Origin of the sequence: Amycolatopsis sp. NPDC004169 (assembly GCF_040610315.1) — a bacterium.
Lineage (GTDB): Bacteria > Actinomycetota > Actinomycetes > Mycobacteriales > Pseudonocardiaceae > Amycolatopsis.
Map to the genome: position 1 here is coordinate 198,326 of NZ_JBEXMD010000004.1, position 113,811 is coordinate 312,136.

At 70.7% G+C, this 113,811-nt stretch carries 107 protein-coding genes, 1 tRNA gene and 1 pseudogene (1 of these 109 running past the window's edge); 40 read left to right on the plus strand and 69 right to left on the minus strand.

Annotation, left to right across the window (positions count from 1 at the left end):
- Nucleotides 1–854 (minus strand): annotated as a pseudogene (locus ABZX11_RS07270) (diguanylate phosphodiesterase); the annotation flags it as partial.
- A 310-nt stretch (nt 855–1,164) separates the two neighbouring features.
- On the opposite strand from ABZX11_RS07270, the gene ABZX11_RS07275 reads away from it, so the two are divergent.
- The 3 genes from ABZX11_RS07275 (at nt 1,165) to lon (ending at nt 5,532) form a co-directional block, all read left to right on the plus strand.
- Complete coding sequence (locus ABZX11_RS07275; RefSeq protein WP_176173340.1) at nt 1,165–2,103, plus strand: GNAT family N-acetyltransferase; 939 nt, start codon at nt 1,165–1,167, stop codon at nt 2,101–2,103.
- A gap of 71 nt (nt 2,104–2,174) precedes the next feature.
- Nucleotides 2,175–3,029, plus strand: coding sequence for an SAM-dependent methyltransferase (locus ABZX11_RS07280; RefSeq protein WP_176173341.1), 855 nt, complete (start codon nt 2,175–2,177; stop codon nt 3,027–3,029).
- Nucleotides 3,030–3,129: 100 nt separating this feature from the next.
- The gene (lon, locus tag ABZX11_RS07285) at nt 3,130–5,532 is read left to right on the plus strand and encodes an endopeptidase La (protein ID WP_354910672.1); all 2,403 of its coding nucleotides are present in this window, start codon (nt 3,130–3,132) and stop codon (nt 5,530–5,532) included.
- A 59-nt stretch (nt 5,533–5,591) separates the two neighbouring features.
- Here the strand turns inward: lon and ABZX11_RS07290 are convergent, their stop codons facing one another.
- Both ABZX11_RS07290 and ABZX11_RS07295 read right to left on the minus strand, forming a co-directional pair.
- Complete coding sequence (locus ABZX11_RS07290) at nt 5,592–6,422, minus strand: class I SAM-dependent methyltransferase (RefSeq protein WP_354910674.1); 831 nt, start codon at nt 6,420–6,422, stop codon at nt 5,592–5,594.
- Nucleotides 6,423–6,833: 411 nt separating this feature from the next.
- Nucleotides 6,834–6,915: transfer RNA gene (locus ABZX11_RS07295), tRNA-Tyr, on the minus strand.
- Nucleotides 6,916–7,045: 130 nt separating this feature from the next.
- On the opposite strand from ABZX11_RS07295, the gene ABZX11_RS07300 reads away from it, so the two are divergent.
- The 3 genes from ABZX11_RS07300 to rfbA all read left to right on the plus strand — a co-directional run bounded on the left by ABZX11_RS07300 (nt 7,046) and on the right by rfbA (nt 9,729).
- Nucleotides 7,046–7,537, plus strand: a complete 492-nt coding sequence (locus tag ABZX11_RS07300; RefSeq protein ID WP_176173343.1) for a YajQ family cyclic di-GMP-binding protein — start codon at nt 7,046–7,048, stop codon at nt 7,535–7,537.
- A 122-nt stretch (nt 7,538–7,659) separates the two neighbouring features.
- Nucleotides 7,660–8,796, plus strand: coding sequence for a sialidase family protein (locus ABZX11_RS07305; RefSeq protein ID WP_354910677.1), 1,137 nt, complete (start codon nt 7,660–7,662; stop codon nt 8,794–8,796).
- Between the two features lie 51 nt (nt 8,797–8,847).
- Nucleotides 8,848–9,729, plus strand: coding sequence for a glucose-1-phosphate thymidylyltransferase RfbA (rfbA, locus tag ABZX11_RS07310; RefSeq protein WP_176173344.1), 882 nt, complete (start codon nt 8,848–8,850; stop codon nt 9,727–9,729).
- On the opposite strand, the gene htpX is transcribed toward rfbA, so the two are convergent.
- Nucleotides 9,726–10,577, minus strand: a complete 852-nt coding sequence (gene htpX, locus ABZX11_RS07315) for a zinc metalloprotease HtpX (protein ID WP_176173345.1) — start codon at nt 10,575–10,577, stop codon at nt 9,726–9,728. The two genes, rfbA and htpX, sit on opposite strands and share 4 nt — an antisense overlap.
- Before the next feature lie 134 nt (nt 10,578–10,711).
- Here htpX and ABZX11_RS07320 point away from each other — a divergent pair, with 134 nt between their 5' ends.
- Together ABZX11_RS07320 and ABZX11_RS07325 are read left to right on the plus strand one after the other, a co-directional pair.
- A complete protein-coding gene (locus tag ABZX11_RS07320; protein ID WP_354910682.1) occupies nt 10,712–11,680 on the plus strand; it encodes a YncE family protein in 969 nt (322 codons plus the stop codon).
- 39 nt (nt 11,681–11,719) lie between these two features.
- Complete coding sequence (locus ABZX11_RS07325; RefSeq protein ID WP_354910685.1) at nt 11,720–12,595, plus strand: LLM class F420-dependent oxidoreductase; 876 nt, start codon at nt 11,720–11,722, stop codon at nt 12,593–12,595.
- Between the two features lie 36 nt (nt 12,596–12,631).
- Here ABZX11_RS07325 and ABZX11_RS07330 read toward each other — a convergent pair whose 3' ends face one another.
- Nucleotides 12,632–13,000 carry a YrdB family protein gene (locus tag ABZX11_RS07330; protein ID WP_354910688.1) on the minus strand — a complete coding sequence of 123 codons (369 nt, stop codon included), beginning with the start codon at nt 12,998–13,000 and terminating at the stop codon, nt 12,632–12,634.
- 198 nt (nt 13,001–13,198) lie between these two features.
- Between ABZX11_RS07330 and ABZX11_RS07335 the strand changes: the two genes are divergently transcribed.
- From ABZX11_RS07335 to ABZX11_RS07385, 11 genes are all read left to right on the plus strand, one after another.
- Nucleotides 13,199–14,431: a class I SAM-dependent methyltransferase gene (locus ABZX11_RS07335; RefSeq protein ID WP_354910690.1), complete on the plus strand. Its 1,233-nt coding sequence runs from the start codon at nt 13,199–13,201 to the stop codon at nt 14,429–14,431.
- A gap of 1 nt (nt 14,432) precedes the next feature.
- Nucleotides 14,433–15,224: a sugar phosphate nucleotidyltransferase gene (locus ABZX11_RS07340; protein ID WP_176173350.1), complete on the plus strand. Its 792-nt coding sequence runs from the start codon at nt 14,433–14,435 to the stop codon at nt 15,222–15,224.
- Nucleotides 15,221–15,868: a PIG-L deacetylase family protein gene (locus ABZX11_RS07345; RefSeq protein ID WP_176173351.1), complete on the plus strand. Its 648-nt coding sequence runs from the start codon at nt 15,221–15,223 to the stop codon at nt 15,866–15,868. Before ABZX11_RS07340 ends, ABZX11_RS07345 begins: the two co-directional genes overlap by 4 nt.
- Before the next feature lie 5 nt (nt 15,869–15,873).
- Nucleotides 15,874–16,893, plus strand: coding sequence for an SDR family oxidoreductase (locus ABZX11_RS07350; protein WP_176173352.1), 1,020 nt, complete (start codon nt 15,874–15,876; stop codon nt 16,891–16,893).
- Nucleotides 16,893–18,173: a DUF4910 domain-containing protein gene (locus tag ABZX11_RS07355; protein ID WP_354910695.1), complete on the plus strand. Its 1,281-nt coding sequence runs from the start codon at nt 16,893–16,895 to the stop codon at nt 18,171–18,173. The genes ABZX11_RS07350 and ABZX11_RS07355 overlap by 1 nt, the downstream gene beginning before the upstream one ends.
- A gap of 5 nt (nt 18,174–18,178) precedes the next feature.
- Entirely contained in the window at nt 18,179–19,504 is a 1,326-nt protein-coding gene (locus tag ABZX11_RS07360; protein ID WP_354910698.1) for a hypothetical protein, read from the plus strand.
- Nucleotides 19,505–19,511: 7 nt separating this feature from the next.
- Nucleotides 19,512–20,456 carry a glycosyltransferase family 2 protein gene (locus tag ABZX11_RS07365; protein WP_176173355.1) on the plus strand — a complete coding sequence of 315 codons (945 nt, stop codon included), beginning with the start codon at nt 19,512–19,514 and terminating at the stop codon, nt 20,454–20,456.
- Nucleotides 20,453–21,637: a polysaccharide pyruvyl transferase family protein gene (locus ABZX11_RS07370; RefSeq protein WP_354910701.1), complete on the plus strand. Its 1,185-nt coding sequence runs from the start codon at nt 20,453–20,455 to the stop codon at nt 21,635–21,637. The genes ABZX11_RS07365 and ABZX11_RS07370 overlap by 4 nt, the downstream gene beginning before the upstream one ends.
- Nucleotides 21,634–22,182 (plus strand): dTDP-4-dehydrorhamnose 3,5-epimerase family protein, encoded by a 549-nt coding sequence (locus ABZX11_RS07375; RefSeq protein ID WP_354910703.1) that lies wholly within the window; start codon nt 21,634–21,636, stop codon nt 22,180–22,182. The genes ABZX11_RS07370 and ABZX11_RS07375 overlap by 4 nt, the downstream gene beginning before the upstream one ends.
- An 8-nt stretch (nt 22,183–22,190) precedes the next feature.
- Nucleotides 22,191–23,507 (plus strand): glutamate-1-semialdehyde 2,1-aminomutase, encoded by a 1,317-nt coding sequence (locus ABZX11_RS07380; RefSeq protein ID WP_354910706.1) that lies wholly within the window; start codon nt 22,191–22,193, stop codon nt 23,505–23,507.
- Between the two features lie 93 nt (nt 23,508–23,600).
- Nucleotides 23,601–25,082, plus strand: coding sequence for a right-handed parallel beta-helix repeat-containing protein (locus tag ABZX11_RS07385; protein WP_354910709.1), 1,482 nt, complete (start codon nt 23,601–23,603; stop codon nt 25,080–25,082).
- Between the two features lie 199 nt (nt 25,083–25,281).
- On the opposite strand, the gene ABZX11_RS07390 is transcribed toward ABZX11_RS07385, so the two are convergent.
- From ABZX11_RS07390 to ddaH, 15 genes are all read right to left on the minus strand, one after another.
- On the minus strand, nt 25,282–25,896 hold the full coding sequence (locus ABZX11_RS07390; protein WP_354910711.1) for a maleylpyruvate isomerase family mycothiol-dependent enzyme: 615 nt from the start codon (nt 25,894–25,896) through the stop codon (nt 25,282–25,284).
- Nucleotides 25,897–26,103: 207 nt separating this feature from the next.
- Complete coding sequence (locus ABZX11_RS07395; RefSeq protein ID WP_354910713.1) at nt 26,104–26,751, minus strand: phosphatase PAP2 family protein; 648 nt, start codon at nt 26,749–26,751, stop codon at nt 26,104–26,106.
- Nucleotides 26,748–27,917 (minus strand): glycosyltransferase, encoded by a 1,170-nt coding sequence (locus ABZX11_RS07400; protein WP_354910716.1) that lies wholly within the window; start codon nt 27,915–27,917, stop codon nt 26,748–26,750. The genes ABZX11_RS07395 and ABZX11_RS07400 overlap by 4 nt, the downstream gene beginning before the upstream one ends.
- Complete coding sequence (locus ABZX11_RS07405) at nt 27,914–29,182, minus strand: O-antigen ligase domain-containing protein (protein ID WP_254897013.1); 1,269 nt, start codon at nt 29,180–29,182, stop codon at nt 27,914–27,916. The genes ABZX11_RS07400 and ABZX11_RS07405 overlap by 4 nt, the downstream gene beginning before the upstream one ends.
- A gap of 1 nt (nt 29,183) precedes the next feature.
- Complete coding sequence (locus ABZX11_RS07410; RefSeq protein WP_354910720.1) at nt 29,184–30,710, minus strand: right-handed parallel beta-helix repeat-containing protein; 1,527 nt, start codon at nt 30,708–30,710, stop codon at nt 29,184–29,186.
- Nucleotides 30,711–30,719: 9 nt separating this feature from the next.
- Nucleotides 30,720–32,855 carry an alginate lyase family protein gene (locus tag ABZX11_RS07415; RefSeq protein ID WP_354910723.1) on the minus strand — a complete coding sequence of 712 codons (2,136 nt, stop codon included), beginning with the start codon at nt 32,853–32,855 and terminating at the stop codon, nt 30,720–30,722.
- 265 nt (nt 32,856–33,120) lie between these two features.
- Nucleotides 33,121–35,298 (minus strand): bi-domain-containing oxidoreductase, encoded by a 2,178-nt coding sequence (locus ABZX11_RS07420; protein ID WP_354910726.1) that lies wholly within the window; start codon nt 35,296–35,298, stop codon nt 33,121–33,123.
- Nucleotides 35,295–37,205 carry an asparagine synthase (glutamine-hydrolyzing) gene (gene asnB / locus ABZX11_RS07425; RefSeq protein WP_354910729.1) on the minus strand — a complete coding sequence of 637 codons (1,911 nt, stop codon included), beginning with the start codon at nt 37,203–37,205 and terminating at the stop codon, nt 35,295–35,297. The genes ABZX11_RS07420 and asnB overlap by 4 nt, the downstream gene beginning before the upstream one ends.
- Before the next feature lie 31 nt (nt 37,206–37,236).
- Complete coding sequence (locus ABZX11_RS07430; protein WP_354910732.1) at nt 37,237–39,003, minus strand: Wzz/FepE/Etk N-terminal domain-containing protein; 1,767 nt, start codon at nt 39,001–39,003, stop codon at nt 37,237–37,239.
- Nucleotides 39,000–40,358, minus strand: coding sequence for an exopolysaccharide biosynthesis protein (locus ABZX11_RS07435; RefSeq protein WP_176173366.1), 1,359 nt, complete (start codon nt 40,356–40,358; stop codon nt 39,000–39,002). Before ABZX11_RS07435 ends, ABZX11_RS07430 begins: the two co-directional genes overlap by 4 nt.
- Nucleotides 40,359–40,467: 109 nt before the next feature.
- Nucleotides 40,468–41,649, minus strand: coding sequence for a glycosyltransferase family 4 protein (locus tag ABZX11_RS07440; RefSeq protein WP_354910735.1), 1,182 nt, complete (start codon nt 41,647–41,649; stop codon nt 40,468–40,470).
- Nucleotides 41,639–42,949 carry a nucleotide sugar dehydrogenase gene (locus tag ABZX11_RS07445; RefSeq protein WP_176173368.1) on the minus strand — a complete coding sequence of 437 codons (1,311 nt, stop codon included), beginning with the start codon at nt 42,947–42,949 and terminating at the stop codon, nt 41,639–41,641. The genes ABZX11_RS07440 and ABZX11_RS07445 overlap by 11 nt, the downstream gene beginning before the upstream one ends.
- Nucleotides 42,950–43,143: 194 nt before the next feature.
- Nucleotides 43,144–43,839: a glycoside hydrolase family 75 protein gene (locus tag ABZX11_RS07450; protein WP_176173369.1), complete on the minus strand. Its 696-nt coding sequence runs from the start codon at nt 43,837–43,839 to the stop codon at nt 43,144–43,146.
- 196 nt (nt 43,840–44,035) lie between these two features.
- Entirely contained in the window at nt 44,036–44,695 is a 660-nt protein-coding gene (locus ABZX11_RS07455) for a polysaccharide deacetylase family protein (RefSeq protein WP_354910739.1), read from the minus strand.
- An 82-nt stretch (nt 44,696–44,777) separates the two neighbouring features.
- A complete protein-coding gene (gene ddaH, locus ABZX11_RS07460) occupies nt 44,778–45,614 on the minus strand; it encodes a dimethylargininase (protein ID WP_254897014.1) in 837 nt (278 codons plus the stop codon).
- Nucleotides 45,615–45,688: 74 nt separating this feature from the next.
- On the opposite strand from ddaH, the gene ABZX11_RS07465 reads away from it, so the two are divergent.
- Both ABZX11_RS07465 and ABZX11_RS07470 read left to right on the plus strand, forming a co-directional pair.
- The gene (locus ABZX11_RS07465) at nt 45,689–46,135 is read left to right on the plus strand and encodes an Lrp/AsnC family transcriptional regulator (RefSeq protein ID WP_033261465.1); all 447 of its coding nucleotides are present in this window, start codon (nt 45,689–45,691) and stop codon (nt 46,133–46,135) included.
- Between the two features lie 68 nt (nt 46,136–46,203).
- Complete coding sequence (locus ABZX11_RS07470) at nt 46,204–46,764, plus strand: dihydrofolate reductase family protein (protein WP_354910742.1); 561 nt, start codon at nt 46,204–46,206, stop codon at nt 46,762–46,764.
- A gap of 776 nt (nt 46,765–47,540) precedes the next feature.
- Here the strand turns inward: ABZX11_RS07470 and ABZX11_RS07475 are convergent.
- Nucleotides 47,541–47,909, minus strand: a complete 369-nt coding sequence (locus ABZX11_RS07475; protein ID WP_354910745.1) for a hypothetical protein — start codon at nt 47,907–47,909, stop codon at nt 47,541–47,543.
- Between the two features lie 25 nt (nt 47,910–47,934).
- On the opposite strand from ABZX11_RS07475, the gene ABZX11_RS07480 reads away from it, so the two are divergent.
- From ABZX11_RS07480 to ABZX11_RS07495, 4 genes are all read left to right on the plus strand, one after another.
- Entirely contained in the window at nt 47,935–48,699 is a 765-nt protein-coding gene (locus tag ABZX11_RS07480) for an enoyl-CoA hydratase (RefSeq protein ID WP_354910748.1), read from the plus strand.
- A gap of 258 nt (nt 48,700–48,957) precedes the next feature.
- Entirely contained in the window at nt 48,958–50,883 is a 1,926-nt protein-coding gene (locus tag ABZX11_RS07485; protein WP_354910750.1) for a 2-oxoacid:acceptor oxidoreductase subunit alpha, read from the plus strand.
- Nucleotides 50,880–51,944 (plus strand): 2-oxoacid:ferredoxin oxidoreductase subunit beta, encoded by a 1,065-nt coding sequence (locus ABZX11_RS07490; RefSeq protein ID WP_176173375.1) that lies wholly within the window; start codon nt 50,880–50,882, stop codon nt 51,942–51,944. Before ABZX11_RS07485 ends, ABZX11_RS07490 begins: the two co-directional genes overlap by 4 nt.
- A gap of 98 nt (nt 51,945–52,042) precedes the next feature.
- On the plus strand, nt 52,043–52,384 hold the full coding sequence (locus ABZX11_RS07495) for a VOC family protein (protein WP_254897015.1): 342 nt from the start codon (nt 52,043–52,045) through the stop codon (nt 52,382–52,384).
- Here ABZX11_RS07495 and ABZX11_RS07500 read toward each other — a convergent pair.
- On the minus strand, nt 52,377–53,636 hold the full coding sequence (locus ABZX11_RS07500) for a hypothetical protein (protein WP_354910753.1): 1,260 nt from the start codon (nt 53,634–53,636) through the stop codon (nt 52,377–52,379). The two genes, ABZX11_RS07495 and ABZX11_RS07500, sit on opposite strands and share 8 nt — an antisense overlap.
- A 23-nt stretch (nt 53,637–53,659) precedes the next feature.
- Nucleotides 53,660–54,712, minus strand: a complete 1,053-nt coding sequence (locus ABZX11_RS07505) for a polyprenyl synthetase family protein (RefSeq protein ID WP_303247030.1) — start codon at nt 54,710–54,712, stop codon at nt 53,660–53,662.
- A 230-nt stretch (nt 54,713–54,942) separates the two neighbouring features.
- On the opposite strand from ABZX11_RS07505, the gene ABZX11_RS07510 reads away from it, so the two are divergent.
- The 5 genes from ABZX11_RS07510 (at nt 54,943) to ABZX11_RS07530 (ending at nt 58,710) form a co-directional block, all read left to right on the plus strand.
- Nucleotides 54,943–55,545, plus strand: coding sequence for a hypothetical protein (locus ABZX11_RS07510; RefSeq protein ID WP_354910755.1), 603 nt, complete (start codon nt 54,943–54,945; stop codon nt 55,543–55,545).
- Between the two features lie 312 nt (nt 55,546–55,857).
- Entirely contained in the window at nt 55,858–56,130 is a 273-nt protein-coding gene (locus tag ABZX11_RS07515; RefSeq protein WP_354910758.1) for a hypothetical protein, read from the plus strand.
- Between the two features lie 17 nt (nt 56,131–56,147).
- Complete coding sequence (locus ABZX11_RS07520) at nt 56,148–56,756, plus strand: DUF3558 domain-containing protein (protein ID WP_354910760.1); 609 nt, start codon at nt 56,148–56,150, stop codon at nt 56,754–56,756.
- Nucleotides 56,756–58,045: a PPE domain-containing protein gene (locus tag ABZX11_RS07525; RefSeq protein ID WP_354910763.1), complete on the plus strand. Its 1,290-nt coding sequence runs from the start codon at nt 56,756–56,758 to the stop codon at nt 58,043–58,045. Before ABZX11_RS07520 ends, ABZX11_RS07525 begins: the two co-directional genes overlap by 1 nt.
- The gene (locus ABZX11_RS07530) at nt 58,045–58,710 is read left to right on the plus strand and encodes an ESX secretion-associated protein EspG (protein ID WP_354910765.1); all 666 of its coding nucleotides are present in this window, start codon (nt 58,045–58,047) and stop codon (nt 58,708–58,710) included. Before ABZX11_RS07525 ends, ABZX11_RS07530 begins: the two co-directional genes overlap by 1 nt.
- 43 nt (nt 58,711–58,753) lie before the next feature.
- Here the strand turns inward: ABZX11_RS07530 and nuoN are convergent, their stop codons facing one another.
- The 18 genes from nuoN to ABZX11_RS07620 all read right to left on the minus strand — a co-directional run bounded on the left by nuoN (nt 58,754) and on the right by ABZX11_RS07620 (nt 79,173).
- Nucleotides 58,754–60,322, minus strand: a complete 1,569-nt coding sequence (gene nuoN / locus ABZX11_RS07535; protein ID WP_176173380.1) for an NADH-quinone oxidoreductase subunit NuoN — start codon at nt 60,320–60,322, stop codon at nt 58,754–58,756.
- Nucleotides 60,323–60,324: 2 nt separating this feature from the next.
- Nucleotides 60,325–61,875, minus strand: a complete 1,551-nt coding sequence (locus ABZX11_RS07540; protein WP_354910768.1) for an NADH-quinone oxidoreductase subunit M — start codon at nt 61,873–61,875, stop codon at nt 60,325–60,327.
- Nucleotides 61,875–63,776: an NADH-quinone oxidoreductase subunit L gene (gene nuoL / locus ABZX11_RS07545; protein WP_176173382.1), complete on the minus strand. Its 1,902-nt coding sequence runs from the start codon at nt 63,774–63,776 to the stop codon at nt 61,875–61,877. The genes ABZX11_RS07540 and nuoL overlap by 1 nt, the downstream gene beginning before the upstream one ends.
- Before the next feature lie 11 nt (nt 63,777–63,787).
- Nucleotides 63,788–64,087 (minus strand): NADH-quinone oxidoreductase subunit NuoK, encoded by a 300-nt coding sequence (gene nuoK, locus ABZX11_RS07550; protein WP_003081840.1) that lies wholly within the window; start codon nt 64,085–64,087, stop codon nt 63,788–63,790.
- Nucleotides 64,084–64,947, minus strand: a complete 864-nt coding sequence (locus tag ABZX11_RS07555; RefSeq protein WP_176173383.1) for an NADH-quinone oxidoreductase subunit J — start codon at nt 64,945–64,947, stop codon at nt 64,084–64,086. The genes nuoK and ABZX11_RS07555 overlap by 4 nt, the downstream gene beginning before the upstream one ends.
- Nucleotides 64,944–65,468 (minus strand): NADH-quinone oxidoreductase subunit NuoI, encoded by a 525-nt coding sequence (gene nuoI / locus ABZX11_RS07560; RefSeq protein WP_003081846.1) that lies wholly within the window; start codon nt 65,466–65,468, stop codon nt 64,944–64,946. Before nuoI ends, ABZX11_RS07555 begins: the two co-directional genes overlap by 4 nt.
- Nucleotides 65,455–66,804 carry an NADH-quinone oxidoreductase subunit NuoH gene (gene nuoH, locus ABZX11_RS07565; protein WP_176173384.1) on the minus strand — a complete coding sequence of 450 codons (1,350 nt, stop codon included), beginning with the start codon at nt 66,802–66,804 and terminating at the stop codon, nt 65,455–65,457. The genes nuoI and nuoH overlap by 14 nt, the downstream gene beginning before the upstream one ends.
- Complete coding sequence (locus ABZX11_RS07570) at nt 66,801–69,272, minus strand: NADH-quinone oxidoreductase subunit G (RefSeq protein WP_354910773.1); 2,472 nt, start codon at nt 69,270–69,272, stop codon at nt 66,801–66,803. The genes nuoH and ABZX11_RS07570 overlap by 4 nt, the downstream gene beginning before the upstream one ends.
- Nucleotides 69,269–70,564, minus strand: a complete 1,296-nt coding sequence (nuoF, locus tag ABZX11_RS07575) for an NADH-quinone oxidoreductase subunit NuoF (RefSeq protein ID WP_176173386.1) — start codon at nt 70,562–70,564, stop codon at nt 69,269–69,271. The genes ABZX11_RS07570 and nuoF overlap by 4 nt, the downstream gene beginning before the upstream one ends.
- Nucleotides 70,564–71,421: an NADH-quinone oxidoreductase subunit NuoE gene (nuoE, locus tag ABZX11_RS07580; RefSeq protein WP_176173387.1), complete on the minus strand. Its 858-nt coding sequence runs from the start codon at nt 71,419–71,421 to the stop codon at nt 70,564–70,566. Before nuoE ends, nuoF begins: the two co-directional genes overlap by 1 nt.
- Complete coding sequence (locus ABZX11_RS07585) at nt 71,418–72,797, minus strand: NADH-quinone oxidoreductase subunit D (protein ID WP_354910776.1); 1,380 nt, start codon at nt 72,795–72,797, stop codon at nt 71,418–71,420. The genes nuoE and ABZX11_RS07585 overlap by 4 nt, the downstream gene beginning before the upstream one ends.
- Nucleotides 72,794–73,543 carry an NADH-quinone oxidoreductase subunit C gene (locus ABZX11_RS07590; RefSeq protein ID WP_354910778.1) on the minus strand — a complete coding sequence of 250 codons (750 nt, stop codon included), beginning with the start codon at nt 73,541–73,543 and terminating at the stop codon, nt 72,794–72,796. Before ABZX11_RS07590 ends, ABZX11_RS07585 begins: the two co-directional genes overlap by 4 nt.
- Before the next feature lie 4 nt (nt 73,544–73,547).
- On the minus strand, nt 73,548–74,096 hold the full coding sequence (locus ABZX11_RS07595) for an NADH-quinone oxidoreductase subunit B (RefSeq protein WP_176173390.1): 549 nt from the start codon (nt 74,094–74,096) through the stop codon (nt 73,548–73,550).
- A gap of 4 nt (nt 74,097–74,100) precedes the next feature.
- Nucleotides 74,101–74,520, minus strand: coding sequence for an NADH-quinone oxidoreductase subunit A (locus ABZX11_RS07600; RefSeq protein WP_176173391.1), 420 nt, complete (start codon nt 74,518–74,520; stop codon nt 74,101–74,103).
- 467 nt (nt 74,521–74,987) lie between these two features.
- Nucleotides 74,988–76,274: a geranylgeranyl reductase family protein gene (locus ABZX11_RS07605; RefSeq protein WP_354910782.1), complete on the minus strand. Its 1,287-nt coding sequence runs from the start codon at nt 76,272–76,274 to the stop codon at nt 74,988–74,990.
- A 10-nt stretch (nt 76,275–76,284) separates the two neighbouring features.
- Nucleotides 76,285–76,974 (minus strand): class I SAM-dependent methyltransferase, encoded by a 690-nt coding sequence (locus ABZX11_RS07610; protein ID WP_176173393.1) that lies wholly within the window; start codon nt 76,972–76,974, stop codon nt 76,285–76,287.
- A gap of 23 nt (nt 76,975–76,997) precedes the next feature.
- Entirely contained in the window at nt 76,998–78,101 is a 1,104-nt protein-coding gene (locus ABZX11_RS07615) for a glycosyltransferase (protein ID WP_354910786.1), read from the minus strand.
- 1 nt (nt 78,102) lies between these two features.
- Entirely contained in the window at nt 78,103–79,173 is a 1,071-nt protein-coding gene (locus ABZX11_RS07620) for a glycosyltransferase family 1 protein (RefSeq protein WP_354910789.1), read from the minus strand.
- Between the two features lie 177 nt (nt 79,174–79,350).
- Here ABZX11_RS07620 and ABZX11_RS07625 point away from each other — a divergent pair, with 177 nt between their 5' ends.
- Nucleotides 79,351–80,181 (plus strand): inositol monophosphatase, encoded by an 831-nt coding sequence (locus ABZX11_RS07625; RefSeq protein WP_354910791.1) that lies wholly within the window; start codon nt 79,351–79,353, stop codon nt 80,179–80,181.
- Nucleotides 80,182–80,407: 226 nt separating this feature from the next.
- On the opposite strand, the gene ABZX11_RS07630 is transcribed toward ABZX11_RS07625, so the two are convergent.
- The 3 genes from ABZX11_RS07630 to menD form a co-directional block, all read right to left on the minus strand.
- Nucleotides 80,408–80,845, minus strand: a complete 438-nt coding sequence (locus tag ABZX11_RS07630; protein ID WP_176173397.1) for a DUF3592 domain-containing protein — start codon at nt 80,843–80,845, stop codon at nt 80,408–80,410.
- A gap of 22 nt (nt 80,846–80,867) precedes the next feature.
- Nucleotides 80,868–82,397, minus strand: coding sequence for a M1 family metallopeptidase (locus ABZX11_RS07635; protein WP_354910794.1), 1,530 nt, complete (start codon nt 82,395–82,397; stop codon nt 80,868–80,870).
- Between the two features lie 120 nt (nt 82,398–82,517).
- Nucleotides 82,518–84,194, minus strand: coding sequence for a 2-succinyl-5-enolpyruvyl-6-hydroxy-3-cyclohexene-1-carboxylic-acid synthase (gene menD, locus ABZX11_RS07640; protein ID WP_354910796.1), 1,677 nt, complete (start codon nt 84,192–84,194; stop codon nt 82,518–82,520).
- A 57-nt stretch (nt 84,195–84,251) separates the two neighbouring features.
- Here menD and ABZX11_RS07645 point away from each other — a divergent pair, with 57 nt between their 5' ends.
- The 4 genes from ABZX11_RS07645 (at nt 84,252) to ABZX11_RS07660 (ending at nt 87,412) form a co-directional block, all read left to right on the plus strand.
- Nucleotides 84,252–85,175 (plus strand): 1,4-dihydroxy-2-naphthoyl-CoA synthase, encoded by a 924-nt coding sequence (locus ABZX11_RS07645; protein ID WP_354910798.1) that lies wholly within the window; start codon nt 84,252–84,254, stop codon nt 85,173–85,175.
- Nucleotide 85,176: 1 nt separating this feature from the next.
- Nucleotides 85,177–86,286 carry an o-succinylbenzoate--CoA ligase gene (menE, locus tag ABZX11_RS07650; RefSeq protein ID WP_354910927.1) on the plus strand — a complete coding sequence of 370 codons (1,110 nt, stop codon included), beginning with the start codon at nt 85,177–85,179 and terminating at the stop codon, nt 86,284–86,286.
- Between the two features lie 66 nt (nt 86,287–86,352).
- Nucleotides 86,353–86,490, plus strand: a complete 138-nt coding sequence (locus ABZX11_RS07655) for a hypothetical protein (protein WP_176173401.1) — start codon at nt 86,353–86,355, stop codon at nt 86,488–86,490.
- A gap of 49 nt (nt 86,491–86,539) precedes the next feature.
- Nucleotides 86,540–87,412: a 1,4-dihydroxy-2-naphthoate polyprenyltransferase gene (locus tag ABZX11_RS07660; RefSeq protein WP_354910800.1), complete on the plus strand. Its 873-nt coding sequence runs from the start codon at nt 86,540–86,542 to the stop codon at nt 87,410–87,412.
- Here ABZX11_RS07660 and ABZX11_RS07665 read toward each other — a convergent pair.
- Genes ABZX11_RS07665 through ABZX11_RS07675 form a run of 3 tightly spaced genes read right to left on the minus strand, consistent with a single transcriptional unit; the run spans nt 87,409 to nt 89,257 of the window.
- The gene (locus ABZX11_RS07665) at nt 87,409–88,488 is read right to left on the minus strand and encodes a PLP-dependent cysteine synthase family protein (RefSeq protein WP_176173403.1); all 1,080 of its coding nucleotides are present in this window, start codon (nt 88,486–88,488) and stop codon (nt 87,409–87,411) included. The two genes, ABZX11_RS07660 and ABZX11_RS07665, sit on opposite strands and share 4 nt — an antisense overlap.
- Nucleotides 88,485–88,772, minus strand: a complete 288-nt coding sequence (locus ABZX11_RS07670) for a DUF4229 domain-containing protein (protein WP_176173404.1) — start codon at nt 88,770–88,772, stop codon at nt 88,485–88,487. Before ABZX11_RS07670 ends, ABZX11_RS07665 begins: the two co-directional genes overlap by 4 nt.
- 11 nt (nt 88,773–88,783) lie before the next feature.
- Nucleotides 88,784–89,257, minus strand: a complete 474-nt coding sequence (locus ABZX11_RS07675) for an Lrp/AsnC family transcriptional regulator (protein WP_176173405.1) — start codon at nt 89,255–89,257, stop codon at nt 88,784–88,786.
- Between the two features lie 277 nt (nt 89,258–89,534).
- Here ABZX11_RS07675 and ABZX11_RS07680 point away from each other — a divergent pair, with 277 nt between their 5' ends.
- Nucleotides 89,535–89,747, plus strand: coding sequence for a BldC family transcriptional regulator (locus ABZX11_RS07680; protein ID WP_003081896.1), 213 nt, complete (start codon nt 89,535–89,537; stop codon nt 89,745–89,747).
- Between the two features lie 145 nt (nt 89,748–89,892).
- Nucleotides 89,893–90,078, plus strand: coding sequence for a hypothetical protein (locus ABZX11_RS07685; RefSeq protein ID WP_091303901.1), 186 nt, complete (start codon nt 89,893–89,895; stop codon nt 90,076–90,078).
- A gap of 167 nt (nt 90,079–90,245) precedes the next feature.
- On the opposite strand, the gene ABZX11_RS07690 is transcribed toward ABZX11_RS07685, so the two are convergent.
- The 9 genes from ABZX11_RS07690 to hemL all read right to left on the minus strand — a co-directional run bounded on the left by ABZX11_RS07690 (nt 90,246) and on the right by hemL (nt 98,874).
- The gene (locus ABZX11_RS07690; RefSeq protein ID WP_354910804.1) at nt 90,246–91,568 is read right to left on the minus strand and encodes an AAA family ATPase; all 1,323 of its coding nucleotides are present in this window, start codon (nt 91,566–91,568) and stop codon (nt 90,246–90,248) included.
- 77 nt (nt 91,569–91,645) lie between these two features.
- Nucleotides 91,646–92,614 (minus strand): c-type cytochrome biogenesis protein CcsB, encoded by a 969-nt coding sequence (gene ccsB / locus ABZX11_RS07695; protein WP_176173407.1) that lies wholly within the window; start codon nt 92,612–92,614, stop codon nt 91,646–91,648.
- Nucleotides 92,615–92,617: 3 nt separating this feature from the next.
- The gene (locus ABZX11_RS07700) at nt 92,618–94,213 is read right to left on the minus strand and encodes a cytochrome c biogenesis protein ResB (protein ID WP_176173408.1); all 1,596 of its coding nucleotides are present in this window, start codon (nt 94,211–94,213) and stop codon (nt 92,618–92,620) included.
- Nucleotides 94,210–94,983: a cytochrome c biogenesis CcdA family protein gene (locus tag ABZX11_RS07705; RefSeq protein ID WP_176173409.1), complete on the minus strand. Its 774-nt coding sequence runs from the start codon at nt 94,981–94,983 to the stop codon at nt 94,210–94,212. The genes ABZX11_RS07700 and ABZX11_RS07705 overlap by 4 nt, the downstream gene beginning before the upstream one ends.
- Nucleotides 94,984–95,144: 161 nt before the next feature.
- The gene (locus ABZX11_RS07710) at nt 95,145–95,906 is read right to left on the minus strand and encodes an aminoglycoside phosphotransferase family protein (protein WP_354910808.1); all 762 of its coding nucleotides are present in this window, start codon (nt 95,904–95,906) and stop codon (nt 95,145–95,147) included.
- 19 nt (nt 95,907–95,925) lie between these two features.
- The gene (locus tag ABZX11_RS07715) at nt 95,926–96,300 is read right to left on the minus strand and encodes a hypothetical protein (protein ID WP_354910811.1); all 375 of its coding nucleotides are present in this window, start codon (nt 96,298–96,300) and stop codon (nt 95,926–95,928) included.
- Between the two features lie 89 nt (nt 96,301–96,389).
- On the minus strand, nt 96,390–96,953 hold the full coding sequence (locus ABZX11_RS07720) for a redoxin domain-containing protein (RefSeq protein ID WP_176173412.1): 564 nt from the start codon (nt 96,951–96,953) through the stop codon (nt 96,390–96,392).
- Entirely contained in the window at nt 96,950–97,576 is a 627-nt protein-coding gene (locus ABZX11_RS07725; protein WP_354910814.1) for a histidine phosphatase family protein, read from the minus strand. The genes ABZX11_RS07720 and ABZX11_RS07725 overlap by 4 nt, the downstream gene beginning before the upstream one ends.
- Nucleotides 97,573–98,874: a glutamate-1-semialdehyde 2,1-aminomutase gene (gene hemL, locus ABZX11_RS07730; protein WP_354910816.1), complete on the minus strand. Its 1,302-nt coding sequence runs from the start codon at nt 98,872–98,874 to the stop codon at nt 97,573–97,575. The genes ABZX11_RS07725 and hemL overlap by 4 nt, the downstream gene beginning before the upstream one ends.
- Nucleotides 98,875–98,934: 60 nt before the next feature.
- Between hemL and ABZX11_RS07735 the strand changes: the two genes are divergently transcribed.
- Nucleotides 98,935–99,411, plus strand: a complete 477-nt coding sequence (locus ABZX11_RS07735) for a TspO/MBR family protein (RefSeq protein ID WP_176173415.1) — start codon at nt 98,935–98,937, stop codon at nt 99,409–99,411.
- Here the strand turns inward: ABZX11_RS07735 and ABZX11_RS07740 are convergent.
- The 8 genes from ABZX11_RS07740 to hemB form a co-directional block, all read right to left on the minus strand.
- Entirely contained in the window at nt 99,408–99,977 is a 570-nt protein-coding gene (locus tag ABZX11_RS07740) for a hypothetical protein (protein WP_176173416.1), read from the minus strand. The genes ABZX11_RS07735 and ABZX11_RS07740 overlap by 4 nt on opposite strands.
- Before the next feature lie 61 nt (nt 99,978–100,038).
- Nucleotides 100,039–101,241, minus strand: coding sequence for an ABC transporter permease (locus ABZX11_RS07745; RefSeq protein ID WP_354910820.1), 1,203 nt, complete (start codon nt 101,239–101,241; stop codon nt 100,039–100,041).
- Nucleotides 101,238–101,951: an ABC transporter ATP-binding protein gene (locus tag ABZX11_RS07750; RefSeq protein ID WP_176173418.1), complete on the minus strand. Its 714-nt coding sequence runs from the start codon at nt 101,949–101,951 to the stop codon at nt 101,238–101,240. The genes ABZX11_RS07745 and ABZX11_RS07750 overlap by 4 nt, the downstream gene beginning before the upstream one ends.
- Complete coding sequence (locus ABZX11_RS07755) at nt 101,948–103,225, minus strand: HlyD family efflux transporter periplasmic adaptor subunit (RefSeq protein ID WP_354910823.1); 1,278 nt, start codon at nt 103,223–103,225, stop codon at nt 101,948–101,950. Before ABZX11_RS07755 ends, ABZX11_RS07750 begins: the two co-directional genes overlap by 4 nt.
- A 62-nt stretch (nt 103,226–103,287) precedes the next feature.
- The gene (locus ABZX11_RS07760; RefSeq protein ID WP_354910826.1) at nt 103,288–103,626 is read right to left on the minus strand and encodes a hypothetical protein; all 339 of its coding nucleotides are present in this window, start codon (nt 103,624–103,626) and stop codon (nt 103,288–103,290) included.
- Between the two features lie 13 nt (nt 103,627–103,639).
- Complete coding sequence (locus tag ABZX11_RS07765; RefSeq protein WP_354910828.1) at nt 103,640–104,080, minus strand: hypothetical protein; 441 nt, start codon at nt 104,078–104,080, stop codon at nt 103,640–103,642.
- Nucleotides 104,077–104,613 carry a hypothetical protein gene (locus ABZX11_RS07770; RefSeq protein WP_176173422.1) on the minus strand — a complete coding sequence of 179 codons (537 nt, stop codon included), beginning with the start codon at nt 104,611–104,613 and terminating at the stop codon, nt 104,077–104,079. Before ABZX11_RS07770 ends, ABZX11_RS07765 begins: the two co-directional genes overlap by 4 nt.
- Nucleotides 104,614–104,630: 17 nt before the next feature.
- Complete coding sequence (hemB, locus tag ABZX11_RS07775; protein ID WP_176173423.1) at nt 104,631–105,602, minus strand: porphobilinogen synthase; 972 nt, start codon at nt 105,600–105,602, stop codon at nt 104,631–104,633.
- 84 nt (nt 105,603–105,686) lie between these two features.
- On the opposite strand from hemB, the gene ABZX11_RS07780 reads away from it, so the two are divergent.
- Both ABZX11_RS07780 and ABZX11_RS07785 read left to right on the plus strand, forming a co-directional pair.
- Nucleotides 105,687–106,475, plus strand: a complete 789-nt coding sequence (locus ABZX11_RS07780; RefSeq protein WP_354910831.1) for a helix-turn-helix transcriptional regulator — start codon at nt 105,687–105,689, stop codon at nt 106,473–106,475.
- Nucleotides 106,472–107,347 (plus strand): NAD(P)-dependent oxidoreductase, encoded by an 876-nt coding sequence (locus tag ABZX11_RS07785; protein ID WP_354910833.1) that lies wholly within the window; start codon nt 106,472–106,474, stop codon nt 107,345–107,347. Before ABZX11_RS07780 ends, ABZX11_RS07785 begins: the two co-directional genes overlap by 4 nt.
- Before the next feature lie 51 nt (nt 107,348–107,398).
- Here ABZX11_RS07785 and ABZX11_RS07790 read toward each other — a convergent pair whose 3' ends face one another.
- The 5 genes from ABZX11_RS07790 to ABZX11_RS07810 all read right to left on the minus strand — a co-directional run.
- Entirely contained in the window at nt 107,399–108,931 is a 1,533-nt protein-coding gene (locus ABZX11_RS07790; RefSeq protein WP_354910836.1) for a bifunctional uroporphyrinogen-III C-methyltransferase/uroporphyrinogen-III synthase, read from the minus strand.
- A gap of 84 nt (nt 108,932–109,015) precedes the next feature.
- On the minus strand, nt 109,016–109,945 hold the full coding sequence (gene hemC / locus ABZX11_RS07795; RefSeq protein WP_176173427.1) for a hydroxymethylbilane synthase: 930 nt from the start codon (nt 109,943–109,945) through the stop codon (nt 109,016–109,018).
- Nucleotides 109,946–109,965: 20 nt separating this feature from the next.
- On the minus strand, nt 109,966–111,273 hold the full coding sequence (locus ABZX11_RS07800) for a glutamyl-tRNA reductase (RefSeq protein ID WP_176173428.1): 1,308 nt from the start codon (nt 111,271–111,273) through the stop codon (nt 109,966–109,968).
- Nucleotides 111,270–112,184: a redox-sensing transcriptional repressor Rex gene (locus ABZX11_RS07805; RefSeq protein ID WP_176173429.1), complete on the minus strand. Its 915-nt coding sequence runs from the start codon at nt 112,182–112,184 to the stop codon at nt 111,270–111,272. Before ABZX11_RS07805 ends, ABZX11_RS07800 begins: the two co-directional genes overlap by 4 nt.
- Before the next feature lie 362 nt (nt 112,185–112,546).
- Nucleotides 112,547–113,811: the 3' portion of a molybdopterin-dependent oxidoreductase gene (locus ABZX11_RS07810; protein WP_176173430.1), read on the minus strand. 292 nt of this gene lie beyond the right edge of the window; the window shows 1,265 of its 1,557 coding nt (coding positions 293–1,557); its start codon lies beyond the right edge, outside the window; the stop codon is at nt 112,547–112,549.

Here is a 113,811-nt window from a genome sequence, read left to right on the forward strand (position 1 = left end):
CGCGCCGCGGCCTGCTGGCCCGAGCGGGCCACCATCAGGCTGACGTCGGAGAGCGCCTCCATGTCCCGCTGCTCGCGCAGCAGGTCCGAGTACGCCCAGTAGAGCGCGGTGAGGCCGAGGAAGACGGCGAGCACCAGCGGCCACGCCTGGGGCGTGCTGGAGATGACGAGGTAGCCGGAGAGGCCGACGGAGGCGTTGACGAAGCCGACGACCAGGATCCGCCCGGTGAGCCGGACGGCGGTGCTGACCCGCATCCGGCGGCGCAGCACGCGGACCGCGGCCAGCGCGAGCAGGGTGCTCACCAGCGGCGCGGTCAGGGTGCCGGCCAGCGCCGCGACCCACGGGATCCGGTCGCCGGTCCCGGCCAGGTGCTTCACCAGCCCGGCGACCGCGAAGGCGCCGGTGATCTCGAGCAGGAACGCGCCCGCGTTGTAGAGCACGCGGCCGGCGACCTTGCGCGCGAGCAGCGTGCCGATGCCGGCGACCAGGTGCGCGGCCAGCACGACCTCGAACGGCGCGATGAAGAAGCCGATGACGAGCGGGATCTCGGTGAAGGAGATCGTCCACGAGATGCCGCTGCGGACGTCGACGTTGATGCCGAGCTGTTCGGCGAGCAGGAAGGCGACCGCGAGCACCGGCCCGATCCACAGCAGCCGGTCGTTCCACTCGAACGGCAGCCACGAGCCGACCGCGAACGCGGCGACGAGCCCGAGGCTGAGCACGGCGAAGGTGTAGACGCGGAAGCGGCGTTCGTCGGTGCGGGCTTCGGCGGAGACCGGAGGTGTCCCGGAAGCGGCTCCCGGCCCGGGCTGCGCCTGCGCGACGGCGTCACCGTGGGCGTTGGTGTCCGGCATCCGACCTTCCCTCCCGGCTTGTCCACCGGTGCTGATCCGTGACTTCGGGTGTGGACAAGGGCCATACCGTACCCCGTCAGGCGTACCCGTGTCCCTTTCGAGACAGTAGGAGATCACCCCAGGGTTAACAATGCCTCGAACGCGCTGACCTGCGTGGACCAAAGTGTGAAACGGCTGTGACAACCGGGGCTTCGCCCCGGGCCGGGGGCTTCGCCACCCGGAGCCCCCTCAAGCGGGGGTTGTCCGAACTCTGCCGGTTCTCCGCCTGCATCTCTACGCGTGCAGCGCCGGGTAGCGCTTCAATAGCTCCATGCACAGCGATGTGATTGCCACTGAGCACGCGGCCCGGCTCGCGGCGGTGGATCCCCTCCTCCCCGGCTCGACTCCCTTCGAAGCGGCGGAAAACGCGGTGGTACTGGAGGTCGCCACGGGCGACTCCGCCGCGTCCGGGCTGGCGTCCCGCGTCCAGGTCGACCGCGACGCCCCCAACGCCCCGTGGCGCGCGCTCACCGAGCACCGCCTCGACCTCCAGCTGGCCGGCCCGCAGCCGGCGGCCGTCCTCGACGCCCTCCTCACCCGATGGGATGAACATCTGCGCGCGGTCGCCGAGCGCGGCGACACCGAGACGGCGGCGATCGTCCCCCGCGCGAGCCGCGACGCCGCCGGCGCGCGGGAAATGCTGCACCACGGCTTCGCCCCGCTGCGGGTGGTCGCGGTCCGCCCGTCACAGCGGCTGGTCCCGGCCACGCCGCTGGGGACGCCGGGGGTCAAGATCCGCCGCGCCGAGCCCGGCGACCTCGAGACCGCGGTGGCGCTCGGCATGGAACTGCATTCCTACGACGCCCAGTACGGCACGGTGAACTGGCGCTCCGGCGTCGAGGACATCCTGGCGAAGGACCTCGCCGAGCAGCTGAAGCGGCCGGAGCCGCCGTTGTGGATCGCAGAGCTGTACGGCCGTCCGCTCGGCATGGTGAGCGTCCAGCACCCGGGCGAGACCGGCTGGATCAGCGGCCGCGTCGCCGCCTCCCGGGTGGGCTACCTGTCCTCGCTGGCCGTGGCCGAGGCGGCGCGGTCGTCCGGCGTCGGCACCGCGCTGGCGACGCACGCCCACCACGTCCTGGACGAGGAAGGAGCCGACGTCGTCCTGCTGCACCACGCGGCGGCGAACCCGCTGTCGACGCCGTTCTGGTACGCGCAGGGCTACCGCCCGCTGTGGACGTACTGGCAGCGTCGACCGGCTGTTCGGTGAACGACCGGAGGATTACCGGGATTGCGCTGGGCTTATAGGCTTGCCCTCGCCGCCAGCGAGGGGAGCCTGAAGTGACCGACCAGCGGGATTCCGCGCCGAGAGCGCCCGAGGGTGTCGACACCGAGAAGCCGTCCGCGGCCCGGATCTACGACTGGTACCTGGGCGGTACCCAGAACTGGGCCGTGGACCGCGAGTTCGGCAGGCGCATGGAGCAGCAGTGGCCGCTGGTGCGCCCGGGGTCGAAGCAGAACCGCGAGTTCATGAACCGCGCGGTGCGGGCGGCCCTGCGCGCCGGGATCCGGCAGTTCATCGACCTGGGCTCGGGCGTCCCGACGGCGGGCAACGTGCACGAGGTGGTCGAGGCGGAGCTCCCCGAGGACCACGACGCGAAGGTGGTCTACGTCGACTACGAGCCGGTCGCCGTCGCCCACGCAACGCTCATCCTCGAAGAGGGCATGGCCACGGACTGGGCGGGCATCGTCCAGGCCGACATGAGGAACGCGAAGTCCGTCCTCCGCGCCGAGGAGACGCGGCGGCTGATCGACTTCTCCCAGCCGGTCTGCTTGATCATGGCGGCGGTGCTGCACTTCGTCGGCCCGGACGACGACCCGGACGGCCTCCTGGCGGCCTACCGCGACGCACTGGCCCCGGGCAGCTGGCTGGCGATCTCCCAGATGAGCGAGGGCGACGGATCGGGCCCGTACCTGGAGGGGCTGCGCTGGTTCGTCGAGCAGTACCGCAAGACGAGCAACCCGGTCTGGCTGCGCGACCGCGAGGAGATCGAGCCGCTGTTCGGCGACTGGCGGATCCTGGAGCCGGGGATCGTGCACCTGCCGGACTGGCGGCCGGACCGGAAGGTCAACGCTCTCGAAGCGGAGGCCCGCCCGTTCGCCTGGTGCGCCGTCGCAGAGAAACCAGCGCCCTGACCTGCACTTTCCCCGATCGCTGTGGGCGAACGCACCATCGGAAACAAACGCACCCATCGGAGAGTTGAGCTAGGCAGACTCAACTACACGAGGAGTGCACATGTCCGACACCCGCCTCCTGCCCGTGCTCCCGCTCGATGACGACGTCGTGCTGCCGGGCATGGTCGTCCCGCTCGACCTGACCGACACCGAGACGCGGGCCGCGGTGGAGTCCGCACAGGCCAAGACGCCGAGCCAGGCGTCCTTCCCCGGCATCCGGTCCTCCGCGGCCACCAAGGCCGAGGTTCTCATCGTCCCGCGCGTCCACGGCGAGTACGCCGAGTTCGGCACCGTCGCCACGGTCGAGCGGATCGGCCGCGTCCCCGGCGGCAAGGCCGCCGTCCTGCTGCGCGGCACCGGCCGCGCCGTCGTCGGCCGGATCGCCGACGGGCCCGGCGCGGCCCGGTGGGTGCACGCCGAGGACGCCCCCGAGATCACCGGCGACCAGGCCGCCAAGCTCGCGGCCGAGTACAAGGCCGTCGTCATCTCGATCCTCCAGCAGCGCGGCGGCTGGCAGCTGATCGACGCCGTCCAGCAGGTCGAGGAGCCCTCCGCGGTCGCCGACCTCTCCGGCAACGCGCCGTACCTGAGCACCGAGCAGAAGCTCGAGCTGCTGTCCACTTTGGACGTCGCCGCCCGGCTGGAGAAGGCCCTCGAGTGGAGCAAGGAGTACCTGGCCGAGCTCGAGGTGACCGACACCATCCGCAAGGACGTCGCCGAGGGCATGGAGAAGCAGCAGAAGGAGTTCCTGCTGCGCCGCCAGCTCGAAGCCATCCGCAAGGAGCTCGGCGAGCTCGACGGCACCGCCGACGAGACGGACTACCGCGCCCGCGTCGAGGGAGCCGAGCTGCCCGACGCCGTCAAGAAGGCCGCGCTGGCCGAAGTGGACAAGCTGGATCGCACGTCCGACCAGTCCCCCGAGGGCGGCTGGATCCGCACCTGGCTGGACACCGTCCTGGAGCTGCCCTGGAACGAGCGCACCGAGGACGTCTACGACATCGCGGCCGCCCGCGCGATCCTCGACGCCGACCACGCCGGGCTCGACGACGTCAAGGAACGCATCATCGAGTACCTGGCCGTGCGCAAGCGCCGTGCCGAGTCGGGCCTGGGCCCGGTCGGCGGCCGTCGCTCCGGTGCCGTGCTGGCTCTCGCGGGCCCTCCCGGGGTCGGCAAGACGTCGCTGGGTGAATCCGTCGCGAAGGCCATGGGCCGCAAGTTCGTCCGGGTCGCCCTCGGCGGCATCCGCGACGAGGCGGAGATCCGCGGTCACCGCCGCACGTACGTCGGCGCGCTGCCCGGCCGGATCGTCCGCGCCATCAAGGAAGCCGGCTCGATGAACCCGGTCGTGCTGCTCGACGAGATCGACAAGGTCGGCGCCGACTACCGCGGCGACCCGACCGCGGCGCTGCTCGAAGTGCTGGACCCGGAGCAGAACCACACGTTCCGCGACCACTACCTCGAGGTCGAGCTGGACCTGTCCGACGTCGTGTTCCTGGCCACGGCCAACGCGCTGGAGACCATCCCCGGCCCGCTGCTGGACCGCATGGAGCTCGTCACCCTGGACGGCTACACCGAGCACGAGAAGGTCACCATCGCCCGCGACCACCTGCTCCCCCGCGAGCTGGAGCGAGCCGGCCTCGGCACGTCCGACGTCGTCCTGACCGACGCCGCGTTCAGCCGGATCGCCGCCGAATACACCCGCGAGGCGGGCGTGCGCGACGCGAACCGGACGATCGCCAAGGTGCTGCGCAAGGTCGCGACCAAGGTGGCGCTGGACGAGGTGGCGCTGCCGGTTTCGATCGACGCGTCCGACCTGGAGACCTACCTGGGCCGGCCGCGGCACATCCCGGAGTCGTCGCTGCCGGCGTCGACGCAGCGCACGGCGACCCCGGGCGTGGCGACCGGCCTGGCGGTGACCGGCGCGGGCGGTGACGTCCTCTACATCGAGGCGTCGCTGGCCGACGAGGAGTCCGGCGCGTCCGGGCTGCAGCTGACCGGCCAGCTCGGCGACGTGATGAAGGAGTCGGTGCAGATCGCGCTGTCCTACCTGCGGTCGCACGGCGCGGAGCTGGAGCTGCCGGTGGGCGACCTGCGCAAGCGCGGCATCCACGTCCACGTGCCGGCGGGCGCGGTCCCGAAGGACGGGCCGTCGGCGGGCGTCACGATGACGACGGCGCTGGCGTCGCTGCTCTCCGGCCGCGTGGTCCGCGCGGACGTGGCGATGACCGGCGAGGTGTCGCTGACCGGCCGCGTCCTGCCGATCGGCGGCGTGAAGCAGAAGCTGCTGGCCGCCCACCGGGCGGGGATGAAGACGGTGATCATCCCGCAGCGCAACGAGCCCGACCTGGACGACGTCCCGGCCGAGGTGCTGAGCCAGCTCGACGTGCACGCGGTGGCGAACGTGCGCGAGGTCCTCGACCTCGCCCTGACCCCGGCTTCGACGCCGGTTTCCCAGGCGGCGTAACCCCGAGCGCCGCCGCCGACGGCCGGTTTCCCTCTCCCCAAGGGAAACCGGCCGTTCCGCTACCCGGCGAGCTTCCGGGCGGCGACCAGGTAACCGGTGCCCAGCCAGCGGTTCGCCCCGCGCGCGATCGTCGTTTCCGGACGCTCCCGCCACGAGCGGTCCCGCCGCCGCACGAGCCGGTCGAACGGCGGCACGGACGCGGTGACGTCATAGGCGATGACCTCCCCCGGCTGCAGGCCGGCCCGCCACAGCAGTTCCCGCAGCCGCCGCGGGGTGAGCGCGACGATCCCGGTGCGGCGGGCACCGTGCCGTCTCGACGGCGGGACGCCGACGACGCGTTCCAGGGCGCCGAGGGTGCGGCGAGCGGGCCAGAAGACGCCCCATTCGAAGAGCCGGTACGGGCTCCTCGGGTTGAGCATCGTCGTGACGACGAGCCCGCCGGGCCGGGTGACCCGCGCGACTTCGTGCAGCGCCTGCGCGGCATCGGTGTACTCGAGCACGCCCATCGCGAGCACGACGTCGAACTGCCGGTCCTCGAACGGCATGTCCTGGATGTCCCCGACCGCCAGCCGCACCTGGTCACCCGCGCGGGCCGCAACGGCGTCGACCATGGCGGGAGACTGGTCGCAGGCGGTGATCCGGAAGTCGCCGGGCCGCGTGTCGAGCAGGTGCCGCACCATCATCCCCGGCCCGCACCCGACATCGAGCAGGTCACCACCCCCGCAGCCGGCGAGGACCTGGTCGATGGCGTAGCGCCGCGAATGGTGGTACCGCGCGGTGGGCCCCCACCCGGCGTGGTCGTTCGCGTACCCGGCCACGAGCGCGGGTTCGGCGTACTGCACCCGGACCAGCTCCTCACGGACGGGTCGCAACGTTGCGGAAATGGCCATGTGCTCCTCCAGCGACTCGGTGGAACCCCCGGCGCCCCTGCACCCGAAGCTGGCGTCGAGTCGCTCAAGAAATGCGTTACCGGTATTTCGGAAAACCGGTCCAAAGGCGGAACTGGCCTTCGCCCGAATCGGCGATCAGAGTCCCCCGACCTGCGGATTCACCGGGATAACAAACCCGAAATCGCCCATCTCGCACATAGCCGACCACCAGGCACGATACCATCACTCAGCATAAGATAATCAATTCTCAATCACCGCGAAAACCGGCGGCTGATAGCCCAGGTGACCACACTCGGGGGTCCAGGGGGCGGAGCCCCCTGGCGGGGGTTTGGGGGTTCGACCCCCAAAAGACACAACGAAAGAGAGCCTTGTCTGCGCTTTCCGCAGACAAGGCTCTCTCACGAACGAACGTGGCGGGTGAGGGATTCGAACCCCCGTAGGCAATGCCAACTGGTTTACAGCCAGTCCCCTTTGGCCACTCGGGTAACCCGCCAAGGCCGGTCGCACCGGCCGGGGGAAAGCTTACCCAACCCCTCCGAGCAGGGGTCAACCGGGATACCCGTCGGGTGAGGAGGGGCTAGGCTGGGTGGCCCCTGACAAGCGAGTACGAGGTGTGAGGACACGTGGCGGATCCCTCTTTCGACGTCGTGAGCAAGGTCGACCGCCAGGAGGTGGACAACGCGCTCAACCAGGCGAGCAAGGAGCTGGGCACCCGGTTCGACTTCCGCGGCACCGGCACGACGATCAACTGGGCCGGCGAGGAGGCGCTCACGATCGAGTCCGAGACCGAGGAGCGCGCGCTGGCCGCGGTCGAGGTGTTCAAGGAGAAGCTGATCAAGCGCAGCATCTCCCTGAAGGCCTTCGAGGCGGGCGAGCCGGCGCTGTCGGGCAAGATCTACAAGATCTCCGGCAAGATCCTGCAGGGCATCGCCTCGGACAAGGCGAAGCAGATCGCCAAGTTCATCCGCGACGAAGGCCCCAAGGGCGTCCAGGCCCAGATCCAGGGCGACCAGCTGCGGGTGTCGGGCAAGAAGAAGGACCAGCTGCAGGAGGTCATCGCCCTGCTGAAGGGCAAGGACTTCGAGATCGCGCTGCAGTTCACCAACTACCGGTGACTTACCCGCGTTGACCTGCGGGTACCTGGTTCCAGGTGCCCGTGGGTCCACCGGCGTTACCCGAACGCGTGAACGCGCCCGGTGACCGTCGCCCCCTCGTGTTGTAATCGCGCGGTCACCGCGTGGAGGGGGTCGAGTTGCGCCGTTCGCTGGTCTTCCTGGTGACGCTCGCCGCCATCGCCTCGCTGCTCACCCCCGCCCACGCAGGCGAGCGCACGCAGCTCATCCCCGGCTTCGGCGCCTACCCGCGGCTGATCCGGCTGGCGGACGGCCGCATCATCGCCACGCTGACCAGCGAGGACGCCGGCGGCAAGTTCACCCCCGTGCTGGAGAGCACCGACGAGGGCGAGTCGTTCCACCGGATCGGCACCATCCGGGACCCCGACGGCCGGGCCGGCATGTGCTGCGGCACCGTCTACGAGCTGCCGGAACGCGTCGGCAGGCTCCGCGCGGGCACGCTGCTGTGGGCCGCGTCCTACCGGCAGGACGCCGGGCCGGAGCGCCGGATCGGGATCCGCGTCTGGGCCAGCAGGGACGGCGGCCGCTCGTGGAGCTTCCTGTCCGAGGCCGCCCGGTCGCACAACATCGACGGCATCTGGGAGCCCGAGTTCACCGTCGACGCCGGCGGCACGCTCTGGCTCCACTTCGCCGACGAGACGCAGGCACCGAAGTACGCGCAGGTGCTCAACCGGGTCGCCTCGACCGACGGGGTGAACTGGGGCACCAAGCAGCTCACCATGGCCATCCCGCCCGACCGCGTCCGGCCGGGCATGCCGGTCATCCGGCGGCTGCCCGACGGCCGCTACTACTTCGCCTACGAGATCTGCAACTTCCGCGACCGCTACTGCGACCCGTACTTCAAGATCTCCGCCGACGGCGCCAACTGGGGCGATCCGGCCGATCCGGGCACCCGTGTGGACACCGCCACCGGCAATTACTTCCAGCATGCGCAAACCATCACCCTCTTCCCGGGCGGCCCGAACGGGGTGCGGATCCTGATGGTCGGCCAGATCTACACCGACGCGAAGGGCGTCCCGCAGCCGCAGAACGGCCAGGTCCTGCTCGCGAACGACGACTTCGGCAGCGGCCACTGGTACGAACTGCCTGCTCCCGTGCACATCACCGGCATCCGGAACAACTTCTGCCCCAACTACTCCTCGACGCTGCTGCCGGTCGACGACGGCCGGAACGTGCTCGAGATCGCCACCGAGGACAACGACGGCTGCAAGGCCTACTTCGGTAAAGGATCCGCGCTCTAGCGACGGCCCGTAGGGTGGTCGGGTCGCGGCCGCGGAAGAGGGAGGCAGTCCATGAAGGGGATCGTGCTGGCCGGAGGCAGCGGGACACGCCTGCACCCGATCACCCAGGCGGTGTCCAAGCAGCTGCTGCCGGTCTACGACAAGCCGATGGTCTACTACCCGGTCTCGGTGCTGATGCTGGCCGGGATCCGGGAGATCCTCGTCATCTCCACCCCCACCGACCTGCCGATGTTCCGCAGGCTGCTGGGCAACGGCGACCAGTTCGGCGTCTCGTTCTCCTACGCCGAGCAGCCGAGCCCGAACGGGCTGGCCGAGGCCTTCGTGATCGGCGCGGACTTCATCGGCGACGACGACGTGGCGCTCGTCCTCGGCGACAACATCTTCTACGGCCAGGGCTTCTCCAGCCGCCTGCAGCAGGCCGTGCGCGAGCTCGACGGCTGTGTCCTGTTCGGCTACCCGGTGAAGGACCCGGAGCGCTACGGCGTCGGCGAGGTCGACGACACAGGCAAGCTCATCACCATCGAGGAGAAGCCGCTGAAGCCGCGCTCCAACAAGGCGATCACCGGCCTGTACTTCTACGACAACGGGGTGGTCGACATCGCCGCGTCGCTGAAGCCGTCGGCGCGCGGTGAGCTCGAGATCACCGACGTCAACCTGACGTACCTGCGCCAGGACCGGGCGACGCTGGTCGAGCTCAGCCGCGGGTTCGCCTGGCTCGACACCGGCACGCACGACTCGCTGCTCGAAGCCGGCCAGTTCGTGCAGGTGCTGGAGCACCGGACGGGCGTCCGCATCGCCTGCCTCGAGGAGATCGCCCTGCGGATGGGCTTCATCGACGCCGACGAGTGCTACGCGCTGGGCGAGAAGCTGGCGAAGTCCGGCTACGGCGACTACGTCAAGGCGGTCGCCGTCGCCGCGGGGGCGTCGGCCTAGAACGGGCGGCGCGCCATCTCCTCGAGCCGCCGGATGCGGTCGGCGATCGGCGGGTGCGTCGAGAACAGCTTGCTCAGCCCCTCGCCGGGCCGGAACGGGTTCGCGATCATCAGGTGCGACTGCGAAACCAGCTGCGGCTCGGCGACCAGCGGCCGCGCCCGCGTGCCGGCGTCCAGCTTCCGCAGCGCCGAGGCCAGGCCCAGCGGGTCGCCGGTCAGCTCGGCACCGGACGCGTCGGCCTGGTACTCCCGCGACCGGCTCACGCCCATCCGGATGACGGCCGCCGCGATCGGGCCGACGAAGATCAGCAGCAGGCTGACCAGCGGGCTGCCGTCGCGGTTGTTGCCGCCGAAGAACAGCGCGATGTTCGCCAGCACGCTGATCACGCTGGCCAGCGCCCCGGCCACGCACGAGATGAGGATGTCGCGGTTGTAGACGTGCGACAGCTCGTGGCCGAGCACGGCCCGCAGCTCCCGCTCGTCGAGCAGGTCGAGGATGCCGGTGGTGCAGCACACCGCCGCGTGCCGCGGGCTGCGGCCGGTCGCGAACGCGTTCGGCGCGACCGTCGGGCTGATGTAGAGCTGCGGCATCGGCTGCCGGGCGACCTGGGCGAGCTCGCGCACGATCCGGTACATCGCGGGCTGCTCGACCTCGGACACCGGCCGCGCGCGCATCGCGCGCAGCGCCAGTTTGTCCGAATTGAAGTAGGCGTACGCGTTCATCCCGAGGGCCACGACCAGCCCGATGACCAGTGCACCCCGGCCGAAGAGCCCGCTGATCGCGATGATGATCGCCGACAGCAGGCCGAGCAGCATCGCCGTCTTGAGTCCGTTCTGGTGCCCGTGCACGCGCGCTCGCCTCCGTCCGCTCTGGAAGTGGGATACCCAGTGGAAACAACGCGATCGGGGGACGCGAAGTTCCTTCACGTGAAGATGGCGCGGGTTACGCTCGGTCGGCGGGATGATCAGGAGCGGAGGCGCCGATGCGTGGTCGCCAGCTGAGCCGTCGGACGCTGTTCGCCCTGGTCACGGCGGGCGCCGGCGCCCTCGTCCAGCCGGCGGCGGCCCGCGCGGAGGACGTCCGGACGGTCGAGCTCGGCGGGGCGCCGGCCGGGATCGCGGTGAACCCCGTCACCGGGCTCGGCTACGTCACCGACGCCCAGGCCGGGACGCTTTCGGTGGTCGACCCGCGCAGCCTGTCGGTCGTCGACGTGGTCCGCGTCGGCGGCGAGCCCGGCGACGTCGCGAGCGACCCGAAGACCGGCCGGATCTACGTCGCGAACCCGCCAGGGGGCACCGTCGTGGTGCTCGACGGCCGCACCCTCGACCTGGTGAGCGTGATCGGCGCCGGGGCCGGGGCCTCGGCCCTGGCGGTCGACGAGACCGCCAACCGCGTCTACGCGGCCAGTGGCACCACCGGCACGCTCGCCGTGCTCGACGGCGTCAGCTGCACGCTGGCGGCGCTCGTGCCGGGCCCGCAGCCCGGGTTCGCCGGGATCGGCGTCGACCCCGGCCGCAAGCTGGCCTACTGCGCGAGCGCGGCCACCGATTCGGTCGAGGTGTTCTCGATCGACAGCGGCAAGTTCGTCGCCTCGGTGAAGGTCGGGCGCAACCCGACCGGCGTCGCGGTGCACCACGCGAGCGGCACGGTCTACGTGGCGAACTCCGGCATCCACCACATGTCCATTGTGGATGCAGCGACCCGCACCGAACGCAAGACCGTGTTGCTGCGCAGTGAATCCTCCGCGCTCGCCGTGCACCAGGGCACGAACACGGTGTACACCAACGGCGGCCAGAACGGCCTCGCCCGCGTCGACGGCACGGCGGGCACGCTGAGCGGCGAGCTGTCGCTGGGCGTGAACCCCGGCGACGTCGCCGTCGACCAGCGGACGCGCACGGTCTGGGTCACCGACCCCCTCCACGGCCGCGTCTCCCTGGTCCGCGATTTCTGACGGGCAGCCGGTCCAACTCCAGGTATACGGTCGGCGGACATGAAACTCGGACTGCAGATCCCCGACTTCACCTGGCCGAACGGCGCGGCCGCGCTGGGCGCCGACCTGGCCGCCGTCGTCCGCGCGGGTGACCAGGCCGGCTTCGACTCGATCGCCGTGATGGACCACTTCTTCCAGATCGGCAGCGTCGGCCCGGCCGAAAACGACATGCTCGAGGCGTACACGACCCTCGGCTTCATCGCGGCGCACACCGAGCGCGCCAAGCTGCTCACCGTCGTCACCGGCGTGCTCTACCGGCACCCCGGCCTGCTGGCCAAGGCCATCACGACGCTCGACGTGCTCTCCGGCGGCCGCGCGGTCCTGGGTATCGGCGCGGGCTGGAACGAGGAGGAGTCCCGCGGGCTCGGCTTCCCGTTCCCGTCCGTGGCCGAGCGGTTCGAGCTGCTGGAGGAGAACCTCCAGTACGTGCTGCAGATGTGGGCCGAGGGCGACGCGCCGTTCAAGAGCAAGCACTTCGACGCCGAACGGCTGCTGAACGTGCCCCAGGCGCTGCAGAAGCCGCGGCCACTGATCATGATCGGGGGCGGCGGCGAGAAGAAGACCCTGCGGCTGGTCGCGAAGTACGCCGACGCCTGCAACCTGTTCAACGGGCCGGAGCTGGAGCGCAAGCTCGACGTGCTGCGGCAGCACTGCGAGAACGAGGGCCGCGACTACGACTCGATCGTCAAGACCGTCTACCACATCCTCGACGTCGGCGAGAACGGTGAGAAGTCCAGCGAGCTGCTGGCCGAGCTGGAGCGGCTGAACGGCCTCGGCATCCAGGTGGCGCTGGGCATGGTCCCGCACGTCCACCGGACGGCGGTGCTGGAGAAGTTCGCCACCGACGTCATCCCGGCCGCCGAGAAGCTCGCCTGAGCCTGCCGCCCTCTCCGCCCGGGTGGCGGGGAGGGCTCAGCCGTCCTTGGCGACCACCCTGGTCAGCGCCGCGACGCCGATCCCGGCGACGGCCACCACGAGGCCCACGACCAGCCAGCCCACCAGCGCGAGCACCACGCCGGTGACCGCGAAGAGGGCGAATTCGAGCAGGAAGCGGGCCGGTTCCGGGAGCCGGCGGCGCGCCCGCGGCGCGATGAACAGGCCCCAGAGCGCGCCGGCCGCCACCGGCAGCAGGACCGCGTCGACGACGGCCAGCGCCACCCCGCTGCCGAGCTGGGTGCCCGCCAGTGCGAGACCGCCCAGCAGCGCCAGCTCGGTCAGGAAGCGGATCGTCAGCACCACGCCCGCGAACCCGCGCAGGCGGGGAGTCGGCTCCGAAGTCATCGGACCAGCCTAGGAGCACGTCCACTGTGGACGTTACGGGTCCGGTTGGGCACTGTTGGTGATTCCCGCCACAGTTGGGCCATTCAGGTTGCGGTTCCGAATCGGTCCACCAGCCGCTCCCGCGTCGCTGTAACGACCTCCCGGCGCCGGTCGACGTGTTGGGTGCACATCGCGACCGCGAGCCAAGGAGCCTGGTAGATGACCACATGTCGACTCTGCGGTTCGACAAACACAGCCAGTGTCGTGGACCTCGGCGCGACTCCCCCGTGTGAGCGATTTTTGGCGGCGGAGCAGCTCGACGAACCGGAAGCCACCTTCCCGCTCCACCTGAAGGTGTGCACCGACTGCTGGCTCGCCCAGATCCCGCCGTTGATCGATCCCGGCGAAACCTTCACCGAGTACGCGTACTTCTCGTCCTTCTCGACGTCGTGGGTCGAGCACGCGAAGCGGTTCGTCGACGGTGCGGTGGAGCGGCTCGGGCTCGGCGAGAAGTCGTTCGTCGTCGAGGTGGCGAGCAACGACGGGTACCTGCTGAAGCACGTCGTCGGGCACGGGATCCGGTGTCTGGGCGTGGAACCTTCGGTGAACGTCGGGCAGGCGGCGCGTGACGCCGGCGTGCCCACCCTGACGGCCTTCCTCTCCGAGGAAACCGGCCGGCAGGTGCGCGAGGAGCACGGCCCGGCCGACCTGGTCGCCGCCAACAACGTCTACGCGCACATCCCCGACGTCCTCGGCTTCACCAAGGGCCTGCGCGCCCTGGTCGCGGACGACGGCTGGGTCTCCATCGAGGTCCAGCACCTGCTCACGCTGATCGAAAAGAACCAGTACGACACGATCTACCACGAGCACTTCCAGTACTACACGGTCGAATCCGCCCGCCGCGCCCTCGCGACCGGCGGCCTGACCGTGGTCGACGTCGAACTCGTGCCGACGCACGGCGGCTCGATCCGGCTGTGGGCGCGGCCCGACGCCGTCGCGGGCGAGCCCAGCGAGCGGATGACCGACGTGCTGGAGCGCGAAAAGGCCGCCGGGCTGCACGAGCTGTCCGGGTACACCGAGTTCGCCGAGCGCGTCACCCGCGTGCGGCTGGACCTGCTGAAGTTCCTCATCGAGGCGCGCGGCGAAGGGAAGACCGTCGTCGGCTACGGCGCCCCGGGCAAGGGCAACACCCTGCTGAACCACTGCGGCATCCGGACGGACCTGCTGCAGTACACGGTCGACCGCAACCCGTACAAGCACGGCCGGTTCACCCCGGGCACCCGCATCCCGGTGCTGCCCCCGGAACGGATCGAAGCCGACCGGCCCGACTACGTGCTCGTCCTCCCGTGGAACCTCCGGGAGGAACTGACCGAACAGCTCTCCCACATCGGGTCCTGGGGCGGAAAGCTCGTGTTCCCGATCCCCCACTTGGAAATCGTCGAGGTGCAGTGACGTGAAGGTCGTTCTCTTCTGCGGTGGCTACGGGATGCGGATGCGCAACGGCGCGGCCGACGACGTCCCGAAGCCGATGGCGATGGTCGGTCCGAGACCGCTCATCTGGCACGTGATGCGCTACTACGCCCATTTCGGCCACACCGAATTCATCCTGTGCCTCGGCTACGGCGCGGCGCACATCAAGAACTTCTTCCTGTCGTACGAAGAAACGATTTCGAACGACTTCGTGCTCCGGGGCGGCAAGGCCGAGCTGCTCTCGACCGACATCGCGGACTGGACGATCACCTTCGTGCAGACCGGGATCGAGTCGCCGATCGGCGAGCGCCTCCGCCGCGTCCGCGAGCACCTCGACGGCGACGACATGTTCCTCGCGAACTACGCCGACGTCCTGTCCGACGTCCCGCTGCCCGAGATGATCGAACGGTTCGAGAAGTCGGACGCGGGCGCGTCGATGATGGTCGTGCCGCCGCAGTCGTCGTTCCACTGCGTCGAAATGGACGAAGGCGGCATGGTCGGCTCGATCACCGCGGTGAGCGAAATGCCGCTGTGGGAAAACGGCGGCTACTTCGTGCTGCGGCAGGAAGTGTTCGACCACATCCCGGAGAACGGCGACCTGGTCGCCGACGGCTGCGCCGAGCTGGCCAAGCAGGGCCGGCTGCTCGCCTACCCGTACCGCGGGTTCTGGAAGCCGACCGACACGGTCAAGGAGCGGGCGGCGCTGGACTACGCCTACAGCCACGGCGACCGGCCGTGGGCGCTGTGGGAGCGCGCGGCCGTGAGCACCGCGTGATCGGGCTCCGGCCGGGACGGCTCGGCAGCGTCGTCGCCCTCGGCGCCCACTGCGACGACATCGCGATCGGCGCCGGTGGCACGCTGCTGACCCTCTGCGCATCCCGGCCCGGCCTGCGGGTCGACGCCCTCGTCCTCTCCGGCGGCGGCACGCCCCGCGAGGACGAGGAGCGGGCGGCGCTGGCGGCGTTCTGCCCGGGCGCGGTCGTCGACGTCACGGTGCTCAAGCTGCCGGACGGGCGCTTCCCGGCCCACTGGGAAGAGGCCAAGAACGCGCTGGAGGAGCTCCGGCGGCGGACCGACCCGGACCTCATCCTGGCCCCGCGCACCGACGACGCGCACCAGGACCACCGCGGGCTGGCCAAGCTGGTGCCCACGGCGTTCCGCGACCACCTGGCGCTCGGCTACGAGATCGTCAAGTGGGACGGCGACCTCGGCAGCCCGTCGGTGTACCAGCCGCTGTCCGACGAGCTCGCCGAGGAGAAGGTCCGGCTGCTGCAGGAGCACTACGCGTCGCAGCGGCACCGGCCGTGGTACGACCGCGAGGCGTTCCTCGGGCTGGCCCGGATCCGCGGCATCGAGGCGGCCGCGAAGTACGCCGAAGCGTTTTTCGTCAAGAAACTCACTCTCGATCTGAAGGGCTGAATCCGATGCGGGTGTTGCTGACGGGGCACAAGGGCTACCTGGGGACGGTGATGGCCCCGGTGCTCGCCGCCGCCGGCCACGAAGTCTTCGGCCTGGACTCCGGGCTGTTCGAGGACTGCCTGCTCGGGCCCGCCCCCGCCGACCCGGCCGGGCACGTCGTCGACCTGCGGGACGTCTCCTTGGAGCACGTCACCGGCTTCGACGCGGTGATCCACCTCGCCGCGCTGTCGAACGACCCGCTCGGCTCGCTCGCGCCGGAGCTGACCTACGACATCAACCACCACGCGTCGGTGAAGCTCGCGAAGCTGGCGAAGGAAGCCGGCGTGCAGCGGTACCTCTACGCGTCGACCTGCTCGGTGTACGGCGCGGGCGGCGACAACCTCGTCGACGAGGACGCGCCGCTGCGCCCGGTGACGCCGTACGCGGAGTCGAAGGTGCGCGTCGAGGCCGACGTCCACGAGCTCGCCGACGACGACTTCACGCCGGTGTACATGCGCAACGCGACGGCGTTCGGCTACTCGCCGCGGCTGCGCGGCGACATCGTGCTGAACAACCTGACCGCGCACGCCCACCTGTCCGGCGAGGTGCTGGTGCTCTCCGACGGCACGCCGTGGCGGCCGCTGGTGCACGCCCAGGACATCGCGCGCGCGTTCACCGCGGCCCTGACCGCGCCCAAGGAGGCCGTGCACAACAAGGCGTTCAACATCGGCACCGAGGAGAACAACGTCACGGTCGCCGAGATCGCCCAGGAGGTCGTCGAGGCGGTGCCGGGTTCGACGCTGAACATCACCGGCGAGGCCGGCTCGGACCCGCGCTCCTACCGGGTCGACTTCTCGCGCTTCCGCGCGGCGATCCCCGGCTTCACCTGTGACTGGTCGGTCAAGGACGGCGCCGTCGAGCTCATCGAGGCCTACCGCAAGTTCGGGCTCACCCGCGAGTCGTTCGAGCAGCTGTTCACCCGGCTGGCCTGGCTGAAGAGCGAGGGCGAAGCCGGCCGCGTCGACACCACCCTGCGGCGGAAGTAGTGGCGGCCCCGCAGCTGCGGACCGGGGCGGAACTGCACGCCCTGGTCGAGCGGCTGTACCCGATCTGCCGCAGCATCACCGGCGACGGCGTGCGGCAGACCCTGGACATCATCGGCGAGCACATCGCCCTGGAGCGGCACGAGGTCCCAACCGGCACCGCGGTGCTGGACTGGACGATCCCGCAGGAGTGGAACATCCGGGACGCCTACGTCGCTGCTCCTTCCGGGGAACGCGTGATCGACTTCCAGGAGCTGAACCTGCACGTCGTCGGGTACAGCGTCCCGGTGCGGCGGCGGATGCCGCTGAGCGAGCTGCGGGAGCACCTGCACACGCTGCCGGACCAGCCGTCGTGGGTGCCCTACCGGACCAGCTACTACGCCCCGGCCTGGGGGTTCTGCCTCGCGCAGGAGAAGCTCGACGCGCTGCCCGACGGCGAGTACGACGTCGTCATCGACTCGACACTGGCCGACGGCTCGCTGACCTACGCCGAGCACGTCGTCCCGGGCCGCGTCACCGACGAGGTCATCGTGTCCTGCCACGTGTGCCACCCGTCGCTGGCGAACGACAACCTCGCGGGCATCGCGGTGGCCATTTCGCTGGCCCAGCAGCTGGCTTCGGCTCAGCCGCACTACACGTACCGGTTCCTGTTCATGCCGGGCACGATCGGCTCGATCACCTGGCTGGCCCGCAACTCTTCCCGCATCGAGAAGGTCAAGCACGGCCTGGTGCTGGCGTGCGCGGGCGACCCGGGAGCGTTGACGTACAAGAAGTCCCGCCGCGACGACGCCGAGATCGACCGCGTCATGCAGCACGTCCTGCGGTCGCGGGAGCACCGCGTCGTCGACTTCTCGCCGTACGGCTACGACGAGCGCCAGTTCTGCTCGCCGGGCTTCAACCTCGGCGTCGGCTCGCTGACGCGCACGCCGTACGCGGGCTACCCGGAGTACCACACCTCGGCCGACAACCCGGGCTTCGTCTCCCCCGCCGCCATGGAGGACACGCTCGGGGCGTTGAAGGACGCGTTCGGCGTCCTGGACCGCAACCGCCGGTACGTCAACCTCAGCCCGTACGGCGAGCCGCAGCTCGGCAAACGCGGGCTGTACGACTCCCTCGGCGGCCGCAGCGACGCCAAGCAGGCCCAGATGGCGATGCTGTGGGTGCTCAACCTCTCCGACGGCGAGCACAGCCTGCTCGACATCGCCGAACGGGCGGGGCTGCCCTTCGACATCGTCGACGTCGCCGCCCGCGCCCTCCACGACGCCGGCTTGGTCAAGGAGTGAGCGACGTGGCCAACCATCGCCGTGCACCGCGCTCGATCCTCCGGTCGGGCGCGGTTCGCGCGATGGCCGGACGGCTGAGCTGGGGCCTCGGCGACCAGGCGGTGTCCAGCCTGACCAACTTCGCCGTCGGGCTGTACGTGGCCCGCTCGCTCGGCACGTTCGCGTTCGGCATCTTCAGCCTCGCCTGGGTCACCTACGGTGTGGTGCTCAACATCTCCCGCGGCCTCGCCACCGACCCGCTGATGGTGCGGTTCAGCGCCGTGCCGGAAGACCGCTGGCGGCTGGGCGTGGCGAGCGCGTCCGGCACCGCGATCGGCGTCGGCTGCGTGACAGGGCTGGTCAGCCTGGTGGCCGGCCTGGCCGCGGGCGGCCCGCTCGGCAACGCGTTCGTCGCCCTCGCGGTCGTCCTGCCGGGCCTGCTCCTGCAGGACGCCTGGCGCTTCGCCTTCTTCGCGCGCGGTGCGGGCAAGAAGGCGTTCGTCAACGACTGCGTGTGGGGCATCGCCCTGCTCCCGGCGCTCTACGTCGCCGCGCAGATCCACACGGTGGTCGCGTTCGTGCTGGCCTGGGGCCTGTCCGGCGCGGTCGCGGCGCTGTACGGCGGGTTCCAGACGCGGATCCTCCCGCACCCGCGCGAGATGCTCGGCTGGCTCCGGACGCAGCGCGACCTCAGCGTCCGGTACCTGGTCGAGAACGTCAGCAACAGCGGCGCGTCGCAGCTGCGCGCGTACGGCCTCGGCGCCATCGCCGGCATCACCGCGGTCGGCGCGGTCCGCGGGGCCGAGCAGCTCCTCGGCCCGTTCCTGGCCCTGCTGATGGGGCTGTCTCTGGTCACCGTCGCCGAGGGCGCCCGGGTGCTCCAGCGCGCACCGCACCGCCTGAAGCACTTCTGCATGATCCTCGGCGGCGGCCAGGCGGGCGCGGCCCTGTGCTGGGGCCTCGGCCTGCTCCTGCTCGTGCCCGACCGGGCCGGCCGCTGGGTGATGGGCTCGGTCTGGGACTCGGCGTCACCGCTGATCCTGCCGGTCACCCTCGCCGTGGTCGGCGCGAGCTTCGCCACCGGCGCGGCGGCCGGCCTGCGTGCCCTCGGCGCGGCCAAGCGGAGCCTGCGCTCGCAGCTGGTCGCGTCCCTGTTCTACGTCACCTTCGGCATCGCCGGCGCGTTCCTCGGCGACGCGGCCGGGTCCGCGTGGGGCGTCGCCACGGCCACCCTCAGCGGCTCCGTCGTCTGGTGGTTCCAGCTGCGGGCCGGGCTGCGCGAGCACGTGCCGCCGGGGGCCGACGAGCCCACCGTGGTGTTCGAGCCGATCAAAGAGCCGATCAAGGAATGAGGACTCCATGACCACCGTCCCGCGGCTGAGCCTCGGCCTCCCGGTGTACAACGGCGAGGAGTACCTCGCCGAGTCGCTGGACGCCCTGCTCGGCCAGACCTACGAAGACTTCGAGCTGATCATCTCGGACAACGCCTCCACGGACGGCACCGACGAGATCTGCCGCCGCTACGCCGAGAAGGACTCGCGGATCCGCTACGTCCGCCAGCCGAAGAACATCGGGGCGACACCGAACCACAACTTCGTGTTCGACGTCTCCCGCACCGAGCTGTTCAAGTGGGTGTCCCACGACGACCTGTACGCCCGCGACCTGCTCAAGCGGTGCATCGAGGCCCTCGACGAGCAACCGGACATCATCCTGGCCCACTGCGACCAGGCGATCATCGACGGCGACGGCCGCATCGTCCAGCCCCTGCAGTACACGCTGAACACCGCGTCCCGCCACGCGCCGGACCGCTTCCGCAGCATCCTGTTCGAGCCGGGCGGCGACGACTTCTACGGCGTCATCCGCGCCGACGTCCTCCGCCGCGTCAAGCCGCTCGACAGCTACCACCACGCCGACCGCACGTACTCGGCCGAGATGGCCCTGCACGGCCCGTTCCACCAGGTGCCCGAGCTGCTCTACTTCCGCCGCGACCACCCGGGCCGCGCGGAACGGGCCAACCCGACCATCCGGAGCCGGTGCGCGAATCTGGACCCGCGGCGAGCGAACCGGCTCCGGAATCCCACCGTCCGCCTGCTCGGCGAGTACGTCTACGGGTTCGCGGACCTGATCCGCCGCGCGCCGATCTCGGCCGCGGACAAGCGCGAGTGCTTCGGCCACCTCGGTGCCTGGCTGACCAACCGCGCCCGCTCCGGCCACGGCGAGCGCGTCGAGGACCGCGCGCCGACCGCCTCGGACGTCGCCACGGTCAACGAGATCGTGGCCGGCCGGGAAGGCAGGCTCGCGTGAAGCGTGCCCCGCGCGTCGGCGTGTTCGGCCTGCTCGGTTCGGGGAACCTCGGCAACGACGGTTCCCTCGAAGCCGTGCTCGGCTACCTGCGCGCCGAGTACCCGGACGCGGTCCTGACCGGCCTCGTCGGCGGCCCGGACATCGTCCGCGCGCGGTACGGCGTCGACACGACCCCGCTGCACTGGAACCAGGCCGAGTACGAGACGGCGTCCGGCCTCCGGTCGATCGTCCTCAAGGGACTCGGCAAGCTGGTCGACATCGGCCGCACGGCCGCCTGGGTCCGCAAGCAGGACGTCGTCATCGTGCCCGGCATGGGCGTCCTCGAGGCGACGCTTCCGCTGCGTCCGTGGGGTTTCCCGTATTCGCTCTTCCTCCTTTCGGCCACCGGGCGCCTGTTCGGCACCAAGGTGGCCCTCGTCTGCGTGGGCGCGAACCACATCAGCGCCCGGGCGACCAGGACCCTGGTCCGCTGGTCCGGCCGGCTCGCCGCCTACCGCTCCTACCGCGACGACATCTCCCGCGACGCCATGCGCGCCATGGGCGTCGACACGAGTGCCGACCAGGTCTACCCCGACCTGGCGTTCTCCCTCCCCACCCCGGCGGACGGCGGACGCCCGGGCACCGTCGGTGTCGGCGTGATGGCCTACTACGGCGGCAACGACGACCGCGCCGACGCGGACCGCATCTACCGCCACTACGTGGACACGATGAACCGTTTCGTCGCCTGGCTCGTTGACCAGGGCAGACCCGTCCGGCTGTTCATCGGTGACCAGATCGACCGGCAGGTCGTCGACGAGATCATCGAGAAGACCGCTTCTCCGCTGGTGACGGCGGCCACGGCGGAGACACTGGACGAGCTGATGCACGAGATGGCCGCGGTGGACAGCGTGGTGGCCACGCGCTACCACAACGTGCTCTGCGCCCTGAAGGTCGCGAAACCGACCGTCGCGGTCGGCTACGCACCGAAGAACGACGTCCTCATGGCGGAGATGGGCCTCGAGGGTTTCACCCAGCGGGCGAAGACCGTCGCCTTCGACCGGCTCGTCGAGCAGTTCACCGAACTCGAGAACCGCTCGGCCGAACTGCACCAGACGCTCCAGGAACGGAACGAGATGAACGCCCAGCGCCTCAAGGACCAGTTCGCCGCCCTTTCGGCGGCCCTCTTCGGGGGTGGGCGATGAAGGCCATTCCGGTGCCCGAGATCAACGGTGCGTACCTGTTCGAACCCACCCCGCACACGGACGGGCGCGGTTTCTTCAGCCGGACCTTCGACCGCGACGTCGTCGCTTCGGTGGGAATCGACCCGGACGGCTTCGTCCAGGACAGTCTTTCCCGTTCTCGCAAGGGTGTCGTCCGCGGCATGCACCTGCGCGGCGGAGCCGGCGAGGCGAAGCTGGTGCGGTGTTCGCACGGCGCGATCTTCGACGTCGTGGTGGATCTCCGACCGGATTCGCCGACATTCCGGAATGTGAAAACCTTTGAACTCTCCGGTGATACCCAGGTTTCCGTGTACATCCCGGCGGGGTGCGCGCACGGATTCCAGTCACTCACCGATCCTTCCGATGTTTCGTACCGTATCGATCGGGCGCACGATCCTGAAGAAGACATTACGATTTCGTACAAAGACCCTGAATTGGACATTTCGTGGCCACTGTCGGTCACAATGGTGAGCGACCGGGACGAACGGGCGCCATCTCTCGGAGAGGCGTTGAAACCAACGAGGTGAGCCACGACATGGGAACGAACCTGCCCCGCTCCACCAAGGCTGACGAGCGGCTGCACCGGGTCATCCCCGGCGGTGCGCACACTTATGCCAAGGGCTCGGACCAGTATCCCGAAGGGATGGCCCCGGTCATCTCGCACGGCCGCGGCGGCCACGTCTGGGACGTCGACGGGAACGAGTACATCGAGTACGGCGCCGGCCTGAGAGCGGTCAGCCTCGGCCACGCCCACCCGCGGGTGATCGAGGCGGTGCGCGGCGAGCTGGAGAAGGGCAGCAACTTCATCCGGCCGTCGATCATCGAGGCCGAGGCCGCCGAGCGGTTCCTGGAGAACATCCCGACGGCCGACATGGTGAAGTTCACCAAGAACGGCTCGGACGCGACGACCGCGGCGGTCCGGCTGGCCCGCGCGGCCACCGGCCGCAAGCTCGTCGCCAAGTGCGCCGACCACGCCTTCTTCTCCACCGACGACTGGTTCATCGGCACCACGCCGATGAACGCGGGCATCCCGGACGAGACGACGGAAGCGACGGTGTCCTTCCCGTACGGCGACCTGCAGGCCGCGGAGGAGCTGCTGCAGCGCCACGACGGCGAGATCGCGTGCATGATCCTGGAGGCGGCCGCGGCGGTCGAGCCACCGCCGGGGTACCTGCAGGGCCTGCGCGAGCTCACCACCCGCCACGGCATCGTCCTGATCTTCGACGAGATGATCACTGGCTTCCGCTGGTCCGCCCAGGGCGCACAGGGCCTCTACGGCGTCACGCCCGACCTCTCGACGTTCGGCAAGGCGCTCGGCAACGGCTTCGCCGTCTCGGCGCTGGCCGGCAAGCGGGAGCTGATGGAGATCGGCGGCCTGCGCACCGACCACGAGCGGGTGTTCCTGCTCTCGACCACGCACGGCGCGGAGACCCACTCGCTGGCCGCGGCGATGGCGGTCATGGACGTCTACCGCGACGAAGACGTCATCGGCCGCATGCACGCCCTCGGCGACCGGCTCGCCACCGGCGTCCGCCAGGTGGCCGCCGACATCGGCGTCGAGGACCACGTGGTCGTCCGCGGCCGGGCCAGCAACCTGGTCTTCGGCACGCTCGACGAGCAGGGCAAGCCCTCCCAGCCGTACCGGACGCTGTTCCTCCGCGAGCTGATCGGCGGCGGGGTGCTCGGACCGTCCTTCGTGGTCAGTGCCGCGCTCACCGAGGCCGACATCGACCGGACGATCGACGTCGTCGCCCAGGCGTGCACGGTGTACCGGAAGGCGCTCGACGCCAACGACCCGGCGCCGTGGATGGGCGGGCGCCCGGTGCAGCCCGTGTTCCGCAAGTACGCCTGATCCACCCGCGATCGGGCCGGATTCACCCGTTGGGTCCGATGAGGACACTTGAGGGTGACTGTTTTCCGGCCCGATCGTGCGTAACTTCCTGCCATGGGCAGATCTTGTGCGGTTCTCGTCGCTGCTTGCTCGCTCCTGATCGCCGTGGCGTGCCCGGGGGTCGCGGGCGCCGCCGACGGGCCCGCTCCGGTGTGCGGCCACCAACCCGCCGAGAACGCGCAACCACCCTCGGGAGCGGTCGCCGTCGACCCGGCCGTCGACGGCGACCTTGCGGCCAAGACGGCGGCGCACCCGGCGGGCACGACGTTCTGGCTCCGGCCGGGCACCCACACCCTCGGAAAGGACGAGTACGGCCAGGTCGTCCCCAAGGACGGCGACGTCTACCTCGGCGCCCCGGGCTCGGTGCTCGACGGCCGCGGCGTCAACCGGGCCGCCTTCACCCAGCGGGCCCGCGACGTGCAGCTCCGCGGCCTCACCATCCGCGGCTTCGCCGCGTTGCAGGACCAGGGCGTGGTCAACCACGACTCCGGCGACGGCTGGCTGATCGAGAACACCACCATCGAGGACAACGCGGGCGCGGCGCTGATGGCCGGCGCCGGCCAGGTCGTGCGGCACAGCTGCCTGCGCAACAACGGCCAGTACGGGCTCAACGCCTACCAGGCGGGCGACGGCATCACCGGGCTCGTGCTGGAGGGCAACGAGATCACCGGCAACAACACCGGTGACTGGGAGGCCAAGGTGCCGGGCTGCGGGTGCAGCGGCGGCGCCAAGTTCTGGGCCGTGAACGGGGCCGACATCCGCGGCAACTGGGTCCACGGCAACCACGGCGCCGGGCTGTGGGCCGACACGAACAACAACGACTTCCTCGTCGAGGACAACCTGTTCGAGGCCAACGACGCCGAGGCGCTGTTCTACGAGACCAGCTACAACCTGGTGCTGCGCAACAACACCTTCCGCGGCAACACCCTGGTCCAGGGCCGCGCGTTCGCGGCCCGCGGCGACAACTTCCCGGCGGCGACGGTGTACCTGTCGGAGTCGGGCGGCGACCCGCGTGTGCAGGCTCGCACGTCGGCCGTCGACATCAGGGGCAACGCGTTCGAGGACAACTGGGCCGGGATCACGTTGTGGGAGAACGCCGACCGCTTCTGCAACAGCCCGGCCAACACCTCGACGGGCTACTGCACCAAGACGGCGGCAAAGTCTTCGTGCACCGCGGGCACGATTGAGAAGGCCCCGGCGTACGACGACTGCCGCTGGAAGACGCAGCGGGTCGAGATCCACGGCAACACCTTCCGGTTCGACCCCGGCCGGGTGGGCTGCCAGAGCCTGTGCGGCCGGATGGCCCTGCTGTCGAACTTCGGGACGTTCCCGGACTGGTCGCCCTACAAGGGAACGGTCGTCGAAGAGGCCATCACCTTCCGCCAGGCCAACCGGTGGCACGACAACGTGTACTCGGGGCCGTGGACGTTCGTGGCGCATGACACCTCCAGGACGGTGGACGCTGCGGGCTGGCGGGCGAAGCCCTACTCGCAGGACGAGTGCTCTTCGTTCGGCGGTGGGCCCGCCGGCTGCTGATCACGAGCATGCCGACCCGGTCCGACAATTTCCACTGCCCCTTCGGATTTCTTCGCGGATTTCCGTTGCAGCCAAAGGGAAAAGTCGCGAACGGAGAATTTCGGCAGGCACGTTCACCCTTTCCAGCGATGGCGTTCGCACGCATGTTCGGTACCGTCGGAGACATGACCGCATCGCTCGTCCACAGTGGACGAATTGTTCAGACCACGGTGAACCGGCTGCTCGGCTCACCCCGAAGACGCCCGGCGGGCAACCGCCGATTGCAGAGAACAAGGAGAAGATCCTGGGCCGCCCCGGCGAGCGGCGTACCGGTCCCGTACGACCAGCCGAGATCGTCGGCCCGCAGGGCGATGCCGGCGAGGTCGGCACCGAAGTACTTGACTTGCTTCGGCTTCATCGCGGCGAAAATGGCTTCGAGGCGCTCCAGCGGCACCCGCCGGTCGAGCTGGAGAGCGGTCGTGATGTCGAGGCCGTGGATGATGTCGTGGCTCAGAGCACCCTCGGCACCGCCACCCGGCGGCCGCCACGGGTGGTCGGCGTTGTCGCGCAGCGAGGCGATCAACGCGTCGCGGGAGAGTTCGGCGGCATCGCGCCGGGCGACACGGTCGGCCATCGCGTTGAAGCGGCCGCCGGAGCGCGCGAGTTCCCGCACGAACCGCCCGGTGGAGAACCGGAAGGGCATGGTCATGTGGGCCACCACTTCGGCCACACCCCAACCGGCGCACAGGGTCGGCGCGCTCCAAGCCGGCGGCGGCAGCTCATCGAGCAGCGCGGCCAGCTCCCGCCGCTCGGCAGCGATCAGACGTTGGATCATGGGGATCTCCTTCACCGGTAGGTCACCCACCGACGAACGACATCCGCTGAAACCGACACCACCCGGGAACGATCTTCCGGGAGCTTCCGGCCCGGTGCGGCCATCCCAGAGGCCCCGCCCAGCTACCCAGTGGGAGCTCAGCGGTCACCTACGCGCACAGGAGCCACCGAACACGACCGGCCGGGCCCACGCAGCCGGAGCTCCGCTTCAGAGCCGATCGGCCACCCGATCCAACGCCCATGCAGTCGCCGGCACCGCCGCCAGCGCGGCACAGAACCCGCCGAGCGCATCCGTCGGGTAGTGCGCGCCCAAGGCGACCTCAGCCCACCCCATCACCAGGCCGGCCACCAACGCCAACCCCAACGCGAGCACCACCCCGGCCGCGCGTCCCAGGCCCAACCGTTCGGCCAGCACCAGGGCGATGACCAGCGCGAGCGCCGTCGCCAAGGCCGTGTGGCCGCTCGGGTACGACAGGAACTCGCCGTGGATCGTGCGGCCGACCACCGGCTTCAGCACGGTCGTCACCGCCACCGTCACCACGACACCGACCACCGTCAGCACCGCCGCCCGGACCCGGCGGAGCAGCCAGCACACCCCGGAAAGGAGCGCGATCAGGATCACCGACCCCACCGGTTCGCCGCCGAAGTCGACGACCAGGGCCACGTACCGCCACGGCGGCTGGACCGGGTAGACCGCAGGAAGGAGGGCCGCGTCGATGCCGGTCAGGCTCGAATCGCGGAAGTGCAGGATGCCGAGCGCGACGAGCACCGCCGTCGCGAGGGCAGCCGTCATCGCCAGCGGGGCGCGCAACCCGGCCGGCAGGGCCGGGGGCGCCGTCCGGACCAGCTGCCTCACGCCTCGATCGCCGCCTCGTACCCGGCGATCAGCCGGTCCAGGCCGACAGCGGGCGTGAAGTCCTTCTCGTACCGGACACGGGCCGCGTCGCCCATGTCGCCGTTGCGGTCGCCGACGACCTCGCGCAAGCGGTCCGCGAGGGAGGCGGCGTCGTTCGGGACGTGCAGGAGGCCCGTCACGCCGTCTTCGACCAGCTCGGGGAAGGCGCCGTGCGCGGCCGCCACCGTCGGTACGCCGGCGGCCATGGCCTCGACCACCACCAGGCCGAAAGCTTCCAGCCACGTCGACGGCGCGACCACCGCCACCGCGTCGGCGGTCAGCGCGCGGCACTCAGCCTTGTTCTGGAGGCCGACGTACGAGACGTCGGGACGGCCGACCGCCCAGGTGGCGACCTCGTCCTGCATCGGGCCGGTGCCCGCGATGACCAGCGGCACCCCCAGTGCGCCGCCGAGGTGCTCCCAGGCCCGCATCAGCAGGCCGACCCCCTTCTCCTCGGTGACGCGGCCGAGGAACAGCACGTGCTTGCCGGCACCGGTGCGGCGAACGCCGGGGTCGGTGACGAAGTTGTGCTTCACCACCATTCGCTCGCCGGGCATCCCGGCCGACACGAGGAGGTCACGTTGGGCCGCCGAAATGCAGAAGAACCGGGACACGCCCGTCCACCACCGGCGCCGGTTCGCGACCATGCTCGCCGCCATCGGAAGGGTGGCCGCGCTCGAACCGCGGTAGCAGCCGTGCTTCACCGCCGGCAGCGGTGAGCCGCCGACGCACTCGGTGCAAATGTGGCCGTCGCGGTGGAGCGTGCCCGGTGGGCAGACCATCGTGTAGTTGTGCAGCGTCGCGACCGCGGGCACCCCCGCGTCCGCGCACGCGGCGACCACCGAGGGCGACAGCAGCGGGAACGTGTTGTGGATGTGCACGACGTCCGGGCGGGACGCCCGCAACCGGGCGGCGAGTTCCTTCCGCACCGCCGGGTTCCACGGCACCATCAGCGGCACCGCCGCCTTGCGGGGCAACGGCATCGCCGCGATGTCGTCGCTGCGGCGTTCGAACAACGACACCTGGTGGCCGCCGTCGGCGAGCAACGTCACCTCGGCGTCGACCACGTTGTTCTCACCGCTCGGCTGCTCGGAGCGGTACCGGTTGTGGACCACGAGCACCTTCACGCGCCTGCACCTCGCACGTCTGCCCCCTTCGCCGGGATGAATGCTTGTTCGTCGGACTGCGGCACCCCGCGGACCAGCAGTGACGCGGCGACCGCCAGGTGCAGCAGGTACGGCGACGCGTCGCCGAGACCCGCTTCGGTGTAGGAGGCCGAAATGCAGTAGGTGATCAGGAAGATCGCGCACGCGCGAGCCAGTGACGGCGGCCGCAGCACGGCCACCACGACCAAGGTAAGGAGGAAACCCGCGACCAGCGCGATCCCGACGAAGCCCTGCTCGTGGTAGATCGCGAGCCAGCTGTTGTCGATCGGGAGACCGTCGTAGGACTTGTCCGTCAGCCCGACCCCGAAGATGTACTCCAACGTCGTCCGCGGGGCCTCCAGCAGCGCGTCCCACACCTTCGCGCGGCCGGTCAGGCTGGAGAAGTTGTCGGCGCTCTGCCCGCGGAGGAACCACGTCTGCAGCGCACCCGCCAGCACCACGCCGGCCACGCCGCCGACGCCGACCGTCCAGGCGAACACCTTCCTCGCGCGGGCGCTGGTCAGCACCATCGACAGGAAGGCCACCGCGAGGCCGGCGACCAGGCCGAGCGTCGCCGTGCGGGTGTGCGTGAGCAGCAGCAGCGCCAGCACCGGCAGCACGATCAGCACCGCGCTGCGCCAGGTCGTGCGGCGCCCGAACCAGAGGAGGAGCGTGAGCCCGGCGACGACCGCCGCGTACTGGCCGATCTGCGGCGGGGTGAGCGGCCAGATCGCACCCGAGAGGCGTCCGCCGTAGATGTCCGGCATCGCGTTGCCGGGCGAGATCACCAGGCCGATCGCCACCGACGCGAGCACGATCGTGTACGTGCGGATGTGGTACCGGACGAAGCTGAACCCGCCGTCCCACCAGCGGGTCAGCAACCAGAGCGTGGAGACGAACACGGTGAGCCGGAAGCACCGGAACAGCGCGCCGAAGCCCTCCTGCAGGTCGGCGCTGGAGAGGATGCTGGCGCCCAGCAGGGCCGTCAGCAGCATCAGGTACGCGCTCGGGCGGACCCGCAGGTGCTTGTTCAGGGCCAGCGCGATCACGAACGCCGTCATCAGCGAGCCCATGGTGACCAGCTGGCTGACCGAGCGCGGCAGCGGGATGACCGTCTTCGCGCCGGTCGAACCGAGCGTGTTGAGGATCAGCAGCGCCCACGCCAGGCCGGCCCACTTCGGCGTCGACGAGGCGGGTTCGGGCGTGGCGTCGCCGCGGAGGCCGGCCGCTCCGGTGCTCGCGGTCATGTCAGCCTCCGCCCTGCGCGGTGAAGGTGCTCCCGCTGTCCTGCGAGTAGGGCGCGCCTTCCCACTCGCCGATCTCGAGGATGCGGTCGGCCGAGAAGGCGATGAACGTCCACGGGCCGGCGTAGCTGTTGTCGTGCCAGCGGTTGTCCTGCTTGAACGTAATCGCGTCCTGGACGTCGTCGCCGCGGTAGGGCGACCACTCCGGGTAGGTGCCGAAGTTCGACAGCAGGCCCATCCGGCCGCAGGAGGCCTGGCAGCCCACGACCGCCGGGTCGAGGACGAACTTGTTGTCGTGGATGTCGACGTGCTGGGTCTTCCAGCGGCAGTCGGCCAGCAGCGCGCCGCTGGTGATCGCCGGGGCCGCGCACTGCTTGACGCCGGGCACCAGCCGGGTGCAGTCACCGGAGGAGGTGTTGGCCGGGCTGTTGCAGAACCGGTCGGCGTTCTCCCACAACGTGATCCCGGACCAGTTGTTCTCCAGGTAGTTGCGGGAGATCTCGATCTTCGCGGTGCGCGCCTTGATCCGCGGCTCGCCGCCGGACTCGGAGATGTAGACGGCCGACGTCGGGAAGTTGTCGCTCTTGTCGGCGTAGCGGCGGCCGTCGACCCAGTTGTTCTTGCGGATCGTGTTGTCGCGGATGATCGCGTTGTAGCTGATCTCGTAGATGAGCGCGGCGCTGTCGTTGTTCTCGATGAGGTTGCCCTCGATGAGGAAGTCGTTGTTGTTCGTGTCGGCCCAGAGCCCGGTGCCGTGGTTGTCGTGCACCCAGTTGCCGCGGATGTCGGCGCCGTTGACGTCCCAGAACTTGATGCCGCCGCTGCAGCCGCAGCCCTCGATCTTGGCTTCCCAGTTGCCGGTGTTGTTGCCGGCGATCTCGTTGCCCTCGACGACGAGCGTGGTGATCGGGGTGCCGCCGGAGTAGGCGTTCATGCCGTACTGGCCGTTGCGGCGCAGGCAGTTGCCGCGCACCTGCTGGCGCGCGCCCGCCATCAGGCCGGCCCCGTCGTTGTCCTGGATGGTCGAGTGCTCGATCAGCCAGCCGTCGCCGGAGTCGTGGTTGACCACGCCTTCGTCGTGCGGGGCGGCGAAGCCCTGCACCGTCAGGTAGGTGATCTTGACGTTGGCCGCGTGCCCGGTGAAGGCGTACTGGTTGATCTTGCGGCCGTCGAGGACGGCGCCGGGGGCGCCGATGTAGACATCGCCGTCCTTGGGGGACACCTGGTCGTACCGGTCGTCGCCGAGGACGTGCTTACCGGGCTTGAGCCAGAACGTCGTGCCGGAGCCGGCCGAGCGCGTCTTCGCCGCCAGATCCCCCGGAACGGCAGGATCGACGACGACGGCCCCGGCCGGCGCGGCGGACGGACCGGCCGGCTGCTTGTCACACACGGCGGCGACCGACCCGCTGGGAGCCGCGGTGGCCTGGCCGGCGCCATCGGTGTCCGGCCCGCCCGAGCACGCCGCGACCGCGAGGAGGACACCGAGCAGCGGCGGAGCTGCACGGCGGAAACGGAAGCGGCGGGCTGTCACAGTCGGGTCCTAACTGAAGCGGAGCAGGGTGGTGAGGTGTCCGGGCGCCCCGGAGCCGACGAGCGTGGTGGCGGGTTCCTTGCGCCCGAACCCCGCGGAGTACCACCCCAGCGGCGGTTCGGTCTCCCCCCGGTGCACGGTCCAGCTGAGCCCGGGCGGCAATTCCATCACGGCGGTCCGCACAACACCGGCGAGCGAGCCGGAAACCCGCCCGGCAACCGGATCACCGCCGACGGCACCGGACCGCCGATCACCGGCCACGGAACCCAGCCGGGCGGCCCCCTCGGCGGAGCCGGACCGGCCACCGGCAGCCGGGGAATCGAGCCGGCTGTCTCCGGCCGTGGAGCCGAGCCGGTCCCCCTCTTCCGTCGTGCCGGGCGTGCTTTCGGGGCCGGCCGTCCAGCGGAGGCGGGCTGTGGTGCCGTCCAGCATCACCGTCACCGTCGGGCCGAAGTGGAATGCCAAGCGCGCCTCGCCCGGGATTTCCTCGCCCAGGACCTCGTCGACGATCCTCAGCACCTCGCCGTCCAGCTCGACCGTGCGGCGGTGGAGGGCCGGGGCGTAGCCGTCGTGGGCGGCCGACCAGCGGGAGGGGCCCTCGTCCGGCGTGTGGACCTCCAGGACCCTCGTTTCCGCGTGGCGGGTCCACAGGAACGGGCCGCCCGAGGTCGACTGGTCGCGGCCGGCCAGCTCGAGCGTGTTGTGGCCCAGCGTCGAGCGGAAGTACGACCGCCACTGCGGCTCGCCGTGGTAGCAGAACGTTCCCGGGTCGGCGAGCACGTCCACGCCGTCGTGGCGGACCTCCAGGGACAGCGCGTCCGCGTGGGCGTGCGCCGCGATCGACAGGAAGCCGTGGGGGCCTCCGTCGCAGCGGACCCACACCGGGCCCGAGCGGAGGATCGTCATGCCCGCGTCGCGCAAGTGCGCCGGACGGCGGCCCGCGCGGGCGCCCGTCGCCCGCGGGGTGCGCGACACCAACGCCGCCAGCAGTGGGGTCCGGACGTCGTCGCCGGGAACCGGTGGCCACCACTCGAGGCGGCCGAACAGCGCCTCGCCCGACGCCAGCAGCGAGGCCCACCGGTCGGTGGCCGTGCCGTCGACGATCAGGCCGAAGCCGTCGTCGGCGTCGCCCTGGCGGGGCGGGCGCAGCTTGTCGTCCACAATGGACGCCAAGGCGTCGGTCATCCGGAGCAGGACGTCCCACGTCGAATCGGGCGCCGGCGTGCCCGCGGCGTCGGCCTCGACCGCCGCCGCCAGGCCCAGCTCCAGCACCAGGCCGTGGTACTCGGACGCCAGTTCCGCGTTGAGCCCGCTCGGGAACGTGTTGCGCGCCAGCTGCACGTCCAGCGAGCGCATCGCCGCGGCTCGCCAGCCCGCCGACTCCGGGAACCAGCCGAACGCGCACGCCGCGGCCAGCAGCCCGGCGTCCTCGGCGATGACGTGGTTGTTCGCCGACGAACCGTGGCTGCGCAGCGTCGCGAGCCAGTTCTGGTGGTGCCACAGCTGCAGCTGGAAGTCCGGGTTCTGCTCGAACAGCTCCGCCGCGCCGGGCCAGCCGTCGAGCAGCCGGCGCGTCCAGACCCACGACAGCAACCGGATGCCCAGCTCGATGCCGCTCACCCAGTGCGGCCCCTGCAATGGCGGATTCGCCGCCCACCAGGACCGCAGGTGCTCGGCGACGCGCTCGGCGTACGCCGCAGAGCCGGTCACCGCATGAGCAGCGGCCAGCACGGTGAGGTGCTGGTGGCGCGACGGCTCCCAGATCTGCTTGATGTCCCCGACCGTGTCTTCCGACCGGTAGGGCACATCGAAGGCGTACACGTCCGACGGCGCGCGGCGGCCGGTCTTCGGGTCGAGGAACCAGTCGGGCGCCGCGAAATCCGTGCGCTCGACGCCGAAGAACTCCGCCCGGCCGGCCATCAGCTCGTCGGCGGTGGTCAGCAGCTGCGAAACGGCCTCGCCGGACACCTTGCCCAGCACCCCGGCCGGCAGCGTCGCGGTGAAGCGCGGGTGCGCGGGCCAGTCCGGCGGCGTCGGCAGCGCGGACCGCCACTGCCGCTGTACAACGGCATGCCGCGCGCGCCCCACGACCTCCGCCGGCCCCATCCGGGACAGCCGCCGCAGGTACCAGCCGGGACCCATCATGGCCGCGCACCTGCCTCCACCAGCAGCACCGGCCGCCCCGACACGTCCGACGCCCACCCGACCGACACAGCACCCCGCATCGCCGAGCGCCGCCCAGCCGAACCATCCGACGCCCACCCGACCGACGCAGCACCCCGCATCGCCGAGCGCCACCGAGCCGAATCGTCTGGCGTCGGCCTGACCGGCGCGGCGCCCAGCGTCGCCGAGTTCAGCCGGGCCGACCCGGCCGGCTTCACCCAAGCCGACCGGTGCTGCACCACTCCCGTCATGCCGGGGCACCGGCCTTCCGCGGCAGCTCGATCCGCACCGGGGCCGAGTTCGCCGCGCTCGTCTGGGCGGCCAGTGTTGCCAGCGTTGTCGCCGCCAGGGATTCCACCGGGATCGGCATCGGGCCTCCCGTCCGGACCGCCTCCAGGAACGCGTTGACCTCCGCCGCCTGGCCCTTGTCGCGGCCCTTCGGGATTCGGGAGCTGGCCCACTTCTTGCGGGCGTACACCGATGCGCGGACGAAGTCGTCGAACTTGAGGACCTTTCCGTCCGCGACGACGTCCAGCGTCTCCTTCGGGAAGCCCGACGAGCCCGTCTCCGCGTACGTGATCACCGCCGTCGAACCGTCCGGGTAGCCGAGGGTCACCTGGAGGTCCCCCGTCGCGTACACCGAGACCGGGTCGGCGTCCAAGAGCCAGCTCACCGTGTCGATGAAGTGCCCGCCTTCGCCCGCGAAGCGCGAGCCCTCCGAGTCCGTCTGGTTGTACCAGCTGCCGTGGTCCAGACGGCCCGCGTTGACCAGGTAGCGCACGCTCGCCGGGCCGACCCGCGGGCCGAACTGCTCACGGGCCTCGTGCAGCAGCGGGGCGAACCGGCGGTTGAAGCCGACCTGCAGGCGGTCGTTGCCGGACTCCTCGATCGCGTCCAGGACCTTCTGCAGCTCCGCTTCCGACAGCGCCAGCGGCTTCTCGACGAACACCGTCTTGCCCGCCAGCAACGCCTGCCGGGTCAGCTCGGCGTGCGAGCTGTGCCTCGTCACGACGAACACCGCGTCGATCGACGAGTCGCCCAGGACGTTGTCGATGTCCGTCGACGCCGCCGCGAAGCCGAACTTGCGCCGGGCGTTGGCGCCGGACAGCGCCGATGTCGTCGCCACGTGCTTGAGCTCCACGTCCGCGCGCTCCACCAAGTGCGGCAGCAGCATCGACGACGCGTAGTTGCCCGCCCCGATGAAGCCCAGCCGCACGGGCTGGCCCGCCGGGAGCGCAGCCGCGGACGACGACGTCAGCCCGACGCGCGCGGACGTGACCACCGGTTCCGTCCGGGCGACCGCGTCCGGGTAGCGGAACAGCACCGCCACCGCCTTCAGCGCGCCCTCGTTCAGGGACTTGTAGGTGTCGACAGCAGAAGAGAAGTCCGAGACGTGCGTGATCAGCGGCTCGACGTCCAGCCGGTCGCGCGCGATCAGGTCCAGCACGCACTCGAGGTTGCGGCGCTCGGTCCAGCGCACCTGGCCGATCGGGTAGTCCCGCCCCTCCAGCTCGTACGACGGGTCGTAGCGGCCCGGTCCGTAGGAGCGCGAGAACCGGACGTCCAGTTCCTTCTCGTAGTAGGCGTTCCACGGCAGGTCGAGCTTGCACTTGCCGATGTCGATCACGCGGCCGCGGTCGCGCGACAGCTTCGCCGCCAGCTCCACCGGGTCGTTCGTGTTGCCGCCGGCCGCCAGGTACGTCTGGTCGACGCCCGCGCCGTGCGTCAGCTCGTCCACGGCCGTGTCCACGATGCCGGACGCCGGGTGCGCGCAGGTCAGCGCGCCGAGGCTCTCGGCGAGCTTGCAGCGCTCCGGGTCGGGGTCGACGCCGACGACGCGGACGCCGGACGACGTCAGCAGCTGCACCACCAGCTGGCCGATCAGGCCGAGGCCGATCACCAGCGCGACGTCGCCGATCTGCGGCTCGCCGCGGCGGACGCCCTGCATGGCGATCGACCCGACCGTGCCGAACGCCGCGTGCCGCGGGTCGACGCCGGCCGGCACCGGCGAATACAGGTTCTTCGGCACCCAGTTCAGCTCGGCGTGCAGCGCGTGCTCGTTGCCCGCGCAGGCCACGAGGTCGCCCACCGCAACGTCGGTGATGCCGTCGCCGACCTGCTCGACGACGCCGCACAGCGAGTAGCCGAGCGGGGTGTAGGAGTCCAGTTTGGACGTCACCTTGCGGTAGGTCGCCGAAAGGCCGTTGGTGGCGACGCTCTGCATGACCTTCGCGACCTGGTCGGGCCGGGCCTTCGCCTTGCCCACCAGCGACATGCTGGCCTCGGACACCTTCATCATCTCGGTGCCGGTCGAAATCAGGGAGTACACCGTCCGCACCAGCACGCCACCCGGCTTGCAGGCCGGTTCGGGCACGTCGAGGAGCGCCAGTTCCCCGCTCTTGTAGTTCTGGACTACCTGCTTCACTTCGCTCCCGCTCCAGACATCGCGTTCCGGTACCAATACTCAAGAGTCAAGACGTGCCAGAGGTGCTTGCCGCGGTCTTCCTGGCCGGCGGCGTCCTCGGCGACCATGCGCTGCAACGCTTCCCGCTGCAGGAAGCCGGACGAAACGAGGACACCCTCGTTGACGACCTCGCGCACCAGCGGCGCCAGGTCGCGGCTCATCCAGGCCCGCAGCGGCGCGCTGAACAGGCCCTTCGGCCGGTGCACGATCTCGCTGGGCAGGATGTTCAGCGCCGCGTTCTTCAGTGCAACCTTGCCCGCGCGGCCGACGATCTTCTTGTTCCCCGGGATCTTGAACGCCGCTCGCACGACCTCGACGTCGACGAACGGCGTCCGCACCTCGGTCGACGCGGCCATCGTCGAGCGGTCGGTGTAGGTCAGGTTCAGCCCCGGCAGGAACATCCGCGAGTCCGCCAGGCACATCCGGTTGACGAAGTCGTCCAGTGCCTGGTCGTGGTAGGTGTCCGCGTGCTCGGTCAAAACCGAATCGACGTCAGCGGCCAGGTCCGGGTTGACCAGGCCGAGCAGCTCCGCGCGGTCGTACATCGTGTAGCTGCGCCGGAACGCCGTCTCCTCGGGCAGGCCCGCGAAGGACAGGAACCGCTTGGCGAACCGGACCGACCGGTACCCGCGCGTGGCCGACGCCACCGGCAGCCGGTCCACAATGGACTCCACGGGACGGCGGACGGCGCCCGGCACCTTGTGGTAGCGCAACGCGATCAGGTTCGCGAGGTGCTTGCGGTACCCGGCGAACAGCTCGTCGGCGCCCATCCCGGACAGCATCACCTTGACGCCGGCCTCGCGCGCGGCCGAGCAGATCAGGAACGAGTTGATCGCCGCCGGGTCGCCGATCGGCTCGTCGAGGTGGTAGGTCATCTTCGGCAGCAGGTCGAGCACCTGCGGCGCGATCTCGATCTCGTGCAGGTCGACGCCGAACTTCTCCGCCACGATCCGCGCATAGCGAAGGTCGTCCGGCATCGCCTCGAACTTGGCGTCCTCGGCCCGGAACCCGATGGTGTAGGCGGAGATCCCCGGCTGCGACCGCGCGGCGAGCGCCGTCAGGTAGCTGGAGTCCAGGCCGCCCGAAAGGAACGTCGCCACCGGGACGTCCGAGAGCAGGTGCTTGGCCGTCGACTCGGCGATCACGGCGTGCAGGTCGACCTCGCCGTCGAAGGCCGCGCCCTCCTCGGCGACCTCCCGCAGCGACCAGAACCGGCCACGGTCGACCTGGCCGTCCGGCCGGCACCGCAGCCAGGTGCCCGGCTGCAGCTTCTCCGCGCCCTGGTAGGCGCACCGGCTGTCCGGCACCCAGTAGTAGAGCAGCGACGCGATCAGGGCCGCGTTGTCGACCTGCAGCGACCCGCCGAGTTCACCGGCGAGCGCCTTGAGCTCGGAGGCGAAGGCGACCCCGCCGTTCCGCTGGACGAAGAACAGCGGCTTGATGCCCAGTTGGTCGCGGACCAGGAACAGCTCGCCGGTGCCCTCCTCGAACAGCGCGAAGGCGAACATGCCGCGCAGCTTGGGCAGGCAGTCCGTGCCCCAGCGCCGCCACGCCTGCAGCAGCACTTCGGTGTCGGACGTGCCGCGGAAGCGCACCCCGGCCGCGGACAGCTCGGCCCGCAGCTCGGGCGCGTTGTACAGCTCGCCGTTGTAGCTCAGCGCGAGCCCGTCGAGGACCATCGGCTGGGCGCCGGTCTCGGACAGGTCGATGATCGACAGCCGCCGGTGACCCAGGTGCACGGAGCCGGGGCCGGCCGCGTGGTCGTAGCGGCCGGAGCCGTCCGGACCGCGGTGGGCCAGCGTCTTGGTCAGCCGGTCGGTGAGCGGCCCGCCGTCCGGCCAGAGGTAGGTGCCTGCGATGCCGCACATGGAGTGCGTTCCCCTTCGGTCGCGGCGCGGGTCAGGAGACCTCCGCGCTCTTTTCGGGTTCGAGGTCGGCGTCGAGATCGCCCTTGTGGCTCGGTTCACCGTGATCGCGCTTGAACGGCGTCGGCCGCTTCGGGGGCTTGACCGGGGCGAATTTCTTCGTCGGCGCGTTCAGGTGGTCGGGAACGCTGACGCTGCCCGGTGGCGGCAGCGGCGAGGCAGGCGGCCTCGGCGTGGTGAGCGCGGGCGGGAGCACCGGCCGGACCGGCGAGAACCGCCGGGTCGGCGCTTCGGTGCGGGCGACGCGCTCGGCGACGCGGGCGACCAGCTCGTCCATGCGGTCTTCGCGCTCGGCCGGGGCGGGCGCCGCCGCCTTGCGGCCGCGGCCGCGCAGGGCCGTGTGCAGGCCGTCCCAGAGCGTGCCGTCGGACTTGTCGCGCGGATCCGGGTCGACCAGCACGATGCCGAGGACCGGGATCTCCTGGTCGGCCAGCTGCCGCGCAACGGTGTGCAGCCACAGCGTGTTCGCGTGCCCGGCCTTCACGACCAGCACGGTCTCCTTGCCGAGGTGCTCCAGGTCGGTCCACGCCGTGCCCGGCGACACCGTGCCGACACCGACGCGGCGTTCCTCCGGCTTTGCGGCGGGATCGACGGCACCGACCACGGAGACGTCGCTCTTGGTCTCCGTGACCAGTTTGCGGACGTCCTCGCCCGGCAGGTCGTCGACGACGCTCGCGTCGCCCTCGGTGGCCAGCTCCGCGACGATGTCCAGGCTGAGCGCGGCGGCGACCTTCGGCGCGCCGAGCTCCAGCAGCGACACGCTGCGCGGGTCCTGCTTGATCAGGCGGACCAGCGTCGTCGCGACGCGCCGGCGTTCGGAGACCGCGCGCGAGCGCCGCCACAGCCGCGCGGGCCCGCGCGGCTTCGACGGCAGCTGGGCGATGACGGACGCACCGAGGTGCGCCGAGATCTCCCGGCGCAGCACCGGCTTGTCGCGCGAAACCGCGCCGATGGCGACCAGCGCGAGCCCGAGGGCCAGGCCGAGCGCGAACCCGATGCCGGCGTTGGTCGCGGTGGTCTTGAGGAACGCCTTGGGCAGCACGCGGGCGGCGTCGACGATCTGGGTGCCCGCGGCGACCTGCGGGCTGCCGATGCCGGCCTGCTGGGCCCGCGAGGTGAAGTCCGAGATCTGCGCGGTGAGCGCGGCGCGGCGGCTGTACAGGCTTTCCAGGGTGGGCTGGCTGGCCTGGCGGCCCTTGCCCTCCTCGTCGACGATCTGCTGCTCGACCTTGCCCAGTTCGTCCTGGGCGTTCTTGCGCTGGTCGAGGATGGCCTGCGACTGGGCGGCCGCGGCCGCCTGGCTGCGCTTGACGTGGTCGGCGATGAACGTCTCGGCCAGCGCTTGCGCCCGCGCGACGGCGTCTTCGTTGGTCTTGGCCTTGACGGTGATCTGCAGGACGTTGTTCGTCAGCCCGAGCCCCGCGTAGTTCTTCATGAAGTCGTCGGGCGAGTCGGTGCTGCCCAGCTTCTTCAGCGCCGCCGCGGCGATCTGGGTCGTCTGCAGCACCGCGACGTCGGTGCGCATCAGCGTGCCGCTGTCGGTCGGCGAGTCGTCCTGGTGGACCACGATGACCTTGGCGACCGCGGTCGGCGGAGCGGGCAGCACGACCGCGAGCACCGCCCCGACGATCAGCCCGAGCAGCGCGGTGGCCAGCCAGAACCGCTTGCGGCGGCGGATCGCGACGAACAGGCGCTGGAGATCGACCAGCGGCGCCGCGGGGGTTTCGGGGGTTGTCGTCACGCCGAACCTGCCAGGGCTTTCTCGGGGGCTTCCGCCGCGGGTCCGGGTTTCTCCGGCTCGTTCGGCCGGACGGGGTGGGTGAGGACGGCGCCGACGACCTCCTGGCCGGCGTCGGCGCACGCTTCGGCGAGCCGGACGAGCTGCCAGGCGGTGCGCGTGCCGGCGCCGAGCACGACCAGGACGCCGGAGCTCGCGGTGGCGTCCGGCACCGTCGGCCGGTCGGGCGAGAACTCGAAGATCCGCAGCGGCAGCGACAGCCGGTCGGCCAGCTCGGCGAGCTGGCCGGCGGCCAGGCGGCCGGTCCGGTCGTCGTCGGCCACCAGCAGCAGGACGTCGGCGGGGCCGGTGGCCAGCCGGGCCAGCACCCGGCGGTAGCGGATGTCGCGGTTGACCTCGTCGGCCGAGGTCGCGACCGGCGGCAGCAGCCACGGCCGGTCCCCGCCGAGCAGGTGCCGCACCTTGCCGAAGAAGCCGGTGGCCGGGAGGCGGTCGCCCTGCGGGGTGGTGACGTCGACGCCGGCCAGGATCGGCGCGCCGAGCGCGGAGGCGATCTGCGGTTCCCCGCGCAGCCGCCGGTCGGTGCGGGCGGTGAACAGGTGGCCGAACACGCCGACCAGGAAGAACAGCACCGCGCCACCGACGACGAAGTGCGTCATCGTCGGCGCGGCAGGCGACGTCGGGCGCTGGGCGGGCCCGAGCACCACGGTGTTGCCGATGCCGCTGGCCAGGTCGGCCTGGTTCAGGTCGTTGATCGCCTGCTCCAGCGACGTCCTCAGGCCTTCGAGCTGGGTGCGGACCTGCACGCTTTCCACGGTCAGGCCGCCGCCGACGTTCTTGGCGAGGTCGCTGATCTTGTCCGTGGTGAGCTTGACCTGCTCGCGCAGCGACTCGCGCTGCTCCTGGGCCAGCTGCACCGAGGCGTCGGCGGAGTTGGTGGCCAGCTGCGTCGAGTACTTGACGTACTGCTGGGCGACCTGGTCGGCGAGCTGCTGTGCGTGCTCGGCGGTGTCGGCGGCGACGGTGATCGTCACGACGTTGCTCTGCGCCACGGCCGCGCTGACCTGCTTCTTCAGGTCGGCGCCGCTGGGGTGCCACGGCAGCATCGCGGCGGTGCGGTCGAGGACGACCGACGAGGTCGCGATCTCGGCCTGGGTGAGCAGCTCGTCGGCCTGGCGCGGGCCCTGGAGCAGCACACCCGAGGTCGTCTTGTAGCCGGGTGAGAACAGGATCGACGCTCCGGCGCCGACCAGCGCGCCCAGGACGGCGAGGGCGGCCAGCAGCCGCCACCGCCGTCGCAGGACCTGCCCGACCAGGGCCAGGCGCACCGTGTCGTCAGTCAACGGTGGGGTCTCCATTCCTGAGCCGGGTACGCCGAACGGGTTCAGTTGATCGGCCGGTTACCCCAACCGTCGTCGGACCGGGAGCATTGGTTACAAGTCCGGTGAGTTCTTGACCGAACGGCGATCAGGACTTCACAGCGTGCTCATACGCGGCAAGAAGGGACTTCGCGGAGTTCTCCCAGGAGAGCGGACCCGCCACCCTGGCCTGGCCGAGTTTACCCATCCTGACCCGCTCTTCCGGGTCGTCGAGCAGCTGGGCGACGAGCTTCGCGAACGCCGACTCGTCGTTCGCCGGGGCGTAGACGGCCGCTTCCCCCGCGGACACCCGCGCTTCCCGCAGCTCGAACGAGACGATCGGCTTGCTCATCGCCATGTACTCCATGACCTTGTTCATCGTGGAGACGTCGTTGAGCGGGTTCAGCGGGTCCGGCGACAGGCAGACGTCGGCGGTGGACAGGTAGCGGACCAGGTCCTCGTCGGAGATCCGGCCGGTGAACTCGACCTGGTTGGCCAGCCCGAGCTTCGCCGAGAGGGCGACCATGTCGTCGAAGGCGTCGCCGGAGCCGACGAACACCGCGTGCCAGTCGGTGCGGCCGACCTCGTCACGCAGCTTCGCCAGCGCGCGCAGGGCGTAGTCGACGCCGTCCTGCGGGCCCATCACGCCGAGGTAGGCGAGCAGATACGGCTTGCCCTTCTTCAGCTCGGGTTCGGCAGGCACCTCGTGGAACCGCTCGACGACCGGGGCGCTGCGCACCACGAAGACGTCCTCGGGCTTCTTGCCGCCGCGGATCCGGGCGACCTGCTTGTAGCTCTCGTTCGTCGAGATGACGACGTCGGCGGAGCGGTAGGTGGCGCGTTCGAGCGCGCACACGCCGCGGTAGAGCAGGTCCTGCCCGCGGTCGAACCGCGACAGGTACAGCTCGGGGCACAGGTCGTGCTGGTCGAAGATGAACTTCGCGCCGGAGCGCTTCAGGTACTTCGCGACCAGGTACAGCAGGTCCGGCGGGTTGCAGGCGTGCACGACGTCGACCGGCCCGACCTCGCGGGCCAGCCGGAGCGTGTGCCACAGCGCGCTGCCGTACTCCTGCAGGTAGCCGGCCGGGCCGCCGGTCGCCGCCTTGAGCGGGTAGCGGTGGATGTGGACGCCGTCGACGACGGCTTCGGCCTCGGTGTCGCGTTTCGTGCCCTGCGGGCAGATCACGTGGACTTCCCACCCGGCGTCGCGCAGGGTCGTGGACTCCTGCCACACGCGCCGGTCGAAGGGGACGGAAAGATTTTCGACGAGGATGAGCGCTTTACCAGGCAAGGCCGGCGTATCCCTCTTCAAGGCGACGCTCGGCGGCGTCGGGCAGGCGGACGAGGTCGACGATCTCCCGGCCGTGCGGCAGGGCCGCCAGCACGTCGGGGTCCTTGGTTCCCACGAGCAGGACCTCGGCGTGGTTCACGACCTCGTCGACGGACCCGGCGAGCAGCTGGCCGAGGTGCGGCAGCCGGCTCTCGATGTACTCGCGGTTGGCGCCCATCAGCCGCGAGAGGCTGACGTTGGCGTCGTAGATCTTCAGGTCGTAGCCCTTGCCGAGCAGCCGCTCGGCCAGCTCGACCAGCGGCGACTCGCGCAGGTCGTCGGTGCCGGGCTTGAACGACAGGCCGAACAGCCCGACCTTCCGCTTGCCGGTGCGGGCGACCAGGTCGAACGCGCGCTGCAGGTGCTCGTCGTTCGACGCGAGCACGTGCGACAGGATCGGCACGCTGACGTCCGCCCGGTGGGCGGCGTAGACCAGCCCGCGCAGGTCCTTCGGCAGGCACGAGCCGCCGAAGGCGAAGCCGGGTTTCAGGTAGGCGGGGCTGATGTTGAGCTTGGTGTCGGCGAGGAAGACGTCGATCACCTGGTGCGAGTCGAGGCCCAGCGCGCGGCAGACGGCGCCGAGCTCGTTCGCGAAGCCGATTTTCAGGCCGTGGAAGGAGTTGTCGGCGTACTTCGTCATCTCCGCGACCGGGATCGGCACGCGGAACACCGGGCCGGGCAGCCCCTCGTACAGCCCGGCGACGGCGTCCCCGCTCGCGGTGTCGATCTCGCCGATGACCGTCTTCGGCGGGTCGAAGAAGTCGCGGACGCTGGTGCCCTCGCGCAGGAACTCGGGGTTCACCGCGACCCCGAAGTCGACGCCGGCGGTGCGGCCCGAGGCCTTCTCCAGGATCGGGACCAGCAGGTCGAGGCAGGTGCCGGGCAGCATGGTGCTGCGGAAGACGACGGTGTGCCGCTCGCTCTTCTTCCCGAGCGCCTCGCCGATCTCCTCGGCCACGCGCTCGAGGTAGACCGTGGACAGGCTGCCGTTCGGTGCCGACGGCGTCCCGACGCAGACCAGCGAGATCTCGCTGTCCGCGACGGCTTCCGCGACGTCGGTGGTGGCTCTCAGCGCGCCGCTCGCGACCACCTCGGCGGTCAGCTCGCCGATCCGCTCCTCGACCACCGGGGCGTTGCCCTGGGTGATCAGGTCGATCTTCACCGGGTTGACGTCCACGCCGACCACCCGGTGTCCCTGCCCCGCCAGGCACGCGGCGGAGACACAGCCGACGTAACCGAGCCCGAAGACACTGATCTTCACGCCAAAACCTCCGCTATTCCGCGCGACCCTCAAGTTGGTCGGCGGGCACCCCTGGATCGTTACCGCGGGGACGGCGAACGGGGGACGGCGTGAGACTGCGGTGAGACGCAAGGGTTTCGGGTGAGAACTGCGTCTCGATCCGGCGGCGAACCGTGGGTGTCGGCCACGGTTCGCCGCCGGATCGTGAATTGGTGTCAGTTGTTGTTCACGAAGGTGGTGGCGAGGCTTTGGCCCTTGCTGATCGCATTGGCGTGGTTCTCGATCGGCGAGACGGTCGAGTTCTTGAAGCAGATGTACGTCACGCCGGAGTCGGTGCCGCCGTTGGACGGGTCCGGGTTGATGCCGAGGTCCTTCGCCGTGGCGTAGGAGGCTTCGCCGATGATCTGCGACGGCCCGGTGTCACCGATGACCGTGTACTCGACCTTGCCGTTGTAGATCACCGCGCACGAGCCGCCGCCCTTGAGGCCGGAGGAAGAGTACTTCCAGATGCTGCTGGAACTCGGCACGACGATGTAGGGCAGCTTCGCGGCGTTGAGCGGTTTGCCGTCGGACTGGTGGAACGCGGTGTCGTCCTGGAAGCAGCAGTCGGTGTTCTCGTTGCACTGCGAGGTGCGCTGGCCGTCGCAGTCGATGTCCATGTCGGCTTTCCAGAAGACCGCGCCGTTGGCGTCGCAGATGGCGACCGTTTTGCTCGAAACGTCTTCGTCGGTCTTGTATTTGCCGTTGGAGATCTGCTTGCAGCCGGTGGTCTTGGCGAGCAGCTCGGCCGCGGTCGGGGCGGCCGCGGCGGTGGCAGGCTGGGCGGCCGGGGCGGGCGAGGCGGACGCGAGAGCGGACGGCATCACGGCCGCAGCCAGCGCGAGCGTCGCGAGCAGGATCAGTTTCCGCATTCGTGGTGCTCCCTTTAGTTAGGAAACTTTCCTTACGGCGGCGGGGCACCAGGATGCACTGCGGAGGCGGGCGCGTTCAAGACCTTCGGGTACGGGAATTTCCCATCAGGTGGCCGAAGTTGACGAAAAGGCTGCTCACCGGTCCGAGGCGCGCGGAACCGGTGAGCGGGATGTCCCGCTAACCGGGACCCGGCACTCAACGGGCGGCGCGGCGGAACAGCCGGTTCGTCCAGTGCGCGGCCCGGCGCCGCGAACCGGCGAGCACGCCGTCGAGCCAGTCGCCGTCGAGGTCGTGCGGGAGTTCGGTGCGCGCCTGCAGCCAGCCGTCGCGGCGGGCCGCCCCGCCGTCGCTGGAGTAGACGCGGGTGGCGCCGGCCTGCCGCAGCCGAGCGAGCACGCGCCGGTCGTAGGCGCCGAACGGCAGCGAATACCGCCTGACCGGCCGGCCGCACAGCTCGCCGAGCAGCTTCGGCGCGTCCTTCAGCTCGCGGTCGGCGTGCCGGTCGTCGAGCCGCCGCCAGTCGCGCGGCTCCCAGCCGTGCGAGCCGATCTCCATCCCGGCCCGGACGAGCTCGCGCAGCCCGTCGCGGTCGAGGTAGCCGCGCTGCCCGAGCCGGCCGGCGAGCGGGAAGAACTCCGCCGTCACGCCGCGCTCGGCCAGCCGCGGCAGCACGATCTCGACGTCGGACTCGTTGCCGTCGTCGAAGGTGAGGCGGACGTCGTCACGCTCCGCGGCCACGTCGAGGACCCGCTCGAACTGCTCGACGCTCAGCCAGCGCTCGTCTTCACCGGGGTCGAGCTGGCGCGCCGGCCTGCCCACCCCGTGCACGGCGAGGATCACCGTCACCTCTCCCACCGCCCTGCCACCGTGAGTAGTCGATTTGTTACTTCGATTAATCGCGGTGGCAAACGGGTGAGTTACAGGTTTTTGTCGTTATTCACCCTTTGCGGATTTCCAGCGTGCAGCACTTCGGGCCGCCACCGGCTTTCCGCAGCTCGGAGATGTCGACGTAGACCGGCTCGTAGCCACGAGCGGCGAGAAGTTCACCCAGGCGGGTGGCCTCGACGGGGAGGACGACGTTGCGGCCGTCGGACACGCCGTTGAGCCCGAAGCACTCGGCGTCTTCCCGGGTGGCGAGCACCGCGTCGGGGAAGAGCCGTTCCAGCACGCGGCGGGAGCCGGCCGAGAAGGCGTCCGGGTAGTAGACGATCTGCGCGCGGGTCGTGTCGGTCGCCTCGGCGAGCACGAAGAGCGCGGTGTCGAGGTGGTAGTAGCGCGGGTCGACCAGCTGCAGCGAGACGACCGGGACGCCGAGCACCTCCTGGGCCTCGGCGTGCGCGGCCGGGTCGGTGCGGAAGCCGGTGCCGGCGAGCAGCAGGGAGCCGGTCCAGGCGAAGTCGCCCTCGGCCTCGTTGACCTTCTCGGGCATGGTGATGTCGCGGTAGCCGTGTTCGACGAACCAGCGGCGGAAGTGCTCGGCCTCGGCGGCGCGCTGCGGGGCGCGGAACCGCGAGCCGAGCACGCGGCCGTCGACGACGGTGCCGGAGTTGGCGGCGAAGACCATGTCGGGCAGGCCGGGCTGGGGCTCGATCTCCTCGACGGTGTGGCCGAGGCGGCGGTAGGTGTCGCGCAGCTCGGTCCACTGAGCGACGGCTTTGTCGGCGCTGACCGGCTGGGTGGGGTCCATCCAGGGGTTGATCACGTAGTCCACCGCGAAGAAGCGCGGCGGGCACATGAGGTATCGACGGGTGGTCGGTACGCGCATCGCCTGCATGATTGCAGGGTAAGGGGCGCCTAATCTCGCAATCAATCGCTGTTCGCTGCGCACATCTGTGCTAAATGTTGCGTGTGAACACCATCGACCAGCGAATCGTTTCGTGTCTCGTGGCGAACGCGCGCTCCAGCTACGCGGAGATCGGCAAGGTGGTCGGCCTGTCGGCCCCGGCGGTGAAGAGGAGGGTCGACCGGCTGCTGGAAACGGGCATCCTGCGTGGCTTCACGGCGGTGGTCGACCCGGAGGCGCTGGGCTGGGGAACGGAGGCGTTCGTCGAGGTCACGTGCCAGGGCAACATCACACCGGCCCGGATCCGCGCCCGGCTGGAGCCGCTGCCGGAGGTGGTGGCGGCGTACACGGTCTCGGGCGCGGCCGACGCGATCGTCCACCTCCGGGCGGCGGACATCCACCACCTGGAGACGGCGCTCGAGCGGCTGCGCGGGCTGGAGATCGTGGACCGGACGGTGTCGACGGTGGTGCTGTCCCGGCTGCTGGAGCGCCCGCCGACGCCGGAGCAGTGAGGGTGTCGGATCGGGGCGGCGGCGTTCGTAGCGGAGGTGAGACCCGCTTACCGCTTCGAGGAGCTCCGATGACTTACACGTTCGACATCTTTTCGACGCTCGACGGCTTCGCCAACCACAACGGCGACTGGGGCGGCTACTGGGGCAAGCAGGGGCCGGAGTTCCTGTCCCACCGCGCGGCGGCTTACCGCGGCCCGCTGCGCATGGTGCTCGGGGCGCGGACGTATTCGTCCAACGCGCCGTTCTTGGGCTCGGGCTTCGAGGGCGACGAGTGGATCAGAAGCATGTTCGGCGCACCGGTGACGGTGTTGTCCCGGCGGTTGACCGAGCCGCTCGACTGGCCGGGGACGACGATCGAGGCCGGCGATCCGGTCGAGGTGGTCAGGCGGCTGAAGGCGTCGTCGGAGGTGCCGCTGCGGTCGCACGGGAGTCTGATGCTCAACCGGGCGCTGTTGAACGCCGGTCTGGTGGACTTCATCGAGCTGACGGTGTTTCCGGTGCTTTCCGGGGAGACGGGGGTGGACCGGGTGTTCGACGGGGTGGCTGACTTCGATCTCGAGCTGGTCGAGGCGCGGACGTTCGACGGGCACACGCAGGTGCTGACCTACCGCCCGACCCGGCACGGCTGACTTGTTCGGCCGCTGGTGGGTGGTGACACGGACGACTGTGGAACCGCTCGGGCGCGGATGCGCTGGACTGGGCCGGCGTTCGGACGCGGGCGAAGTGCGGCGGACCGGCCGGCGCACTTCGACTGCGCGGCCCTGGCCGCTCTGCGGGGTCGGCGGCTGCTGCGGCGGGGACCGTGCCGCGGTCGAGGGCCAGGAGTCGGCGGCCAGTCGAGGTTCGGGCGCTCGTGGCAGTTGTGGCCAGTTGTGGCGACGACAACGCACGCCTCCGGCCCCCGGTATCCAGCCTATCGGCCGGGACCGACGGTTCCGACCGTGCGCAAGGCACTTATGCACAGGTCAGCGGCACTGTGGATAAGTCAGCGACCCGAGCCGCGGAGACCACGAAACCGTCGGACCTCGCCGATACGATGGTCACCGGGGGCCGGAGGCCGACCGCACCGGCGGCAGCCGCAGGCCAACCCGCCAACGGAAGCCGCAGACCCCCCACCCCACCGCTGGAAGCCGCGGGCCCGACTCCATACCGGGGCCCGGGCCCAACCCAACCACGGGGAGCGGGAGGGCCGACCTCATTCAGGGCCGAAAGCCCAACCCACCACCGGGCCCCGCAGACCCGCTCCCCGTTACCCGGGCCGAAAGCCCAACCCCACCACCGGGAGCCGCAGGCTCAACCTCCCACCGGCAGCCGCAAGCCCGACCCCGTCACCAGAGCCAGAAGCCCAACCCACCACCGGAAGCCGTAAGGCCCGACCCCAACCACGGGCGCCGGTGACCCCGCCTCACCCACCCAGCGCCCGCAACACCGCCCCCGCCTCGTCCGGATGCAGTCGCAGCTCCGTCCGCCCACCCCCCGCATGGAACGTCACCGCCTGCCGGTCCACCGCCTGCATCGTCAGCTCCCCCGGCTCGAACACCACCGGCTCCGCGCGCGACCACCGCCACCGCACCGGCCCGTCGCCGACCACCAGCCACCCGCGCCGCTCCGCCCCCGACGTCAGCTCCTCCGACCGCAGCACACACGGGTACTCGACCCGCTCCCCGCGAGCCGACGCGGCGGCCCGGGCCCGGCGCCGGCGGGCGCCGAACAGCTCCGTCATGTCGATCATCGGCAGCAGGTTGGCCAGCAGCACCCCGATCAGTTCCCCCATGCCCCCAGCCTGCCACGCTGAACACATGACCGACCGCATCGCCAGCGAGCACTCCGGCGGTATCGCCCTGCTGACCGTCGACGCTCCCGGCAGCCGCAACGCGCTCACCCTCGACCTCTCCGCACAGCTCAAAGAAGCCGTCGAGGCCGCCGAGCGAGACGAATCCGTGCACGCCGTCGTCGTCACCGGGACTCCTCCCGCCTTCTGCGCCGGTGCCGATCTCGATGCCCTCGCCGAAGCCGATGAAGCCGGCCTTCGCGCCATCTACGAAGGCTTCCTCTCGGTGGCTCGATGTCAGCTGCCGACCATCGCCGCCGTCGGGGGTGCCGCCGTCGGGGCCGGGCTGAACCTCGCTCTGGCCGCGGATGTGCGGCTGGCCGGGCCGCGGGCGAAGTTCGTCGCCCGGTTCCTCGAACTCGGGCTGCACCCCGGCGGTGGGATGACCTGGATGACGCAGCGGCTCGCCGGCCCGCAGCAGGCCGCCGCGATGACCTTGTTCGGGCAGCCGCTCGATGCCGAAGGCGCGGTGCGCGCCGGGCTCGCGCTGCGCGTGGTCGACGGCGGCCATGACGAACTGCTGACGGCCGCGCGTGAGCTGGCTCACCCCGCCGTCTCCGCTCCGCGGCAGGCGTTGATCGACACCAAGCGCAGTCTCCGGACCACCGCGGGCCTGGCCGGGCACAGCGACGCCGTCGACGTCGAGATCCGGCCGCAGCTGGCCTCGCTGGCCTCACCGGAGTTCGCCGAACGGCTTTCCCAGCTCCGGGACCGGATCCGTTCTCGGCCGTGACTCGAGCGGGCCGCTCTACTCTGCCGGGAGACACGCATCACAACGCCGCGCAGCCGCTACCCGTTACCATCAGTTACAGGTATCCGGCGTACCTGCGAAGAGACAGTGAAAGCAACGAAGAGGTCGACCAACAGCCGGGACACTACCAACATCGGTGTTGAGGGCGAGCTAACCTCGGGAGTAGACCTGGTGAACGCAGCCGCGGCACCGGCAGGCGAACGGAAGCCGTACCGTCGGGAGAGAGGGAATCCCTGACCCATGAGCACGAGTGCGAACGGCAACGGCGCTGGCCACGGCTCGCTCGCCGCAACCAGGCCGACCGAGGTCAGCAAGCTGGACCGGGTGGTCATCCGGTTCGCGGGCGACTCCGGTGACGGCATGCAGCTGACCGGCGACCGCTTCACCTCCGAAGCCGCCGCGTTCGGCAACGACCTGTCGACGATGCCCAACTTCCCCGCCGAAATCCGCGCGCCGCAGGGCACCATCCCCGGCGTCTCCAGCTTCCAGGTGCACTTCGCCGACTACGACATCCTCACCCCCGGCGACCGGCCGGACGTGCTGGTGGCGATGAACCCGGCCGCGCTCAAGGCGAACCTCGGCGACGTCCCGCACGGCGGCACGATCATCCTCAACACCGACGAGTTCATCAAGCGCAACCTGACCAAGGTCGGCTACACGACCGACCCGCTCGACGACGACACGCTCGCGCCCTACCAGGTGCACCGGGTCGCCATGTCGACGCTGACCCAGGGCGCGCTCGCCGACACCGGCCTCGGCAAGAAGGACGCCGAGCGCTGCAAGAACATGTTCGCGCTCGGCCTGCTGTCCTGGATGTACCACCGGCCGACCGAGGGCACCGAGCGGTTCCTGCGCGAGAAGTTCGCGAAGAAGCCGGACATCGCCGAGGCGAACATCCTCGCCTTCCGCGCGGGCTGGAACTACGGCGAAACCACCGAGTCGTTCGCGACGACGTTCCAGGTCGCCCCGGCGAAGCTGACCCAGGGCACCTACCGGCAGATCACCGGCAACACCGCGCTGGCCTACGGGATCGTGGCCGCCGGGCAGCGCTCCGGCCTGCAGATCCTGCTCGGCACGTACCCGATCACCCCGGCGTCGGACATCCTCCACGAGCTGTCCAAGCACAAGAACTTCGGCATCATCACCTTCCAGGCCGAGGACGAGATCGCCGGCATCGGCGCCGCGCTCGGCGCCTCCTACGGCGGCGCGCTCGGCGTCACCTCGACGTCCGGGCCGGGTGTCGCGCTGAAGTCGGAAGCCGTCGGCCTCGGCGTGATGGTCGAGCTGCCGCTGGTCGTCATCGACGTCCAGCGCGGCGGCCCGTCCACCGGCCTGCCGACCAAGACCGAGCAGGCCGACCTGCTGCAGGCGATGTTCGGCCGCAACGGCGAGTCGCCGGTCCCGATCATCGCGCCGCTGTCGCCGGCGGACTGCTTCGACGCGGCCGTCGAGGCCACCCGGATCGCGCTGAAGTACCGCACGCCGGTGCTGCTGCTCTCGGACGGCGCGATCGCGAACGGCTCCGAGCCGTGGCTGATCCCGGACGTCGACGAGCTACCGGACCTGCGTGTCGAGTTCGCCACCGAACCCAACGCGGACAACGACTCCGGCGAGTTCTGGCCGTACGTCCGCGACCCCGAGACCCTCGCCCGCGCCTGGGCCATCCCGGGCACCCCGGGGCTGCAGCACCGCATCGGCGGGCTGGAGAAGGCCGACCGGACCGGCCACATCTCCTACGACCCGGACAACCACGACAAGATGGTCCGGCTGCGGCAGGCGAAGATCGACGGCATCGACGTCCCCGACCTGGTCGTCGACGACCCGAGCGGCGGCAAGGCCCGCGTGCTCGCGCTGGGCTGGGGCAGCTCGTTCGGCCCGATCGGCGCGGCCTGCCGCCGCGTGCGCAAGCTCGGCCTGCCGATCGCGCAGGCGCACCTGCGCCACCTCAACCCGCTGCCGGCCAACCTGGGCGACATCCTGCGCAGCTACGACAAGGTCGTGGTGCCGGAGATGAACCTCGGGCAGCTGGCCCTGCTGCTGCGGGCGAAGTACCTGGTCGACGTCCACTCGCACACCAAGGTCGCCGGGCTGCCCTTCAAGGCCGAAGAGCTGCAGAACCTGTTCTCGGAGATCATCACCAGCGTCACGACGGAGGCGGCACGATGACCGCGATCGATCTGGGGATACCCAACCTCGGTGGCTTGGACCTCGTGCCCACCACCGACGAGCCGCAGAAGGCCAAGGACTACAAGTCCGACCAGGAAGTCCGCTGGTGCCCCGGCTGTGGCGACTACGTCGTGCTGAACGCGGTCCAGTCGTTCCTCCCGACACTCGGCCTCAAGCGCGAGAACATCGTGTTCATCTCGGGCATCGGCTGCTCGTCGCGGTTCCCGTACTACCTGAACACCTACGGCATGCACTCGATCCACGGCCGCGCGCCGTCGATCGCGACCGGCCTGGCCACCACGCGCCCGGACCTGTCGGTGTGGGTCGTCACCGGTGACGGCGACGCGCTGTCCATCGGCGGCAACCACCTGATCCACGCGCTGCGCCGCAACGTGAACATCAAGATCCTGCTGTTCAACAACCGGATCTACGGGCTGACCAAGGGCCAGTACTCCCCGACGTCCGGGCAGGGCATGGTCACCAAGTCCACGCCGATGGGTTCGGTGGACACGCCGTTCAACCCGCTGTCGCTGGCGATCGGCGCGGAAGCGTCGTTCGTGGGGCGCGCGCTGGACTCCGACCGCAAGGGCCTGACCGAGGTCCTGCAGGCGGCGGCGCAGCACCGCGGCTCGGCGCTGGTCGAGATCTACCAGAACTGCCCGATCTTCAACGACGGCGCGTTCGACGTCCTCAAGGACGCCGACGAGGCCGCCACGCGGCTGATCCCGCTGCGCGCGGGCGAGCCGATCCGCTTCGGCCCGAACCAGGAGTTCGGCGTCAAGCGCGGCGACTGGGGCGGCCTGGACGTCGCCAAGGTCGCCGACATCGGCGAAGACAACATCGTGGTGCACGACCCGTCGATCACGGACACGTCCTACGCGTTCGCGCTGTCGCGCCTGGGCGACCAGAACCTCAACCACGTCCCGACGGGCATCCTCCGCCAGGTCGAGCGCCCGACGTACGACGACGGTGCTCGCGCCCAGGTCGAGGAGGCCCGCGCGGCCCGCAAGCCGGACCTGCAGGGCCTGCTGCGCGGAAAGGACACCTGGACGGTCGCGTAACCCGCCGCTCTTCCCGAAGGCCGCCATGCCCGGTGCATGGCGGCCTTCGGCGTTTCCGGGCTTGCCCCGGTTGGGACACATGTCCTAAGTTTTAGGCCATGCGACCTGAATCACCGTTCGTGTTCTTCGACGTCCGCACCGCCGACCCGGCGGGCAGCAAGCGGTTCTTCGCCGAGCTGCTCGGCTGGGAGGCGGAAGACACCCTGCTGACGGCCGGCGGCGCGCCGTGGGGCGGCCTCACCGAACTGGCCCCCGGCGACGACCGGGCACCGCAGTGGCTGCCCTACGCGCCGGTGTCCGATGTGGACGCCGCCGCGGCGAAAGCGTTGGAGCTGGGCGGAACCCTGGTGCGCGAGCGCACCGACCTGCCGTTTGGCTCGCTGGTGGTGGTCACCGATCCCGGTGGCGCGGCCCTTGTCCTGTTCCAGGCGGTCAGCTGAGCGGCCGGAAGCCGACGCGCTCGGCGTCCTCCGCGGTGCGGAACCAGACCTCGGCGACCATCTTCGGGAACTGCGCCGATTCCTCGGTGCAGTACCGCAGCGCCGTCACGCTGGCCTTCACGGCGAAGCTGTCGCTGGGCGCTCCGCCGCCGGGGCGCGGCATCGCCGAACCGGGGCCGAACGGGCCCGGCGGGACCGAATCCCCCGCCACCTGGCGGGCCGGGGGCGGTTCCGGGGCCGCGACGCCGGCGGCGGCCTGGTTCGGCTGGACCGACGGCTCGAACAGCGACCCGCTGTGCGCGCCGGACAGGTCGGGTTCGCGGCGCTCGACCGTCCGCATCGACGGCTGGATCGGCTGCGGCGCGTCGAACCCGCCGCGCACCGCCTCCCGCGGCTGCCGCTTCGGCAGCACCTGCGTGGCTTCGGCGGGGGTCTCCGGCGGCACGTCCAGGTCGCTTTCGGCGATTTCGCCACCGAAGGCGTACTGCGGCGGCTCGGCGTCTTCCGGCTGCTCCTTGCGGACGGAACCGGGGTGCTCACCGATGTAGCGCGTGCGCTCCACCGGCTCCTCGAACGCCGAGCGCTCCGACGGCAGCTCGTCGTCGAACCAGTCCGGCGTGGCCGCCGCCTCGCCGGCCGGGGGCTGGAACAGCGAGCCCGCGGGCTCCGGGTCCAGCTTCTGCTCGAGCCGCGACAGCGCGGGCGACTCGGGCTCCGCGTCGTCCTCGAAGGCGTCGCCGACCGGGGCCAGGTACTGCGTCGCGGTGGCGCGGTAGGGGTCGTCGTCCTCCGGCTCCGGCTCGTCGTCCGGCGCCAGGAACTGGCTGGCCGCGCTCCGGTACGGGTCGGCTTCCTCGGGCTCCGGTTCCGGTGCGTGGACGAAGGGCTCGGTCGGCGGCATCCGCGACGGAACCTGGGCGTCCAGCTCGGCGAAGTCCTCGTCGATGTCGTCGTGGACGTCGTCGCGGTGGATCGGCGGCGCGGCGACCAGCGTGCCGGGGTAGGAGGTCTCCTGGCGGGTCGGTTCCGGCTCCGGCTCGGGCTCCGGCGCGGGCCGCCGGAACGCCTCGGTGCCACCCATCGCGGCCGCGTTCGCCGGGGTGCGCGCGGCGTCGGCGTGGGCCTGCGCCAGCGCGCTCTCCAGCCGGCGGACGCTCTTGCGGAGCGGCAGCACGAGCACCAGCCAGGTGAGGAGCACCCCGACGAAGAACGCGGCGAGGCTCCACAGCCAGACCTGTCCGAATATGGACATCTTTTCCTGCCCCTGTTAAGTGCTTAGCGCGTGCGCGCGACCAGGTAGTCGGCGACCGACTCGCACGCGTCCCTGGCGGGCGACGCGGGGAGCGCGGTGAGCTCGGCTCGCGCGCGCTGAGCGTAGTCGGAAAGGGTGACGCGTGCGCGATCGAGTCCGCTACTGACCCGCAGCAGCTCGAGTGCCTCCTGGACCAGGGCGTCGTCGCCGATCGGGCCGGACAGCAGCTCGGCCAGCCGCGGGTCGGTCTCCGGGTCGGCCAGCGCGTACAGCATCGGCAGCGTCCGGACGCCTTCGCGCAGGTCGGTGCCCTGCGCCTTGCCGAGCTCGTCGGAGGGCGAGGCGATGTCGATGATGTCGTCGGAGATCTGGAAGGCGGTGCCGATGATGTCGCCGAACCGGCGCAGCGCCTCGATGTGCTCCTCGGCGGCGCCGGACATCATGCCGCCGAACCGGCCGGAGGTGGCGATCAGCGAGCCGGTCTTCTGCGCGATGACGGTGAGGTAGTGCGCGACGGCGTCGTCACCCGGGCCGGGGCCGACGGTCTCGCGCATCTGGCCGGTGACCAGCTCGCCGAAGGTCTCGGCGATGATCCGCGCGGCGTCCGTGCCGAGGTCGGCGACCAGGCGCGAGGCGTGCGCGAAGAGGAAGTCGCCGGTGAGGATGGCGATGGTGTTGTCCCAGCGCGCGTTGACGCTCTCGGCCCCGCGGCGCATGGTGGCCTCGTCCATGACGTCGTCGTGGTAGAGCGTGGCCAGGTGCACCAGCTCGACCGCGGCGGCGGCGATGATGACGTGGTCGTCCTGCTTGGGGCCGAACTGGGCGGAGAGCAGGGTGAACAGCGGACGGAAACGTTTGCCACCGGCCTCGACCAGGTGCAACGCGGCGTCGTTGACGGCCTGGACGTCACTGCGGACGACCTCGCGCAGCAGCTTCTCGACCTCGGTCAAGCCGCCGGCGATCGACCGCAGCAGGGTTTCGTCGGCGATCTGCAGCCCGACCGACGCCCGCAGGTCGTCGAGGGCGCCGCCCGGCGCAGCGGGGAGGGATCCCGCCCCGGGGGCTGGGGAAGGCACAGACACGTCGGCTCCGCTCTACTCGTGCACCGGTCGGTTGCCCTTTGAGCGTAGTGGCTGCGCCGCGCGGTCGTTTACCCGCTGTCCAGCGGAAACGGTGACGAACATGACACCGCCACCGGGTGGTTCCCGATCCTCGAAAGGGTGATCGGAGTTTCCGGGCGCAACGGACGTCTCCGGCGAGCGGATATTCAGGCGGGAGAAGAGCGCTCGGCGGAGGAGGACAACGGATGCGCAGCAAGATCGTCACGGCTTTGGTGGTGGCAGGCCTGGCGGCACCGCCGGCTGCGGCGGCGGCCACATCACCCGGGGTGGCGAGCATCGGAGCGGCGTCGTTCACGAAGGCGGGCTCGACGGTGACGGTCCCGGAGCAGGGAGCGTGTTCGGCAGCGGGCCCGACGAGCACCACGGCCGAGGCGGTGACCAGGCCGGGCATCACGTTCGGCGGCGGGACATCGTCGTGCACGCCGTCGAAGTCGACGGCGACGGGCAAGAACTTCGAGCTGTCGGCCCTGGTGCCGGCGGGCGGGCCCCGCGTGAGGTTGTCGACCTTCACGGTGACGTGCGAAGGGACCCAGACGCAGACGAACGCGACGTGGACGTACGGCGGGCTGTCGGGGATCGCGAACCCGCCGAGCCCGGTGCCGGCGGGGTACGTGTCCCCGGTGCGCAAACCGGACGGCACGGCGCTGGCGAACGCGGTGTTCAACATCCAGGAGCTGCCGGGCGACGGGAGCATCGGTTTGACGATGCTCCGCATCGATTTCCTGCCGGCATCGGGGGTGACCGGCTCGGTGAGGTTGGGTTCGACGAGCTGTTCACCGACCCCTTAGACGTCACGGGGGCCGCGGCGTGGGAGAGCGCCGAGAGGACAGCCGCGGCCCTTGTGACCTCCCTTTTTCGGGGTGGGAACCCTGGTAGGGTGCGGTGCGTCGGATACGCAGGGTGCTCGGGAGGGAGCACACTGCAAGCTAGGGGAGAGCTGATGACGACTGTGCCGGGGTGGGGTCGTGTCTGAGGGACCGGTGTACGACCCGGGGGCGGATTGGGAGCTTCCGGGGCCTGATGGGGTGGCGCGGGCTGGGTCCTATGGGGGTGGGGCGGGGGGCGGGTTCTCGTATGACGAGGAGACGCTTCGCGAGCTGATGCGCGAGTGGAACGACCTGGCCAACGAGTTCAAGCACGACCAGGAACAGGCGGCCACGCTCGCTCGAGTCAAGGGCCCCGGGCTCGAGTACGCGAGTGGCGGCAACGCGGAGAAGATTCAGCAGTCCGGAGAAGCCCTCCTGGCGACACTCGCCAGCCGCGAAGAGTTCTGCCGCAACATGGCCGCCAAGTTCCAAGCCGCTTTGGGGAAGTACGCACGCGCCGAGGACGAACACACCACAGAGATCACGCAGACCGGAGGCAGTCTCTGATGCGCCGCACTCTTCCCATGTTCAGCGCGCTGCTGCTCGCGGCGGTTGCCTGCTCGACCACCAATCCTGGAAAGCCGGCGGTTTCCAGCCCGGTCCCGGGTGCGGCCTCTTTATCCGAAAGCAGCGATGCGGTGCCAGGGCCAGGAGTTCCCCAGGTACTGCAGCCGATCGATGTTGCACGGTTCAAGCAGGAGCCCTGCCTCGCGTTGACCGACTCTCAAGTGACTGAGCTTCTCGGGTCGGGCGTGTCAGGCAAGCCAGATCTGCAGGCACCGGCCGGACCGACTTGCTCGTGGGATTCAGTTGACGTTTCCCAGGCGGGCATCGGAGTCATCTTCATGAACGCGGATCGGCTCGGGCTCGCCAGTGTTTATGCAGCCAGGGGTAAGCAGTATCAGTTCTTCCAGCCCATGGAATCGCTCGACGGATTTCCCACCGTTGCCTATGGCGTAAGTGACGAACGATCGTCTCGTGGTCGATGCGCAGTGGCCATCGGAGTGAGCGATACTCAGGCCGTCGACGTTCACGTCGCGCAGTCCGAGAAAAACATCGGCAGGAAGGATCCCTGTTCAGCAGCACATGACATCGCCGCCCAGGTCCTGGGCAATCTTCGCGGGGGGAACTGATGGCTGTCGAGGGCCCGCTGACTGCAGCGCAGATTTACGAGCAGATCACCGGAGGCGAAGGCATCGACTCGCTGGCCGATGCGCAAGATGGTGCTCGGCAGTTGACCGAACGGATGGTTGAGCGGGCTCAGCGGATCAGCGCTCTCCGGGCCAAGACCATGTCTGGCTGGCAAGGGAATGCCGGGGAAGCTGCCGCTGATGCTACTTTGCCCCTTGTTCAGGCCGCTGCTGATGATTCTGTTCATCTTGAGAATGCTCGGACTGCCGTTGGTGCTCAGATGGATGCCTTTGGCACTGCCAAGCACTCCGTCAAGCCTGTTGCCGCTCAGCCGCCTGCTCTTGGGGTTGATGATGTTCTTCGGGCCATCTCCGAGAAGAGCTGGGATTCCTATCACTCCAAAGTTGCCGGGTGGCAAGCTGACAGTCAGGCCAATATCGATGCCTTCAGCGCCTACCACTCCGCCAGTACCTCCAATGGTGGGCAGATGCCCTCGCAATACGCGCAGCTTGCCGACTCCGGGGCTTCCGTCTCCCTGCGTGATCGGACCTCCGAACCCACCGATACCGGAGATTGGGCTCGAGCCCCGAAAGAAACCAGGATTCCGGCTCAAGACCACGTCACGGGCGGGAACCAGGACCGGGCCACTGCTCAGCAAAACCAACTGAACCAGCACGACCTGCAGAACCAGCAACCCCGGCCCGACCAGCAGAACCAGATCCGCCCCGGCACTACAGGCCCCAGCGCCACAAACCCCGGCACGACGCAGCCCGGCACCACCAACCCCGACAGCACCCACGCCAACAGCTACGTCCCCCGGCCCGTCATGCCCGCCGCTCAAAGCGGCTACGAGTTCGGCCCCACCGGGCAGCCCGTCAGCAACCTGACCGGCCCGAGCACCAACTACCCGGGCACCAACTGGCCAGGCAGCTTCGGCCCAGGAACCGGCCCCTACACCGGCGGGGGATACCAACCAGGAACCATGGGACCAGGAACCCCGGGAAGCACCAAAGGAACAGGCCCGAACCAGCCCGGCACCCGCCCCCCGGGCAGCAGCACCGGCGCGCGCCTCCCCGAGGGACGCTTCCCCACCAACCCCGCCCGCGGCTCCGCCGGCCCCCGGGGCGCCAACGGCCTTCCCATGGGCACACCCCTCGCCCAACGCGGTGGCAAAGAAGAAGACCGCGAAAAGAAGAAGTCACCTTACCTGCAAAACCCCGACCCCGACGAAACCTTCGGCGGCTTCACCGAAAAGCCGATGCCCCCGGTCATCGGCGAAAAGAAGAAATAATGGCCGTCTTCTCGCTGAACACCCTCCTCACCGCCCTCCGGCACGTCGGCGGCGGGGACCCGCACCCCGTCTTCGCGCAGGGCCTCCGCTACATCCCGCCCTCAGCGAAACACCAGGTCCACCAGGAAGCCTTCGAAGAACTGAGCCCCTACGGCTTCACCCGGGGCCACACCTTCACCCCCGAATTCGAAGACCTCCTCCACCTCATCGACCACCCGACCCAGGAATACGTCGCCTACGCACGGGACGCCACCAGCCAGCGGAACGTCCTCGTCGCCGTCAACGCACAAGACCAGATCTGCGTTGTCTGCCAAGGCGATCAGGTCGAACTCGCCGACGTCAAAACCCACCCCGCCGACGCCCTCGTCGCACACCTGCCCGACTACCCACCGGCCGGGATCAAGCCCTTCTCGCTGCCGCAAGAGGACTTCCGAAAACCACCGCCGAGTGACGTCTTCGACGACGACCCCGATCGCAGCCGCGAAGCGAAGGAACTCGACGCCCTCGTCAAACAACCCCACTTCGGGCTCGGGCAGCTTCAAACCGACGGCAAGATCGTCAACTACCTGGACCTGAAAGACGGCCGGGTCGGGATTGCCGTCGCCGATGGGTACATCAGCGTCGTGTCCGGTGAACCACGGAAACTCAGCCAGAAACTGAAATAAGGCCGCCGCCCCCAAAAAGCAGGGAGCGGCGGCCTAAAAAACCTCAGGAAGCGAAACCGCCCGAACCCGCCCAGCCGAGTGCGAACGCCGGGGCCAGGCCCAGCACCAGCGTCACCGCCGTGCCCAGGAAGATCGCCGTCCCCGTTCCGAAGCCCGGGACCGACACCGACGGCCCGTCCGCCGCCGGCTCCGAGAAGTACATCAACACGATCACGCGCAGGTAGAAGAACGCCGCCACCGCGCTGAACACCAGCGCCACCACCACCAGCGGGGCCATTCCGTCCGACAGCGCCGCCGAGAACACCACGAACTTCCCCACGAAACCGGAAGTCAGCGGAATCCCCGCCAACGCCAACAGCAAGAACGTGAAGACACCGGCCAGCAGCGGCGACCGCTTGGCGAGCCCCGCCCACGCCGACAGGTGCGTCGCCTCGCCCGAGGAATCGCGGACCAGGCTGATCACGCCGAACGCCGCCAGCGTCGTGAAGCCGTACGCCAGCAGGTAGAACAGCGTGCTCGACAGCCCGTCGCGCGTCATCGCGATCGCTCCGACCAGCAGGAACCCCGCGTGGGCGATCGACGAGTACGCCACCATGCGCTTGACGTCCGTCTGGGTCAGGCCCAGCACCGCGCCGATCACCATCGAGATGATCGCGACGCCCCAGAGGACGCCACGCCACTCCCACGACGTCGACGAGAACGCCACCGACAGCACCCGCAGGATGCCGCCGAACGCCGCGACCTTCGTGCACGCCGCCATGAACGCCGTCACCGGGGTCGGTGCTCCCTGGTACACGTCCGGGGTCCACGTGTGGAACGGACCGACCGACCCCTTGAACAGCAGGCCGACCACCAGCAGGCCGAGGCCCGCGAACAGCAGCGTGTCCGACCGGTCCGAACCCGCCGCCGCGGCCGCGATGTCGCCCAGCTTCACCGAGTTCGCGTAGCCGTACAGCAGCGCCAGCCCGTACAGGAAGAACGCCGACGAGAACGCCCCCAGCAGGAAGTACTTGACCGCCGCTTCCTGGGACAGCAACCGGCGACGGCGGGCCAGGCCGCACATCAGGTACAGCGGCAGCGACAGCACTTCCAGCGCGATGAACATCGTCAGCAGGTCGTTCGCCGCGGTGAAGGCCATCATGCCGCCGAGCGCGAACAGCGTCAGCGGGAACACCTCGGTCTGCATCACGGTCGCCGTCTGGGCGCGGTCCTGGACCGTGCCCGGTCGGATGCCCGCCTGGGCGACCAGCGCGCCGCCCGGCTCGACCACGCGGTCGGAGATCAGCAGCACCGCGCCGACGGCCAGCGCCAGCAGCGTGCCCCAGAGGAACAGCGCCGGCCGGTCGATCGAGATCGCGCCGCTGAACGTCGTGACGCCGCCCGCCGGTGCGCTGCCCGTCGCGTAGACGATCAGGCTGACGCCGGCCGCGACGATCGACGCCAGGCTCAGGACCACCTGGATGCCGAACCGCGAGCGCTTCGCGGCGAACGCCTCGACCAGCACGCTGACGCACGCCGCGCCGAGGACGATCAGCACCGGCAGCACGGCCGGGTAGTCGATCGACGGCACCGTGATCGGCGACGGCGCCTGGGTCAGGAGGATGTCGAGCACTTTTACTTGCCTCCCTGGACCGCGGACAGCGTCTGCTGCACCGTCGGGGTGACTGTGTCGAGCACCGGCTTCGGGTAGAAGCCGAGAACGAGGATCAGCACGACCAGCGGCGCGAGGATCGCGATCTCACGACCGTTCAGGTCGCGGATGGCCTTCTTGGCGCCCAGTTCCGGCGCGATCGCCGTGCCCGGACCGCCGCCGACGCCTACAAGAGCGTCTCCGCGGACCGGGCCCTGGAAGACCCGCTGGTAGAGCCACAGGACGTACGCCGCGGCCAGCACCATGCCGACCGTGGCGAGGATCGTGTACACCGGCTGGTCCACAAAGGACCCGATGAGGACGAGGAACTCGGAGACGAACGAGTTCGTGCCCGGCAGGGACAAAGTGGACAGACCGGCGAGCAGGAACAGCCCGGCCAGCAACGGGGTCACCTTGGCCATGCCGCCGTAGTCCGAAATGCGGGACGAGCCGCCGCGGGCGATCACCAGGCCGATCACCACGATCAGCATGCCGGTCGCCAGGCTGTGGTTGAGCATGTACGTCGCCGAGCCGACCATCGCCTGCTCGTTGAACGCGAAGATGCCCAGCGAGATGAACCCGAAGTGGGCGATCGACACGTAGGCGATGAACCGCTTCATGTCCCGCTGGCCCGCCGCGAGGATCGAGCCGTAGAGGACACCGATCACCGACAGCACCAGCACCAGCGGCGCCAGGGTCTTGCTCGCCTCCGGGAACATCGGCAGGCAGTAGCGCAGGAACCCGAACGTACCCACCTTGTCCAGCACGCCGACCAGCAGGACGGCAACGCCGATCGGCGCCTCCCCCGCCGCGTCCGGCAGCCAGGTGTGGAACGGCACCAGCGGCGCCTTGATCGCGAAGGCCAGGAAGAACCCGAGGAACAGCCAGATCTGGGTGGACAGCGGCGCTTCGCGCACCACCGTCACCAGCGTGGCCCAGTCGAACGTGCCCTTGCCGAGCTTGTCCGCCGCCAGCGAGTACGCCCCGATCGCCGAGGCCAGCATGATCAGGCCGCCGAGGAACGAGTAGAGGAAGAACTTCACCGCCGCGTACTGCCGGTTCGCGCCGCCGTAGCCGCCGATCAGGAAGTACATCGGGATCAGCATGATCTCGAACAGCACGTAGAACAGGAAGACGTCGGTCGCGGCGAACACGCCGATCGTGAGCGCCTCCTGCAGCAGGATCAGCGACAGGAACCCGCCCGCGCTGCGCCCCGGCGGGAGCTTGTCCATCGTGCCGAGCCCGCCGACCACGATCGGCACCAGCAGCGCGATCACCGCGATCATGATCAGCGCGATGCCGTCGGTGCCGAACGCGATGTGCACGCCGAAGCTGGGGATCCAGTCGAAGCTCGACGTCATCTGCAGCCGGGGCCCGGCGGCGTCGTAGCTGAGCCAGAACGGGATCACGAGCACGAACTCGAGGATCGAGAACCCGAGCGCGGCCAGCACCGCGGCGCGGTCGTTCCCCTTGAGGAACGCCAGCACCAGGGAGCCGGCCAGCGGCACCAGGATGAGGATGAGCAACCAGGTCATCAGGAGAACCTCACCAGCAGGAGAGCCGCCAGAAGCAGGAACGTGCCGCCCAGCATCGACAGCGCGTAGGACCGGACGAACCCGGTCTGCAGCCGCCGCAACCGGCCGGACCCGCCGCCGAGACCGGCGGCCAGGCCGTTGACCGCGCCGTCGACGCCGCGGTTGTCGACGTACACCAGCGCCCGCGAGAGCCAGGTGCCCGGGCGGGCGACCAGGGTTTCGTTGAGGGCGTTGCCGTAGAGGTCCTTGCGCGCGGCCCGGGTGACGAACGAGACCCGCTGGGGCTGCTCGACCGGGACGTCACGGCGGAAGATCAGGTACGCGAGCGCAACACCGAGCAGCGAGAGCACGACCGCCGCCACCGAGATCACCCAGGCGTCGAACGGCGCGTGGTGGGCTTCCTCCAGCTCGCCGACCGACGGGGCCAGCCAGTGGGCGAAGCGCTCACCCTGGGAGAAGAAGAAGCCCGCCCCGACCGAGCCGACCGCGAGGACCGCCATCGGGACCCACATGACCGGCTTGGACTCGTGCGGGTGGAAGTCGCGGCCGTCCGAGGACTTGATGTCCTTCCAGCGCTCCTTGCCGAAGAACGTCATCATCATCAGGCGGGTCATGTAGAAGGCGGTGAGCCCGGCGCCGAGCAGCGCCGCGCCACCCATCACCCAGCCGCGCCAGCCGCCCTGGCCGAACGCCGCTTCGATGATCGCGTCCTTGGTGAAGAAGCCCGACAGCGGCGGGATGCCGATCAGGGCCAGGTAGCCGAGGCCGAAGGTGATGAAGGTGATCGGCATGGCCTTGCGCAGGCCGCCGAACTTCCGCATGTCGACCTCGTCGTTCATGCCGTGCATGACCGACCCGGCCCCGAGGAACAGCCCGGCCTTGAAGAAACCGTGCGCGACCAGGTGCATGATGCCGAGCGCGTACGCGATCGGCCCGAGGCCGACGGCCAGCATCATGTAGCCGATCTGGCTGACCGTCGAGTACGCGAGGACCTTCTTGATGTCGTCGTACGCGCAGCCGATGATGCACCCGAGCAGCAGCGTCACCGTGCCGACCAGCGTGACGATCAGCCGGCCGTCTTCGGTGGCGTTGAAGATGTCCTTCGAGCGGGCGACCAGGTAGACGCCGGCGGTGACCATCGTGGCCGCGTGGATCAGGGCCGACACCGGGGTCGGGCCCTCCATGGCGTCCGGGAGCCACGCCTGCAGCGGGAACTGGCCGGACTTACCGCAGGCGCCCAGCAGGAGCAGGATCGCCATCGCGGTGATCGCACCCGTGGAGAACTTGCCGTCACCGACCGCCTTGAACACCTCGGCGTAGCCGGTCGAGCCCGCGTACTTGAACATGATGAAGATCGCCAGCGCGAGCCCGACGTCACCGACGCGGTTCATCAGGAACGCCTTCTTCGCCGCGGTGGCGGCGGACGGGCGGCCCTGGTACCAGCCGATGAGCAGGTAGGACGCGAGACCCACGCCCTCCCAGCCGAGGTAGAGCGTCACGAAGCTGTTGCCCAGCACCAGGACCAGCATCGAGGCGACGAAGAGGTTGAGGTACGCGAAGAAGCGGTACCGGCCCTCGTCGTCGGCCATGTAGCCGATCGAGTAGTAGTGGATCAGCATGCCGACGCCGGTGATGAGCAGCACGAACGTCAGCGACAGCGCGTCGATCCGCAGCCCGAAGTCCACCTGCAGCGCCCCGACCGGGATCCACGAGTAGACCTTGACGTCGGACGTGGTGGCCGTGTCGGCGCTGAAGAACAGGATCAGCCCGTAGACGAAAGCCAGGGTGACGGTGGCACAGCCGAGCAGATGCCCCCAGGCCTTGGCGCGTTTCCCTGCCAGCAGAAGGATCAGGGCGCCGAGAGCCGGGAGGGCCACCAGCAGCCACGATGATGCGGTCACTCGGAGGTCTCCTAGTACTTCAGCAGGTTGGTGTCGTCGACCGAGGCCGAGCGCCGGGTGCGGAAGATGGCCATGATGATCGCCAGGCCGACCACGACCTCGGCGGCCGCGACGACCATGACGAAGAACGCCATGATCTGGCCGTCGAGCCCGCCGTTGATCCGGGCGAAGGTGACCAGCGACAGGTTCACCGCGTTGAGCATCAGCTCGATGCACATGAACACGACGATCGCGTTGCGCCGCACCAGCACGCCGACCGCGCCGAGCGCGAACAGCAGCGCCGACAGCAGCAGGTAGTACGTCGGGGTCATGCCTTCTCCCCCTCGGAATCAGAGCTTTCGGAGCCGACCAGCGCGTGCGCGTCCGGGTGCGGGCCCTCGTCCGAGACGAGCTTGCGTTCCTTCGCCAGCTCGATCGCCGAGGTGGACTCGATGATCGCCGACAGCGACTCCGGGGCGACCGAGCCGTCCGGCAGCAGCGCCGGCGTGGCCACGGAATTGGCGGTGGCGAAGACACCCGGGCCGGGCAGCGGCGACGGCCGGTCGTGCTCGCCGCGGAAGCGCAGCAGCACCAGTTCCTTCTGCGACAGCTTCCCGCCCTTGGCGTGCCGGTCGGTGAAGGCCAGCACCATCGCGCCGATCGCGGCGGTGATGAGCAGTGCCGAGGTCAGCTCGAACGGGAAGAGGTAGTCGGTGAAGATCAGCTTGCCGAGCCCCTTGGGCCCGCCGCCCGCCGGTGTCGCCGAGTCGAGCGGGGTCGCCGGGGTGACGTTCTCCATCGCGCGGTAGATGCCGGTGGCCAGCAGCGCGGCCATCCCGATGCCGAGCACGGTGGCGGCGAGCCGCTGGCCGCGCAGGACTTCGACGACCGAGTCCGAGCTCTCCCGGCCGACCAGCATCAGCACGAACAGGAACAGCATCATGATCGCGCCGGTGTAGACGATGATCTGCGTGAAGCCGAGGAACGGCGCCGACTGGATCATGTACAGCGCGCCCAGGCTCAGCATCGTCAGCACCAGCCACAGCGCCGAGTGCACGGCGTTGCGGGAGAAGATCATGCCGAGCGCGCCGAGCAGCGAAAGCGGGCCGAGGATCCAGAACGCGACGGCCTCACCGGTGGTGACACCGGCGGCGGCCCCGGTCGGGGCCTGGGCCAGGAGGGCGGCGATCACTTGACGCCCTCCCCGCGAGCCAGTTCGGGGCCGTTCACGTAGTAGTCCTGCTCGTTCTCGCCGAGCCGCATCGGGTGCGGCGGCTGCTCCATGCCGGGCAGCAGCGGGGCGAGCAGGTCCTCCTTCGTGTAGATCAGCCGCTGGCGGTCGTCGTCGGCCAGCTCGTAGAAGTTGATCATCGTCAGCGACCGGGTCGGGCACGCCTCGATGCAGAGGCCGCAGCCGATGCAGCGCAGGTAGTTGATCTGGTAGTCCGCGCCGTACCGCTCGCCCGGCGAGTACCGGGCCTCCTCGGTGTTGTCACCGCCCTCGACGAAGATCGCGTCCGCCGGGCACGCCCACGCGCACAGCTCGCAGCCGACGCACTTCTCCAGGCCGTCCGGGTGCCGGTTCAGCTGGTGGCGCCCGTGGTACCGCGGCGCGGCCGGCGCGCCGGCCTCCGGGTACTCCTCGGTGGCGACCTTCTTGAACATCATCCCGAAGGTGACGCCGAAGCCCTTGACGGGATCAAGAAACCCCATCTTGCGCTCCTTCCTTTGCGGTACCGACGGCCGCCGGCTTGCGGCGGGCCGCCTTCGCCTCGGCCTTGGCCAAAGCCTTCTGACGCGGGGTGGTCTGCGGGACCTTGAGGTCCAGCGGCGGGACCGGGAAACCGCCGCCGGTCACCGGGATGCTCTCGCTCTCCTCTTCGCGGCCCGCCGCGCGGACGTAGAAGAACAGCGCGACGACGATGAAGATGGCGACCGCGGCGATGATGATGGTCGCGGTGTTCCAGGTGATGACCTTCGCGAAGGTCACCATGATGATCCACAGCAGGTTCAGCGGGACCAGGACCTTCCAGCCCAGCCGCATGAACTGGTCGTAGCGCAGGCGGGGCAGCGTGCCGCGCAGCCAGATGAACCCGAAGAGCAGGACGAACATCTTCGCGAAGAACCACAGCACCGGCCACCAGCCGGTGTTGAGGACGTTGTTCCCGATCAGCGACAGCGGCCACGGGGCCATCCAGCCGCCGAGGAACAGCGTCGTCGCGAACGCCGAGACGATCACCATGTTGACGTACTCGGCAAGGAAGAACATCGCGAACTTCATCGAGCTGTACTCGGTGTGGAAGCCGCCGACCAGCTCCGACTCGGCCTCCGGGAGGTCGAACGGCGCGCGGTTGGTCTCGCCGACCATCGAGATCAGGTAGATCACGAAGCTCGGCACCAGGTAGAGGAACCACGCCGGCTGCTGCTTGGCGACGATGTCGGCCAGGTCGAGCGACCCGGCCTGCAGGATCACCGCGACGATCGACAGGCCCATCGCGATCTCGTAGGAGATCACCTGCGCCGCCGAGCGCATGCCGCCGAGCAGCGGGTACGGCGAGCCCGAGGCCCAGCCGGCGAGCACGATGCCGTAGACGCCGATCGAGGAGCAGGCCAGGATCACCAGCGCGCTGACCGGCAGGTCGAGCAGCTGCAGCACGGTCCGCTCGCCGAAGATCGACACGACCGGCCCGAACGGGATGGCCGAGAGCGCGATCAGCGCGGGGACCGCGGAGAGCACCGGCGCGAGGAAGTACACCTTGCGGTCGGCGGTGTCCGGGATGATCTGTTCCTTGAACGGCAGCTTGATCGCGTCCGCCAGCGACTGCAGGTAGCCGCCGGGACCGACCCGGTTGGGGCCGGGCCGGTTCTGCATCCGGCCGACCGCCTTGCGCTCCCAGACGATCAGGAAGATCGTCAGGATCGGCCCGATCAGCAGGATGACCACGCACTTGAGCAGGATCAGCCACAACGGGTCGTCCGCCAGCAGCGCCGCCCGCGTCGCCGCGTCGGGGACGCTCCCGACGGCGGCTTCGGTCAGCAGCGGGGTCATTGCCCACCTCCAGCGAGGTTCACGACGGCGCCGTGGCCGGCACCGAGCGTCTTGAACACGGCGGAGCCGTCCGAGTTGCCCGGCAGCCACACGACGCCGTCGGGCAGGTCGGCGATCTCCACCGGCAGCGTGATCGCACCGCGCTCGGTGCTCACCGTGACGGTGACGCCCAGACCCTCGGCCGTCTTCGCCGAGAGCCGCGCGACCGGCGTGCGCTGGGTGCCCTTGAGGTGCGGCTCGCCGTCCTGCAGGGACCCGTTGTCGATCAGCTGGCGCCAGGTCGAGAGGACCGCCTGCCCGTCACCCGGCGACGCGGGCGGGGCGACCTCGGCGGCGACGTGGCTCCAGCGCAGCGCCGAGGCCTGGCCCAGCTTCCCGAAGTCACCGCGCGCGGCGGCCGGCGTCTGCGTGAACAGGTCCGCGTCCATCTCGACGGCGAGCGTGTCGAGCACCCGGCAGTCCGGCAGGGCGCCGGTGCCTTCGATGGTCGTGTCGAACGGGCGGGTGCGGCCCTCCCAGTTGAGGTAGCTGCCGGACTTCTCGTCCGACGCGGCCACCGGGAGCACCACGTCCGCGCGCTCGGTCACCGCGCTGTGCCGCAGTTCGAGGCTGACCACGAACCCGGCGTTGTCCAGCGCGCGCAGCGCGAGGTCCGGGTCCGGCAGGTCGTACGGGTCGACCCCGCCGACGACCAGGCCGCCGAGCTCGCCCGCCGAAGCGGCCAGCAGGATGTCGGTCGTGTCGCGGCCCGGGGTGGCCGGGAGCGGGACGCCCCAGGCGTTTTCGACGGCGACGCGGGCGGCGTCGTCGCCGACCCGGCGGCCACCGGGCAGCAGCGACGGCACGCAGCCGGTCTCCAGCGCGCCCCGGTCACCGGCGCGGCGCGGGATCCACGCGAGCCGGACGCCGGTGCGCTCGACCAGGTCGTGCAGGGCGGCGAACAGGCCGGGGACCGCGGCGGCGCGCTCGCCGACCAGGACGACCGCGCCTTCGCCGCGCAGGGCCTCGTCGAGGTCCGGCGCGTGCTTGGCGATGCCTTCGACGGCCGCGGCCTCCTGGCCGGGGACGCAGGCGAGCAGTTCACCGAACGTCTTGCGCACCGACGACGTCGTCCACTGTCCCAAGTGGACGACCCGGGTCTTGTTCCGGCGGGCCGCCTTGCGCAGCCGCAGGAACACGATCGGAGCTTCGTCCTCGGGCTCGAAGGCGACACACAGGACCGTGCGGGCCCGCTCGATCTCGCCGAAGGTGACGCCGGACTCCGGCGTCGTGCCCACGACGTGCGAGGTGAGGAACGCGAGTTCCTCGGCCGAGTGCGGGCGGGCGCGGAAGTCGACGTCGTTGGTGCGCAGGGCGACGCGGGCGAACTTCGAGTACGCGTAGGCGTCCTCGACGGTCAGCCGGCCACCGGTCAGCACCGCGGCGCCGCCGTTCGCGCGGGCCTCGGTCAAGCCCGCGGCGGCGATGCGCAGCGCGTCGGTCCAGGACGCTTCTTCCAGCTCACCGGTCTCGTGGTTGCGGACCAGCGGCCGCTTGATGCGGTCCTCCGCGCCGGTGTAGCGGAAGGCGAACCGGCCTTTGTCGCAGATCCACTCTTCGTTGACCTCGGGGTCGTCGCCGGCCAGCTTGCGCTGCACCTTGCCGCGCCGGAAGTCGGTGCGCTCGGCGCAGCCGGAGGAGCAGTGCTCGCAGACGCTCGGCGCGGACACCAGGTCGAACGGCCGCGACCGGAACCGGTAGGCCGCGCTGGTCAGGGCCCCGACCGGGCAGATCTGGATGACGTTGCCGGAGAAGTAGCTCTGGAACGGCTGCCCGGACGTCGTCCGGGAAGCCAGATCCAGGACGTCCGCCGTCTCCGCGGTGCCGATCTGCTGGTGGGCGCCGCGTTCGAGGAGCTCGATGAACGGGTCGCCGGCGATCTCGCGGGAGAACCGGGTGCAGCGCTGGCAGAGCACGCAGCGTTCGCGGTCCAGCAGCACCTGCGTCGAGATCGGCAGCGGCTTCGGGAACGTCCGCTTGGTGTCGACGAACCGGGACTCGGTCCGGCCGTGGGCCAGCGCCTGGTTTTGCAGCGGGCACTCGCCGCCCTTGTCGCAGATCGGGCAGTCCAGCGGGTGGTTGATGAGCAGCAGCTCCATCACGCCCTGCTGGGCCTTGTCCGCGACCGGCGAGGTCAGCTGCGTCTTGACGACCATGCCGTCGGCGACGGTCATCGTGCAGGACGCCTGCGGCTTCGGCATCGGACGGCCGCCCATTTCGACCTCGACCAGGCACTGGCGGCAGGCGCCTGCCGGGTCGAGGAGCGGGTGGTCGCAGAACCGCGGGATGACCGTGCCGAGGCGTTCGGCCGTGCGGATGAGGAGCTCGCCCTTGGGGGCGATGACCTCTTCGCCGTCGATGACCAGTTTGACGTGGCCCTCGGGGACCGGCGTCTCGGTGGTCTCGGGCTTGTCGGGCGCGATCGTCATGCCTGCGCTCCCACGAGTTCGGGCTTCGTCTGTTCGTGGCGGTTCGCTTCGCACAGCGCGAGGAACTCCTCGCGGAAGTACTTGATCCCGCTCTGGATCGGCGACACCGCGCCGTCGCCGAGGGCGCAGAACGACCGGCCGAGGATGTTGTCGCAGACGTCGAGGAGGGTGTCGATGTCCTCCTCGGTGCCGTGGCCCTCGACCATCCGCTCGAGGATCTGCGCCAGCCAGTACGTGCCTTCGCGGCACGGCGTGCACTTGCCGCAGGACTCGTGCTCGTAGAACTGCGTCCACTTCATCACGGCCCACGGCACCGACACGGTCTCGTTGAAGACCTGGACGGCGGTGGTGCCCAGCATCGATCCGGCTTCCGCCGCGCCTTCGAAGTCCAGGGGAACGTCGAGGTGCTCGGCGGTGAACATCGGGGTGGACGAGCCGCCGGGGGTCCAGAACTTGAGCGGGATGCCGTCCTTCATGCCGCCCGCCATGTCCAGGAGCTCGCGCAGCGTGGTGCCGAGCGGGCACTCGTACTGGCCGGGCTTCTCGACGTGGCCGGAGATCGAGTAGATCTTCGGGCCGGGCGACTTCTCGCGGCCCATCTCGCGGAACCAGCTGGAACCGGCGTTGACGATGTAGGGCGCGCTGGCGATGGTCTCGACGTTGTTCACCGTGGTCGGCGCGGCGTACAGCCCGGCGGCCGCGGGGAACGGCGGCTTGAGCCGCGGCTGGCCGCGACGGCCTTCCAGCGAGTCCAGCAGCGCCGTCTCCTCGCCGCAGATGTACGCGCCCGCGCCGGCGTGGACGGTGATCTTGAGGTCGAACCCGGAGCCGAGGATGTTCTCGCCCAGGTAGCCCGCCGCTTCGGCTTCGCGCACGGCCGCGTTGAGGCGGCGGATGCAGTGCAGCGCCTCGCCGCGGACGTAGATGAAGCAGTGGTTGGACCGCATCGCGTACGAGGCGATGATGCAGCCCTCGATGAGCGAGTGCGGGTCCGCCATCATCAGCGGGATGTCCTTGCAGGTACCGGGTTCGCCCTCGTCGGCGTTGATCACCAGATAGTGCGGCTTGTCGAAGTTCGGCGGCATGAACGACCACTTGATGCCGGCCGGGAAGCCCGCGCCGCCGCGGCCGCGCAGGCCGGAGTCCTTGATCAGCTGGACGAGCTGCTCCGGCGTCCCGGCCAGTGCCTTGCGGATCGCCGTGTAGCCCTCGAGTGCTTCGTACTGCCCGATCGTCCAGGAGTTCGGCGACAGCCAGCGCTTCGTGAGGACGGGAGTGATGGGGTCAGCCATTACTTCTTCTCCACTTCTGGCAGCGGGACATCGGACGCCACCGGGGCGACCCAGCCGCGGTCCTGCGCGAGCTTCGCGCCCCGCAGCGTCTCGACGGCCTGCGACGGGCCGTCGACGTCCCGGCGGTAGGTCCGCTCGTCCTCCGGGAAGAACCCGGCGAGCTGCAGCTCGGCGCCCTTGAAGCTGGTCAGCGGGGCACCGCGCGTCGGGGCCGGCTTCTTGCCGGCCTGGAGCGCGTCGACCAGCGCGACGGCCTTCTCCTCGGTCTGGTTGTCGAAGTACTCGTAGTTGACCTGGATGACCGGGGCGAGGTCGCAGGCCGCGAGGCATTCGGCGTGTTCGAGGGTGATCGAGCCCGGCTCGTTCGGCGTGCCCGCGGTCTCGTTGTGCCCCAGCGGGTTCTCCTCGGAGCCGAGGTGCGTCTGGAGCTTCTTGTAGATCGCGTCGCCGCCCATGGCCGCGCACAGCGTGTTGGTGCAGACGCTCACGAGGTGCTCGCCGCACGGGCGGCGCTTGTACATCGTGTAGAACGTCGCGACCGCGCTGACCTCGGCGTCGGACAGGTCGAGCTGCTTCGCGCAGAACGCGATGCCCTCCTGGCTGACGTACCCCTGCACCGACTGCACGAGGTGCAGCATCGGCAGCAGCGCCGAGCGGGACATCGGGTAGCGCGCGATCAGCTCCTGCGCCTTCGCGTGGATGTCCGCGTCGAAGATGTCTTCCAGCGGCGTCTCGGTGATGATCCCGGCGGCGACTGCCGGGTCCGGCGCGATGGCGACGACGTCGGTGTCGGGCCCGGCCGCGGCGTGCGTGGTGTCCGCGTAGTTCGGCCCGGGCTCGGGAACTGCTGTGGTCATCGGTCCACTCCCCCCATGACGGGGTCGATCGAGGCGATGGCGGCGATCACGTCGGCGACCAGGCCGCCCTCGGCCATGGCGGGCATCGACTGCAGGTTCACGAAGCTCGGTTCGCGCACGTGGACCCGCAGCGGCCGGGTGCCGCCGTCGGAAACCAGGTGCGCGCCCAGCTCGCCGCGCGGCGACTCGACCGAGGTGTACACCTGCCCGGCCGGCACCTTGAAGCCCTCGGTGACCAGCTTGAAGTGGTGGATCAGGGACTCCATCGACTGGCCCATGATCTTCTTGACGTGCTCGAGCGAGTTGCCCATGCCGTCGCTGCCGATGGACAGCTGCGCGGGCCAGGCGATCTTCTTGTCCTCGACCATGACCGGGCCCGGCTCGAGCTTCTCGAGGCACTGCTCGATGATCTTGAGGCTCTCGTGCATCTCGTGGACGCGGATCAGGTAGCGCGACCAGCAGTCGGCACCGTTGTCCACCGGCACGTCGAAGTCGAACTCGTCGTAGCAGGAGTACGGCTCGGTCTTGCGCAGGTCCCACGGGAGACCGGCCGACCGCAGCACCGGGCCGGTGACGCCGAGCGCGAGGCACGCGTCGACCGGCAGGTACCCGACGCCCTTGAGCCGGTTGCGCCAGATCGGCTGGCCGGTGAAGAGCTTGTCGTACAGCGGAAGGCGCTTCTTCATCGTCTTGACGAAGTCGCTGACCTTCTCGTGGTAGTCGGCCGGCATGTCCTGCGCGAGGCCGCCGGGGCGGATGAACGCGTGGTTCATCCGCAGGCCGGTCAGGTGCTCCAGCAGGTGCAGCACCTCTTCGCGCTCGCGGAAGCCGAGCGTCATCGCGGTGGTGGCGCCGAGCTCCATGCCGCCGGTGGCGATGTAGACCAGGTGCGAGCCGATCCGGTTGATCTCCAGCAGCATCACGCGCAGCAGCTGCGCGCGGCGCGGGGCCTCGATCTGCAGCAGCTTCTCGACGCCGAGGCAGTACGCCATCTCCGTCGAAAGCGGGGCCAGGTAGTCCATGCGCGTCACGAAGGTGACGCCCTGGGTCCAGGTCCGGTACTCGCAGTTCTTCTCGATGCCGGTGTGCAGGTAGCCGATGACCGACCGCAGCTGCGTGACGGTCTCGCCCTCCATCTCCAGCACGAGCCGGAGCACGCCGTGCGTCGACGGGTGCTGCGGGCCCATGTTGATGACCATGCGCTCGTCGTGCGCCGCGTCGGCGATGACGTCGTCCCAGTCGCCGCCGGAGACCGTGTAGACGCGGCCTTCGGTGGTGTCGCGGGAGTCGGCGTAGTTCGCGTTGTCGGTGCTGTCGGACCCCGGCGCGCTCGTGTCGGTGCCCGTCGTGACGTCGGACAGGTTCTCGGTGCTCACGAGTACGACCTCCGCTGGTCCGGCGGCGGGATCTCCGCGCCCTTGTATTCGACCGGGATCCCGCCGAGCGGGTAGTCCTTGCGCTGGGGGTGGCCGTCCCAGTCGTCCGGCATCAGGATCCGGGTCAGCGCCGGGTGGCCGTCGAAGACGATCCCGAACATGTCCCAGGTCTCGCGCTCCTGCCAGTCGGCGGTCGGGTACGTCCCGACCAGCGACGGCACGTGCGGGTCCTCGATGTCGAGGGTGACCTCGAGGCGGATCCGGCGCCGGTAGGTCAGCGACGTGAAGTGGTAGACCGCGTGCAGCCGCTGCGGGACGTCGACGCCGTAGTCCACACCGGACACCGACGACAGCAGCTCGAACCGGAGGCCGCCGTCGTCGCGCAGCGTCTTCGCGATCGCGGGCAGGTGCTCGCGGGCGACGTAGAAGGTGATCTCGCCGCGGTCGACCGTCGTCTGCAGGATCGCCTCGGCGGGGATCTTGCGCTCGGCCAGCGCGGCGTAGAACTCGTCGGCGAACTGGTCGAACCAGCCGCCGTACGGGCGCTCGGCCGGCGCCGGGCTGTACGCCGGGAGCCGGACGCCGCCGTAGCCGGAGGTGTCGCCGGTGCCGTGGACGCCGAACATGCCCTGGCGTTCGCGACCGGTGACGACCGCTTCGGCCGCGCCCGGACCCTTCGCCGTCAGGCCGGTTTCGGCTCGCTCGGCGCTGGACTGCTCTTCGCCGGGTTGGGGGTTCTCAGTCATCGCTCTACTTCTTCGCGTACTTGATCGACGACGCGACGAGCTCGGTGCGCGCCCCGCTGGCCGCGCGGAGGGCGGCGCGGCGGGCGTTGATCGGCTCGTCCTGGATCTTGGCGTGCAGCTTGAGGATCGCGTCCAGCAGCATCTCCGGCCGCGGCGGGCAGCCGGGCAGGTACATGTCGACCGGCACGATGTGGTCGACGCCCTGGACCACGGCGTAGTTGTTGAACATGCCGCCGGAGGAAGCGCAGACGCCCATCGCGAGCACCCACTTGGGGTCGGCCATCTGGTCGTAGATCTGCCGCAGGACCGGGGCCATCTTCTGCGTGACGCGGCCGGCGACGATCATCAGGTCGGCCTGGCGCGGGGTCGCGCTGAAGCGCTCCATGCCGAAGCGCGCGATGTCGTAGCGGGAACCGCCGACGGTCATCATCTCGATCGCACAGCAGGCGAGCCCGAAGGTGGCGGGCCACAGCGAGTTCTTGCGCGCCCAGTTGACGAGGCCTTCGAGGCTGGCCAGCAGGATGCCGTTGGGGAGTTTTTCTTCCAGGCCCATGGGTCTAGTTCCAATCCAGGCCGCCGCGCCGCCACACGTAGGCGTACGCGAAGCCGACCGTCGCGATGAACAGCAGGATCTCCACCAGGCCGAACGTGCCCAGCGCGTCCGCCTGCACGGCGAACGGGTAGAGGAAGACCATCTCGATGTCGAACAGGATGAACAGCATCGCGGTGATGTAGTACGCGACCGGCATCCGCCCGGCGCCGACGAGCGGCTGCGGGGACGGCTCGATGCCGCACTCGTAGGCGGCCAGCTTGGCCTTGTTGTACCGGCTGGGGCCGACGAGCGGCCCGAGCAGGACCGACAGTACGGCGAAACCGAGCGCCAGGACGAACAAGATCACGATGGGCAGGTAGGGCTTCAGGCTCGGGGCCTCTTGCGCCAGCTGCACCGTGTCGGTCCGGGTCAGCAACGTCAGCACGGGGTCTTCGCCATCCTTTCCGCGCCGCTGCGGTTGTGCTTGTGGTGGGGAACCGCTGGGCCTCGTCGGCACCCTAAGGGACCTGGGTCACACCGCCGAGGGTCAGGGTCTCCTTACGGCCCGTGGCTGGACCGCGCCCTGCTTGTGAAATAGTTCACAAGCCACTCGTCGCGGATGTGAAGGGATTCACAAAGCATGGGGGGAGTCTAGGACGCGACTCACACTCTTGTCCCTAGTACCCCGTGTTATAAGGGTCGCCTAAGTTTTACCGCCATCGTTGTCACGGGTCGGCAACACCGCGCGCGCGACCTGCGCGAAAGGCGTTCAAGATCGCGATCCGGCCGGACAAAACGGGCGCTGACCTGTGATCTATCCCACTGACCGCACGGCCAACTTACTAGGCCACTCGTGTGTCCGCGCACGAGGAAGCCCGGCACGGGAACCGTGCCGGGCTCTCGGAAATCCGGTCAGCGCGGGCTCGGCGTGACCTTCGCCAGCGCCGAAATGAGCCGGTCGACGCCGTCGCCGCCCTTGGCGTCGTAACAGCCCGACAAGCCCTTGTAGACCAGCGGCAGGAGCTTGTTGATGCGCAACCCGTACTTGGTGCAGGCGTGCATGATCTTCGGCTTGCCGATGATCTTCGCGAACACGTTGCCCAGCTGGTAGTAGCCGCCCATCAGCTCGCCGACGGCCCGCGGGTACGCCTCCAGCGCCCGCTCCCGCGATGGCCCTTCCCGCCGCGCCAGCGCTTGCACGACGACCTCCGCCGCGATCTGCGCCGACTCCATCGCCGCCGAGATGCCTTCGCCGTTGAACGGGCTGACCATGCCGCCGGCGTCGCCGAGCAGCAGCAGGCCGTCGCGGTAGTGCGGGGTGCGGTTGAAGCCCATCGGCAGCCCGGCGCCGCCGACCTTGCCGATCGCGTTCTCCTCGCGGTAGCCCCACTCCTCGGGCGTCCCGTCGAGCCACTGGCGCAGCAGCGCGCGGTAGTCGGTGTTCCGGAAGGAGGCCGACGTCGACAGCATGCCGAGGCCGACGTTGACCGTGCCGTCGCCGAGCGGGAACGCCCAGCCGTAGCCGGGCAGCAGCTTCGGGTTCCGCGGGTCGGACTTGTCCCACAGCTCGAGGTGGCCCTCGATGAACGGGTCGTCGTGGCGCGGGCTCTTGTAGTACTGGCGGACGGCGACGCCCATCGGGCGCTTCTCGTTCTTCTGGATGCCGACGCTCAGCGCGAGCCGCGCGGAGACGCCGTCGCAGGCCAGCACCAGCGGCGCGTAGTACTTCACCGGCGTCTTCTCCGGGCCGACCTTCGCCTCGACGCCGACCACGCGCCCGCTCGCGTTCGTGATCGCGCTGGTGACGCTGGTGCGCTCGTACAGCCGCGCGCCCGCCTTCACCGCGAGCTTCGCGAGGAGGTCGTCGAAGTCGTGACGGGTGCGGGAAACGCCGTACGGCGGGTAGCTCGTCAGGTCCGGCCAGTCGAGTTCCAGCGTGAGGTCGCCGGTGAGGATCCGCAGGCCGCGGCTGTGCACCCAGCCGGCGTCCTCGCTGGTGTCGATGCCCAGGTCGATGAGCTGCTTGACGCCGCGCGGGGTCAGGCCGTCGCCGCAGACCTTCTCGCGGGGGAACTCGGTCTTCTCCAGCAGGAGGACGTCGACGCCCGCGCGCGCCAAGTACGTGGCCACGGTGGAACCAGCGGGTCCGGCGCCGACGACGATGACTTCGGCGTCCTGGTCTGCGGTGCGTCGCGTCATGAACGCGAGTTTAGGCAGGCTTTCGGGCGCGGTGGATGGCCACGACCCCGAATGTGAGGTTCAACCACTCGACGTCGGTCCACCCGGCGCTCGCGATGATCTCGCCGAGGGTGCGCTGGTCGGGCCAGGTCAGCATGGATTCGGCCAGGTACTTGTACGCCTCGGGGTTCGACGACGTCCGGCTGCCGACCCAGGTCAGCAGCTTGAGGACGAACCGGCGGTGGACGAACCGGATGGGCGCGAACGGCGGGGTCGAGACCTCGCAGATCACCAGCCGGCCGCCGGGCTTGACGACCCGGGCGATCTCGGTGAGCGCGGCCTTCGGGTCGACGAAGTTGCGCAGCGCGAGCGAGATCGTGACGGCGTCGAAACTCTCGTCGGCGAACGGCAGGTTGAGCGCGTCGGCCGCAACCATCGGCACGTTCCGGTGCAGGCCCGCGCGGAGCATGCCGAACGAGAAGTCGGCGGCCAGGCACCAGGCGCCACCGCGGGCGTACTCGACGGTCGACACGCCGGTGCCGGCGGCGAGGTCGAGGACTCGTTCCCCGCGGCGGGCGTCGAGCACGCGGGCGGTGGTGGTGCGCCAGCGGCGGTCGAAGCCGAAGGTCATGAACGAGTTCGCCCGGTCGTACCCGGACGCGACGCCGTCGAACATCGCGGCGACTTCGTGCGGATCCTTGTCCAGGCTTGCGCGTGACATGACCTGAGATTAGTCCGGGTCACTCAGTGGAATGTGGCCAGCATCCCGGCCACCGTCGCTGACCAGGTGAACTCCTCGGCCCTCGCCCTGGCCGCCGCCCTGCGTAACTCCTCGGGGCTCTCCAAGAGCCCGGTCACCGCTTCGGCGAACGCGGGCGCGTGGTCGTCCACCGCCGCACCGCACCCCGGGCGCACGATCTCCCGCAGCGCCGACGACGCCGACACCACCACCGGCGTTCCCGAGGCGAGGGCCTCCAGTGCGGCCAGCCCGAAGGTCTCGTGCGGGCCGGGCGCCAGGGAGACGTCGGCGCTGGCCAGCAGCCGCGCTACGTCGCCACGGCCCGGCAGGAACCCGAGGAACGTCACCGGCAGCCCCCGCGCCCGGCGTTCGAGGGCTCGCCGCCGCGGCCCGTCGCCCGCCACCACCAAACGGACCTTCGCACCCGCCTCGGTCAGCGCGGCGACGGTGTCCACGCTGCGCTCCGCGTGCTTCTCGGTCGACAGCCGTCCACAGTGGACCAGCAGGGCGTCGGCACCGGAAGCCAGGTCGGTGCGCCAGCCGTCGTCGCGCATGGCGGGTCGGAAGGTCGCCAAGTCGACACCGAGCGGGACGCGGCGGACGTTCGGCGCGGCGATCCGGTCGAACTCCGCGCGGGCGAACGCCGTCGTGCAGACGACCGTGTCGTAGCTCGCGGCCATCCGCCGGTTCGCGACGTCGGCGACGCGCCGCGCGACCGGCTCGGGCAGCAGGAACTGCTCCAGCAGGCGGTCGAGGCGTTCGTGGGAGATGACCGTGCTGGGCACGCCGTGGCGGCTCGCCCAGCCGCCCATCCCCCGCAGCGTCAGCCGGTCCGACACCTCCAGCCGGTCGGGCTCGAGCCTGCGCAGGACCGCGCGGACGCGGTGCGGGTCGACGGCCCGGTAGCCGCCGGTGCCCGGGATCCGCGGGGCAGACAGGGAGAACCGGCGCACGCCGGTCGGCATCACCTCGTCGGCGTACCGGCGGCCCGGCACGACCAGCGTCACCTCGTGCCCGCTCGCGACGTAGCCGGCGCCGAGGTGGTGCAGGGCGGTGCGCAGCCCGCCCGAGCGCGGGCCGTAGAAGTTCGCGAGCTGGACGATGTGCACGTCAGGCCGCGCGGGCGGCCCGGCCCCGCACGGCTTCGTAGTGCCCGAGCAGCTCGTGGCAGACGGCGGGCCAGGTGCGGCCGAGCACCACCTTGCGCGCCTTCTCGCCCAGCCGCGCGCGCAGAGCGGCGTCCCGCAGGTCGTCGATCTTCTCGACCAGCGCCGGGCCGAACCGTTCGCGGTCCGCCGGCAGCAGGTAGCCGGTGCGGCCGGGCAGGACGAGGTCCTTCGGGCCACCGGCGTCCGGGGCGAGCACCGGCAGCCCGGCGGCCATCGCCTCCTGCACCGCCTGGCAGAACGTCTCGTGCGGTCCCGTGTGGACGAAGACGTCGAGGCTCGCGTACGCCTTCGAGAGGTCTTCGCCGTACTTCGCGCCGAGGAACGCGGCGTCCGGGAGCTGCGCCTTCAGCGCGGGCAGTTCGGGGCCGTCGCCGACGACGACCACACGGATCCCGGGCACCCCGGCGAGCGCGGCCAGCCGGTCGACCTCCTTCTCGGGCGCCAGCCTGCCGACGAACCCGACGAGCAGCTCGCCGTCCGGGGCCAGCTCGGCCCGCAGCACCGGGTCGGCGTGCGACGGCGAGAACCGGTCGATGTCGACCCCGCGCGCCCACCGGTGCACCCGCGGGACGCCGTGCCGCCGCAGCTGCTCGACGGAGTCGCTGGACGGCGCCAGGGTCCGGTCGGCGCGCGAGTGCAGCCGCCGCACCCACCGCCACGCGGCCCGTGCGGCGATGCCGAAGCCGTACGCGGCGGCGAACCCGGCGATGTCGGTCTGGTAGACGGCGATCGCCGGGACGCGCAGCCGTCTCGCGGCGGCGAGCCCGCGCGCGCCGACGACGAACGGCGACGCCAGGTGCACGACGTCCGGGCCGAACGCGGCCAGCGCGTTGAGCACGGTCCGCGTCGGCAGGCCGATCGGCAGGGAGCTGACCCCGGGGACGTCGAACGCGGGGATCCGGACCACCGGGGCGCCGCGGTAGGAGTCCGGGCCGGGGCCGGGCGCGATGATCAGCACGTCGTGCGCGCGTTCGCGCAGGTGCTCGACGACCCGCAGGACGGAGTTGGTCACGCCGTTCACCTGGGGCAGGAAACTTTCGGTGACTATGGCGACTCGCACGTGTTGGACGATCGCACCCGATACTGGCGAGGGTGTGACGTGGGAGCCAACGGTGCCGGAACAGATCGGCTACGACATGTCATCTCGTGGTCGCGTGCCGGAAACCAGGGTGGCCCAGACTAGGCGGGCATGACCCTCTTGTCCTCACGGCCGCCGCGGCCCGTCGAGCCCGGTCTGCTGTCGAGGGCGCTCGAAGTGGCCGGGCGGCTGGCCAACGACGCCACCGACGTGATCACCGCGACCGCCGGCCGCGGCGCCCACCCTTCGACGCTGGACTCGCCGTTCGACTGGGTCACCGACACCGACCGCATCCTGGAGCGCCACACCCGGCGCGTCCTGACGGCGGAGTTCCCGGGCATCCCGGTGGTCGGCCACGAGTTCGGCGCGGACCACGGAGCGGACGTCGCCGAGTACCGCTGGGTGGTGGACTCGGTGGACGGGACGGCGAACTACGTGGCCGGGGTGCCGTGGTGCGCGTACAGCCTGGCGCTGGTGGACGCGGCGGGCCCGGTGGTCGGGGTGGTGGCGGACCCGTACCGCGCCCAGATCTACGCCGCGGCGCGCGGCCGGGGGGCCCGCGCGAACGGCAAGCCGATCAAGCTCGCGGACCGCTGCGTGACGGCGGGAGCACTGGTGTGCACGGAGCTGGCCCGAACGGGACCGTGGCCGGGAATGGGCGGCTTCATCGAGCGAGCGGCGGCGGCCCACGCGGGCGTACGGGTACTCGGCTCGGCGGCGCTGTCGATCGCCCAGGTGGCACTGGGCCACGCGGCGGCGGCGGTGCTGCACAGCTACCACGAGTGGGACGTGGCCGGCTCGGTGGCCATGGCGATCGAGGCGGGCGCGGTGGTGCTGGACAGGCACGGAGAGGACACGGCGCTGCCGACGGACGGCTTGCTGGTGGCGGCCCCGGGGGTGGCGGACGAGGTACTGGGCTGGTGGCAGGAGACGGCGGGCTGATCGAGGTTGCGGCCCGAGGGGGGGCGGAGCGAGACCCAGCCACCCGCCCTACACCTCCCCCGCCCCTCGTCCCAGCCGCAGTCAGCACCGGAGAGCCGGGGTCAAGGGTGAGCGAAGCTCATCGCGAAGCGACGCCGAAGGCGCCCTTGAGGCCGGGTCTCCGGTGTTGAACAATCGAGGACGAGGAGCGGGAAATCCGGCAGCCCACGAGGAGCCGGGGAACCACTCAAGCAGCAGCCGAAGCCCGCTTGTTCTGCCGCCGAATCCACCAAAGCGCCGGCCCAGCCACCAGCCACGTGAAAAACACGAAACTCCCCAGCGGCAGCAGCGTCAACGCAGCCGACCGCCCAGCCACCCGCGCCAGCTCCGGATCCGAAGCGTCGTACTCGATCCGCACCAGCTGCCCGGCCGCCAGCCCGTCCGGGTAAAGCACCCCGTTCGCCGGGCTGTGCACGATCCCGTCCGGCGTCTCGAAGTGGATGATCGTCCGGTCGAACGCCACCGAATCGACCGTCGCCGTCGCCGTCCCCATTTGCTCCGAGATCGCGCTGTCGTTCCGGATCGCGGCGAACAGGAGGCACACGCACATCACGGTGAGGAGCGAGGCGACGCCGAGGGTGGTCCACCACCCGACGCGCCTCGCCCGCTCACCTCTCGTGCTCACGCCGCGAGCGTAGCGGTCCCGCTCAGCCCGCGTGTTCGGCGGCGAGGAACCGGTGGTTCTGCTGGATCTGCTCGTACGAGCGCGGCTTCACGGAAGCGGGAGCAGAAGCCACAGCCGAGCGAGCCGCGGCGGCGGGAGCGCCGTTCGGGCCCACCGCGGGCTTGCCCGCCGTGTAGAGCCACGTCTGGAACAGGTCGTGCAGCGGCTTGCCCGAGACCTTCTCCGCCAGCGCGATGAAGTCCAGGATCCGCCCGTTCGACCCGCCCCGCTGCGCCTGCCACGTCTTCAGGATGGTGAAGAACGCCTGGTCACCCACGGCCGTCCGCAGCGCCTGGAGCGTCAGCGCGCCCCGGTCGTACACCGCGTTGTCGAACTGGTTGTCCGCGCCGGGGTCGGCCGGGACGAGCTTCCACAGGTCGCCGTCGGCCGGGTTCGAGTCGTACGTGTACTGCGCCAGCTCCGCGACCGTTCCCTCGCCCTCGTGCTCCGACCACAGCCACTCCGCGTACGACGCGAAGCCCTCGTTCAGCCAGATGTCGCTCCAGCGGCCGAGCGACACGTTGTCGCCGAACCACTGGTGGGCGTTCTCGTGGGCGATCAGCGTCGTGTTCGAGCCCGCGCGGAAGTTGCGGGCGCCGTACGTCGGCCGGGTCTGGTTCTCCAGGGAGAACCCGATGCCGCTGGTCACGACGCCGCCCTCGGCCTCGAACGGGTACGGGCCGAACTGGGTCGCCAGGAACTCGTTGATCTCCGGGGTGCGCTCGACGCTGGCCTTCGCCGCGTACAGCGAGTCGCCGAGGTCGGCGCCGTAGGCGGTGACGAACGGCTTGCCGTCCGGGGTCGTCGACTGGACCAGCTCGTAGTTGCCGACGATGAACGACGTCAGGTACGTGGCCTGCGGCTTCGTGCTGCGCCACTGCCAGCGCGTCCAGCCGGCGCGCTGCTTGGTCGTGCGGACCAGCGAGCCGTTGGAGATGGCCACGTTGCCGTCCGGCGCCTCGATCGAGACGTCGTAGGTCGCCTTGTCGGTCGGGTGGTCGTTGGCCGGGAACCACCACGCCGAGCTCTGCGGCTCGTCGATGCCGAGCGCGCCGAACGCACCCTTCTTCCACGCGTTGATGCCGTCCACCGTCTCGGTCGACGGCGTGTCCGCGTAGGCGACGACGACGGTCGCGGTCTGGCCCTTGAGCAGCGGCTGCGCCGGGGTGACGACGAGCTCGCCGTTGCCGGTCTGGTTCGTGAACTGCGCCGGCCGGTTGTTCACCCGCACGCTCGACGCCTTCAGCGCGAAGTCCAGGTCGAACCGCGAGAGGTCCTGGGTCGCGGTCAGCAGCAGCGTCGTGGTGCCCGACAGCAGGTCGGTCGCGGGCTGGTAGGTGAGCCGGATGTCGTAGTGCAGCACGTCCGTGCCGCCGTTGCCGGCGTTCGGGTAGTACGGGTCGCCGACGCCGGGGGCACCGGGCGCGGGCGCGGCGCTCGCGGTTCCGGCGAGCAGCACCGAGACGACGCCGGCCGCGAGCGCACCGAGACCGGTGCGCGTTCTTGCACGCATTCGAAATCCTCCAAAGGAGTGAGGAAGCAGCGCGCTCGAACGTAGCCAGCCAGGAACACCCCAGGAACAGCCGAAGGAAGGTTTCTTGCCTTCTGGGATTGCGCCCGGAAAGCGGTTGACTCAGGCCGCCGACACCGCTGCGGACACCGCTGCCCGCAGACGGGCGTGCAGGTCGCGGTGCCGCGCCCGGTCCACCCGCACCTCGACGACCCGCAGCCCCGGCGCGGGTTCTAGGGCCGCCCGGAACTCCGTCAGCGTCTCCGCGACGACGTGCGGGACCCGGTAGCCCGCGCACAGCGCGCCCAGGTCGGCGCCGTGCGGGGTGCCGAAGACGCGCTCGAAGCTGGCCGAGTGCTCCGGCGCTCCCTGCTCGAGCAGGGAGAAGATGCCGCCGCCGTCGTCGTTGAGCACCACGATCGTCAGGTCGGGCCGCTGCTCGGCGGGCCCGGTCAGCAGGCCCGACGCGTCGTGCAGGAACGTCAGGTCACCGAGCAGCGCATACGACGGCCCCCGGTGCACGTACGCGGCCCCGATGGCCGTCGAGACCGTGCCGTCGATGCCCGCGACACCGCGGTTGCGGTGCACGAGGACGTCCGGGCGCAGCCGGCCGGCCAGCGCGACGTCCCGGGTCGGGTTGGACGAGCCCACGACCAGCAGTGAGTCCGGCGGCAGCGCGTCCACCAGCTCGGTCGCCACCCGCAACCCGCTGGGCCACGGCTCCTCGGCCAGCGTCGACGCCACCGCGGACGCGGCCGCCGCGTCGGCCCGGCGCCAGCTGGCCAGCCACTCCGGGTCCGCGGGCTTGGTCGGCTCGTCGAACCACTGCCCGACCTGCCGGACGTTGTGCGCGGGCGCCGGCCAGTCCGAGTCCGGCCGCACCAGCAGCACCTCGACCGAGGCGTCCGAGAGCACCTTCTGGATCTGCCGGAACACCGTCGGACGGCCGAGGCAGAGCACCTGCTCCGGCTTGTGCTTCGAGATGAACTCCTCGACGCCCAGCAGCCACGCGCCGGACGAGATCGCCGTGCCGCCGGACAGCCCGATCCCGCCGGTCTCGGAGATCACCGGCCAGCCGTGCTGCTCGGCCCACTCGCTGGCCGCCTGGACGCCGGTGTCGCACGCGATGACCAGGCCGTGGCGCGCCGAGGGGACCACGAACGACGGCAGTGCGCCGAAGTCCGGCAGCTCGGTCCAGCGGGAGCCGTCGGCGCGGCCGTCGAGCGATTCGTACCACTCGCCGTCATCGTCCACGTCCGGCACGAGCGGCTCGCGGAACGGGATGTTCAGGTGCACCGGCCCGCAGCGCCACTCCCCGTAGGCGGCGTTCCAGGCCCGGCAGATCTGGCTCCGCCAGTACGAGTTCTGCCCGGCCCGCCGCTCGGCGACGGCCAGCTCGTCGAAGTAGCGGATCGCGTCGCCGTAGAGCTGGTGCTGGTCGATGACCTGCGACGCGCCGGCGGCCCGCAGCTCGGGCGGCCGGTCGGCGGTCAGCACGATCAGCGGGACACCGGCCCGGTCGGCCTCCAGGACCGCCGGGTGGAAGTTCGCGGCCGCGGTACCGGAGGTGCACAGCACGGCCACCGGGCGGCCGGTGCGGGCGGCGATGCCGAGGGCGAGGAACGCGGCCCCGCGCTCGTCGATGCGGACGTGCAGCTGGAGCTTCCCGGCCGCCGCGGCGTCATAGAGCGCGATCGACAGCGGCGCGTTGCGGGAGCCCGGGCAGAGGACGACGTGCGAAACGGTGTTGCGGACGAGCTCGTCGACGATGACCCTGGCCTGCGCGGTGGAAGGGTTCACCGGCAGGCCTCGCATCCATCGAGATCAGTAGAGTCCACAGGTCCTATTCTCCCAAACGTGGATGACGCCCGAGTTTCCGAGCTGTTCGACCCCGCCGCGTGGACCGAGGTCGAAGGTTTCGCCTTCACCGACATCACCTACCACCGCTCCGCTGAGAGCTGCGGCGGCAAACGCGTGGTGCGCATCGCGTTCGACCGCCCGGAGGTCCGCAACGCCTTCCGGCCGCACACCGTCGACGAGCTCTACCGGGCCCTGGACCACGCCCGGATGAGCGCCGACGTCGGCTGTGTCCTGCTCACCGGGAACGGTCCCTCGCCCAAGGACGGCGGGTGGGCGTTCTGCTCCGGTGGTGACCAGCGTATTCGCGGACGCTCCGGCTATCAGTACGCGAGCGGCGAGACCTCCGACACGGTGGACCCCGCGCGGGCGGGCCGGCTGCACATCCTCGAGGTCCAGCGGCTGATCCGGTTCCTGCCGAAACCGGTGATCGCGGTCGTGCCGGGCTGGGCCGCGGGCGGCGGGCACTCCCTGCACGTGGTGTGCGATCTCACCCTCGCCTCGGCCGAGCACGCGAAGTTCAAGCAGACCGACGCCGACGTCGGCTCGTTCGACGGCGGCTACGGCTCGGCGTACCTGGCGAAGATGGTCGGGCAGAAGTTCGCCCGCGAGATCTTCTTCCTCGGCCGCGAGTACTCGGCCGAGCAGATGCACGCGATGGGTGCCGTGAACGCCGTCGTCCCGCACGCCGACCTGGAAAAAGAGGCGCTGACCTGGGCGTGGGAGATCACCCGCAAGTCGCCGACGGCCCAGCGGATGCTCAAGTACGCGTTCAACCTCACCGACGACGGCCTGGTCGGCCAGCAGCTGTTCGCCGGCGAAACCACCCGGCTGGCGTACATGCAGGACGAGGCCGTCGAAGGCCGTGACGCGTTCCTCGAGAAGCGCGACCCCGACTTCAAGGACGTCCCCTATTACTACTGAGCTGCTCCCGGTCCACCTCGACGGCTCGCCGGAGGCGCTCGAGACGCTGAAGGCCGCCGTCGCGGCCGCGCTGGACGGCGGCCCGGCGGTGCTGCCGTTCACCGACCCCGTGCTGCGTGACGCCATGGCGCCGGACGAACCCGCCGAACCGGAGACCGCCGTGGTCATCGCCACGTCGGGCTCGACCGGGGCGCCCAAGGGCGTCCTGCTGTCGGCCCGTGCGCTGACCGCGTCCGCCGAGGCCACGCACACCCGGCTCGGCGGCCCGGGACACTGGCTGCTGGCCACGCCGGCGCACTACATCGGCGGGCTGCAGGTGCTGGTCCGGTCGCTGCTGGCCGGGACGACGCCGGCGCTGCTGACCGGCACCGGCTTCCGCCCGGACGGCTTCGCGGCCGCCGCGGCCCGGCTGACCGGCGGCCCGCGGTACACGGCGCTGGTGCCGACCCAGCTGGTCCGCCTGCTCGACGACGGCGGCGCCGGGCTGGCCGCGGCGAGGACGTTCGACGCGATCGTGGTCGGCGCGGCCGCGACGTCGCCGGCCCTGCGCGAGCGCGCCGCGGAGGCCGGGGTCCGGATCGTGCCCGCGTACGGGATGAGCGAGACGGCCAGTGGCTGCGTCTACGACGGCGTCCCCCTCGACGGCGTCCACGTCGACGTCGGCGGCGACCGGATCCGGATCGCCGGGGACGTCCTCGCGCACGGCTACCGGCGGCGCCCGGACCTGACCGCCGAGTCGTTCCGCGACGGCTGGTTCACCACGTCCGACCGTGGCGTTCGCCACGACGACGGCCGCATCGAGGTCCTCGGCCGGGCCGACGACATGATCAACACCGGTGGCGTGAAGGTGTCGGCGAACGCGGTCGAGCGCTGCTTGAGCGCCCAGCCGGGGGTGCGTGACGCGTGCGTCGTCGGCGTGCCGGACGCGGAGTGGGGCGAGGCGGTGGTCGCGCTGGTCGTCCCGGACGGCGAGCCCGGCGACCTGCGGGCGGCGGTCCGTGCGGAACTGGGTGCGGCGGCCACCCCGAAACGCATCGAATTCGCCACGGATCTCCCCCTCCGCGGCCCCGGGAAGATCGACCGGACGGCGGTGAAAGCCCGTCTTCAGTAGCGTTTCCGCCGCTGAATGGCGGTAGAGCGTTGACACGCACGGGGCGCGCCCGCTTGGCTACTCACCATGACGCGCTGGTTCAGAACTGCCCTCATCGCCACGGCCGTCACGCTGGGTGTTTTGGCGCCCGCGAGCGCGGCTCTCGCCGACGGTGTCGACCCCAACAGCGGTTCGCTCGTCTGGGAAATGCCGACCTCCGACTGACTCTCCGGGTTCCGGCTCGTCACTGATCGACATGGCGTTGAATGACGTCATGGCGAGCTTGAGCGAGTGGATCGAAGGGGCCCGGCCGCGGACGCTGCCCAACGCGGTGGCGCCGGTGGTGGCGGGCGTCGGCGCGGCGATCGCGCTGGACGCGTTCTCCTGGTGGCGTTCGGTGCTCGCGCTGCTGGTCTCCCTCTCGCTGATCGTCGGCGTCAACTACGCCAACGACTACTCCGACGGCATCCGCGGCACGGACGAGAACCGCGTCGGGCCGCTCCGGCTGGTCGGTTCGAAGGTCGCCGCCCCGAAGGCCGTGCTGACGGCGGCGCTGGTCTCGCTCGGCCTGGCCGGGGTGCTCGGCCTGGTCCTGGTGGCCGTCAGCGGGCACTGGTGGCTGCTGGGGATGGGCGCGCTGTGCATCCTCGGCGCGTGGTTCTACACCGGCGGCAAGAAGCCCTACGGCTACTACGGCTTCGGCGAGATCGCCGTCTTCGTGTTCTTCGGCCTGGCCGGCGTGCTGGGCACGGTGTACGTCCAGGCGGGCCGCGTCAGCTGGGCGGCGCTGGCCTGCGCGGTCGCGGTCGGCTGCTTCTCGACGGCGGTCCTGACGGCCAACAACCTGCGGGACATCCCGACGGACATCGAGTCCGGCAAGCGCACCCTGGCCACCCGCCTGGGTGACAGGGGCACCCGGCGGCTCTACCTGGTGCTGATCGCCGTGCCGTACGCACTCACCCTGGTCCTCGGGTTCACGGTGCACGGGCTCGCGGCGCTCCCCCTGCTCAGCGCCCCGCTGCTGTTCCAGTCGGTCAGCGCGATCCGCCACAACGCGACCGGCCGCGACCTCATCCCGGCCCTGCGCGACACCGGGCTGGCGATGCTCGCCTGGGCGGTGCTGGCCGCGGTCGGCCTGAACCTCTAGAGCTCCGGGAACTTCCCGGTGGTCAGGAACTCCTCGAACAGCGCTGTGTGCGGCGCCAGGTCCAGGTTCTGCTGGGCCAGCCACTCGTCGTTGTAGTAGGTGTGGGCGTACCGCTCGCCGCCGTCGCACAGGAGCGTCACGACACTGCCCGCCTGGCCGTCCTCGACCATCCGGGAGATGAGCCGGAACGCGCCGTAGAGGTTGGTGCCGGTCGAGCCGCCCGCCCAGTGCCCGGTCCGCTCGCGCAGCAGCCGGATGGCCGCCAGGGAGCCCGCGTCGGGGATCCGGAACATCTCGTCGATGACGCCGGGGACGAACGACGGCTCGCACCGCGGCCGCCCGATGCCCTCGATCCGCGACGGCATGCCGGTGGCGTAGTCCAGGGCCCCGGTCTCCCAGGCGCCGTAGAACGACGAGTTCTCCGGGTCGACGACGCACACCTTCGTCGTGTGCCGCTTGTAGCGGACGTACCGGCCGAAGGTCGCGCTCGTGCCGCCGGTGCCCGCGCCGACGACGATCCACTTCGGGATCGGGTGGGGTTCCGAGCGCATCTGCGCGAACACCGACTCGGCGATGTTGTTGTTGCCGCGCCAGTCCGTCGCGCGCTCGGCGTAGGTGAACTGGTCGAGGTAGTGGCCGCCGCACTCGGCCGCGAGCCGCTCGGCCTCGGGGTACATCGCCGGGGCTTCGTCGACGAAGTGGCACTCGCCGCCGTAGAACTCGATGAGCGCGACCTTCTCCTTCGACGTGCGCCGCGGCACGACGGTGATGAAGCGCAGGCCGAGCATCCGGGCGAAGTAGGCCTCGGACACCGCGGTCGACCCGCTGGAGGCCTCGACGAGCACGGTGTCCGGCCCGATCTGGCCGTTGACCAGCCCGTACAGGAACAGCGACCGGGCCAGCCGGTGCTTGAGCGAGCCGGTCGGGTGCACCGACTCGTCCTTGAGGTACAGGTCGATGCCCCACTCCGGGGGCAGCGGGAAGACGTGCAGGTGCGTGTCGGCGCTGCGGTTGGCGTCGGCCTCGATGATCCGGACGGCCTCGCGGACCCAGCTGCGGCTGTGCAGGCGGCTCATTCGGGCTGCCCGGCGCCGTCGCCGCGCAGCTGCGCGCGCAGCTCGGCGCGGGCGCGGGCCCGCTTCTCGTTGCGCTTCGCGAGCCCGGCGGTCACGCGGGCGTTGAGCGGGCGGAACAGCAGCAGGCCGAGCGGCAGGCCGACGACCAGGCCGATCAGCAGGGCGACCAGCAGCGGCACGCCGGTCAGGGACAGGCCCCAGGCGATCGCCGCGACCAGCACGAACCGCGCCAGCAGGTACAGCGTCAGGTCACGGGCCAGCTGCGGGGGCTTCTCGTCGCTCACACCAACGCAGGCTACGCCCCGCCCGCCCGGTCCTTCTGCAGGCCCGCGTTGTTCGGGCGGCCCTCGAACCGCGTCGAAAGCACCACGGTGGTGTTCGTGCGCCCGACGCCGGGGATGCGGCGGAGCCGGCCCAGCGTGCGTTCCAGCTCGTCGACGGTCGGCACCCGCACCTTGACGACGAACGCTTCGTCGCCCGCCACCGCGTAGCAGCTCTCGACCTCGTCGAGCTCGGCGAGGGCGTCGGCGACGTCGTCCTCCGTGGCGGTGTCCGTGGGGTGGATGCTGACGAGGGCGGTGACGCCGAGGCCGACCGAGCTCGGGTCGACGACCGCGTGGTAGCCGGTGATCACGCCGGCGGCTTCCAGCTTGCCGACGCGCTCGTGCACCGACGACGCGGACAGCCCGACGGCCCGCCCGAGGTCGGCGTAGGTGGCCCGTCCGTTGATGCGCAACGCTGCGATGATCTTCCGGTCCAACTGATCCACGGGATCACTCTATGCGGTTGGACAATCCCCCATTGGCACCACGCCTCGCGGCCGACGGCCGGGAGGGCGACGTCTCCGCACGTCAGGTCACCGGAGGGTAGTTGCAGTGGGTGAACAACGTGTCCGTTTTGACCTTTAAGGGCTCTTTACTCGCGGACAACCGTTCGAGTACCCGACGGGTGAAGTGCAACGATTGCCTTGTTGGCTACCCCGGCGCGACGGGCAGAAGGGCCCGGACGCCTCCGGTATAGCAGTGAGTTCGTTAAGGAGGCGGAAAATGACCGCGACGATGGGCGGACGCCTGCTCACCCCTGGCGAGGTGGCAGCGCTGTTCCGAGTGGACCCGAAGACGGTGACGCGGTGGGCGACCGCGGGACGCATCGGCTCCATCCGGACCCCGGGCGGACACCGGCGGTTCCGGGAGTCCGAGGTGAACGAGCTCCTCGCCGAGCTGACCACCGACGCCAGCGAACCGGCGCGCAACGCCTGAACCATCCGGACGTCAGGGCCGTGTCGGGTACGGGAACCACCCCGTCCCGGCACGGCTTTCGTGCTCTTCCGGCCCGGCTTCAGGCCCACCACACGGCCGGAAAGGTTAACCTCGGGGGACAGGCAGCCATACGGAAGGATCCGGCATGCTCGCTCTGCTCGCGGCGGTCGGCGCGCTGGTCGTCGCCCTGCTCCTGTGGCGGTCGTTCGCCGGCCAGCGGATCGGGGTGACGTCGGCTCCGCGCCGCGCCCCCCTCGCCCCGGACGACGACCCCGACTTCCTGCGCCAGCTGGCCGAACAGCAGCGCAAACGCCGGGACGAAGACCTTTAGGACGCCCTTTACCTTCGCCGGGCCGTCACCCGTGTGATCCAGGCCGGAACCGGCGTGATCCAGCCCGTCATCCGCGTGCTGGTAGCCGGAACTCGCGAGTTCCGGCTGCCAGCACGCGAGTCACGGCTTCAGTCACGCGAGTTCCGGGCCGGATCACGCGGGTGACGTCAGCGGTAACCCTGCGAGAGCGGGGTGGCGAAGCCGTCGGCGACGGTGGCCGCCAGGTCCAGCAGGGCCAGGCGGGTGTCGCCGGAGAGGCGGTCCAGCTCGATCTCCGCGCCTTCCTCCAGGTGCGGGTCGAACGGGATCTTGCAGACCGCCCGGACCTTCGCGCCGAAGTGCGCCGAGAGCTTGTCGAGGTCGACCGAGCCGCCCTTCGGACGCACCGAGTTGATCACCGCCACCGAGCGCTTGACCAGCTCGCCGTAGCCGTGGGCCTCGAGCCAGTCCAGCGTCGCCGAGGCGCTGCGGGCGCCGTCGACCGAACCGGACGAGACCACGACCAGCGCGTCCGCGACGTCCAGGACGCCCTTCATCGCCGAGTGCATCAGGCCGGTCCCGCAGTCGGTGAGCACGATGTTGTAGAAGTGCTCCAGCAGGTTGACCGCGCGCCGGTAGTCGTCCTCGGAGAACGCCTCCGACACGGCCGGGTCCTGCTCGCTGGCCAGGATCTCCAGCCGGCTCGAACCCTGGGACGTGTAGGACCGGACATCGCTGTACCGGGTGATGCGGGCGGCGTCACGCAGCAGGTGCCGGACCGTCGCGGTCGTCTCCAGCGGGATCTTCTGCGACAGCGTGCCGCGGTCCGGGTTGGCGTCCACCGCCACCACGCGGTCACCGCGCAGGGACGCGAACGTCGAGCCCAGCGTCGTGGTCACCGTGGTCTTGCCGACGCCGCCCTTGAGCGACAGCATCGCGATCTTGTAGCACCCGCGCAGCGGCTGGTTCACCCGCGCGATCAGCTCGCGGCGACGGGTGTCGGCCGGGCTCTCCCCCGGGTTGACCAGCTTCCCGCTGCCGACGTAGAGCGCTTTCCGCCAGCCCGACTGCGGCGGCCGCCGGGTCTGCTTGACCAGGTGCGCGGTCGACAGGTCGTGGCCGTGGCCCGGCTGGGGCGGCGGCGCGGCGTGCCGGCCGCCCTGCGGCTGCGGGAGCCCGGACGGCTGCTGCGGCGGGTACTGGGCGTTCGCCTGGTACTGCTGCGCCGGGTCGCCGTAGCCGGGCTGGGGCTGCAGCGGCGGCAGGTTCTGGTCGTAGCCGTAGGGCACCTGGTGCGGCCCGGACACGGCCGGGTTGGGCACCTGGTGCGGGCCGGAAACCGCCGGGTTGGGCGGCGGCGCCACCGCCTGCGTCGGCTGCACGTCGTAGGCCCCCGACGTCTCCGGGTGCGGGTGCGAATCCGTCCGATCGTCGGCGAACAGGCCCGGCTGCGGCGACGCAGCGGCCGGTTCGGGGTGGCCAGGAGCCGATTCTTCGCTGGGTCCGGTCACCGGTGAAAACCTCCGCGCACTCCGCCTGAAACCTCAGTCCCCCGATGCCGACGGTAGTCGGCGCACGCGCGGTCCGCTCAGCCCACCCCGGCGTAGGAGTGCAGGCCGACCGAGACGAGGTTCACGAAGAACAGGTTGAAGATCATCGCGGCGAACCCGACGATGTTGATGATCGCGGCCCTGGCGCCGCGCCAGCCCGCGGTCGCGCGGGAGTGCAGGTAGGCCGCGTAGACGACCCAGGCGATGAACGCGCAGGTCTCCTTCGGGTCCCAGCCCCAGAACCGGCCCCACGCCGACTCGGCCCACACCGCGCCGCAGAGCACGCCGAAGGTGAACACCGGGAAGGCGAAGATGGTGGTCCGGTAGGCGATCCGGTCGAGGACGTCGGCCGCGGGCAGCTTCGGGGCGAACCGGGCGAACTTCGTGTTGTCCTTGTCGTAGGCGGCGCGGAACAGGTAGAGCACGCTCGCGACGCCCGGCACCAGGAAGACGCCGGAGCCGATGATGGCCGCCGCGACGTGGATGACCAGCCAGTACGACTGCAGCGCGGGCTGCACCGGCGCGGCGATCGTGTACAGCAGCGTGCCGTTGATGAACATCAGGATCACGACGGGCAGCAGCAGGAAGCCGGTGAGGTGCCGGACCGGGAACTTCCACAGGACGATCAGCCAGGTCAGCACCGTGATGAAGGTGACGGCCATGCCGTACTCGTACATGTTGCCCCAGGGCGCGCGGTGCACGGCGAGGCCGCGCAGCACGATCGCCGACAGCTGCAGCAGCGCGCCGAGCACGAGCAGCGACGCGCCCATCCGGCCGATCCGCTCCGGGCGGCCGACCTCGCGCTGCGCGGCCGGGACGTCCTCGACCGGCGGGCCGCCGGCCCCGACGAGCTCGCGCGAGCGCCGCTGGGCGCGCTCCATGGCGAGCCGGCCCTTGGCGCCGAAGCCCTGCTCGATCAGCGTCATCATCAGCGCGACGACGTAGATCGCCGCGGCGGTGGTGTACAGCCAGTCGCTGTATCGCGACAGCGTCTCGTTGATCGGCATGCCTCAGCCCTTCTGCCCGCTGAGCAGGCGTTCGCTGACCCGGTGGAACTCTTCGCCGTACCCGGCCTGGTCGGTGCGGGCCAGCCCGGCGACCTCGATCACGGTACCCGGCTCGTCGTCGGTCCCCGGCTTCACCCGCACCCACAGCCGGCGGCGCTTGACCAGCAGGGACGCGCCGAGCCCGACGAACATCGCGATGGCGAAGCCGAGCACGAACCCCTGGGTGGGGTCGTGGGAAACCTGCAGCGAGACCCATTGGCCGACGCCGTCGAAGCGGACCTTGGTGCCGTCGTCCAGCTTGAGCTCCTGGCCGACCTTGAGGTTCTGCCGGGCGACCTTCTTCAGCCTGCCGTCGTCGACGAGCGACTGGTCGACCGAGAAGACGGACTGCCCGCGCCCGGCGTCCAGGCCCAGGTCGCCGCGCAGCACGTCGACGGCGACGGCCGGATCGTTCGGTTCGGGCGCCGACGACGTCAGGACGCTGCCGTGCAGGAACGCGGTCGGGGCGAACAGGCCGGTGACGGCCAGCTGGCGGGTCCGCCGCTGGACCTCGTCGGTGATGCCGGGCTGGTCGAACTTGGTCGCGCCCTCGGCGAGCATCGTGCCCGGGTCGACGGTGCGCCACTGGGTGTTCTGGGTGCGCTGCGTGCCGTCCGGGAAGGTGACGGTGAACTTCGGCGAGTAGCCGTGCCCGAGCAGGTAGACGCGGTCGCCTGCGGTCCGCAGCGGCGAGTTGACCTCGAGGCCGTACGGGCGCCAGGTGCCGCTGTCCAGGTCCGCGCCGGACTGGTACTCGATGTTCGAGTGGTAGTAGTCGGGCTGGCCGGCGGCGGTGTAGCGGGCGGTGAAGTCGTTCACCTTCACGCAGAACGGGTTCAGGTCGGTGCCGTCGACGCGCAGGCCGGCGTTGAACGAGTCGTAGTTGTAGATGCCGGCGTTGCAGAAGGTGCTGCCGTCGGCCTGGACGATGACCTGACCCTCGTAGCTGTAGAGCTTGCCGAGCGCGAAGAACACGATCAGGCCGAGCATGCCGAAGTGGAAGACCAGGTTGCCGGTCTCGCGCAGGAAGCCGCGTTCGGCCGAGATCGTGCGGACGCCGCCGTCCTCTTCGCGCTCGACGCGCCGCCAGCCGGAGAGCTGCTTGTGCACGGCGGCGATCTCCGCGGCGACGTCGGTCTTGCCCCGGCCGAGCCGGTAGTGCGGCATCCGGGCCAGGTTGCGCGGGGTCAGCACCGGCTTGGCCCGCATCGCGCGGACGTACTCGAAGCTGCGCGGGGTCAGGCAGCCGATCAGCGACACCATGAGCAGCAGGTAGATCGCCGAAAACCAGATGCTGGAGTAGACGCCGTAGAACTGCAGCTTGTCGAGCAGGGTGCCCCACCAGCCGTGCGCGGCGATGTACTCGTCGACCTTGGGCGCGTTCAGGGTCCGCTGCGGCAGGAGCGCCCCGGGCAGGGCGGCCAGTGCCAGGAGGAACAGCAGGACGAGCGCGGTGCGCATCGACGTCAGGCCGCGCCAGGTGTTGCGCAGGAAGGCCAGGGTGCGCTTCGCCGGCGGCGGGCCTTGCGGGGTCTTGGGCGGGGCCTCGGTGGTCGTCACAGCGGCAGCTCCAGGTTGCCGGTGAGCTCGTTGCGGAGCCAGCCCATCAGGTCGCCCCAGACGCCGGTGACCAGCAGGACCCCGACGGCCAGCAGCAGCACGCCGCCGAAGACCTGCACCTGGCGGCCGTGCCGCCGGACCCAGTCGGTGGCGCGCACGGCCCACCGCGCGCCGAGCGCGATGAGCAGGAACGGCACCCCGAGGCCGAGGCAGTAGACGGCGATCAGCAGGTACCCGCGCACCTCGGCCCCGCCGGTGGCACTGGCCAGCGTCATGACGGCGGACAGCGTGGGGCCGATGCACGGCGTCCAGCCGAGCCCGAAGATGGCCCCGAGCAGCGGCGCGCTCCAGATCCCCCCGCGCGGCACGTGGTGCGAGCGGAGCTCGCGCTGCATCCCGGGGATCCAGCCGAGGAAGACGAAGGCCATGGCGATGGTGAGCACCCCGCCGACGCGCTGCAGGACGTCCTGGTTGAGCACGAGCGTGTCGGCGAGCCAGACGAGCGTGCCGAGCGTCCCGACGAAGACGACGGTGAACCCGAGCACGAAGAGGAGAGCGGCCCCGACAACGGCCCACCGCCCCTGCTTGCGGTCCTCATCGGCACTGACGGCGGGAGCATCGGCCCCGACGAGAGCGGCGAGGTAGGCGAGGTACCCGGGCACGAGCGGCACAACGCACGGAGAGGCGAAGGAGATGGCCCCGGCCAGCAGCGCGACACCCGCGGCGAGCAGCAGCGGTCCGGAGATCGCCAGCTCGGTCACGGAGTTCACTCCGTTGAGGGTAGGCAGTGAGGTCCTGGTGAGAACGCCGGGGCCGCTTCACAGGACCTCGGTCACAGCAGTTCAGGACCTTGGTCCCGCTCGGCCGGTGCACCCCGGCGCCCGGACCAGCCACGCCGATGCCACGCGGCCACGCCGGTCGGGCGGGCAGGTCACTCGAAAAGATGCCGGTGGGCCCGGCTCCACTCGACCCGAGCGCCCAGCTCGCCCAGAAACCCCTCGGCCACCCAACGAACCTGCGGCTGGTGCCCCTCCGCCGCCGCTCGGCGGACCTCCTCGAGCCCGGACCTCTGGACCTCGATCACGGCGTCGACCAACCCCACCGTCGAGGTCAAGCCGTACGCCTCGGCGAAGACCTCCACCCGGCGCCGCCGGTCGGGCGGGGCGGCGTAACGGAGGCTGCGCACGCATTCGGCGTCGTCGCGGAACGGCGCTACGTACTCCAGCGCGTAAGCCACGTCGTGGCGCCGCGGCCCGGGCCGGGCGTAGTCCCAGTCCAGGATCCCGACCGGACGCTCGTCCTGCCAGACCACGTTCCACGGGCCGAAGTCGCCGTGGCAGACCACCTCGCCGGTTCCTGTCCCGGTGAACCACGTGAGGTCGCCGGCGAGCCGGAAACCGGCCACCGCGTCGTGGTAGTCGCGCAGCAACCGGGCGAAGGCGGCCAGGCCGCCTTCGCCGGTCACCTTCGCCCAGCCCTGCGGGCCGGACTCACCCACCAGGTAGGTGAGCACCTCCCGGCCCTCGTCGTCGATCCCCAGCACCCTCGGCGCAGCGGCGAAGCCCACTTCCTCCAGGTGCCGGAGCAGGGCGTGGACCGCGGGCGTCCACGGGTGCACCGGACGGCGGACGGTGTCACCGATGCGGACGACCCGGCGGTGCGGCTCGTCCTGCAGCAGTTCCTCGGTCGTCATCGCCCGCCTCCGGACTGGGTCAGAAGTGGAGCTCCCCACCGTCGGCGAACACGCCGTTCACGCTGGGGCCGTAGTTGCCGTACTCACCCGTGTTGAGCTCGGACTGGCCGTTGCTCGTCACGGTCTCGTACGTCGTGTACGGGTAGCAGCAGCTGCCGATCGACAGCCTGTCGCCGTAGCGGGCTCCCGACAGGTTCGCGTGCACCTGGTTGTTGGCCGTGTTGAGCCACAGGCGGAGCGCGCGGCCGTAGCCCGTCCGCTCCTTGAGCAGCGTGAACCCCTGCACGGTGACCGGCGCGGCCGACGCCGACGCCGGTGCCGCCGAGGCCGGTGCCGCCAGTGCCGTGGCGGCGGCCGCCGTGATCAATGCGGTCGCCGCGATCTTCTTGAACATGGGCCCTCCCCTTGGTCGAGAAAGATGATCAAGGAGAAACCTAGCCGAGAAACCCCCCATCCCGGTGGGAAACCGGCAAAAGCCCCCGATCAGGCTTCGGCGGTCAGCCGCTGGGCCACCGGCAGCAGGTCCTGCGCCAGCACCGGCCGCAGGAACACCGCCGCCACGCGGTGCTGCTTGTCCAGGACGATCGTCGACGGGATGATGTTGCGCGGGTAGCCGCTCAGCTTCAGCAGCACCCGGCCGTCCGGGTCGTAGATCGACGGGTACGTCAGCTGCCGGTCGCGGACGAAGTCCTGGGCCACCTGGCGCGCCGGGTCGCGGACGTCGATCCCCACCACCTGCACACCCTGTTTGGCCAGCGACTCCATCTCCGGCGCCTCCGTGCGGCACGGCCCGCACCACTGGCCCCACAGGTTGAGCACCACGACCTTGCCCGCGAAGTCCGCCAGCGACAGCTGCTTGCCCTCGTTCATCAGGTCTTCGCCGGCCAGCACCGGGGCCGTCTGGCGCCGGGCCAGGTCGTAGGTGATGTCGACCTGACCGCCCGGGGAGACGAAGCTGAAGCTGCTCCCCTGCACGACCGCGTCCTTGCCCGTGCTGCAGCCGGCCAGCGCGAGCGCCGCGACCAGGCCCACGACCAGGCGTTTCATGCCCCGGTCACCTTCGGGTCGGTCGCGCCGGCGGGCTCGCTGTAGACGATCTCGCGCAGCTCGTCGCCGTCGAACACCAGCGACGTCAGGGAGGCCAGCGAGCACTGGCGGCGCCGCGGGTCGTGCCACAGGCGCTTGCCCTCGAGGAACCGCCGGAGCGTCCAGATCGGCAGCTGGTGCGACACGCAGAGTGCTTCATGGTCGAGAGCCGCCTCGCGCGCGCGGTGGACCGCGCCGAGCATCCGGTGCGCGATCTCGATGTACGGCTCGCCCCACGACGGCTTGAACGGGTTCACCAGCTTCGGCCAGTGGTGGGGCTCCCGCAGCGCGCCGTCGCCGACCGCCACCTGCAGGCCCTCGAACTGGTTGCCCGCCTCGATCAGGCCCTCGTCGATCGCGATGTCGAGCCGGTGCGCGGCGGCGATCGGGGCCGCCGTCTCCTGCGCCCGCTGCAGCGGCGACGCGACGACGTGCACGAGGTCGTGGCCGGCCACCGCCTCGGCGACGGTGAGCGCCTGCCGCTGCCCGCGCTCGGAGAGCCGGTAACCCGGCAGGCGGCCGTAGAGGATCTTCGTCGGGTTGTGCACTTCGCCGTGCCGCAGCATGTGGACGACGGTGGTCACTGGACCGCTCCGGCCGCCGCGCGCGCCGCCGCGGGCAGAGCCGCTTCGATCACCGCGAACGCTTCGTCGTCCATGGCCGCGTTGACGAACCAGGCCTCGTACGCGCTCGGCGGCGCGTACACGCCCCCATCGAGCAACGCGTGGAAGAACGGCGGGAAGCGCCACGTCTCGGACGCCTGCGCGCCGACGTAGTCGCGGACCGGCTCCTCGCCGAAGAACACGCTCACCAGGTTGCCCGCGTACTGGACGTTGTGCGCAACCCCGGCTTCGCTCAACGCGGCGTGGAAGAGGTTCCCGAGACGCTTGGCGTTGGCGTCGAGCGCCGCGTACACGGCGTGGTCGGCCGCGCGCAGCGTCGCGAGGCCCGTGGCCACCGCGACGGGGTTCCCGGAGAGCGTCCCGGCCTGGTAGACCGGCCCACCCGGGGCGAGCTTGGCCATCACGTCGGCGCGGCCGCCGAAGGCCGCCGCCGGCAGGCCGCCCGACATCACCTTGCCGAACGTGTAGAGGTCGCCGGCCACCCCCTCGAGGCCGAACCAGCCCGCGTGCGACACGCGGAACCCGGTCATCACCTCGTCCATGATCAGCAGCGCGCCGTGCTCGTGGGCGATCTCCCGCAGGCCCGCGTTGAAGCCGTCGACCGGCGCCACCGCGCCCATGTTCCCGGCCGCCGCCTCGGTGATCACCGCGGCGATCTCCCCCGGGTTGTCCTCAAAGGACTTCCGGACCGCGTCGAGGTCGTTGTAGGGCAGCACCAGCGTGTCCGCGGCCTGCGCGCCGGTGACACCCGGCGACGTCGGCAGCCCGAGCGTCGCGACGCCGGAGCCGGCCTGGGCCAGCAGCGCGTCGACGTGACCGTGGTAACACCCGGCGAACTTCACGATCTTCGACCGGCCGGTGAACCCCCTGGCCAGCCGGATCGCGCTCATCGTGGCCTCGGTGCCCGAGTTGACCAGCCGCACCCGCTCGACCGGCGCGACCCGGCCGATGATCTCTTCGGCCAGCTCGACCTCGCCGATCGTCGGCGTGCCGAACGAGAGCCCGGCCGTCGCCGCCGTGCGCGCCGCCTCGACGACCGCCGGGTGCGCGTGCCCCAGGATCATCGGACCCCAGGACGACACCAGGTCGACGTAGCGGTTGCCGTCGGCGTCCCACAGGTGCGGGCCCTCGCCGCGGACCATGAAGCGCGGGGTGCCGCCGACCGAGTTGAACGCCCGCACCGGCGAGTTCACCCCGCCCGGGACGGCCGCCTTCGCGCGTTCGAACCATGCCTTGGACTGCTCGGTTCCTGTGCTCACGAGTCCATACTCCCAAACCCGCCTAAGATGGCGGGCAGCCGCCCGGGAGGGGAACAGCCGGTGACCGAACGCGCCCCGCACCGCAACCAGTGGCTGATGCTGGCCGGGTTCGCGGGCGCCGTCGCCGTGGTGGCCGTGGTCGGCGGCCTGGCCGCGACGTCGGCACGGGAGGTCTACGCGCGGCTCGAGCAGCCGCCGTGGGCGCCGCCCGCATCCCTGTTCGGTCCGGTGTGGACGGTGCTGTACGTCACCATCGCGGTGGCCGGGTGGCTGTACTGGCGCACGGACGGCGAGACGCGCGGGTTCGCCGCGTACGGCATCGGCCTGCTGTTCAACCTGCTCTGGACACCGCTGTTCTTCGAGAGCGGCGCGGCCCGGGTGGCGCTGGCCGACATCGTGCTGCTGGACGTCGTCGTGGTGGTGACGATCGTCCTGTTCGCCCGCCGGTCGAAGGCCGCCGCCGCGCTCCTGGTGCCCTACCTCGCCTGGATCCTCTACGCGACGGCGCTCAACACCGCGATCATCGTCCTCAACTAGCGCGCGGCCTGCTGGGTGATGGCCTGCGCGGCCACCGTCCCGTCGCTGCCCGCCTGGCCCTGGACAACGACCGTCGCACCCGGCTTGAGGTCCGACAGCTTGCCCGGCTGGGTCACCCCGACCGTGGTCGAGTCCGATGTGGACACCTTGACGTCGTCGCCCTGCGCGGTCTTGACGTAGACGGTGGTGCCGTCGACGTGGTCGACCGTGCCGGTGGTGCCGCGGCCGCCACGGAACCCGCCGCCCTGCTGGCCCGCGCCGGGCTGCTGCCCGGTGCCGCCCTGCCCCCGGGCCTGGGCGCCGCCGGCGGTGCTGCTCGGGCGCGCGGGCGTGGAAGTGCCGAACGCCGCGTGCGTCCAGGCGCCGCCGCCGAAGGCGATCGCGAAGGCGACCAGCCCGGCGAGCACCAGCGTGGTGCGGGAGAACGGCTTCGCGGCCCGGCGCATCTCGGCGTTCAGGTCACCGTCGACGGCCGGGCTGGCGACGATCTGTTCCGCGGTCGGCTCCACGGCGGGGAGGATCGCCGTCGGCTCGTCCCCCGGCGGGGTCGTCGTGTGGGTGGACATGCGAAGACTCCTTGTTCGTGACGCAACGCGTCGGTGTCATTCGTGACGCAACGCGTCGGTGTCATTCGTGACGCAAAGCGTCGATGGGCCTCAGCTTGGCGGCCCGGTTCGCCGGGAAGCTGCCGAAGAACAGCCCGATCAGGGCGGATACCGCGAAGGCGAGCAGGATCGACGAGGGCACCACGACCGGTTTGATCCCGGAGATGGTGAACCGGCTGCCGATCAGCCCGATGGCGACGCCGAGCAGCCCGCCGAACAGGCTGAGCATGGTCGCCTCGGCGAGGAACTGGCCGAGGATGGCCGAGCGCGGAGCCCCGATGGCCTTGCGGATGCCGATCTCGCGGATCCGCTCGGTGACCGTGACCAGCATGATGTTCGTGACGCCGATGCCGCCGACCAGCAGCGAGATCGCCGCGACCGCCGCCAGCAGCACGGTGAACGTCTCGGTCGCCGACGTGCGCGTCGCGAGCAGCTGCTCGGAGTTCTGGATCTGGTAGTCCGGGGTACCGCCGAGCCGGATGCCGTGGCGGGCGTTGAGTATCGCGGTGATCTCGGACTGGGCCAGCGAGACGGAGTCGGCGCTGGTGGCCTGGACGGCGATCTGGCTGAGGTTGCCGTACCCGGCGAGGGAGTTCTGGACCGCCGAGATCGGCGCGATGGCGACGTCGTCGGCGTTCTGCAGGCCGGTACTGCCCTTGGCCTGCAGCACCCCGATCACGGTGAACTGGATGCTGTTGAGCAGCACGTTCTTGCCGACCGGATCGGCGGTGCCGAAGATCGACTCCGCGGTCGTCGGGCCGAGCACGACGACCTTCCGCGCGGCCGTGACGTCCTCGCTGGTGAACAGCTGGCCCTGGGCGAGCTCGCGGTTGGTGGTGGTGAAGTACGCCGGTTCGGTGCCGGCGACGCTGGAGATGTCGTAGGACGTCTGCCCGTAGGTCGCGGTCGCCGTCGTGTTGACCACCGGCGAGGCGGCCTTGACGTCCGGGGCGCCGACCGGGTCGACGAGCGCGTGCGCGTCCTGCACGGTCAGCGGCCGGGCGGTCGCGCCCTGGCCGCCGCCGCGGGCCGGGGAGACGTTGACGACGTTCGTGCCGAGGCCCTGGATGCTGGCCGCGATCGCCGCCGACGCGCCGTTGCCCACCGCGACCAGCAGGATCACCGCGGCGACGCCGATGGTGATGCCGAGCGTGGTGAGCGCCGAGCGCAGCTTGTTCGCGGTGAGCCCGCGCACCGCGAACCGCAGGATTTCGAGGAGGTTCACAACACCGCCCCCACCGTGCCGGTCGTGCGCGTCACTTCGTCCGACACGATGAGCCCGTCGTCGACCCGGACGACCCGGTGCGCGTGCTCGGCGACCTCGTCCTCGTGGGTGATGACGACGATGGTGCGGCCGAGCGCGTTGAGCCGGTCGAACACGCCGAGGACGTCCTCGGTGCTGCGCCGGTCGAGGTTGCCGGTCGGCTCGTCGGCCAGCAGCATCGCCGGGCCGGTGACCAGCGCCCGCGCCACCGCGACGCGCTGGATCTGGCCGCCGGACAGCTCGCTCGGGAGGTGCTTGGCCCGGTCGGACAGCCCGACCATCTCCAGCGCCGCGAGCGCCCGCCGCCGCCGTTCCGACCTTCGCAGTCCACTGTAGACCAGCGGGAGTTCCACATTGGACAACGCGGACGTCCGGGGCACCAGGTTGAACGACTGGAAGATGAAGCCGATCTTCCGGTTGCGCAGCAACGCCAATTGCCGTTCGTTGAGCTTCCCGACGCCGAACCCGTCCAGGAGGTACCGGCCGGACGTCGGCACGTCCAGGCAGCCGAGCATGTTCAGCAGGGTCGACTTCCCCGAACCGGACGCGCCCATGATGGCGACGTACTCGCCGGGCCACACGGTGAGGTCGACGCCGCGCAGCGCGTGCACCGCCGTTTCGCCTGCCCCGTAGGTCTTGCGCAGTCCGGAGACCGCGATCACCGGGTTCATCCGCGCCCGCCGAAGCCGCCGCCGGTGCCGCGCTGGCCGCCGCCCGGGAAGCCGCCGGTGCCCCCGGTCCCGGGGAACCCGCCGGCGCCGCCGGCGCGCCCGTTCCCGCCGGTGGTGCCGGTGGTGGCCGTCGCGGTGAGCACGACGTTCTCGCCCTCGGTCAGCCCGGAGGTGATCTGGACGGTCGACTCGCCGCGCAGCCCGATCTGCACCTGGCGGGTGACGTTCTGCCCGTTGTCCTGCACAGTGACGAGGTTGGTGCTGCCGACGGTCTGCACCGCCGCGGCGGGCACGCTCAGCGCGTTGTCCGCCTCGGCGACGGTGATCACGACGCTCGCCGACTGGCCGGGCCGCAGCCCGTCCGGCGGGCTGGTCAGTGCGAGCTGCGCGCCGTAGGAGACGACGCTGCCGCTGGTGGTCGGGGTCAGGTTGATGCTCGACACGGTGGCCTGGATCGGCTTGTCCGGGAGCGCGTTGAGCGTCACGGTGGCCTTCTGGCCGGCCTTGACCTTGCTGACGTCGATCTCGGCGACCGAGGTGTTGACGACCAGGCCGCTCAGGTTCGTGATGGTGATGAAGCCGGAGCTGCCGGAGGACGAAGAAGCGGCCGAGCTGGAGTTCGACGACGAGCCCTGCCCGCCCTGGCCACTGCCGCTGCTGCTCGACGACTGGCTCGCGGCCGAGGAGCCGCTGGAGGACTGCTGCCCGACGGTGCCGTTGATCGCGGTGACCGTGCCGGCGCCGGGTGCGTACAGCACGGTGTTGTCGAGCGCCTGCTGCGCGGTCTGGACGTCGAGCTGGGCCTGGTCGAGCTTCGCCTGGGCCGAGGCGACGTTGTTGGCCGCGCTGGTCTGGGCGTTCTGGCTGTTCGGCCCGGTGGCCGGGGTGGCCTCGGCCGTCTCGGCGGTGTCGAGGGCGTTCTGGGCGACGGTGAGGTTCGCCTTCGCGACCTGGAGCTGCTTCGCCGCCTGCGTGCTGTCGACGGTGGCGAGCTTCTGGCCGGCGCTGACGACGTCACCGACCTTGACGTCGATCGCGGTGACCTTGCCTGCCGTGGCGAAGTTCGCGGCGCCGGTGTAGCTGCTGGCGAGGGTGCCGGCGGCGGAGACGGTCTCGGTGACCGTCGCCCGGCGGACCGGGGTGCTGCGCGACTGCGCCTGCGCCGAGCTCGGTGCCGGGCTGAATGCCTGGTATATCCCGAATCCCGCCCCGGCCAGCAGTACGACCAGTGCTCCGTTGATCACCCATGCCTTCGAGGCACGCACGCGCGTCATGCGGCAACCTTGGTGCCGCGGCTTAGCAATTGACTGTTCGTTGCCTGTGCGCCAGCTGTGTATCAGGCCTTGGGCTTGGGACTCCGGGCACGGATCGCGAGCGACAGTTGACGCACGGCGTCGACGAGCAACAGGGCGACCACGGTCCCGAGCCCGATGGCGGCGGCGAGCAGCCCGCCGAAGTACCGGTGCGACTCGAGCACGGCGCCGTCTTCGGTGCGGGTGACGACGGTGGCGACGCTGTGGTGCCAGCAGGCGTAGGCGGCCCACCCGGCAAGAACGGCGAGCACCACCTCCACGGCGGCCACCAGCCCCCGCCACGGCTTGTGCAGCCTCGCCTGCGGGCCGGGTTCTTCCGGCGGCCAAAGCTCGGCCCCGGTGGGCTGCGGAAGGTCGATCACGACAGCGATTTTCTCATGCTTCCCGCGGCGTCGCCCGGACGAGCCGGTCCAGCGCGTCCCGCAGCGCTTCGACGTCCTTCGCCCAGGCCAGCACCACCGAGCCGTCGGCCAGTTCCACCGGCAGGGAGTCGTACTTCCGCGGCACCGACCAGCCGCCGCCGAGGACACGGGCGCCCACCGGTGCCCCGACGTCCGTCACCGACGCGATCTCCGCCGCGGGGACCTTCTCCCGGCCTTGGCGCAGCTGCTCGGAAGTCACTTCCACCGAGAGGAACCGGCGGCGCGCGTACACCCACGGCATCGTGATCACGCACAGGCCGAAGGCGACCAGCAGCCAGCCCACCACGTGCACCGGGCCGCCCGTCACCAGCTCGGCCAGCGCGCCGACCAGAGCGAACGCCGGGCCCCAGGCGATGGCCGCCCAGCTCACGCCCGACTCGGCGTACAGCCTCACAGCTTCTTGCCGACCTTGGGGAAGTAGCCGCTCACCGAAGGCAGGTACAGCAGCACCAGCGCGATCACGAACAGCAGCACCGCGACCAGCGTCAGGTACGTCAGCACCGGCGCGAACGTGAAGATCAGCAGCACCATCACGATCGGCAGCACGGTCAGCACCGTCCGGGCCGAGCGGGTGCCTTCGCGGGCCTTGTACGCGAACAGCAGGAACAGCAGCGTGAACACGATCGACCCGACCAGCAGGAACCACAGCATCGCCGTGACGCCGTCCGCGATCATCTGCGGGGTGATCTTCGGGTCCTTGGTGCCCTCGACGTACCGGTCGATGACCGCCGACTTGCCGGCCATCAGCTGGACGTACCCGAGGATCAGCACGACCCCGCCGGCCAGCCACAGCCAGAACGACACGGCCACCGGGCGCGGCGGGGCCGCCTTGGGCGCCTTCTCGCCGGGGAGCACCGGGTCGGGCGACCGGCCCTGCTTGCGCCGTTCGTCGTCGGTGAGACCCGTGAGGTCTTCTTCATTTGCCACGCGAGGACTCTAGCCGGTCAATCCAGCCAGGCAGCGGCTTCCGCGGCCCAGTAGGTGAGGATCATGTCGGCGCCCGCACGGCGGATCGACGTCAGCACCTCGAGGATCGTCCGCTCGCGGTCCAGCCAGCCGTTCGCCGCGGCCGCCTCGACCATCGCGTACTCGCCCGAGATGTTGTACGCCGCCACCGGGACCGGGGAGATGTCCGCCGCCGCCTTGATGACGTCCAGGTAGGCCAGCGCGGGCTTGACCATGATCATGTCCGCGCCTTCGGCGAGATCCAGCTCGATCTCGCGCAGCGCCTCGCGGCCGTTGCCCGGGTCCTGCTGGTAGGTCTTGCGGTCACCCTTGAGCTGCGAGTCGACGGCTTCGCGGAACGGGCCGTAGAACGCGCTGGCGTACTTCGCGGAGTAGGCGAGGATCGCCGCTTCCTTGTGGCCGACCTCGTCGAGCGCCCGGCGGATGACGCCGATCTGGCCGTCCATCATCCCGGACGGCCCGAGCACGTGCGCCCCGGCTTCGACCTGTGCGATCGCCATCTGCGCGTAGATCCGCAGGGTGGCGTCGTTGTCGACCGCGCCGTCGGCGTCCAGGACGCCGCAGTGGCCGTGGTCGGTGAACTCGTCGAGGCAGGTGTCGGCCATCAGCACGGTGGCGTCACCGAGCTCGTGCCGCAGGTCACGGAGGGCGACGTTGAGGATGCCCTTCTCGTCGACGGCTCCGGAGCCTTCGGCGTCACGCTTGGCCGGGATGCCGAACAGCATGAGCCCGCCGACCCCGGCGTTGACCGCGTCGACGGCGGCCTTCCGCAGCGTGTCGCGGGTGTGCTGGACGACGCCGGGCATGCTCGAGATCGGCCGCGGCGCGTCGATCCCCTCGGCGACGAACATCGGCAGGATCAGCTGGCGTGGCCGCAGCGTCGTTTCGCCCACCAGCCTGCGCATGGCCGGGGTGGTGCGAAGCCTGCGGGGACGATGCTCGGGGAACACCCCTACCAAGTTACTCCGGTTCGTTTTGCCGGAGTTCCGCAAGGGTGCTTGACCCCGGACGGCCCGGAGTATTCGGTACGACGGGTGTACGTCGAACGCCTGCCCGTGCCCGCACTGGCCGGCGACCTGCGGACACTCTGGATCCAGCGCGTCGGCGACGAGCCGTACGTCCAGCGGCACCTGCCCACCGGCGGCGTCGAGCTCCACTTCCCGATCGGCGGGCGGCCACGGCTGCTCGGCCCGCTGACCAGGGCCCGGCTCGAAGTCCTCCCGGCGCACCTGACCCTGGTCGGGCTGCGCTTCCACCCGGGCGCCGCACCGCCCCTCCCGATGCCGCTGGACGAGCTGGTCGACCAGCACGTCGACCTGGCCGCCGACCGGTTGGCCGAAGCCGTGGCCACGGCAGGCTCCCCGGAGCGTGCCCTCGAAACCATCCAAGCCCTGCTGCCGGTCAGAGCGGTGGACCCGCTGGTCACCGAGGCCGTCCGGCTGCTGATGCCGTGGCACCCGGTCGGCATCGACAGCCTCGCCGGGCACCTCGCGCTGTCGCCCAGCCAGCTGCGCCGCCGCTGCCTGCAGGCGGTCGGCGTCTCGCCGAAGGCCCTCCAGCGGACGCTGCGGTTCCAGGGCTTCCTCGCGCTCGCCCAGGCCGGCGCGGGCAGCATCGCCGGGCTCGCCGCCGACGCCGGTTACGCCGACCAGGCCCACCTGAGCCGCGAGTGCCTCCGCCTGACCGGGCTCACCCCGCGCGCCCTGCTCGGCGGGAGCGTCGAGGCGTGCGCTTGCGGCCACGACCATTCGGCGTCCTACCTGCCGTTCCTGCGCGATTCGTTCAAGAACCGCCGGAACGGCGTTCCTAGCCTGGCGCGATGATCCTCGTCACCGGCGGGCTCGGCATGATCGGCGCCCACACCGCCCGCGCGCTCCTCGACCTCGGCCACGACGTCGTCGTGACGGCCCACCGGCGCACCGAAGTCCCGGCGTTCCTGGCCGGCCGGGTCGCGGTCGAACAGCTCGACGTCACCGACCGCGACAGGTTCCTGGCGCTCGGCTCGCGCCACGAGATCAGCGACATCGTGCACCTCGCGGGCAGCATCCCGGGCGACGACCCGGTCGAGTTCTTCCGGACGGACACGGCGGGCCTGCTCAACGCGCTCGACGCGGCCCGCGCGTGGGGTGTCCGGCGGTTCGCCGTCGCGAGCAGCCTCGGCGTGTACGCCGGCCGGCCGGAGATCCCGTGGACCGAGGACCTCCCGCTGCCGGGGGTTGCGCTGCCGCACCTGATCGTCGCCTACAAGAAGGCGGTCGAGCCGCTGACGACGCACAGCCTGGCGGGCAGCGGGGTCCGGCCGGTGGTGCTGCGGATCGGCACGATCTGGGGCCCGCTGGTGGACCCGCAGTCGCCGTTCTGCCCGATTCCCTCGCTGGTCAACGCGGTCTCGCCCCCGGAACTGCACACCGACGACGGCGGCGACGTCTGCTACGCCCCGGACGCGGGCCGCGCGATCGCCTTGCTGACCACGGTTCCCGGGCTGAACCACGACACGTACAACGTGTCGAGCGGCCGCCCGTTCACGTACGGCGAGTTCGCGTCTGCGCTGGGCACGACCCTTCCACCAGGCGGCTCTGGCGGGCCGTACCTGGATATTTCCCGCCTCGGCGAGGACACCGGGTTCGAGCCGGAGTTCGACGTACCCGCCTCGGTGGCCGACTACCTGAAGTGGCGCGAGACCAACCCCCGCTGAAACGAGTGAAGGCCGCCCCGGCGAACCGGGGCGGCCTTCGTCGTCAGAACCTCAGGAGCGGCGGGCCCGCTTCGCCTTCCGCGGCGGCGGCAGCGCACCCTCCGCACGCAGCCGGGCGGCGTGCTCGGCCAGCGCGTCCACCAGGTGCGGCACGTCCGCCTTCTCCGGCTGGACGTCCACCCGGAGCCCGAACTCGACCGCGGTCTCCGCGGTCTTCGGGCCGATGCACGCGACCAGCGTGCGGGTGTGCGGCTTGCCGGCGATGCCGACCAGGTTCCGCACGGTCGAGGACGAGGTGAAGCAGACCGCGTCGAAGCCGCCGGTCTTGATCATCTCGCGGGTCTCGGCGGGCGGCGGGGCCGCCCGGACCGTCCGGTAGGCCGTCACGTCGTCGATCTCCCAGCCGCGCTCGCGCAGGCCGGCCGACAGCGTCTCGGTGGCGATGTCCGCCCGCGGCAGCAGGACGCGGTCGACCGGGTCGAGCACGTCGTCGTACGGCGGGAACTCGGCCAGGAGCCCTTCCGAGGACTGCTCGCCCGACGGGACCAGCTCCGGGATGATGCCGAACGAACGCACCTTCGCCGCCGTCGACTCGCCCACGCAGGCGATCTTCACGCCGGAGAACGCCCGGGCGTCGAGCCCGAACTCCTCGAACTTCTCCCACACCGCGCGGACCGCGTTGGTGGAGGTGAAGACGATCCACTGGTAGCGGCCGTCGACCAGGCCCTTGACCGAACGCTCCATCTGCGCCGGGCTGCGGGGCGGCTCGACCGAAATCGTCGGCACCTCGTGCGACGTCGCGCCGTGGCCGCGCAGGCGCTCGGCCATCTCGCCCGCCTGCTCCTTGGTGCGCGGCACCAGGACCTTCCAGCCGTACAGCGCGCGCGACTCCCACCACGACAGCTTCGAGCGCTGCCCGGCGGCCTGGCCGATCGTGACGATCAGCGGCCCGACGAGCTCGCCCGCGTCGTTGGCCAGCTTCTCGAGCGTGGTGTCGAGGGTGCGCTGGGTGTTGATGGTGCCGTTCGCGGTGACCGCGACCGGGGTCGACGCCGGGACGCCGTGGCCGGTCAGCGCCGAGGCGGCCTCGGCCAGGTGGGCCGACGTCGCGTGCAGCACCAGCGGGCCGGGCGCGGCGGCAAGGCCCGCCCAGTCGACGTCGCCACGGACGTCGACCTCGGTGTGCGTGCCGCCCAGCGCGACGCCCGCGTACGCCGGGACGGCCGCGGCCGGGGAAACGCCCGGGATGACGTCGAACACGGCGCTCGTGCGCGCGACCGCCTGGACCTCGGCCACCACGGCCGGGGTGGTCAGCGGGTCGCCCGCGACCAGCCGCAGCACCAGCCGGCCGGCCTTGGCCTCGTTGGTCAGGTCCTTGGCGACCTCGGCGGCCTCGCCGACGGCGGGCCGGACTTCGGCGCCCTCGGCGGCCATCGCCAGCACGGCCTGCGGCACGTCGGGGTCGGTCACCACGACCTCGGCCTTGGTCAGCAGCTCCTGGGCACGGACCGTGAGCAGGCCGGCGTCGCCGGGGCCGGAGCCCACGAACGCTACGCGCCCGGTGGTCTTTCGCGCGGGGGTCATCTGTGCGTTTCTCCTCTTGCGGCGACCGTGCACGATCGCGCGGCCGCAGATCTCCTACGTCTTCGAAAAGCGCTCGCGAGAGCGCTATTGAGCAGGGCCGGAGAGGACTCCGGCTCCCAGGTCCAGCAGCTCGGCGGCCAGGTCCTTGCCCAGCTGGGCGGCCTGGTCCTTGTCGGCCAGCGCGGAGGCCCGGACCATGTCCACCGCGCCGTTCTCGCCTTCCGCGGCGGCGGTGCCGCGCAGCGAGACCCGTTCCACGACCTTGCCGTCGGCGTCGAGATCTTCGACGATCTCGGCGAGCGCGCCCACCGGCGCGCTGCACCCCGCCTCCAGCGCGGCCAGCAGGGAACGCTCGGCCGTCACCGCGACCCGCGTGCCCTCGTCGTCCAAAGTGGACCGGAGCAGCTGCTCGAGGTCCACGTCTCCCGCCCGGCACTCCACCGCCAGCGCGCCCTGGGCGGGCGCGGGCAGCATCTGGATCGGGTCGAGGGTCTCGGTGATCACCTCGACCAGTCCGACCCTGGCCAGTCCGGCACGCGCCAGCACCACGGCATCGAGCTCGCCGTCGGTCACCTTCCGCATGCGGGTGTCGATATTGCCGCGGATCGGCACGATTTCCAAACCGAGACCCAGCGCGTGCAGCTGCGCGGTGCGCCGCGCCGCGCCGGTACCCACCTTCGAACCCGGCGGCAGCTCGCCGAGGGTGAGCCCGTCACGCGCGATCAGCGCGTCCCGCGGGTCCTCGCGCGGCGGCACGGCGGCCAGCGTGATGCCCGGCTCCGGCGCCGTCGGCAGGTCCTTGTACGAGTGGACGATGACGTCGACTTCGTTGCGCAGCAAGGCTTCCCGCAACGCGGACGTGAACACGCCGACGCCGATCGTCGAGATCGGGGCCAGCGACTTGTCGCCGGGCGTGGTCACCTTGACGATCTCGACCTCGACGCCGGTGGCGCGCAGGGCGTCGGCGACGGTCCCGGTCTGGGTGAGCGCGAGCTTCGACCCACGCGTACCCATACGAATGACTCTGGTCACTGCTACTTCTTCTCTGAGGGGGGCTTCGGGCTCGCCACCGCGGCGGGTGCCTGCGGGTCGAGGCAGAACAGTTCGCGCAACGCGTTGGCGTAGTCGGTTTCGGCCGTCTCGGCGGCCAGCTGCTTGACCCGCACCGTGGGCGCGTGCAGCAGCTTGTCGACCACCCGGCGGACCGTGCGGCCGACCTCTTCGCGCACCGCGCTGTCCAGCTCCGGCAGCCGGTTGTCCAGCCGCAGCAGCTCGGCGTCGACCACCTCGGCCGCGCGGCGGCGCAGCGCGGTCACCGTCGGCGTCACCTCGGCGCTGCGCTGCCCGGCGAGGTAGTCGCGCACCTCGTCGAGGACGATCCCGGTCGCCTTGGCCGTCTGGCGCTCGGTGGTCGGGGTGCCGGCTTCGCGCATCCGGCGCTGGATGGTGGCCAGGTCGACCACCCGGACGTCCGCCAGCTCGCCGACCTCCGGGTCGACGTCTCGCGGCAGGCCCAGGTCGCAGACGACGAGGGCCCGGCCGGCGCGCGGCAGCACGTGCTCGGGACCGAAGACGGCGTCCTGCGCGCCGGTGCAGCAGATCACGATGTCGGCGTCGCGCACCGCGTCGGCGACCGCGGACAGCGGGACCGCGCGGGCCGGCACGCCCTGCTCGGTGACGTTCGCGGCGAGCCGGCGGGCACGGGCGTCGGTGCGGTTGGCCACGGTGATCTCGCCGATCCCGGCCTTGCGCAGCTGGGACGCGCTCAGCGCACCCATCGAGCCCGCCCCGACGATGACGGCGTGCTTGCCGGTGACGTCCCCGGCCGCGGCGAGGGCTTCGGACACGACGGACGCGCCGAGCTGGTCGAGCCCGGTCTCGGTGTGCACGCGCTTGCCGACGCGCAGCGTGGTCTGGATCAGCTCGTGCAGCGTGCGGCCGACGGTGCCGGCTTCGCGGGCGGTGGCGTAGGCGGACCGGATCTGGCCGAGGATCTGCGTCTCCCCGACGACCATCGAGTCCAGGCCCGAGGTGACCGAGAAGAGGTGCTCGACGGCGGCACCGGCGTAGTGGACGTACAGGCTGTCGTAGAGCTCGGCGGGCGCCATGCCGGCCTGGCGGGCGAGGACCTCGGAGACGTCGTTGAGGCCGCCGTGGAACGTCTCGACGACCGCGTAGACCTCGATCCGGTTGCAGGTCGAGACGAGCATGACCTCACTGACGTGCTCGGCCTGCTGCAGCTCGTCGAGCACCTTGCCGATCTCGGGCGCGGGGATCGCGACGCGCTCGAGCGTGCTCAGCTCCGCACTTCGGTGCGAAAGACCGACCGCCAAAACGCTCATGAGCGCACCACCATTTCCCGTCCGCCGTCCGGACCCGAGCCGTTCCGCCTGCCGTTCCCATTCTCGGCCGGGAGAACCCCTGCGGGTAATCCGGAATTGCCCTGATTGCCGGCGGCGTCATCCGCGCGGCGGGCCACATGGAACGAGAGTATCTGCAGCTCGACGGCCAAATCCACTTTGCGGACCTCGATGTGAGCAGGAACCTGCAACACGACCGGAGCGAAGTTGAGGATGCACTGGACACCGCCCGCGACCAGCCGGTCACACACCGACTGCGCGGCGGTCGGCGGAGTGGCGATGACGCCGATGGAGATGCCGCGCTCGGCGCAGATCCGCGGGATGTCGTCCATGTGCGAGACCGGGAGACCACCGACCGGCACGCCGATCAGGTCCGGGTCCAGGTCGAACAGGGCCTCGACCGGGAAGCCGCGCCCCGGGAAGCCGCCGTAGTTGGCCAGCGCGTGGCCCAGGTTGCCGATCCCGACCACGGCCACCTTGTGCTGGCGGGTCAGGCCGAGGATGCGCTCGATCTGGCTGACCAGGACGCCGACCTCGTAGCCGACCCCGCGGGTGCCGTAGGAGCCCAGGTAGGAGAGGTCCTTGCGCAGTTTGGCGGAATTGACGCCCGCTGCCTGCGACAGCTCTTCACTGGAAACCGTCGTTGCGCCCTGCTCGGACATTCCGGACAACACGCGCAGATAGACGGCCAAGCGGGCGACGGCGGCCTCGGGGATGGACTTCGCCCGGACGGCCTCGGGGGCGTCCCCGTTGCCGTTCGGCTCGCCGGCGGGCACCGCGGGCATTTCGGCGGTGGGGGCGTTGTCGGCGTCGGGGCCGGCCGGACGGCGGGGCCGCCGGGGCGCCCGGCCCGGGGAGTCCGCCGCGTCGCGCCTCCCCCGCTGTGTCACCACGCCGTAGTTCTCCTGCCCGCTGTTGCACGTCTGGCGGCCGTCGCCATTCGGAACTGTGTCTTGACCCAGGCCCCGGCGTCCGGTTCGATACCGGCCCGGCCCGGGCGACGTTCCTACGGTAGACCACTTGTGAACGCACGCACAAAGTCACTGGTCGGAGGCGGTTCCGGGCCGGTTCCGGCGACGCACGGATCACGACACCGCGTCAGAATCCTTGTCCGGCAGGCACTTCCGCGCCGGACACGCGCGCGCGGTGATCGAAAGCCGTCCGGCGCGGCGGCCCGCGGGACGCGGCGAGCGGGCCACCGGGCACGGTGAACGGCTCAGCCGGACCGATCGCGGCGACCGGATCCCGCGGGCCGTCAGCGGGCGTCGAGGGTGACCGAGTGCCACCCGGTGGCGCCGTCCGGAACCGGGTCCGCGCGGTTTTCCGTCTGCGTGTAGCCGCCGGAGTCGGTGGCCCGGACCGACGCCTGGTGCGTGCCCTTCGGCACGTCCAGCTCGATCCACCACATCCGCCAGGTGTCCTTGCTCACCTCGGCGGCCAGGGTCGCCTGCTGCCACGGGCCCTGGTCCAGCCGGACCTCGACCTTCGCGATCCCGGTGTGCTGCGCCCACGCGGTGCCGGCCAGGCGGACCTTGCCCGCCGTGACGCCGGCGAACCCGCTCGGCGTGTCGATCCGCGACTCCGTCTTGATCGGCGCCTGCTCGGCCCACCCGCGGCTGAGCCAGTACGCCTGCCGGGCGTCCCACTTGGTGAATTCGAGCGATTTCACCCACTTCGTCGCCGAGACGTACCCGTACAGGCCGGGGATGACGATCCGGGCCGGGAAGCCGTGCTCGACCGGCAGCGGCTCGCCGTTCATCCCGATCGCCAGCATCGCGCCGCGGGCCGGGTCGAGGGCGACGTTCGCCGGGGTGCCGCAGGTCCAGCCGTCGACGCTGGTGGCGAACATCTGCTCCGCGCCCGCCTGGACCCCGGCCTCGTCCAGCAGGTCCACCAGGTCGACGCCGATCCAGGACGCGTTCGAGATCAGCGGGCCGCCGACCTCGTTGGACACGCACGTCAGCGTCACCCGGCGCTCGACCAGCGGCCGGTTGCGGATGTCGGCGTAGGAGAACGTCACCTCGCGGTCGACCATGCCGTGGATCTTCAGGCTCCAGTCCTCGGCGCGGATCTGGGGCACGACCAGCGCGGTGTCGATGCGGTAGAAGTCGGCGTTCGGGGTGATGAACGGCGGGGAGCCGAGCTTCGCGAAGTCGGCGTCCGCGGGCAGCGGCGGGGCGGTGCGCGCCGGGACCAGCGGCCCGACGGCGGTGCGCGAGCCCTCGGCGTCCGAGCTGGTCCCGGAGACCTGGCCGACGACGGCCGCGAGCCCCGACCCGGCGGCGACCCCCACTCCGGCCCGCAGGAACTTGCGCCGGTCGAAGCCGCGCTCGTCGGCGGCGTCCACCGGCAGCGCGAGCCGGTGCAGGAGCGTGAACACGGCCAAGCCCGCGACCAGGGCGGCGACCGGCGCGAGCAGCGAAACCTGCCCGAGGTCGCTGCGCGCGTACACGGCCGCGACCCCGGCGGCACCGAGGACGAAGACGAGCACCTGCCCGGCCCGCGGCGTCCGGCGCGAGA

What these genes read in the sequence shown, in the direction of transcription:
- ABZX11_RS07485 (WP_354910750.1), top strand. Translation starts at nt 48,958, where the DNA reads ATGAGCACGAGTGCGAACGGCAACGGCGCTGGCCACGGCTCGCTCGCC.
- nuoI (WP_003081846.1), bottom strand. Translation starts at nt 65,468, where the DNA reads ATGGGGTTTCTTGATCCCGTCAAGGGCTTCGGCGTCACCTTCGGGATG.
- ABZX11_RS07290 (WP_354910674.1), bottom strand. Translation starts at nt 6,422, where the DNA reads ATGGCCATTTCCGCAACGTTGCGACCCGTCCGTGAGGAGCTGGTCCGG.
- ABZX11_RS07790 (WP_354910836.1), bottom strand. Translation starts at nt 108,931, where the DNA reads ATGACCCCCGCGCGAAAGACCACCGGGCGCGTAGCGTTCGTGGGCTCC.
- ABZX11_RS07570 (WP_354910773.1), bottom strand. Translation starts at nt 69,272, where the DNA reads ATGACGATCGCGCCCGACAAGCCCGAGACCACCGAGACGCCGGTCCCC.
- ABZX11_RS07380 (WP_354910706.1), top strand. Translation starts at nt 22,191, where the DNA reads ATGGGAACGAACCTGCCCCGCTCCACCAAGGCTGACGAGCGGCTGCAC.
- ABZX11_RS07320 (WP_354910682.1), top strand. Translation starts at nt 10,712, where the DNA reads ATGCGTGGTCGCCAGCTGAGCCGTCGGACGCTGTTCGCCCTGGTCACG.
- ABZX11_RS07435 (WP_176173366.1), bottom strand. Translation starts at nt 40,358, where the DNA reads ATGGAGACCCCACCGTTGACTGACGACACGGTGCGCCTGGCCCTGGTC.
- hemC (WP_176173427.1), bottom strand. Translation starts at nt 109,945, where the DNA reads ATGGGTACGCGTGGGTCGAAGCTCGCGCTCACCCAGACCGGGACCGTC.
- ABZX11_RS07605 (WP_354910782.1), bottom strand. Translation starts at nt 76,274, where the DNA reads ATGACGCGACGCACCGCAGACCAGGACGCCGAAGTCATCGTCGTCGGC.
- ABZX11_RS07710 (WP_354910808.1), bottom strand. Translation starts at nt 95,906, where the DNA reads ATGACGACCGAGGAACTGCTGCAGGACGAGCCGCACCGCCGGGTCGTC.
- ABZX11_RS07375 (WP_354910703.1), top strand. Translation starts at nt 21,634, where the DNA reads ATGAAGGCCATTCCGGTGCCCGAGATCAACGGTGCGTACCTGTTCGAA.
- rfbA (WP_176173344.1), top strand. Translation starts at nt 8,848, where the DNA reads ATGAAGGGGATCGTGCTGGCCGGAGGCAGCGGGACACGCCTGCACCCG.
- nuoK (WP_003081840.1), bottom strand. Translation starts at nt 64,087, where the DNA reads ATGACCCCGACGTACTACCTGCTGCTGTCGGCGCTGCTGTTCGCGCTC.
- ABZX11_RS07800 (WP_176173428.1), bottom strand. Translation starts at nt 111,273, where the DNA reads ATGAGCGTTTTGGCGGTCGGTCTTTCGCACCGAAGTGCGGAGCTGAGC.
- ABZX11_RS07540 (WP_354910768.1), bottom strand. Translation starts at nt 61,875, where the DNA reads ATGACCTGGTTGCTCATCCTCATCCTGGTGCCGCTGGCCGGCTCCCTG.
- ABZX11_RS07405 (WP_254897013.1), bottom strand. Translation starts at nt 29,182, where the DNA reads ATGACCGCGAGCACCGGAGCGGCCGGCCTCCGCGGCGACGCCACGCCC.
- nuoE (WP_176173387.1), bottom strand. Translation starts at nt 71,421, where the DNA reads ATGACCACAGCAGTTCCCGAGCCCGGGCCGAACTACGCGGACACCACG.
- ABZX11_RS07495 (WP_254897015.1), top strand. Translation starts at nt 52,043, where the DNA reads ATGCGACCTGAATCACCGTTCGTGTTCTTCGACGTCCGCACCGCCGAC.
- ABZX11_RS07590 (WP_354910778.1), bottom strand. Translation starts at nt 73,543, where the DNA reads ATGACTGAGAACCCCCAACCCGGCGAAGAGCAGTCCAGCGCCGAGCGA.
- ABZX11_RS07500 (WP_354910753.1), bottom strand. Translation starts at nt 53,636, where the DNA reads ATGTCCATATTCGGACAGGTCTGGCTGTGGAGCCTCGCCGCGTTCTTC.
- nuoF (WP_176173386.1), bottom strand. Translation starts at nt 70,564, where the DNA reads ATGGCTGACCCCATCACTCCCGTCCTCACGAAGCGCTGGCTGTCGCCG.
- ABZX11_RS07275 (WP_176173340.1), top strand. Translation starts at nt 1,165, where the DNA reads ATGCACAGCGATGTGATTGCCACTGAGCACGCGGCCCGGCTCGCGGCG.
- ccsB (WP_176173407.1), bottom strand. Translation starts at nt 92,614, where the DNA reads ATGCCGATCAACGAGACGCTGTCGCGATACAGCGACTGGCTGTACACC.
- ABZX11_RS07685 (WP_091303901.1), top strand. Translation starts at nt 89,893, where the DNA reads ATGCTCGCTCTGCTCGCGGCGGTCGGCGCGCTGGTCGTCGCCCTGCTC.
- ABZX11_RS07520 (WP_354910760.1), top strand. Translation starts at nt 56,148, where the DNA reads ATGTTCAGCGCGCTGCTGCTCGCGGCGGTTGCCTGCTCGACCACCAAT.
- ABZX11_RS07365 (WP_176173355.1), top strand. Translation starts at nt 19,512, where the DNA reads ATGACCACCGTCCCGCGGCTGAGCCTCGGCCTCCCGGTGTACAACGGC.
- ABZX11_RS07665 (WP_176173403.1), bottom strand. Translation starts at nt 88,488, where the DNA reads ATGAGCCGCCTGCACAGCCGCAGCTGGGTCCGCGAGGCCGTCCGGATC.
- asnB (WP_354910729.1), bottom strand. Translation starts at nt 37,205, where the DNA reads ATGTGCGGCATCGCAGGCACCTACCTCTGGCCGGACGGCGGGCCGCTC.
- lon (WP_354910672.1), top strand. Translation starts at nt 3,130, where the DNA reads ATGTCCGACACCCGCCTCCTGCCCGTGCTCCCGCTCGATGACGACGTC.
- ABZX11_RS07490 (WP_176173375.1), top strand. Translation starts at nt 50,880, where the DNA reads ATGACCGCGATCGATCTGGGGATACCCAACCTCGGTGGCTTGGACCTC.
- ABZX11_RS07470 (WP_354910742.1), top strand. Translation starts at nt 46,204, where the DNA reads ATGACTTACACGTTCGACATCTTTTCGACGCTCGACGGCTTCGCCAAC.
- ABZX11_RS07415 (WP_354910723.1), bottom strand. Translation starts at nt 32,855, where the DNA reads ATGATGGGTCCCGGCTGGTACCTGCGGCGGCTGTCCCGGATGGGGCCG.
- ABZX11_RS07515 (WP_354910758.1), top strand. Translation starts at nt 55,858, where the DNA reads ATGCGCGAGTGGAACGACCTGGCCAACGAGTTCAAGCACGACCAGGAA.
- ABZX11_RS07450 (WP_176173369.1), bottom strand. Translation starts at nt 43,839, where the DNA reads ATGCGGAAACTGATCCTGCTCGCGACGCTCGCGCTGGCTGCGGCCGTG.
- ABZX11_RS07660 (WP_354910800.1), top strand. Translation starts at nt 86,540, where the DNA reads ATGGCGAGCTTGAGCGAGTGGATCGAAGGGGCCCGGCCGCGGACGCTG.
- ABZX11_RS07680 (WP_003081896.1), top strand. Translation starts at nt 89,535, where the DNA reads ATGACCGCGACGATGGGCGGACGCCTGCTCACCCCTGGCGAGGTGGCA.
- nuoH (WP_176173384.1), bottom strand. Translation starts at nt 66,804, where the DNA reads ATGACCCCGCTGCTGACCGAAGCCGCCGTCGGGAGCGTCCCCGACGCG.
- ABZX11_RS07530 (WP_354910765.1), top strand. Translation starts at nt 58,045, where the DNA reads ATGGCCGTCTTCTCGCTGAACACCCTCCTCACCGCCCTCCGGCACGTC.
- ABZX11_RS07330 (WP_354910688.1), bottom strand. Translation starts at nt 13,000, where the DNA reads ATGACTTCGGAGCCGACTCCCCGCCTGCGCGGGTTCGCGGGCGTGGTG.
- ABZX11_RS07655 (WP_176173401.1), top strand. Translation starts at nt 86,353, where the DNA reads ATGACGCGCTGGTTCAGAACTGCCCTCATCGCCACGGCCGTCACGCTG.
- ABZX11_RS07510 (WP_354910755.1), top strand. Translation starts at nt 54,943, where the DNA reads ATGCGCAGCAAGATCGTCACGGCTTTGGTGGTGGCAGGCCTGGCGGCA.
- ABZX11_RS07740 (WP_176173416.1), bottom strand. Translation starts at nt 99,977, where the DNA reads ATGTCCACCCACACGACGACCCCGCCGGGGGACGAGCCGACGGCGATC.
- ABZX11_RS07475 (WP_354910745.1), bottom strand. Translation starts at nt 47,909, where the DNA reads ATGGGGGAACTGATCGGGGTGCTGCTGGCCAACCTGCTGCCGATGATC.
- ABZX11_RS07625 (WP_354910791.1), top strand. Translation starts at nt 79,351, where the DNA reads ATGACCCTCTTGTCCTCACGGCCGCCGCGGCCCGTCGAGCCCGGTCTG.
- ABZX11_RS07480 (WP_354910748.1), top strand. Translation starts at nt 47,935, where the DNA reads ATGACCGACCGCATCGCCAGCGAGCACTCCGGCGGTATCGCCCTGCTG.
- ABZX11_RS07755 (WP_354910823.1), bottom strand. Translation starts at nt 103,225, where the DNA reads ATGACGCGCGTGCGTGCCTCGAAGGCATGGGTGATCAACGGAGCACTG.
- ABZX11_RS07720 (WP_176173412.1), bottom strand. Translation starts at nt 96,953, where the DNA reads ATGAAACGCCTGGTCGTGGGCCTGGTCGCGGCGCTCGCGCTGGCCGGC.
- ABZX11_RS07385 (WP_354910709.1), top strand. Translation starts at nt 23,601, where the DNA reads ATGGGCAGATCTTGTGCGGTTCTCGTCGCTGCTTGCTCGCTCCTGATC.
- ABZX11_RS07525 (WP_354910763.1), top strand. Translation starts at nt 56,756, where the DNA reads ATGGCTGTCGAGGGCCCGCTGACTGCAGCGCAGATTTACGAGCAGATC.
- ABZX11_RS07350 (WP_176173352.1), top strand. Translation starts at nt 15,874, where the DNA reads ATGCGGGTGTTGCTGACGGGGCACAAGGGCTACCTGGGGACGGTGATG.
- ABZX11_RS07390 (WP_354910711.1), bottom strand. Translation starts at nt 25,896, where the DNA reads ATGATCCAACGTCTGATCGCTGCCGAGCGGCGGGAGCTGGCCGCGCTG.
- ABZX11_RS07325 (WP_354910685.1), top strand. Translation starts at nt 11,720, where the DNA reads ATGAAACTCGGACTGCAGATCCCCGACTTCACCTGGCCGAACGGCGCG.
- ABZX11_RS07750 (WP_176173418.1), bottom strand. Translation starts at nt 101,951, where the DNA reads ATGAACCCGGTGATCGCGGTCTCCGGACTGCGCAAGACCTACGGGGCA.
- ABZX11_RS07610 (WP_176173393.1), bottom strand. Translation starts at nt 76,974, where the DNA reads ATGTCACGCGCAAGCCTGGACAAGGATCCGCACGAAGTCGCCGCGATG.
- ddaH (WP_254897014.1), bottom strand. Translation starts at nt 45,614, where the DNA reads ATGCAGGCGATGCGCGTACCGACCACCCGTCGATACCTCATGTGCCCG.
- ABZX11_RS07715 (WP_354910811.1), bottom strand. Translation starts at nt 96,300, where the DNA reads ATGTTCAAGAAGATCGCGGCGACCGCATTGATCACGGCGGCCGCCGCC.
- ABZX11_RS07635 (WP_354910794.1), bottom strand. Translation starts at nt 82,397, where the DNA reads ATGCGTGCAAGAACGCGCACCGGTCTCGGTGCGCTCGCGGCCGGCGTC.
- ABZX11_RS07785 (WP_354910833.1), top strand. Translation starts at nt 106,472, where the DNA reads ATGATCCTCGTCACCGGCGGGCTCGGCATGATCGGCGCCCACACCGCC.
- ABZX11_RS07595 (WP_176173390.1), bottom strand. Translation starts at nt 74,096, where the DNA reads ATGGGCCTGGAAGAAAAACTCCCCAACGGCATCCTGCTGGCCAGCCTC.
- ABZX11_RS07335 (WP_354910690.1), top strand. Translation starts at nt 13,199, where the DNA reads ATGACCACATGTCGACTCTGCGGTTCGACAAACACAGCCAGTGTCGTG.